Below are 115,343 nucleotides of genomic sequence, written 5' to 3' on the forward strand. Positions count from 1 at the left end.
CGGTCGTCTATACGACACGCGCCGGCGACACGCTGTACGACGTCGCCGCGCGCTACCTGCAGGGCGCGGACGACTGGCGGCTGCTGCAGCAGATCAACGGCGTACCCGCGCCGAAGCACCTGCAGCCCGGCATCGCGCTGAAGCTGCCGGTGGCGCGTCTGCGCAAGGAGCAGCTTTCCGTGCGCATCGTCGCGGTGCAGGGGACGGCCGAACGCGCGTCCGGCGACGCTTACGCGCCGCTCGCGAACGACGCGACGCTCGCCGAGGGCGATCGCGTGCGCACGGGTCCGAACGGCTTCGTGACGCTCGAGCTCGCCGACGGCACGCACATGAGCCTGCCGCCCGACAGCCAGCTCGACCTGAAGGCGCTGCGCCGCACGGTGCTGACCGGTACGCTCGATCGTGAGTTCGAGCTCACGCGCGGCTCGGTCGACAGCGAGGTCACCCACCTGAAGAAGCGCGACGACCGCTTCCAGATCCGTTCGCCGTCGGTCGTGGCCGGCGTGCGCGGCACGCACTTTCGCGTGAATTACGACGCGGCCGGCAGTGCGTCGACGCGCGTGGAAGTGCTCGATGGCGCGGTGGGCGTCGCGCGCAGCCAGCGTCCGGCGGACGCGACGCTCGTGCATGCGAATTTCGGCAGCGTCGCGACATCGTCCGGCACGGTCGGCGCGCCCGTCGAACTGCTGCCCGCACCGGCGCTCGTGGCGCCGGCCAAGGTGCAGGACGAGCCCGACGTCGCATTCGAGATCGCGCCGCTTGACCGCGCACGCGCGTATCACGTGCAGCTGGCGCGCGACGCCGGGCTGCTCGACCTGTTCAGCCAGACCCGCACGGATACGCCGCGCGCGGTGTTCCGCAACGTGCCGAACGGCACGTATTTCGTGCGGGTCGCCGCGATCGACGCGAACGGCCTCGAGGGCCGGCCGCGCACGTATGCGTTCGAGCGCCGCGTGATGGGACTCGACGCGAGCGCGTCGCCCGGTGCCGGCGGCTACGAGTTCCGCTGGTCGCCGAACGGCGCGGCCGCGAATGCACGCTACCGGTTCGTGCTGTCGCGCTCGAAGGACCTGAGCGCACCGGTCGTCGACCAGGTCGGCCTGCATGCGCGCCAGATCACCGTCGCGCACCTGCCGCCGGGCGACTATTTCTGGGCCGTGACCGTCGAGGAATTCGAAGGCGGCAAGTTCTACGAGAAGACCAGTCCGGTCAGCGCGTTCACGCTGTCGCGCTGATCCGCGGCGCATGAAACCCGACTCCGTTTCCCCGCGGCGGCGCCTCGGCCGCCGCTTCCTGATCGAATGGATCGCGATCGGCTGCCTCGGGATCGCGGTGATCCTCGCGTGCGCGCTCGGCCGCCTGTCGACGAGCGTCGACGGCCTGATCTACGATCGGCTGCTGATGCTGCGCAGCCTGCCGCTGTCGCCCGACGTGGTGGTCGTCGACATCGACAACCAGAGCGTGTCCGCACTCGGCCGCTGGCCGTGGTCGCGCGACGTGCACGCGCGGCTGCTCGACACGCTGGCGCGCGCGCAGCCGGCCGCCGTCGTCTACGACGTGCTGTTTACCGAACCGTCCGCGGAGGATCGCGCGTTCGCGGACGCGATGAGCCACGTGCCGACCTTCCTGCCCGTGCTGCTGAGCCCCGAACAGGCGGACGGCACGCGCGCGGTCGATCCGCCGGTGGCCGCGCTCGCGGCGCGCGCGGTCGGGCTCGGCCACATCAACCTCGAAGTCGACCCCGACGGTATCGTACGCAGCGTCGCGCTGTTCGAAAGCGACGGCCGCGTGCGCTGGCCGCAACTGATGGTGCCCGTGTATCGTGCGATCCAGGGCGGCCGGCTGCATCCGGTCGGCGGCGTGCCCGGTGCGCACGCGCACGACCTGTCGCGCGACGCGGCGGGCGAGGGCCGCTACCTGATCCCGTTCAGCCGCAACACGCCCGCGTATCCGACGCTGTCGTTCGACGACGTGCTCGAAGGGCGCGTGAAGCCCGACGCGCTGCGCGGCAAGATCGTCGTCGTCGGCGTGACGGCGTCGGGGCTGTACGACCGCTTCGCGACGCCCGTGTCCGGCGAGTTCGGGCCGCTCGCCGGCGTGTACATCCACGCCAACGTGCTCGACATGCTGGCGACCGGCAGCGCGATCTCGCCGGCGTCGCGCGCCGGGCTGTTCGCCGCGTCGCTGCTGCCGCTCGCCGTGCTGCTGGGCGGCTTCCTGATGCTGTCGCCGTGGCGCGCGCTGCTGCTCACGCTGAGCCTTGCCGGGCTCGCCGTCGTCGCGAGCATGGCGCTGCTGTTCGAGGCGCGCATCTGGCTGTCGCCGGCGCCCGCGATCTTCGGGCTGGTCGCCGTCTACCCGATCTGGAACTGGCGGCGCCTGGAAATGACGATGTCGTACTTGCGCCGCGAGCTGCAGCGGCTCGCCGACGAGCCGCACCTGCTGCCCGAGGTACCGCGCACGCGCAGCGTCGGCGGCGACGTGCTCGAGCGGCAGATGGCGCTGATGGCGCAAGCCGCGCAGCGCGTGCAGGACATGAAGCGCTTCGTGTGGGACAGCCTCGACAGCATGCCCGAACCGATCTTCGTGACCGACCTGGCCGGCACCGTGCTGATTGCGAACCATGCGGCCAAGCGCTACGGGTCGCGCCTGTTGCTGCCGCTGCCGGAAGGGCGGCCGCTGCGCACCGCGCTCGGCGAGCTGACGTTCATGAAGACCGTCGACGGCAATGCGGAACACGACGTGGCGATCCGCGAGCACTGGCCGGCCGTGCTCGACCCGACGCTCGAGGCCGAGCACGACGCGATGGCGCGCGGCATCGAGGTGCGCGATCGCGACGGGCTCGACCATCTGCTACGCTACGCGGCCTGCACGAACGCGCAGGGCCGCGTGACGGGCTGGATCGCCGGTCTCGTCGACGTGACCGACCTGCATGCGGCCGAGCGGCAGCGCGAGGAAGCGCTGCACCTGCTGTCGCACGACATGCGCTCGCCGCAGTCGTCGATTCTCGCGCTCGTCGAAATCGAGCGGCAGCGCGTCGAGTCCGACGACGTGCGCGGGCTGCTCGCGCGGATCGAACGCTATGCGCACCGCGCGCTGTCGCTGGCCGACGAGTTCGTGCAGCTGGCACGCGCGGAGTCGCAGGTGTATCAGCTCGAAGTGACGAGCCTCGTCGACGTGCTGATCGATGCGAGCGACGAAGTGTGGCCGCAGGCGCAGGCGAAGCGCATCCGCGTCGATACCGACGTCGGAACCGACATGTGCTGGGTGCGCGCGGATCGCTCGCTGATCACGCGCGCGTTCGTGAACCTGTTGAACAATGCGGTCAAATACAGTCCGTCCGATACCGTGATCACGTGTACGCTGGCGGTCGAGCATGCGTCGAAACGGATGTTCTGTACGATTCGCGATCAGGGGTACGGCATTGCGCCGGAAGATCAGCGGCATCTGTTCGAGCGTTTCAAGCGGTTCCATGCCGGCGAGCGGCCCGAAATCTCGGGGTCCGGGCTCGGCATGGCATTCGTGAAGACGGTCGTCACGCGCCATGGGGGCAGCGTGTCGGTCGACAGCGAAGTGGGTGTCGGCACCGCGGTGACGGTGTCGCTGCCCGCGATCGACGAGCCGTCCGCCTGACAGGGCCGGGCACGACGGCAGGCATTTGGGGAAAGCCATGAGAAAGGAATGGGCAGCGGCCGCGCTGGCGGCGTCGCTGTTGACGGGTTGCGCCGGCGTGACGAGCGGCGTGAGTGCGGTCGGGCAGCCGAACGCGTTCGCATCCGACGCACACGGCTACGATTTCGTGCGGACGGCCGCGCAGGCCGACGATGCCGAATACCGGCAGATCGAGACGCTCGTGCGCGACGAGCTCGCGCACCACGGCTTCGATGCGAAACCGCTCAAGGACGCGCGCTACCGGCTGTCGGTCGCCTACGCGACGCAGCCGACGGCGGTCGCGGCCGTCGCCGACCAGTGCGGTGCGGCGAGCAGCGCGTGCGTGACCGTCGACGGGCCGTCGCCGCTCGCGCTGCCGTTCGCCGGCAAGGTATACCGCCACGTGCTGACGCTGCGGTTCGTCGACGCGAAGTCGGGGGCCGACGTCTATCGCGTGACGGCGTCGCTGCGCGATCGCGAGCCGGGCACGCAGCAGGCCGCGCCGGCGCTCGTGAAGAGCGCGCTCGCGAAGGTGCCGTTCGACGCGGGCAATGGCTGGCTCGTCAAGACGAAAAAAGACGACGCGGGCGGGATGCCGGGCGTCGTCTCGGTGAAGCCGGCCGAAGCGCGCTGAGCGCCGGCCGGTGAGGCGAGGGCGGGGCCCGCCGGAGCGAGCCCTCGTGCCCTTGCCGCGTTCAGTCGGCCGGGTGTGCGCCGTCGCGCGTGCGCAGGTACGCGTCGAATTCCGCGCCGACTTCCGCGTGGCGCAGCGCGAATTCGACCGTCGCCTTCAGGTAGCCGAGCTTGCTGCCGCAGTCGTAGCGCGTGCCCTGGTACTTGTAGGCCAGCACCTGTTCATCGGCGAGCAGCGCCTGGATCGCGTCGGTGAGTTGCAGCTCGCCGCCCGCGCCGGGCTTCAGCGCGCGCAGGTGCTCGAAGATCCGCGGCTTCAGGATGTAGCGGCCGACCACGCCGAGGTTCGACGGCGCGACTTCCGGCGCCGGCTTTTCGACGATCGCCGACATCTTGACGATCGACTCCTCCCACTCCTTGCCGTCGACGATCCCGTACGACTTCGTCTCCGACGGCGGGATCTCTTCGACGCCGATCACCGAGCTGTGATAGTGGTCGAACACGTCGACCATCTGCTTCATCACGGGCGGGTTGCCGTCGAGCAGGTCGTCGGCGAGGATCACCGCGAACGGGTTGTCCGCCACGAGCTTTTCCGCGCACAGCACCGCATGGCCGAGGCCCAGCGCTTCCGGCTGGCGCACGTAGAAGCAGTCGACATGGCTCGGCTTGATGCTGCGCACGAGCTCGAGCAGCTTCTCCTTGCCGCGCGCCTCGAGTTCGGCCTCGACCTCGTACGACTTGTCGAAGTGATCCTCGATCGCGCGCTTGCTGCGCCCGGTCACGAAGATCATCTCGGTGATGCCCGCGGCGATCGCTTCCTCGACCGCGTACTGGATCAGCGGCTTGTCGACGACCGGCAGCATTTCCTTCGGGCTCGCTTTCGTTGCCGGGAGGAACCGCGTGCCGAGACCGGCGACGGGGAATACCGCCTTGGTGACTTTCAACATGATCGAACCTTTATTCCTGTAATCGACTTGTCAGACAGCCTATGTTCACGTTCCGATTATAGTGAACGCAAACGACCTTACCGTTTGTTACGCAGGCAACCGATCGAGCTGCGCGCGCAGTTTCTCGAGCGTGCTCTGGAATTCCGCGACGCGCTTCTGCTCCTGTTCGACCACCGCCGGCGGTGCTTTCGCGACGAATGCCTCGTTGCCGAGCTTTGCATTGCACTTCGCGATCTCGCCCGTCAGGCGCGCGATTTCCTTCGACAGGCGCTCGCGTTCGGCCGCGACGTCGATTTCCACCTTCAGCACCAGCTTGTTCGGCCCGACGATCGCGATCGGCGCGCCGTGCGCTTGCCGGTCGAGCGCCGCCTCGTCCGCGAGGATCTGCACTTCGGACAGGCGGGCGAGGGCCTGGACGTACGGCGCGAACGAGCGCAGGCGCTCGGCATCGCCGGCGGCAAGCAGCGGCACCTTGGTAGCCGGCGACAGGTTCATCTCGCCGCGCAGGTTGCGGCACGCGTCGACGATCGCCTTCAGGTCGGCCGCCCACTGTTCGGACGCCTCGTCGATCTTCTGCAGGTTCGCGACCGGATACGCCTGCACCATCAGCGACGCTTCGCCGTCGGCCTTGCCCTGCGGATAGCGGCCCGCGAGCGGCGCGACCTTCTGCCAGAGCGCTTCGGTAATGAACGGGATGATCGGGTGCGCGAGGCGCAGCACCGTTTCGAGCACGCGCAGCAGCGTGCGGCGCGTCGCGCGCTGCTGTTCCGGCGTGCCGTTCTGGATCTGCACCTTCGCGAGCTCGAGATACCAGTCGCAGTACTCGTCCCACACGAACTTGTAGATGCTGCTTGCGATGTTGTCGAAGCGGTAATCGGCGAAGCCCTTCGCGATGTCCGCCTCGGTGCGCTGCAGGAGCGACACGATCCAGCGGTCGGCCGCCGAGAAGTCGAGATAGCCGCCCGGGCCGCAATCGCCCGCGCCGCAGACTTCGGGCTTGTCGGCGCCGCAGTCGTGGCCTTCGCAGTTCATCAGCACGAAGCGCGTCGCGTTCCACAGCTTGTTGCAGAAGTTGCGATAGCCCTCGCAGCGCGCGAGGTCGAAGTTCACGTTGCGGCCGAGCGTCGCCATCGACGCCATCGTGAAGCGCAGCGCGTCGGTGCCGAACGCGGCGATGCCGTCCGGGAATTCCTTGCGCGTCTTCTTTTCGATCGTCGCGGCCTGTTTCGGGTTCATCAGGCCCGTCGTGCGTTTCGCGACCAGCGTCTCGAGGTCGATGCCGTCGACGATGTCGATCGGGTCGAGCGTGTTGCCCTTGCTCTTCGACATCTTCTGGCCTTCCGCGTCGCGCACGAGGCCGTGCACGTAGACGGTGTGGAACGGCACCTTGCCGGTGAAGTGCGTGGTCATCATCACCATCCGGGCGACCCAGAAGAAGATGATGTCGAAGCCCGTGACCAGCACCGACGACGGCAGGAAGTGCTTCAGTTCGGGCGTTTCGTTCGGCCAGCCGAGCGACGAGAACGGCACGAGTGCCGACGAGAACCACGTGTCGAGCACGTCCTCGTCGCGCTTGAGCGCGCCCGCATAACCCTTCGCGGCGGCCTGCGCGCGCGCTTCCTCCTCGTTGCGCGCGACGAACACCTCGCCGTTTTCGCCGTACCACGCGGGAATCTGGTGGCCCCACCACAGCTGGCGCGAGATGCACCAGTCCTGGATGTTCTCGAGCCACTGGTAATAGGTGGTCGTCCAGTTTTCCGGCACGAACTTGATCTGGCCGTTGCGCACGACGTCGAGCGACGTTTCCGTGATCGACTTGCCGGGATTGAACGTGCCTTCCGGCGCCGGCTTCGTCATCGCGACGAACCACTGGTCGGTCAGCATCGGCTCGATCACGACGCCCGTGCGGTCGCCGCGCGGCACCATCAGCTTGTGCGGCTTCACCGAGTCGAGGAAGCCCTCCGCGTCGAGGTCGGCGACGATCGCCTTGCGCGCGTCGAAGCGGTCGAGGCCGCGATACTGCTCGGGGCCGTTGTCGTTGATCTTCGCGTCGAGCGTCAGGATCTCGATCGGCGCGAGGTTGTGGCGCAGGCCGACCTGGTAGTCGTTGAAGTCGTGCGCGGGCGTGACCTTCACGACGCCCGTGCCGAACTCGCGGTCGACGTAGTCGTCGGCGATCACCGGGATCTCGCGGCCGGTCAGCGGCAGCGTGACGAGCTTGCCGATCAGGTGCGCGTAGCGCTCGTCTTCCGGATGGACCATCAGCGCGACGTCGCCGAGCATCGTTTCCGGGCGCGTCGTGGCAACGGTCAGCGAGCCCGAGCCGTCGACGAGCGGGTAGCGGATGTGCCACAGGTGGCCGTTTTCCTCTTCGCTCACGACTTCGAGATCCGACACGGCGGTCAGCAGCACCGGATCCCAGTTGACGAGGCGCTTGCCGCGGTAGATCAGGCCCTGTTCATAGAGCGTGACGAACACGTCGCGCACGGCGGCCGACATCTTGTCGTCCATCGTGAAGTATTCGCGCGACCAGTCGGTCGACGCGCCGATGCGGCGCACCTGGCCGGTGATCGTCGAACCGGATTTTTCCTTCCATTCCCACACGCGCTCGACGAATTTCTCGCGGCCGAGGTCGTGGCGCGACACGCCCTGCGCGTCGAGCTGACGCTCGACGACGATCTGGGTCGCGATCCCCGCGTGGTCGGTGCCGGGTACCCACAGCGTGTTCTCGCCGAGCATCCGGTGGTAGCGGGCGAGGCCGTCCATGATCGTCTGGTTGAACGCGTGGCCCATGTGCAGCGTGCCCGTCACGTTCGGCGGCGGCAACTGGATCGAGAAATCGGGGCGGGCCGGATCGAATGCCGGGGCCGCATAACCGCGCTTTTCCCACTCCGGCCCCCAATGGGACTCGATGGTGTGGGGCTCGAAACTCTTCGCAAGCGTGTTGTCGCTCATGTTGGAAATCTGCCGAAAAATGCGTGTTGGATACGGGAACCTTGCATTATAAATCGACGCGCGCCGGGCCGGGCCGTGCGCGGCCCGCAGCAAGTTCGAACTCATCCTATCGCCATCGCGTGCTGGACGGACTAAATTGCGATTTCTATTCGCGGCTCGAGCGCGCGGTTCATGCGACGCTTTACAACGGAAGCCAGTGCTACGACGCCTGTTATTTCAACGAGCCCGGGGGCAACCTATCGCACTCGCAACGCTTATTTCTGGTCGCTCAAATGAGTGTTTTTCGTACAGCCGCTACCATCGCGCTGTGTTCCGCACTGTCGGCCGAAGCTGCCGATTCCGTCATGGCCGTGCATCGCACCAATGCGGAAAACTATAAGGACAGGGCATTGGCGGCATGCCTGTCAGTCGCTTATCAAGGTTCTTCGGCGGGCAAGGATGCCGACATCACCAAGAGCGCGTTCCTGGAATGGACTTATTACGATGAGGACAACGGTGATCGGGCGGTCGATCAACTGGTGAATGGCTTTTTGCGCCGCGATTACGCCAATCCCGTGGAAGGTTACGCCGGCGCGACATTCGATCTGCTGAAATGCTTGGACCTGTACCACAGCCCCGAACTCGACGAACAAGTGCGCCGGTACGTGCCGCATCCCGCCTGGATTGGGGACAAACCCGCCGGGCGGCGCGGGAAATGACGCGGGTCACGGGCGACGCATCCGTCGAGCGGGGCGGTTGCGTGCTGCGGCGTGTCACGAAGGGCTTGCGCCGCCGGTTGCGCGCGCGGTGCCGCCGCGCAAGGCGGCAGGGAAGGTGACGCGTTGAGCGGCGAGCGCGCACACGCGACTTATAATGTTCGCTTTGCATCCCATCATCGCTTTCCGCGTCGCCTTTTATGCCCGACCTGCTCGCCAATCTGAACCCCGAACAACTCGCCGCCGTCACGTTGCCGAACGAACCGGCGCTGATCCTTGCAGGGGCGGGCAGCGGCAAGACCCGCGTGCTGATCACGCGCATCGCGTGGCTGATCCAGCAGGGCTACGCATCGCCGCCCACCGTGCTCGCCGTGACCTTCACGAACAAGGCCGCGCGCGAGATGATGGCGCGCCTGTCGGCGATGATGCCGATCGACACGCGCGGGATGTGGATCGGCACGTTCCATGGCCTGTGCAACCGGATGCTGCGCACGCACTGGCGCGACGCCGGCCTGCCGCAGACCTTCCAGATCCTCGACACGGCCGACCAGCTGTCCGCGATCAAGCGGCTGATGAAGGCGGCGAACGTCGACGACGAGAAGTACCCGCCGAAGAACGTCCAGTACTTCATCAACAATGCGAAGGAGCAGGGGCTGCGCCCTGACAAGGTCGACGCGACCGACAACTTCAACCGCAAGTTCGTCGAGCTGTACCAGGCATACGACCAGCAGTGCCAGCGCGAGGGCGTCGTCGATTTCCCCGAGCTGCTGCTGCGCTGCTACGAATTGCTCGCGTACAACGCGCCGCTGCGCGCGCACTACCAGGCGCGCTTCCGGCACATCCTCGTCGACGAGTTCCAGGACACCAACAAGCTGCAGTACGCGTGGCTCAAGATGCTCGCGGGCGGCCAGAACGCGATCTTCGCGGTCGGCGACGACGACCAGTCGATCTACGCGTTCCGCGGCGCGAACGTCGGCAACATGCGCGACTTCGAAGACGAATTCCGCGTGCGCAACCTGATCAAGCTCGAGCAGAACTACCGGTCGCACGGCAACATCCTCGACGCGGCGAACCAGCTGATCTCGAACAACGCGCATCGCCTCGGCAAGAACCTGCGCACCGACGCGGGCCACGGCGAGCCCGTGCGCGTGTACGAGGCGAGCACCGATTCGCAGGAAGCCGGCTGGATCGTCGAGGAGATCCGCTCGCTGATCAACACCGGGATGGCGCGCAGCGAAGTGGCCGTCCTGTACCGCAGCAACGCGCAGTCGCGCTCGATCGAGCACACGCTGATGTCGTCGGGCATCCCGTACCGCGTGTACGGCGGCCTGCGCTTCTTCGAGCGCCAGGAAGTGAAGCATGCGCTCGCGTACCTGCGCCTGATCGACAACCCGAACGACGACACCGCGTTCGTGCGCGTCGTGAACTTCCCGACCCGCGGAATCGGCGCGCGCTCGATCGAGCAGCTCGCCGACGCCGCGCGCCTGTACGGCTGCTCGATGGCCGCCGCGATTCCGTACGTGACGGGCAAGGCCGGCACGAGCCTCGGCGGGTTCGCGAACCTGATCGCGAAGATGCGCGCCGACACGCAGCAGATGAACCTGCCCGACACCGTTGAGCACATCGTGCGCGCCAGCGGTCTCGCCGATTTCTACCAGGGCGAGCGCGAAGGCCAGGATCGTCTCGAGAACTTGCAGGAACTCGTGAACGCGGCTACCGCGTTCATCGCCGAGGAGGGCTACGGGCTCGACACGCCGGCCCGTTCGATTCCGCTGCGCGCAGGCGCGATCGCGGCCCCGGAGCTCGGCACCGCGGCGGACGGCGCCGTCGTCGACGTGCTCGACCCGGCGGCCCCGGGCGACCCCGCACAGAACCCCGACACGATGACGCCGCTCGCCGGTTTCCTGTCGCATGCGTCGCTGGAGGCCGGCGACAACCAGGCGCAGGCCGGCCAGGACGCCGTGCAGCTGATGACGGTGCACGCGGCGAAGGGGCTCGAATTCTCGGCCGTGTTCATCACGGGCCTCGAGGAAGGGCTGTTCCCGCACGAGAACAGCGTGCTCGAATCGGACGGCCTCGAGGAAGAGCGCCGGCTGATGTACGTCGCGATCACGCGCGCGAAGGAACGGCTCTACCTGTCGTTCGCGCAGAGCCGGATGCTGCACGGCCAGACGCGCTACAACGTGCGCTCGCGCTTCTTCGACGAGCTGCCCGAGCACGTGCTCAAGTGGCTGACGCCGAAGGTCGAGGCCGGTTCGCGCTGGGGCGGCGGTCGGACAACGCCGGGTACGGGCGCGACTGGTTCGCGCGGCCGGGCGGCGGCAGTCGCGAGCAGATCGTCGATGCGGCCGTGTCCGCGCCGCTGCCGGCGTTCGCGAACAAGCAGCGTGCCGCCGACACCGGTTTCCGCGTCGGCCAGCAGGTGTTCCATACCAAGTTCGGCGAAGGCACGGTTACCGCGCTCGAAGGCAACGGCACCGATGCGAAGGCACAGGTGAAATTCAAGCGGCACGGCGAGAAGTGGCTCGCGCTCGCGGTCGCGAAACTGCAGGCGGTGGAATGAGCATGGATATCAAGGCTTCGTCGCCGGGCAAGCCGCTCGGCATTCTCGCCGCGCTGCCCGAGGAACTCGGCGACCTGATCGCCGCGATGCGCGCCGACGGCGCGATGAAGACGGTCACGCTCGGCCGCCGCGATTATCACGTCGGTACCGTGCACGGTGCGGCCTGTGTTGTGACGCTCGCGCGGGTCGGCAAGGTCGCGGCCGCCGCGACGGTCAGCGCGCTGATCCACGTGTTCGGCGTGTCGGGCATCGTGTTCACCGGCGTCGCGGGCGGTGTGTCGCGCACGGTGCGCGTCGGCGATGTCGTCGTGGCCGATACGCTGCTGCAGCACGACCTCGACGCGTCGCCGCTGTTTCCGCGCTATGAGGTGCCTTTGCTCGGCATCACGCGTTTCGCGACCGACGCCGCACTGACCGCGCGCCTGCGGGCCGCGTGCACGCAATTCGTCGCGGAAGAGGGCGGCGCGCTCGCCGAGCGTTTCCGGCTGGCCGGCGCGCAGTTGCGCAACGGGCTCGTGATCAGCGGCGACCGCTTCGTGTCGAGCGAGCGCGAGGTCGTCGCGCTGCGCGACGCGCTGCCGGATGCGCTCGCGGTCGAAATGGAAGGCGCCGCGATCGCGCAGGTGTGCGCGGAGCACGACGTGCCGTTCGCGCTCGTGCGCACGATCTCCGACACGGCCGACGATCACGCGACGCAGTCGTTCTCGCACTTCCTGTCGGCGATCGCGAGCAGCTATTCGTCCGGCATCCTCAAGCGCTTCCTGACGCTGCATGCGACGACGGCGGCCTGAGCGCCGCCGTCGTCCGGGCTCGCGCATTTCACGTCACGCCTGCTACGCGCGCCGGCTGCTTTCGAGGTTCGGCAGGAACACCGTCAGCACGCCGATCAGCGGCAGGAACGAGCACACCTTGTAGACGAACGTGATGCTCGTCGCGTCGGCGAGCTGGCCGAGCACGGCCGCGCCGACTCCGCCGAGGCCGAACGCGAAGCCGAAGAACAGGCCCGCGACCATCCCGACCTTGCCCGGCATCAGCTCCGTCGCGTAGACCAGGATCGCGGCGAACGCCGACGCGAGCACGATGCCGATGATCACGGTCAGCACGCTGGTCCAGAACAGGTTCGCATACGGCAGCAGCAGCGTGAACGGCGCGACGCCGAGGATCGATACCCAGATCACGTACTTGCGGCCGATCCGGTCGCCCACCGGCCCGCCGATCAGCGTGCCCGCCGCCACCGCCGCGAGGAACACGAACAGGTGGATCTGCGCGGCCTGCACCGACAGGTGGAACTTGTCGATCAGGTAGAACGTGAAATAGCTGTTGATGCTCGCGAGGTAGAAATACTTCGAGAACACGAGCAGCACCAGCACGCCGATCGCGCCCATCACGCGGCCGCGCGACAGCGTCGGGTGGCCGGCCGCCGCGGCCTTCTTCTTCATCGACGGATGCTGCTTGTACCAGTGGCCGATCTGCGTGAGCACGATCATCGCGACGAGCGCGGCTGCCGAGAACCACGCGATGCTGTGCTGGCCGTGCGGAATGATCACGAGCGCGGCGAGCAGCGGCCCGAGCGCGGAACCCGCGTTGCCGCCGACCTGGAACACCGACTGCGCGAGCCCGTGCTGGCCGCCCGACGCCATCCGCGCGACGCGCGACGATTCGGGGTGGAACACCGACGAGCCGCAGCCGACGAGCGCCGCGGCCACCAGCAGCATCGGGAAATTCGGCGCGACCGACATCAGCAGTAGCCCTGCGAGCGTGAAGCCCATGCCGACCGGCAGCGAATACGGTTTCGGACGCTTGTCGGTATAGAGGCCGACGAGCGGCTGCAGCAGCGACGCGGTGATCTGGTAGGTGAGCGTGATCAGGCCGATCTGCGCGAACGACAGCGCGAACTGGCTCTTGAGCATCGGGTAGATCGCGAGGATCAACGACTGGATCATGTCGTTGAGCATGTGCGAGAAGCTGATCGCGCCGAGCACCGGGTAGACGGTGCGGGCTGCGGGGGCGGCAGGCGCCGCGTGCGGCAAGGGGGCGGCCGGCGCGGCCTGGCCGGCGGCGCGCGTGTCGAGGCTGGTTTCCATGTGAGCTGAGCGGGTTGGGGTAGCGGGACGCGCTCGGTGCGGACGGCGCGTTTGGATCGTTGCAGCGTCAAGCGAGTGTAATGTGGCGCGTTGTGAATGTCCGGCCAAGTTTTGTCGCAAATCAGACATTGAGGGGCGCATCGCCGCTCGCGCGCCTTTTTGACCGGGTATAACGCTGGCGGTGTGTGCCGTGTCGGGCTGCGTCGTGCCGGATGCGCGTTTCACCGGACTCAAGGAATGCCGCCGGCTGCCGTAGAACCGACGAAATAACCAGACGGGCGCGCTGTTCCGGACGCCGGCCACGAGCCGCGCCGGGGCGGACGCGCGGGCGCGACAGCCATCGCGGTGACGCTGGAGCGCCGGCCGCCGGACCCGACCTTTCCGGCAGCATGATCAAAATGGGGACTCTATCGATGAATGCAGCTTCACTGCGTCCGCAGGCGGGCGCTCCTGTCGACGCGCCGGGCGACGGCGCCAAGCGTGCCGCCCGGCGTGCGCGCCAACCCTGGAGCGTCAAGGCGACGTTGCGCGCCGCATTCGCGATCCTGCTCGCCGGCACGCTGGCGATCGGCATGTTTTCGCTCTGGCAGATCAGCCGGCTGAATGCGTCGATCGCGTCCGTCTACGAGCAGGGTCACGTCGCGAGCCGCGCGGCCGAGGAGGTTCGGGCCGAAGTGCTGCGCGCGAGCCGGGCCCAGAAGATGCTGCTGACCGCGACCACCGCGAAGGAACGCGACGAGCTGGGCGCCGAGGTGGGCGCGGGGCTCGCGTCGATCGGCCAGGCGCTCGGCACGCTGCAGCGTTATGCGGATCCGGCCGACGTCGACGATTCGGCGCGGCTGCGCGCATTCTCGACGGCGGTCGGTACGTGGAGCGCGCATCTGCGCGATTTCGTCGCGCTCGTGCAGGCCCAGCCGCTCGACCTGTCGCAGATGAACTGGCAGGTCGGCACGCAGGACGTGTCGCTGCTGGTCGAAACCGGCAAGCTCGAGAAACTGGTCGCCGAACTCGTGAAGACGCGCGGTGCGAAATCGAAGGCGACGCTCGATGCGTCCGCCACCATTTTCTCGTCGTCGTTCGCGATGATCGCGGCGATGACGGTTGCGCTGATCGTGCTGGCGATCGTCATCGCGGAGCGCGTCGTGCGCCGTCTCGCGTCGCAGCTCGGCGGCGAGCCCGCGCATGCCAAGGCGATTGCCGCGGACATCGCGCGCGGCGACCTGACGCGACCGATCACGCTGGGCCGGCACGACCGCGACAGCATGGTGCGTGCGCTGGCCGAGATGCAGACGGGGCTCGCGGCGACCGTCGGCGAGATCGCCGTCAGCGCCGAGGCGATCGCGGCCGCGTCGGGCGAGATTTCCACGGGCAATCTCGACCTGTCCAAACGCACCGAGCAGCAGGCCGTCGCGCTCGAGCGCACCGCGGCCAGCATGGAGCAGCTCACGTCGACCGTACGGCAGAACGCCGAGAACGCGCGGCAGGCGAGCGCGCTCGCGGAGAACGCGTCGACGGTCGCGGAGGCGGGCGGCGAGGTGGTCAACCGGGTCGTCGCGACGATGAGCGAGATCGACGACAGCGCGAAGAACATCCGCGACATCATCGGCACGATCGAGGGAATCGCGTTCCAGACCAACATTCTCGCGTTGAACGCGGCGGTCGAGGCCGCACGCGCGGGCGAGCAGGGGCGTGGCTTCTCGGTGGTCGCGGGTGAAGTCCGCCTGCTCGCGCAGCGCGCGGCGACCGCGGCGAAGGAGATCCGCGCGCTGATCGGCGCGTCGGTCGAGCGAGTGGCGAACGGTGCGGCGCTCGCGCACGATGCGGGTCGCACGATGGGCGACGTCGTGCGCGCGGTCAAACGCGTGACCGACATCATCGGTGAAATTTCCGCCGCGTCGGACGAGCAGAGCGCGGGGATCGACGAGATCGGCCGCGCGGTCACGCAGATGGATGCCGGTACCCAGCAGAACGCGGCGCTCGTCGAGCAGGCGGCCGCCGCGGCGAATGCGCTCGACGAGCAGGCGCAGGCATTGAAGTCGCTGGTCGGGCGCTTTCGTCTCGCGGCCTGAGCGCCGCCGACCGTTCGGACATTACGACTTCTTCGGCTTGTCGGGATCGATGATGACCGTGCAGGTCGTACCCGCCGACAGCACCACGTCGGCCGGCACTTCGTCGATCCTGATGCGCACCGGCACGCGCTGCGCGAGGCGCACCCAGTTGAAGGTCGGGTTCACGTCCGCGACGAGGTCGCGGCTTTGCGGGTTGTCGCGATCGTAGATGCCGCGCGAGATGCTTTCGACGTGGCCCTTCATCACGCCGCCGCTCATCAGCCGCATTTCGGCCGGCGCGCCGATCTTCACGCGCGGCAGCTTGGTTTCCTCGAAGTAGCCGTAGACCCAGAACGAGTGGCTGTCGACGATCGCGAGTTTCGCCTGGCCGGCCACCGCGTAGTTGCCCTTGAAGGTCTGCAGGTTCGTGATGTAGCCGTCGACCGGCGCGACGACGCGCGTGCGCTCGAGGTTGAGCTTCGCGGCATCGAGCGCGGCGATCGCCTGCTGGTACTGCGCATCGGCGCTCGACGCACTGTGCGCGGCGTTCTCGCGGTTTTCCTTCGACACGACGAGCGCATCGAGATCCGCGCGGCGCGCCGCATCGTCACGGCGCATCTGCAGTTCCGCGCGGCGGGCGGCGACGGCCGCCTGCGCCTGCTCGACCGCGATCTGGTAGTGCGACGGGTCGATCTGCATGATCAGGTCGCCTTTCTTCACGAGCTGGTTGTCATGCACGGGCAGTTCGACGATCGCGCCCGACACGTCCGGTGCGACGTTGACGATCTCGGCGCGCACGCGCCCGTCGCGCGTCCACGGATCGTCCATGTAGTGCACCCACAGCGAGCGCCCGATCAGGATCGCGACGAGAAGAATGACGGCGGTCGCGACGAAGCCGAAGAGTTTTCTGAGAATCATGATGGTTCGGAATCAACGGTAAACGGCAAGACTCAGTCCGCCGCAAATGCAGACGAGGAGGCAGGCCCGGAACAGCGACGGGTGCCAGACGAGACGGTAGAGGCCTGTATAGGCGAGCAGGCGGTCGACGGCCCAGGTCGCGAGCGCGCCGAGGACGAACATCAGCACCACCGTGGGCATGTAGGCATCGAGAATGGCGATTTCACGCGGCATCATGACGAGGCTCCTGGTTGGGGTGCGCGGCCGCGGTTCAGCGACGCGAGCGGCGATTCGGGATCGAGCAGTGCCGTGCGCACGAAATGCAGATGGCTCAGGATGCGCTGCAGCCGGTGGCGTTCCTCGCGCGTCGGCGCGAGCGCGATCAGCGCGGCGAGCGCCTGCCGAGTTGCGTCGATCGCCGCGTTGGTGGCCGCGAGCGTCGCGTCGAAGCGGTCCGCGGCCGGTTTCTCGAACAGCGCGGAGAGGGTGTCGCGCATCGTCTCGATCGCGCGGCGCCACGGCGTTTCCGGCGCGTAGTGCGGGGCGGCCGGCAGCGCCGCGAGTTCGTCGCGCAGGTCGATGGCCGCATTGCCGGTTTCGAGCACCGCGAACATCCAGCGCAGCGTGTCGCGCTGCACGTCGGGCTGGTCGGCCGACAGCGTATGCGCCTGGTACATCAGGTCGCGCGCGCCGCTCTCGAAGCGCGTGCGCAATCCGGCGAGCCGCGCGTGGCAGGCCGCGACGGCCTGGTGACGCAGGTCGGCGAACAGGCGTTTCTTGAGCCACGGCGCGGTCGGCGGGAACAGCACGGCGAACGCGATCGCCGATACCAGCATCGACAACAGGAGCGCGAGCGCGTCGTTCATGAAGCTCGTCGGATCGTAGTGCGTGATGCTGTCGGGGCCGGCGAGGAAGCAGAAGAAGATCAGGTAGCCGGCGCCGTAGCCCGCGAGCTTCGGCTTGAGCGTCATGTAGATGCCGATCGCGAGCAACGGCGCGAGCGCCGCGCACAGCAGGACGAAGCCGTCGATCCGCGGGTAGATGCCGAACGTCAGCAGGAAGCCGGTACAAACGGCCAGCGCCGTGCCCATGCCCATCTGCGCGGCCATCGCGGTCGGGCGCGGCGCCGACGACGCGAGCGCGCAGGTCGCCGCGGCGTTCAGCACCAGCATCACGCCGCTCGGCCACGCGGTCTCGATCCAGAACCAGCCGAGCGCGAGAATCACCGTCGCGGTGCGGATCCCCGCGATCGTGGCGGCCGTTTTGTTGGTGCGCGGCTCGTAGCGTTCGATCCAGCGTTCGCGCTCGTGCGTCGCGGTCGCGAGCGATGCATAGGTCGCCGCGTATTCCTGCAGGTCGGTGATGAAGCGGTACAGCAGTTCGGCGGCCGTATCGAAGTCGAGCAGCGGGAAGTCGGGCTGCGTTTCGAGTTCCGCGCGCGTCGCGCGGATACGGCGCGGCAGCGCGTCGCGCCATGCGAGCAGTTGCTCGGCAGAGTGCGCGGCGTCGATCGACGTGCGCACGGGTTCGCCATCGCGCGTGAGCAGCGGCGCGATCTCGCGGAAATACGGCTCGATCGCGTCGATCGCGGCCTGCGCGCCGGCCGCGTGCAGCCGGTTCATCAGCTGGTGCAGCGCGTGAAAGCGGCTCGATGCGCTCATGAATTCGCTGTTCAGCCGCGCGAGGCGGCCGCTGCGCATGCGCGTGTCCGGGTCCTCGAACACGGCCATGCTGCGCGCGGCCTCGAAGCCGACCACGTCGGCGACGAAGCGCGTATGGATGGTCTCGATGTGTGCGCGGTCGAGCTGGCCCGACAGCGCCGATGCGACGTAGTCGACGAAGCTGCCGAAGCGCTTGCGCACCGTCGTGCGCATCTGTTCGCCCGTGTATCGCGGAAACACGAGCGCGCTGACGACGCCGGCCGACACGATCCCGATGATGACTTCGGAGACCCGCGTCATCGCGCTCATGAATGCCCCATCCGGGTGTTGCGACGCGGGCAGGCCGATCAGCGCGGTCGTATAGCCGGCGAGCAGGAAGCCGTAACTGCGGAAGTTGCGGTTGCGCGCGGCGCCGGCGGTGCACAGCGCGATCCACAGGGCGATCGCCAGCAGGAACAACTGCGGCTGCTGGGGGAACAGCCCGACGAACGTGAGCGTCGCGATGAGCCCGAAGATCGTGCCGGCAACCCGGTAGAAGCTTTTCGCGAGCACGGCGCCGCTTTGCGGCTGCATCACGATGAAGACGGTCGTCATTGCCGTTTTCGGCGCCGGCAGGTCGAGCCGCATCGACACGCCGAGCGCGATGAAGGCCGCGAGCAGCGCCTTGAACAGGTAGAGCCACGCGGCGCCGTCGGTGCGGGCCCAGTCGCCGAACGCGGCGAGCCACGCGGACGGCGGACGGCCGGCGGGCGGGGAGGCGGAGGAGGTGGCTGGCATGACGAACGCTCCGCGTTACCGGGCCGCCGGCGCGCGGGCCGCGTCGGCGCGTGCTTGCGGCGCGGCGCCGCCGGCTTTCGGATTCGACGCAGCGGCAGCCGGCGCGTTGGCGCCCGAGGTGGCGGCCGATGCTTTGGGGCCCGACGCTCCGGCGCCCGAAGTAGCGACGCCCGACGTAGCGACGCCCGACACATCCTCACCCGTCTCGACGCCGCCGCCAAGCGCGGCCATCAGCTGAGCGTGCGCGGCGAGGCGTTCCGCATCGATGCGGGCGGCCGTCTCCTGCGCGCGCAACAACTGCTGTTGCGCGACCAGCACGTTCACGTAGTCGGTCAGCCCGCGGCGGAAGCCTTCGCGCGACAGCTGGTAGCTGCGGTCGTTGGCGGCCACCGAACGCGCGGCGTCCTTCTTCTGCGTATCGAGCGAGCGGATCCGCACGACCTGGTCGGCGATGTCCTTGAGCGCGCCGACGATCGTCTGGTTGTAACGCTCGACCGCCTGGTCGTAGCCGGCGTTCGCCGCGCCGAGCTGCGCACGCAGCCGCCCGCCTTCGAAGATCGGCAGCGACAGCGCGGGGCCGGCCGTCCAGCCGCCGTTCATCGCGCGCAGGAAGTCGGTGAACGGCGCGGTCACGCCGAAGCCGCCGACCGTCGCGAGCAGGTCGATGTTCGGGTAGAACGACGCTTTCGCTACGTCGATGCCGCGCGCCTGCGCGTCGACCGTCCAGCGCGCCGCGACGACGTCGGGGCGGCGGCCGAGCAGGTCGGCCGGCATTGCCGACGGCAAGCCGGCCGGTGCGTGGAGCGACAGCTGCGGCCGCTTGATCGCATCGCCGGCGCCCGGGCCCTTGCCGGCCAGCGCGGCGAGCTGGTGCCGCGCGAGCTGGATCGCTTCCTCGTAGCTGTCGATCTGGCGCTCGTAGTCGGGCAGCGTCGATTCCGCCTGGCTCACTTCGAGCTGCGTGCCGAGGCCGGCCTGCAGCCGCTTGCGCGCGAGATCGGCGAGCGAACGCTGGCGTTCGAACGTTTCATGCGCGAGGTCGAGCAGCGCGTAGTTCATCGACATGCCGACGTACGCGCGCACGACGTTGACTTCGAGCTCGAGCTTCGCCGCGCGTGCGTCGGCGGCGGTCGCGTGCGCGGTGTCGAGCGCGCGCTCGGTCGCGTTCTTGTCCTTGCCCCACAGGTCGAGGTGGTACGACAGGCCCAGTGTGCCGGTGTTGTTCCAGGTGTCGGCGTTCGCGAGCGGGCCCGGGCCGTAGAAGACATTGTCGGGCCAGTGCTCGCGCATCAGCGACAGGTTGCCGTTGATCTGCGGCAGTTCGGCCGAGCGGGCGACGCGCGCCATCGCCTGCGCTTCGCGCACGCGCGCCTCGGCGGCCGCGAGGGTCGGGTTGCCGGCTTGGGCGGCGACGATCCACGCATCGAGCTGCGGATCGCCGTACGCGCGCCACCAATCGGCCGCGGGCCATCCCGCATCGCGGTCGGCGGCGCGGATGGCCGCGCCGGCGTCGAGCGCGTTCGCTTCGATGCGAGTGGACTGGGTGTGGTTGTCGCCCATGCTCGCGCAACCGGCCATTATTAATGAGACTGCAAGAACCGCCAGTGCGAGCGTCCCTTTTGTCGCCGGAGACTGCACGATTTTCTCCCTTTCGGATATAGATGAGTCGGATGCGATTATATTTTTCAGCGATTCCTGAATATACGGACAAGGGTGCAAGTCATTTTTACAAAAGCTGAGATAATATTTGCTAGCGAGCGTGTAACAATCCTCCCCGATTCTCACGGGTATTGGGATGGATACGTTACAAAACATGCGGGTATTCGTCCGCGTGGTCGACGCGGGAAGCTTTACCGCGGCCGCCCAGCAGATGAATTCGACCACTGCCTACGCGTCGCGCGCGGTCTCGGATCTCGAGGCGCACCTGCGCACGCGCCTCCTGAACCGCACGACGCGCCGGATCGCGCTGACCGAAGCCGGCGAGCGCTACCTGCAGCGCTGCGAGCAGATCCTCGCGTATGTCGACCAGGCCGAAGCCGAGGCGGGCGACGCGCATGCGCGCCCGTCGGGCAAGCTGAAGGTGCATTGCTTCACGAGCCTCGGCCAGCACTACCTGGTGCCGGCCATCGCGCGCTATCGCGAGCGCTATCCGGACGTGCACGTCGAGCTGACGCTCGCGCAGCGGATGCCCGACCTGCTCGACGAGGGCTACGACGTCGCGATCGTCGTCGGCCGCGACCTGCCGGATTCTGGGCTCGTGTCGCAGCGGCTCGGCGAATCGTACAGTGTCGTCTGCGCGTCGCCGCGCTACCTCGAGCGGCACGGCGTGCCGCAACAGCCGCAGGATCTCGCGCGTCACACCTGTCTCGGGATGGTCGCGCCGGGCTTTCATTTCGACGAATGGGCGCTTTCGGGGCCGAACGGCGACGAGCATGTCGCACTGCCGGCGCCGCCGTTTCGCGTGAATGTCGCCGAGGCGCTCGCCGCGGCCGTGCGCGAAGGGATGGGGATCGGCGGCCTGCCGCTCTATTCGGCGATAGCCGGCCTGCGCAACGGCCATTTCGTGCGCGTGATGCCCGAATACCGTTCGCACGTGATGAACATCTACGCGCTGTATCCGTCGCGCCAGTATCTCGACGCGAAAATCCGTACCTGGGTCGATTTCCTGCGCGACGAGCTGCCGGCCACGCTCGCAGCCGACGAAGCCGCGCTCGAACAGTACACGCGTGCGACATGATGTCGCGGGATCGCGAAATCTGACGAGATTTGTCCTTCACGCAACATTTTTTTACGGTCGTCCGGCGGACAGTTTGATACTGTCTGGCTCAGAGTGATCTGCAGCAATACGGAGCAGCAATGGATACGCACCTGATGATCGGCCTTGGAGTCCTGTTCGGCGTGATCGGCGCCGTCGCGTCGCGCGACCTGCTGCGCGCGATGAAGGCGCGGCTGCAGCCGGCGCCGGTCCGGGTGCGGTCGGCGTCGGAGGCCGCGCGCCGCCTCGGGCGCTGAAGCGGCGGGGCGGTCTAGTGGCTGGCCGCCTCGCGGTCGGCCGCCCCGCCAAGCACCACGACCTTGTCCCACGTGAACGCGGTGTTTTCCCGTTCGCCGGTGCGCCGGTGGATGTAGCCGCGCGGGTTGCATACCACGCGTGTGCCACCGTCCGCCACATAGTCGAATGACGTATGCGTGTGGCCGTGCACCCAGAGGGCGACCGGCGCGCGCACCAGCCCCGCCAGATCGTTGACGAACCCGGCCGACACCGGATCCTGCGCATAGCGCTGCGCCAGCGAGCGCCGGTGCGGCGCATGATGGGTAACGACGATCGTCGTGCCGGCGAACGGCACAGCCAGCTGTGCCTCGAGCCACGCCCGCGACCGGCGGTGCAGCGCGAGCGCATCGGCCGGCGTGAAATCGCGCTCCGCGCCGCGTTCCGGCGCATCGCTACCCGCATGGACCGCCGCGTCATGCGGCCAGGTCACCTGGATCAAGCCCTTGAAATCGAGCATCACGCGCGACGCCGCGTCGATCGCGCGCGCTACGCTCGCGTCATCTGCGCCGAACAGCGCGAAGTCGGTCCACAGCGTCGTGCCGAGCACGCGGAACCGCTGCCCGGGATCGACGTAGACGTCGTTGTTCAGGTAATGCACGTTGTCGAGCGCCCGCGCCGCATCGCGCATCGCCGTCTCCAGCGCGCCGAATTCCCCGTCGTAGTACTCGTGGTTACCCGGCACGTAGATCACCGGCACCGCGGGATCGAACGTTTCGGCGGCCCAGCGCAGGCCTTCCGCATGATTGTGGATGTCGCCGGCCAGCACGACGAGATCCGCGTCGGCATGCGCGATCGCGTCGGGCTGGTTGCTCTCGAGGTGCAGGTCGGACAGGACGCGGATTTTCACGAACGTCGCTCCGAAACAAGTGGCTTCAGCGCAGGACCTTGCCGGGATTCATCAGGCCGCGCGGGTCGAGCGCGGTCTTCAGCGTGCGCATCAGCGTCGTTTCGACCGGGGACTTGTAGCGCTGCGCGTCGTCGATCTTCAGCTGGCCGATTCCGTGCTCCGCGCTGATCGTGCCGTGGTGGCGGTGCACGTTGTCGTAGACGATCCGGTTGATCGGTGCCTGGAACGCGGCGAGGAACGCCTTCGGATCGCCGCCTTCGGGCATCTGCACGTTGTAGTGGAGGTTGCCGTCGCCGAGGTGGCCGAACGTGACCATCCGCGCGCCCGGCGCGGCCTGCTGGATCGCCGCGTCGGTTTCGTCGATGAAGCGCGCGATCGACGAAATCGGCACCGCGATGTCGTGCTTGATGTTGAGCCCCTCGTCGGCCTGTGCGAGCGGGATGTGCTCGCGCAGATCCCAGAACGCGCGCGATTGCGCGAGATTCTCCGCGACCACCGCGTCGACCACGAGCCCGGCCTCGAACGCTTCCTCCATCAGTTTCTCGAACAGCGCGCGCGCATGCGCTTCGCTTTCGTTGTCTGACAGTTCGAGCAGCACCGTTTGCGCGTGCGTCTGCGCGAACGGGTAGCGCAGTTGCGGGTAGTGCTTGCCGACCAGCTGCATGCAGAAATCCGACATCAGCTCGAAGCCGGTCAGGAGCGGCCCGGCCGCGCGCTGCGCGAGCGCGAGGAAATCGAGCGCCGCGTGCGGCGATTCGAGCGCGGCGAGTGCCGTGACCTGCGCGGCCGGCAGCGGATGCAGCTTCATCACGGCCGCCGTGATGATCCCGAGCGTGCCTTCCGCGCCGATGAACAGGTCGCGCAGGTCGTAACCCGTGTTGTCCTTGCGCAGTCCGCGCAGGCCGTCCCAGATCTCGCCCTGCGGCGTCACGACCTCGAGCCCGAGGCACAGCTCGCGCGCGTTCCCGTAGCGCAGCACCGCGGTGCCGCCCGCATTGGTCGACAGGTTGCCGCCGATCGTGCAGCTGCCTTCCGCCGCGAGGCTCAGCGCGAACAGCCGGCCGCCTTCGCGGGCGCGCGCCTGCACGTCGGCGAGAATCACGCCGGCTTCGACGGTGATCGTGTTGTTGTGCGGATCGAGCGCGCGCACGCGGTTCAGGCGCGCGACGCTCAGCACGGCCTGGCTGCCGCTCGTGTCGGGCGTGGCGCCGCCGGCAAGGCCGGTGTTCCCGCCTTGCGGCACGAGTGCGATGCCGTGCAGGTTCGCGAGCTTCACGAGGGCGGCGACCTCGGCCGTGTCCGCGGGTTTCAGCACCGCGCACGCGGCACCCTTGTAGCGGCGGCGCCAGTCGGTGAGGAACGGTTCGGTATCGTGCGGGTCGGTCAGCACATGATCGGCGCCGATCGCCTCGCGGCATGCGGAAACGAAAGCTTCGGAAGATTTCATGGCGGTCGGTCGCGTAAGGGTCAGGACGCGGCGCGCGACTTTTTCGCCGCGCGCTTGAACGGCGCGACGTATGCCAGCGCCGCGACGAAGAAACCGGCGGCGAGCGCGGTTTCGCACCAGCCGAGCGTCGCTGACAGCCCGCGATCGGACATGCCGCGCACGACGCCTTCGGCGAAATAGACGAGGATCAGCATGCTCGCCCACTGCATCGTATAGATGTTACGCCGCCAGACGCCGGGCAGCGCGAGCGCGAGCGGGATGGCCTTGAGCATCAGCGCGGAGCCGCCCGGGCGCAGCGGCGCGAGCCGCAGCTCCCACGCGAGCGACAGCGCGATCAGCGCGACGAGGCACGCGGCGGCGGCCAGCGCATGGCACGGCCGGGCGGCCGGAGCGGGGCGGGCGGCGGGTTCGGGCGGGTTCATGCGGCGGCCTGCGCGTCGGCGAGGGCGCTGGCCGTGCGGGCCAGCCGGGCGCCGAGCGCGGCCGCGAGCGCCTTTTCGTCCGCGGACAGCCCGCCGGCGGCCGAGCGATCGTGCTGCGCGACGTGCGATGCGCCGTACGGCGTGCCGCCGGTACGCGTCGTGCTGAGCGCGGATTCCGTGTACGGGATCCCGACGATCATCATGCCGTGATGAAGCAGCGGCAGCATCATCGACAGCAACGTCGATTCCTGGCCGCCGTGCAGGCTGCCCGTCGACGTGAACACGCTGGCCGGCTTGCCGGTCAGCGCACCCGACAACCATTGCGGCGTGGTGCCGTCGAGGAAATACTTGAGCGAGGCGGCCATGTTGCCGAAGCGGGTCGGCGAGCCGAGCGCGAGGCCCGCGCATTCCTCGAGATCGCGCAGTTCCGCGTACGGCGGGCCGTCGGCGGGGATGTCGGGGGCGGTGGCTTCGCAGACGGCCGATACGGGCGGCACGGTGCGGATGCGGGCCTGCATGCCCGGCACGCTGTCGATGCCGTTCGCGATCGCGAGCGCAAGATCGCGCGTGGCGCCGTGACGGCTGTAATAGAGGACGAGGATGTCTTTCATGGGCGACGGAACCGCGTGCGGCCGCGCGCGTGCCCGGTGCAGTCGGCCCCTGCTGGAATCGAGCGGCTATTATAGGGGCTGAAGCCGTCGCGCAGCGCGGCGGCGCGGTATCAAGAAGGAGAAGCCGTTTGCCGAAGTTGAGCGTCGATCTCGACACCCTCAAGCGCCTCGCGCAGTTCGCAGCCCGGCGCAGTGCCGAGGATCGCATCCCGCAAGTGGCGGGCAGCCTGACCTTCACGACGATGCTGGCGCTCGTGCCGCTCGTGACGGTCGCGTTCGCGCTGTTCACCGCGTTCCCGATGTTCGCATCGTTCCAGATCTCGCTGCAGGGGTTCCTCGCGGATCACCTGATGCCCGCGCAGTTCAACGTCCAGATCTTCAAGTACCTGAACCAGTTCGCGTCGAAGGCCAAGGGGCTGACGACGGCCGGCCTGATCGTGCTCGTCGTCACGTCGGTGATGACGATGATGACGATCGAGTCGGCGTTCAACCTGATCTGGCGGGTACGCAAGCCGCGACCGTTCGCGCAGCGCGTGCTCGCGTACTGGGCGCTGATCACGCTGGGCCCGCTGCTGTTCGGCGTGAGCCTGTCGATCTCGTCGTACCTGTTCACGCAGTCGCTTGCGTTTACCGGCGCGGGGCCGTCGACGTCGATCGTCGAGTGGCTGCTGGCGCTCGTGTCGCTGCCGCTGACGGTGCTCGCGTTCACGCTGCTGTACGTGTACCTGCCGAACTGCACGGTCGCATGGCGCGACGCGGTGATCGGCGGGCTGTTCGCGGCCATCGCGTTCGAGCTCGCGAAGCGCGGTTTCGGCTACTACGTGCGGCGCATTCCGACCTATACGGCCGTATACGGCGCGTTCGCGGCGTTGCCCGTGTTCCTGTTATGGGTGTACCTGAGCTGGTTCATCGCGCTGCTCGGCGCGATGGTGGCCTCCGCGCTGCCGGCGATCCGCGTCGGCCAGTTCCACCGCATCCACTATCCGGGCAGCGACCTGCTCGACGCACTGGAAATGCTCGCGCGGCTGGCCGAAGCGCGCACGGCCGGCAAGCGCGGCTACACGGCGATGCGGCTCGCGACCATGCTGCGCTGCGACATGGAAACCGCGCAGCGCCTGCTGACGACGATGGAGGAGCGGGAATGGATCGCGCGGCTGGAAGGCGGCGACGGCGCGCAGCGTTACGTGCTGCTCGCGAACCCGGAGCAGCTGACGCTCGCGCAGTTATTCGACGTGCTGGTGATCGACCGCATGGAGCTGACCTACCAGTTGCAGCGACGCCGCAGCCACGTCGACGGCGCGGCGCTGCTCGCGGTGCTGTCGAGCGACCGCTTCGACGTGTCGCTCGCGTCGCTGATCGCCGCGCACCGGCACGCGGACGCGCATCCGGCCGCCGCGGCGATCGCGCCCGCGCCGGGGAGCGCGGACCCGCACGCGCGGCCGCCGCGGCCCGCGTGAGCGGGGTGCCTCGCCGTTACAGCGGGATCTTGCCGGTGCAAATATCCTTGAACATCACCCAGTCGCCCATCAGGCTGTAGATCGGGTGCCGGAACGTGGCCGGGCGGTTCTTCTCGAAGAAGAAGTGTCCGACCCACGCGAACCCGTAGCCGCAGACGATCGCCGCCGGCAGCCACAGCCAGTCGCCGGTCGCGATCGCCATCGCGACGCAGCCGATCACGCCGAGCGAGCCGACGAAGTGCAGCCGCCGCGACGTCAGGTTCTGGTGTTCGTTCAGGTAATACGGGTAGAAATCGGCGAAGCTGGCGAATTGCTCCGTATGCGTATGCGCCATGGCCGTCTCCTCGGGCCGCTGTTCATGGGGCCATTGTGCGGCGAGCGGCGGGCGGCCGCAAGCGTGCCGGCTGGCCGGCCTCCGCTTTCCTTTTGACAGGCTTTCCGATAGGATCGAAAGCGGTTTTGCATTCAAGCATGAGGGGACTACGATGCGCGTCAGCGATATTCTGAAAGTAAAGGGCAACACGCTGTTTACGGTGACGCCCGACAAGCCGCTGCGCGAAGCGGTCGATACGATGGCCGAGCACGACATCGGCTCGCTCGTCGTGATGGAGTACGGCGATCTCGTCGGCATGCTCACGTTCCGCGAGATCATCCTGCGCCTGCACGTGAACGGCGGCGCGATCGGCGACGTGCAGGTGCGCAAGGTGATGGACGAGCCGCTCACGTGCACGCCGGAAACGGACGTCAACGAAGTGCGCCGGATGATGCTCGAGCGCCATGCGCGCTATATGCCGGTGCTCGACAAGAAGGTGCTGATGGGCGTCATTTCGTTCTACGACGTCGCAAAGACAGTCGTCGAGGCGCAGAGCTTCGAGAACCGGATGCTGAAGGCGTACATCCGCGACTGGCCGGAATCGGAAGCCGAAGCGCACAAGCCGGTCGCCGGCTGAGCGCCGTGCCCGCGCCGCCCGTCCGGCGCGGGTGCCTCCGTCCAGCGCGGCGGCGCGGGCCAGGCCTGCGCCTGCGGCGCTGCCTTTCCTCCGATAACCAGGGCCCGCGCAGCGTCGCCCAGACGGCGCGCGCGTATTCCGCATGAGCGATCACACGTCAGTCTCGTCAGAGCGCCGCAGCGAACGGCACGCCCACGCGTCGCAGTTCGACCTGCTGCGCGAGCGCCGTTTCGCGCCGTTCTTCACGACCCAGTTCCTCGGTGCGCTGAACGACAACGTCTTCAAGATCGGCTTCACGTCGCTCGTCACCTATCACACCGCGCGGTTCGCCGGTGTCGATGCGAAGACGGCGGCCTTCCTGATTTCCGCGATCTTCATCCTGCCGTTCGTGCTGTTCTCGGCGACGTCCGGCCAGATCGCCGACAAATACGACAAGGCGACCCTCACGCGTTTCGTGAAGACCTTCGAGATCGTGCTGATGCTGGTCGGCGCGGCCGGCTTCGTCATGCACAGCGCGCCGCTGCTGTATCTGTGCACGTTCATGATGGGGATGCACTCGACGCTGTTCGGGCCCGTCAAGTATTCGTACCTGCCGCAGCATCTCGGCGAGCATGAGCTGGTCGGCGGCAACGGCCTCGTCGAGATGGGCACGTTCATCGCGATCCTGATCGGCACGATCATCGGCGGCGCGGCCGCGGGCATCGAAGGTGCCGGCGAGCGCGTGCTCGCGGTGAGCGTGCTCGTCATCGCGATCGCGGGGCGTCTGGTCGCGCAGCGCGTGCCTTCCACGCCGGCGCCGCAGCCCGATCTCGTGATCAACTGGAATCCGGTCAGCGAGACCTGGCGCAACCTCGGGCTCGCACGCCAGAACCGCACCGTGTTTCTCAGTCTGCTCGGCATTTCGTGGCTGTGGTTCGTCGGCGCGACGTTCCTCACGTCGTTCTTCAATTTCGCGAAGGACGTGCTGTCCGCGAGCCCCGACGTCGTCACGATCCTGCTCGCGACGTTCTCGGTCGGGATCGGCCTCGGTTCGCTGCTGTGCGAACGGCTGTCGCAGCGGCGCGTCGAGATCGGCCTCGTGCCGCTCGGCTCGATCGGTATCAGCGTGTTCGCGATCGAGCTGTATTTCGCGAGCCGCGCGCTGCCGTCGCCCGGCCATCTGCTGTCCGTCGGCGAATTCTTGGCCGGCGCGCGCCACTGGCGCATCCTGGCGGACCTGTTCCTGCTCGCGATGTTCGGCGGCTTCTACAGCGTGCCGCTGTATGCGCTGATCCAGAGCCGCAGCGCGCCGACGCACCGCGCGCGGATCATCGCCGCGAACAACATCCTGAACGCGCTGTTCATGATCCTGTCGGCCGTGATGGCGATGGGGCTGACCAAGGTGGGCGTCAGCATTCCGGGCATCTTCCTCGTCACCGCGCTGCTCAATGTCGTGGTCGCGGCCTACATCTATCTGCTCGTGCCCGAGTTCCTGCTCCGCTTCGTCGCGTGGGTGCTCGTCCACACGTTCTACCGGATTCGCCTCGTGCACGCGGAGCGGATTCCGGCGGAAGGAGCGGCCGTGCTCGTGTGCAACCACGTCAGCTACGTCGATGCGCTCGTGCTGGCCGCCGCGAGCCCGCGCCCGATCCGTTTCGTGATGGATCACCGGATCTTCAGGACGCGCTTCGCGAGCTGGGTGTTCCGGCATGCGAAGGCGATCCCGATCGCGCCGCGCCACGAGGATCCCGCGATGCTTGCGCGTGCGTACGACCTGTGCGAGGCCGCGCTGAAGGACGGCGAACTCGTGTGCATCTTCCCCGAGGGCAAGCTGACCAGGACGGGCGACATCAACACGTTCCATCACGGTGTGACGGAGATCCTCCGCCGTACATCGGCGCCGGTGATTCCGATGGCGCTGCGCGGGCTGTGGGGCAGCGTGTTCTCGCGACACGCGGACGCGCGCTGGCCGCGGCCCATCAAGCGCGGCGTGATGAGCCGGCTGACGCTGGCGGTCGGCGAGCCGATCCCGGCGTCGGTCGCGACGCCCGAGTCGCTGCAGGCCGCGGTAACCGAACTGCGCGGCGCGCGGAAGTAGCGGCGGGCAGGGCGGGGCCGCATCGCGCGGCCCGCGCCGCCGGGACGGCTGGCATAATGTAGGTCTTTCTATATTTCACGACCGGCAAGATAGAGGTCTGTCTATATTTCGACAAACCGCTTGCCTATCTCTCTTTGGGCGGTTCCATCATGTCCGGCAATACCCTCGGCACGCTTTTCACTGTCACGACCTTCGGCGAATCGCACGGTCCCGCGATCGGCTGCGTGATCGACGGCTGCCCGCCGGGAATGGGGCTGACGGAAGCCGACATCCAGCTCGAGCTCGATCGCCGCAAGCCGGGCACGTCGCGTCACGTGACGCAACGGCAGGAGGCTGACGAGGTCGAGATCCTGTCGGGCGTGTTCGAAGGCGTGACGACCGGCACGCCGATCGCACTGCTGATCCGTAACACCGACCAGCGCAGCAAGGACTACGGCAACATCGTCGAGACGTTCCGTCCCGGCCACGCCGACTACACCTACTGGCAGAAGTACGGCATCCGCGACTACCGCGGCGGCGGCCGTTCGTCCGCGCGCCTGACCGCGCCGATCGTCGGCGCGGGTGCGGTCGCGAAGAAGTGGCTGCGCGAGCGCTTCGGCGTCGAGGTGCGCGGCTACATGAGCGGCCTTGGCGAAATCGACGTGCCGTTCGTCGACTGGTCGCACGTCCACGAGAATCCGTTCTTCTCGCCGAATGCGGCGGTCGTGCCGGAGCTCGAGGCGTACATGGATGCGCTGCGCAAGGAGGGCGATTCGATCGGTGCGCGCATCGACGTCGTTGCCTCCGGCGTGCCGGTCGGCTGGGGCGAGCCCGTGTTCGACCGTCTCGATGCCGATATTGCGAAGGCGATGATGAGCATCAACGCGGTGAAGGGCGTCGAGATCGGTGCGGGGTTCGACAGCGTCGCGCAGCGCGGCTCGGTGCACGGCGACGAGCTGACGCCGGCCGGTTTCGTCGGCAACCATGCGGGTGGCGTGCTCGGCGGGATTTCGACGGGGCAGGACATCACCGTGTCGATCGCGATCAAGCCCACGTCGAGCATCCGCACGCCGCGCCGTTCGATCACGAAGTCGGGCGACGAAGCGACGGTGGAAACGTTCGGCCGCCACGATCCGTGCGTCGGCATCCGCGCGACGCCGATCGCCGAGTCGATGCTCGCACTGGTGCTGATCGATCACGCGTTGCGCCATCGCGCACAGTGCGGGGACGTCGAGACGACGACGCCGAAGATCGCCGGTAGCGCGACCTGATACGACTCGGGCGCCGCTGCGCAGGAGGCCGGCCGTCGAATCCATGTAAAACGGGGTGCTGCGTCGAGCAGCACCCCGTTTCGTTTGAGCGGCGAGAAAAACGCCGCTCGAGGCGGCGTTTTCCGGCACGTCACATGTTCGGGTAATTCGGCCCGCCGCCGCCTTCCGGCGTGACCCATACGATGTTCTGCGTCGGGTCCTTGATGTCGCAGGTCTTGCAGTGCACGCAGTTCTGCGCGTTGATCACCAGCCGATCGCTGCCGTCGTCGTTCTTCACGAACTCGTACACGGCCGCCGGGCAGAAGCGCCCCTCCGGCCCCGCATACGTGCGCAGGTTCACGTTCACCGGCACGTTCGCATCCTTCAAGGTCAGGTGCGCCGGCTGGTTCTCTTCGTGGTTCGTGTTCGAGATGAACACCGACGACAGCCGGTCGAACGTCAGCTTGCCGTCCGGCTTCGGATACTCGATCGGCGTGCACTGCGACGCCGGCTTCAGCATCTCGTGATCCGCATGCTTGTGGTGCAGCGTCCACGGCACGTTGCCGCCCATCACCTTCTGCTCGAGCCCGACCATCAGCGTACCGAGGTACAGCCCCTTCGCCATCCACTGCTTGAAGTTGCGGGCACGGTACAGCTCGGTGTACAGCCAGGACTGCTTGAAGGCATCCGGGTACGCGTTGAGCTCGTCCGACTGGCGGCCGGCCTGCACTGCGTCGAACGCGGCGTCGGCGGCCAGCATGCCGGTCTTGATCGCCGCGTGGCTGCCCTTGATCCGCGACGCGTTCAGGAAGCCCGCGTCGTCGCCGATCAGCGCGCCGCCCGGGAACACCGTCTTCGGCAGCGACAGCAGCCCGCCCGCCGTGATCGCGCGCGCGCCGTACGACACGCGCTTGCCGCCTTCCAGGAACGCACGGATCGACGGATGCGTCTTGTAGCGCTGGAATTCCTCGAACGGCGACAGGTACGGGTTCGTGTAGCCCAGGCCCACCACGAAGCCGACCACGACCTGGTTGTTGTCCATGTGGTACAGGAACGAACCGCCGTAGGTGTCGGACTTCAGCGGCCAGCCGGCCGTGTGGATCACGAGGCCCGGCTTGTGCTTGGCCGGATCGATTTCCCACAGCTCCTTGATGCCGATCCCGTACGCTTGCGGATCGGCGTTCGCGTCGAGCTTGTACTTCGAGATCAGCTGGCGGCCGAGGTGGCCACGGCAGCCTTCGGCGAACAGCGTGTACTTCGCGTGCAGCTCCATGCCGAGCTGGAAGTTCTCGGTCGGCTCGCCGTCCTTGCCCACGCCCATGTTGCCGGTGGCGACGCCTTTCACGGAGCCGTCGTCGTTGTACAGGATCTCCGCGGCCGGGAAACCCGGGAAGATCTCGACGCCGAGCGCTTCGGCCTGCTGGCCCAGCCAGCGCGTGACGTTGCCCAGCGAAATCACGTAGTTGCCGTGGTTCTGGAAGTTGGCGGGCAGCGCCCAGTTGGGCGTGGTGACCGCGCTTTTCTCGGACAGGAACAGGAAGCGGTCTTCCGTCACCTCGACGTCGAGCGGCGCGCCGCGTTCCTTCCAGTCGGGGAACAGCTCGGTGATCGCGCGCGGGTCCATCACCGCGCCCGACAGGATGTGCGCGCCGATCTCGGAACCCTTCTCGAGCACGCACACGCCGATCTCGGTGCCTTTCTCGGCGGCCAGCTGCTTGAGCCGGATCGCCGCCGACAGCCCGGCGGGGCCGCCGCCGACGATCACGACGTCGTATTCCATCGATTCGCGCGGGCCGTATTGCTCGATGAGGCTTGCGGGGGTCATTGGCGTTCCTCTAACCGTTAGAATGCTTTTATTCGGGAGCGTATTGTCTGCGAAACGAAACGCTTGCCGCAACAGCATGCGGCTAGATTAGCACGATCGTTCTATTTTTGTGCTAGGGTAATGCCGCATGGCGTCTGGCCGTCCGCGGCGGAGAAACGACATCGAAAGGGGATGTGCAAATGGGTCGTTCGATCAATCTGGAAGGCAAGGTTGCGCTGGTCACGGGGGCGTCGAGCGGCCTGGGGCAGCGTTTTGCGCAGGTGCTGTCGCAGGCCGGTGCGAAGGTCGTGCTCGCGAGCCGTCGCGTCGAGCGCCTGAAGGAGTTGCGTGCCGAGATCGAGGCGGCGGGCGGCGCTGCGCACGTCGTGTCGCTCGACGTCACCGACGTCCAGAGCATCAAGGCGGCCGTCGCGCATGCGGAGACGGAGGCCGGCACGATCGACATCCTCGTGAACAATTCGGGCGTCTCGACGATGCAGAAGCTCGTCGACGTCACGCCGGCCGATTTCGAGTTCGTGTTCGACACCAACACGCGCGGCGCGTTTTTCGTCGCGCAGGAAGTCGCGAAGCGGATGATCATGCGCGCGAACGGCAGCGGCAACGGCAAGCCGCCGTGCCGGATCATCAACATCGCGTCGGTGGCCGGCCTGCGCGTGTTCCCGCAGATCGGGCTGTACGCGATGAGCAAGGCCGCGGTCGTGCAGATGACGCGCGCGATGGCGCTCGAGTGGGGGCGCCACGGGATCAACGTCAACGCGATCTGTCCGGGCTATATCGATACCGAAATCAATCATTACCTGTGGGAAACCGAGCAGGGCCAGAAGCTGCAGTCGATGCTGCCGCGGCGGCGCGTCGGCAAGCCGCAGGATCTCGACGGGCTGTTGTTGCTGCTCGCGGCCGACGAGTCGCAGTTCATCAATGGCTCGATCATCTCCGCCGACGACGGCTTCGGCCTCGCCTGAGCGGACGCTTCACAGCAACAGCAACACTCAGCAACAAAGAAGACTGCAATGAGCGATTATTCCCCCGTATTTGAGATGTCGATGCCGATCCGCTGGGGCGACATGGACGCGTTCGGCCATGTGAACAACACGGTCTATTTCCGCTACATGGAGCAGGCGCGGATCTCGTGGTTCGAGGAGCTCGGCATCGCCGGCGGCAACGGCGAGGGGCAGGGGCCGGTCATCGTCACGGCGTCGATGGAATTCCTCAAGCAACTGCACTATCCGGGCGACGTGATCGCGAAGATGTCGGCCGCGAAACCCGGCCGGAGCAGCTTCGACACCGGTTTCGAGCTCACGCGCGCGGACGATCCGCAGCACGTCTATGCGCGCGGCAACGCGCGCTGCGTGTGGGTCGACTACGCGCTCGGCAAGTCGGTGCCGCTGCCTCAGCTGCTGCGCGACACGATCGAGCGCGCGCTCGCCGCCAGGATCGGCTGAAGTCCGGGCGCGACGGCCGTTGCGTCGCGCCGCTCAATGGCCGAGCAGACGCTGCAGCAGCTCGGCCGTATTCCCCGTCCCGTACTTGCGCATCAGCCGCGCACGGTAGATGTCGACCGTGCGCGAGCTGATGTCGAGCACGCGCCCGATCTGCTTGCTGGTCTTGCCGGTCGCGAGCTGGGCGGCGATCTCGCGCTCGCGCGGGGTCAGTTCGACGGCGACCCGGCGCGTCGCGCTCAAATCCTCGAAGGTCCAGACGCCCGCCGCGAGCGGTGCGGTGCGATCGAGCGCGCGGCCGGTGACGTGGCACCAGAACAGCTCGCCGTCCGCGCGTTTCATGATTCTGTCATCCGAATAGATGCCGTTCGCGGCCATCACGCGCGCGATACGTTCGCCGATGCGCTGGAATTCGTCCGTCGACGGGTAGAGCACCTCGTACGATTTCCCGATCAGGTCGGCCCGCACGCAGCGGAAGATCGACGCGAGCGCGTCGTTGCAGTCCTCGATCACGCGGTCGCGCGACAGCACGAGGCCGAGCGGCGCGAGGTGGAAGGCAGTCTGGTAATCGAGAGCGGGCATGGCGCAGGCAAGCGGAGGCAAACGCTTATGTATTTTTGCGTATTGTGCCGCATCCGCGCCGCATCGTACCCTTTCAGGCATCTCGCGGCGCTTGCCGCGGCACAAGAAGAAGCGCGTCGTCGCGGCAGGTGTTGCCGCGCATGCATAGAATGATGCGGCGGGCTTGCGGGCCACGTGGCGCGTGAACCGGTTTCGCTGGTTTCCATAGAGGAAGGGACAACTGATGAACAAAGTCTATCCAAGCGCGGCCGCCGCGCTGGAAGGGATCGTCCGTGACGGACAGACCTTCGCGGTGGGCGGCTTCGGCCTGTGCGGGATTCCGGAGGCGCTGATCGCGGCGTTGCGCGATTCGGCCGTCAACGGCATCACCTGCATCAGCAACAACGCGGGCGTCGACGGTTTCGGCCTCGGCCTGTTGCTGGAAACGCGCCAGATCAAGAAGATGATCTCGTCGTACGTCGGCGAGAACAAGGAGTTCGAGCGCCAGTACCTGGCCGGCGAACTCGAACTCGAATTCACGCCGCAAGGCACGCTCGCCGAAAAGCTGCGCGCGGGCGGCGCGGGCATCCCGGCGTTCTTCACGAACACGGGCTACGGCACCGTGATCGCGGAAGGCAAGGAAACGCGCCAGTTCGGCGATCGCCACTACGTGCTCGAGCCGTCGCTGACGGCCGATGTCGCGCTCGTGAAGGCCTGGAAGGCCGACAAGTCGGGCAACCTGATCTATCGCCGCACCGCGCGCAACTTCAACCCGATGTGCGCGATGGCCGGCAAGATCACCGTCGCGGAGGTCGAGGAGATCGTCGAGAACGGCGAGCTCGATCCGGATCACATCCACACGCCGGGGATTTTCGTGCAGCGCATCGTGCTGAACGCGACGCCCGAAAAACGCATCGAACAACGCGTCGTACGCGCGAAAGGAGACTGACATGGCCTGGAATCGTGACCAGATGGCCGCGCGCGCGGCGAAGGAACTGCAGGACGGCTTCTACGTGAACCTCGGCATCGGCCTGCCGACGCTCGTCGCGAACCACGTGCCGGAAGGTGTCGAGGTGTGGCTGCAGTCGGAGAACGGCCTGCTCGGCATCGGCCCGTCGCCGACCGAAGACGAAGTCGACGCCGATCTTATCAACGCCGGCAAGCAAACCGTCACGACGCTGCCGGGCTCGTCGATCTTCTCGTCGGCCGATTCGTTCGCGATGATCCGCGGCGGCCACATCAACCTCGCGATCCTCGGCGCGATGCAGGTCAGCAAGCAGGGCGACCTCGCGAACTGGATGATCCCCGGCAAGATGATCAAGGGGATGGGCGGCGCGATGGATCTCGTTGCCGGCGTGAAGCGTGTCGTCGTGCTGATGGAGCATGTCGCGAAAGGCGATCAGCACAAGATCCTCGAGGAATGCAACCTGCCGTTGACGGGTGTCGGCGTGGTCGACCTGATCATCACCGATCTCGGCGTGATCGAAGTGACGCCGTCCGGCCTGAAGGTCCTCGAGCTCGCCGATGGCGTGAGCGCCGACGAGATCCAGGCAAAGACGGGCGCGCCGCTCGACGTCAGCGCGGTCGCGTAAGCGCGTCCGCCGCACCCTTCGGCGCCCCGCATTCCCGACGGAATGCGGGGCGCTTGTCATTCGGGCGCCGCGAATGAGCGGCCCATTGGCCGCGGCGCACCAGGCCGCAGGGCGACGCTGCGACGGCGGTCGCCTTGTGCGGGTCGCGCGACGCGATCGTCACGGTCGCGCCGCGTTGCGCGAAGGCTTGCGCGGCGGCGCCGATGCCGGACAATGGCGACAGCGGCGCGCACGCTGGCGCTGGCGGGCGCAGGCATCGCGCTGAAGTCGATCTGGGACGTCGGGCCCGATCTCGAGGCGGGCCGGCTCGTCCGCGTACTGCCTGCGTACGCGGCGCCGGCCGCGCCGTTGCACGCCGTATATCCGGGCGGGCGGCATCTTGCGATACGCGTGCGTGCGTTCGTCGATTTCGTGCGGGAGCGGTTGCAGGCCGAGTGGTGCTGGGGCGACGGCTGATGCGTTGCAGGGGCACGCGTGCGCGCACGATGCGGCGGTGCTCGCCCGGCGTCGAGACGGCTCCGTGAGCGGAAGCGGTTTACAATCGATCGCACCGGGCGGCGCGCCGTTCGCGCCGCCGCGCAGCGCCCGTTCGACAGGATGCCAACGATGCCAACGATTTCAGCGAACCCCTTGGTACCTCGCCAGCGGCGCGTGCAGTGTGCGAGCGCGGCCGGCCTTCACCACGTCGCCTATACCGAGTGGGGCGACCCCGCGAACCCGCGCGTGCTGGTTTGCGTGCACGGCCTGACCCGCTCCGGGCGCGATTTCGATCGGCTCGCCGCAGCGCTGTCCGATACGTATCGCGTCGTCTGCCCGGACGTCGTCGGGCGCGGCCGCTCGGACTGGCTGGCCGATCCGCGGCTCTATGCGATTCCGCAATACGTCGCCGACATGGTGACGCTGATCGCGCGGCTCGACGTCGAATCGGTCGACTGGTTCGGCACGTCGATGGGCGGCCTGATCGGCATGGCGTTCGCGGGGCTGGCCGGTTCGCCGCTGCGCCGGGTGATCGTCAACGACGTCGGCCCGCGCATCGAACCCGATTCGCTGACGCGCATCGGCGAATATCTCGGCGTGCAGCCGCGCTTTGCGACCGAGCAGGAGGGCATCGACTATCTGACGTCGCTGTCGTTGCCGTTCGGTCCGCTGACCGCCGACGAGTGGCGCGAGATCAACGGGCCGCTGCTGCGCGAACTGCCCGAAGGCGGCTGGACGATCCGCTACGATCCTCGCATTGCCGAGCCGTTCAAGGCAACCACGCCCGAGCTGGCCGCACTCGGCGAGGCCGCGCTGTGGCGCGCCATCGAGACGACGGATGCATCGCTGCTCGTCGTGCGGGGCGAGACGTCCGACCTGCTGTCGCGCGAGACGGTCGCGGAAATGACGCGGCGCGGCCGGCATGTGTCGCACGCGGAAATTGCCGGCGTCGGTCATGCGCCGGCGTTCATGAGCGCGGACCAGATTGCGCTCGCGCGGCGGTTTTTCGTCGAAGGCGGCGCATAACCGCGTCATAATATGCGGTTCGACGGCGCGGGCCGCGCTGCCGGGTGATTCATCCATTCATTCAAGCGGAACATTCCATGGCAGTCATTCGTCACCACGTCGGGGCCCGACTCTCCGAAACCGCGATCCACAACGGTACCGTGTATCTGGCCGGCCAGATCGCCGAAGACACCACGCAGGACATCAAGGGCCAGACGCGCGAAGTGCTCGGCCACATCGACCGCCTGCTCGCCGAAGCGAACAGCGACAAGGCGCATCTGCTGTCGGTGCAGATCTACATTTCCGATCTGGCGAATTTCGACGGCATGAATGCGGAGTGGGATGCCTGGGTCGCGCAGGGCAACACGCCGCCGCGTGCCACCGTTGAGGCGAAGCTCGCGGATCCGGCGCTGCTCGTCGAGATCGTCGTCGTTGCTGCGCAGCGGAGCTGACCTGAACCGAGCGTCGTCGCTGACGACCATGCTTCACCGGGCTGCATGATGACTGTCGATACCGTTTCCGCTTCCTCCGTCGCCGCACCGTCGTTCGACGACGTGCTCGCGTTCGTGCGCGAGCGGGCCGGCGACGCACGCCTGTCGTCGGGCGAACTGCTCGCCGATCACTCGGCGGGCACGGCGTCGATCATGCGCACGCTGAACGTCGATCCGCCGGCAATGCAGGCGGCCGCGCTGTTCGTGCTGACGCCGCACCTGAGCGACCCCGAGCGCGAACTCACCGAGCGTTTCGGCGACGAAGTGGCGCGGCTCGTGTCCGATGTGCGCAAGCTGTTGCGGCTCGGTACCGTCAGCCTGCGTGCCGCGCAGAACGCGGTGCCCGATGCGGGGCGCGACACGGCGGAAGAGCGGCGTACGCAGATCGAGGCGCTGCGCAAGATGCTGCTCGCGTTCGCGCAAGACATCCGCGTGGTGTTGATCCGGCTCGCGTCGCGCCTGCAGTCGCTGCGCTACTATGCGGCCGCGAAAATCGACCCGCCGCCCGACGTCGCGCGCGAGACGCTCGAGATCTATGCGCCGCTCGCGAACCGTCTCGGTATCTGGCAACTGAAGTGGGAGCTCGAGGATCTCGCGTTCCGCTTCGAGGATCCCGTCACCTACAAGCGGATCGCGAAGCTGCTCGACGAGAAGCGCATCGAGCGCGAAGCGTACGTCACGCAGGCGATCGACCGGTTGCAGCAGGAGCTGGCGGACGCGAACATCCAGGCCGACGTGAGCGGCCGGCCGAAGCATATCTACAGCATCTGGCGCAAGATGCGCGGCAAGGAGCTCGATTTCTCCGAGCTGTACGACGTGCGCGCGTTTCGTGTGATCGTGCCGGACATCAAGGATTGCTACGCGGTGCTCGGCATCGTGCATCATCTGTGGCAGCCGGTGCCGAAGGAATTCGACGACTACATCTCGCGGCCGAAGCCGAACGGCTACAAGTCGCTGCACACGGTCGTGATCGGCGATGACGGCCGCGCGTTCGAAGTGCAGATCCGCACGCAGGAGATGCACCGTTTCGCCGAGTACGGCGTCGCTGCGCACTGGCGCTACAAGGAGGCCGGCGCGCGCGGCTACGGCGGCCAGTTCTCGGCGAGCGACAAGTACGACGAGAAGATCGCATGGCTGCGGCAGCTGCTCGCGTGGAAGGATGACGTCGAGGACGGCGCGGAAAAGTCGGGCGACAAGGCGTGGGCGCAATTGCGCGAGACGTCGCTCGACGACGACCACATCTACGTGCTGACGCCGCAGGCGCGTGTGATCGCGTTGCCGCAGGGCGCGACGCCGGTCGATTTCGCGTACCACCTGCACAGCGAGCTTGGCCATCGCTGCCGCGGCGCACGCGTCGACGGCGCGATGGTGCCGCTCAACACGCCGCTCGCAAACGGCCAGACGGTCGAAATCGTCGCGGTGAAGGAGGGCGGGCCGTCGCGTGACTGGCTGAACCTGCAGCTCGGCTACATGAAGAGCCCGCGTGCGCGTCAGAAGGTGCGTGCATGGTTCAACTCGATCGAGCAGGAAGAAAACATCTCGCATGGCCGCGCGCTCGTCGAAAAGACGCTGCAGCGCGAGGGCAAGACATCGGTCAACCTGGACAATCTCGCCGCGAAGCTCGGCTTCAAGTCGCCCGAGGAGCTGTTCTCGGTCGTCGGCAAGGAAGAGTTCAGCCTGCGCAATGTCGAGCACGCGCTGTCCGATGCGCCGCCGCCGGAGCCGGCCCCCGAAGCGCCCGCCGATTTCGAGAAGCGCAGCAGCGGCGCGAGCGTGGCGCACGGCGCGTCGACCGGCGTGCTGGTCGTGGGCGTTGACGCGCTGCTGACCCAGCTCGCGCGCTGCTGCCGTCCGGCGCCGCCCGACCCGATCAGCGGCTTCGTCACGCGCGGCAAGGGGATGTCGATCCACCGCACCGATTGCCCGACGTTCCGCCGGATGGTCGAGCGCGCGCCGGAGCGTGTGCTGCAGACGACCTGGTCGGCCGACGTACTCGGCGGGCGCGGTGCGTCCGTCTATCCGGTCGACCTGATGATCGAGGCGAGCGACCGGCAAGGGTTGCTGCGCGACATCTCCGAAGTGTTCGCGCGCGAGAAGATGAACGTGGTGGGTGTGAAGACGCAGAGCCGCCGCAATGCGGCATTCATGCAATTCACGGTCGAGGTGTCGAACTCGGCGCAGGTGCAGCGCGCGTGCACGCTGCTCGGCGAGGTGCAAGGCGTCGTGCGGGCCGGCCGAAAGGCGTGAGGCCGGGGCCGGATCGGCATTATTTTGCTGCGGTTGCATAAAAATGCTTGCCAAGTGAATTGCAGCTCCATATAATCTTAGCTTCTCTAGGCTCGTAGCTCAGCTGGTTAGAGCACCACCTTGACATGGTGGGGGTCGTTGGTTCGAGTCCAATCGAGCCTACCAACGAATTGAGAATGCCCGGTATCCGGGTATTCGATGCAGCAAATAACTCAACGCGAACAAGGCGAATACGGTTATGACACCGCGAACGTTGACCGAAACCTTTTCGGAGCGACGCTAGTCGAGGAACCCTTTCGCCCTTTCAGTCTGAGTGAAGTATCGAATGCGGCCCCTCGAAAGCGGGGCCGCATTTTTTTTGTCGCGAAATTTTCCCGCGCGATTTTCATGTCGCGTACCTGGTCTGCCGCCCACTGTCGGCATCACGGAGATTGCTATGGTTTCGATACGCTTGCCTGACGGCTCAGTTCGACAATACGAGCATCCGGTGACAGTTGCCGAGGTTGCAGCCTCGATCGGTCCCGGCCTTGCGAAGGCTGCGCTTGGTGGCAAGCTCGATGGCGAGCTCGTCGATACGTCGGCCGTGATCGACCGCGACGCGTCGCTCGCGATCGTGACCGACAAGGATGCCGACGGCCTCGACATCATCCGCCACTCGACGGCGCACTTGCTCGCATACGCGGTGAAGGAACTGTATCCGGACGCGCAGGTGACGATCGGCCCCGTGATCGACAACGGCTTCTATTACGACTTCTCGTACAACCGTCCGTTTACGCCTGAAGATCTGGAGAAGATCGAAAAGCGCATGCAGGAGCTCGTGAAGAAGGACGAGCCCGTGACGCGCCGCGTCGTGTCGCGCGACGAAGCGGCGGGCTACTTCCGCAGCATCGGCGAGAAGTACAAGGCCGAGATCATCGAATCGATTCCGCAAAGCGACGAAATCAAGCTGTATTCGCACGGCGGCTTTACCGATCTGTGCCGCGGCCCGCACGTGCCGTCGACGGGCAAGCTGAAGGTCTTCAAGCTGATGAAGGTCGCGGGCGCGTACTGGCGCGGCGATTCGAAGAACGAGCAGCTGCAGCGCATCTACGGCACGGCCTGGACGAAGAAGGAAGACCAGGACCAGTACCTGCACATGCTCGAGGAAGCGGAAAAGCGCGACCACCGCAAGCTCGGCAAGCAGCTCGACCTGTTCCACATGCAGGAAGAGTCGCCCGGCATGGTGTTCTGGCATCCGAAGGGCTGGGCGCTGTGGCAGCAGGTCGAGCAGTACATGCGCCGCCGCGTGAACGAAGCCGGCTACCTCGAGATCAAGACGCCGATGATCATGGACCGCTCGCTGTGGGAGGCGTCGGGCCACTGGCAGAACTACCGCGAGAACATGTTCACGACGGAGTCGGAGAAGCGCGACTACGCGATCAAGCCGATGAACTGCCCGGGTCACGTCCAGGTGTTCAAGCACGGCCTGCGCTCGTATCGCGACCTGCCGCTGCGCTACGCGGAATTCGGTTCGTGCCACCGCAACGAGGCGTCGGGCGCGCTGCACGGCCTGATGCGCGTGCGCGGCTTCGTGCAGGACGATGCGCACATCTTCTGTACGGAAGACCAGTTCATCTCGGAGTCGATCGCGTTCAACACGCTGGCGATGAGCGTGTACAAGGACTTCGGTTTCGATCACATCGACATCAAGCTGTCGCTGCGCCCGGATCAGCGTGCGGGCACGGACGAGACGTGGGATCGCGCCGAGCAGGGCCTGCGCGACGCACTGACCGCCTGCGGTCTGACGTGGGAAGAATTGCCGGGTGAAGGCGCGTTCTACGGCCCGAAGATCGAGTACCACATCAAGGATGCGCTCGGCCGTTCGTGGCAGTGCGGCACGCTGCAGCTCGACATGGTGCTGCCGGAGCGTCTCGGCGCCGAGTATGTTGCCGACGACAGCAGCCGTCGCCGGCCGGTGATGTTGCACCGTGCGATCGTCGGTTCGATGGAGCGTTTCCTCGGCATTTTGATCGAGCACCACGCTGGTGCAATGCCTGCCTGGCTCGCGCCGTTCCAGGCAGTTGTGCTCAATATCGCCGAAAGTCAGGCCGAATATGCGCAGTCTCTGGCCCAATCGTTGCAAAAACAAGGGGTTAGAGTGGCGGCCGATTTGCGCAACGAGAAGATTAGCTATAAAATACGCGAGCACACGCTGGAAAAGGTGCCTTATCTCCTCGTCGTGGGTGATAAGGAGCGTGATGCGCAAACGGTAGCCGTGCGTGCCCGTGGCGGCGTCGATCTTGGCGTGATGCCGGTCGAAGCCTTCGTTGAGCGTCTGCAGGAAGACCTGCGCTCGTTCAAGTAACCGCCCTGGCAGCGCGGCTCGTTTTTTTAATTTTTAGAGGAAACGTAACATCGCTACTGATAAGTCGTCGCATCGCATCAACGGTGAAATCACTGCGCCGGAAGTGCGTCTGGTCGGGATCGAGAACGAACCGCTCGGTATCGTAAAACTCGCTGATGCTTTCCGTAAATCGGAAGAACTGGATGTTGACCTGGTGGAAATCGCGCCGCAAGCGGTTCCCCCGGTTTGCCGTCTGATGGATTACGGCAAGTTCAAGTACCAGGAATCGAAGAAGCAGCACGAAGCGAAGCTGAAGCAGAAGGTTATCCAGGTCAAGGAAGTCAAGTTCCGCCCGGGTACCGATGACGGGGATTACAACGTCAAGCTCCGCAATCTCGTGCGCTTCCTCGAAGAAGGCGACAAGACGAAGATCACGTTGCGTTTCCGCGGTCGCGAAATGGCTCACCAGGAAATCGGTATGCGGATGCTTGAGCGTCTGCGCACGGATCTCGAGGAAGTCGGCCAGGTCGAGCAGATGCCGAAGATGGAAGGGCGCCAGATGATCATGGTGCTCTCGCCGAAGAAAAAGAAGTAACGGGCCCGCGCGCTTCGCGCGCAGGTTCGCAGTGGTTCGGCGCGTTGCCCGGTCAGGGCGGCGTGCCAGCAATGACGGCGGCTGCGCAAGCGGTTCGCCGTACACAAGTGGACTGGGTTTCGAAGGGCGGGTCAAGGGCGCAAGCCAACCGCACACCCATCGCCATCTAATAAACTGGAGTTGTTCGTCATGCCTAAGATGAAGACCAAGAAGAGCGCTGCAAAGCGCTTCGTGGTGCGTCCGGGCGGTACCGTCAAGCGCGGTCAAGCCTTCAAGCGTCACATCCTGACCAAGAAAACCACGAAGAACAAGCGCCACCTGCGCGGCGCAACGGCAGTTCACGATTCCGATCTGAACTCCGTCCGCGCGATGCTGCCGTTCGCGTAACCCCTCAATCGATACTCTAAGGAGAGAAACATGCCTCGAGTCAAACGTGGGGTAACCGCACGGGCCCGCCACAAGAAGATCATCAACCTGGCCAAGGGTTATCGCGGTCGCCGCAATAACGTCTACCGCATCGCCAAGCAGGCGGTGATGCGTGCCGGTCAGTACGCTTATCGCGATCGTCGCAACAAGAAGCGTGTGTTCCGCGCACTGTGGATCACGCGTATCAACGCGGCGGTTCGTCAGCACGACATGACCTACAGCGTGTTCATCAACGGCCTGAAGAAGGCGTCGATCGAACTCGACCGTAAGGTGCTGGCTGACATGGCGGTGTTCGACAAGGCTGCTTTTGCTGCGATCGTCAAGCAGGTGAAAGCCGCCGTTGCAGCCTAATTGCGAAATTAGCACTGCGTGGTTAGTTGCAGCGATGCTCCGGTAGTTTCGGCCGCTGCAGCGAAAACGGGGCTCTTCCGAGCCCCTTTTTTGTTTGGTGTGCGATTTCGCTCGCCAAGACCGAATGACGTTGGAAATGATGGGATCTATGGATCTGGACCAGATTGTCGCCGACGCGCAGCAGTCCTTCGAACAGGCTGCCGACATCACCACGCTCGAAAACGAGAAAGCACGATTTCTCGGCAAATCGGGTGCGCTGACCGAGTTGCTGAAGGGCCTCGGCAAGCTCGATCCCGAAGCACGCAAGACCGAAGGCGCACGCATCAACGTCGCGAAGCAGCAGGTTGAAGCCGCGCTGACCGCACGCCGTCAGGCACTGGCCGACGCGCTGCTGAACCAGCGCCTCGCCGCCGAGTCGATCGACGTGACGTTGCCGGGCCGCGGCGCCGGTGCAGGCAGCCTGCATCCCGTGATGCGCACGTGGGAGCGTGTCGAACAGATTTTCGGCTCGATCGGCTTCGATGTGGCAGACGGCCCCGAAATCGAGACCGACTGGTACAACTTCACGTCGCTGAACAGCCCGGAGAACCATCCGGCGCGTTCGATGCAGGACACCTTCTACGTCGAAGGCAAGGATGCCGACGGCCGCCAGCTGCTGCTGCGCACGCACACGAGCCCGATGCAGGTGCGTTATGCCCGCATGAACCGTCCGCCGATCAAGGTGATCGCGCCGGGCCGCACGTATCGCGTCGACAGCGATGCGACCCACTCGCCGATGTTCAATCAGGTCGAGGGGCTGTGGATCGACGAAAACATCAGCTTCGCCGATCTCAAGGGCGTCTATACCGACTTCCTGAAAAAATTCTTCGAGCGCGACGACATCCTCGTGCGCTTCCGTCCGTCGTATTTCCCGTTCACGGAACCGTCGGCCGAGATCGACATGATGTTCGAGCAAGGCAAGAACGCCGGCAAGTGGCTCGAGATTTCCGGTTCGGGGCAGGTGCATCCGACCGTGATTCGCAACATGGGCCTCGATCCCGAGCGCTACATCGGCTTCGCGTTCGGCAGCGGCCTCGAGCGCCTGACGATGCTGCGCTACGGCGTCCAGGATCTCCGGCTGTTCTTCGAGAACGACCTGCGTTTCCTGCGCCAGTTCGCGTAACGCCGCGCGCCGCGCCGACCTGTGCCCGTGCACGCCCCGACGGACGATCCGACGGGGCCCGGGCGTCGATCTAACCTGTTTCGAACGTAGACATCCATGCAATTCCCTGAATCCTGGTTGAGAACCTTTGTCGACCCGCAGCTGACGACCGACGAACTGTCGCACGCGCTGACGATGGCGGGGCTCGAAGTCGAATCGCTGAGCAAGGCTGCGCCGCCGACGTCGAAGATCGTCGTCGGCCGCGTGCTCGAAGTCGTCAAGCATCCGGATGCGGACAAGCTCAATGTCTGCCAGGTCGATGCCGGCACCGGCGCGACGCTGAATATCGTCTGCGGCGCACCGAACGTCGCGCCCGGCATCAAGGTGCCGGTCGCGCTGGTCGGCGCGGAACTGCCGCCGGCGGAAGAGGGTGGCAAGCCGTTCGCGATCAAGCTGTCGAAGCTGCGCGGCGTGGAGAGCCAGGGGATGCTGTGCTCGGCGCGTGAACTGAAGCTGTCCGAGGATCACAGCGGCCTGCTGGTGCTGCCGGAAGATACGCCGGTCGGCCAGGACATCCGCGAGACGCTCAATCTCGACGACACGATCTTCGAAATCAAGCTGACGCCGAACAAGGCCGACTGCCTGTCCGTGTTCGGCATTGCGCGCGAGACGGCCGCGATCACCGGCGCGCCGCTGACGCCGGTCGATATCCGCCCGGTGCGCGTCGAACTCGACGAAACGCTGCCGGTGCGCATTGCCGCACCGGATCTGTGCGGCCGCTTCTCGGGTCGCGTGATCCGCGGCGTGAACGCGCGTGCGAAGACCCCGCAGTGGATGGTCGAGCGCCTCGAGCGCTCCGGCCAGCGCAGCGTGTCGGCGCTCGTCGATATCTCGAACTACGTGATGTTCGAGCTCGGCCGCCCGTCGCACGTGTTCGATCTCGACAAGATCCACGGCGGCATCGAGGTGCGCTGGGGCAAGCGCGGCGAATCGCTGAAGCTGCTCAACGGCAACACGGTCGAGCTCGACGAAACGGTCGGTGTCATTTCGGATGACCGCCAGGTCGAGAGCCTGGCCGGCATCATGGGCGGCGACAGCACGGCCGTCACGCTCGATACGACCAACATCTACCTGGAAGCCGCGTTCTGGTGGCCGGACAGCATCCGCGGCCGTGCGCGCAAGTACAACTTCTCGACCGATGCGGCCCATCGCTTCGAGCGCGGCGTCGATTACGCGACGACCGTCGAGCACGTCGAGCGCATTACGCAACTGATTCTCGAGATCTGCGGCGGCAAGGCCGGCCCGGTCGACGATCAGTCCGTGAACCTGCCGCAGCGCGCGCCGGTGAAGATGCGCGTGTCGCGCGCAAACCGCATCATCGGCGTGCAGATCGGTGCCGACGAGATCGCCAGCATCTTCACGCGCCTCGGCCTGCCGTTCGAGCGTGAAGACGACGCGTTCCTCGTCACGCCGCCGTCGCATCGCTTCGACATCGAGATCGAGGAAGACCTGATCGAGGAAGTGGCGCGGATCTACGGTTTCGAAAAGATTCCGGCGCGTCCGCCGGTCGCGACGAGCGAGATGCGCGCGACCAACGAGACGCGGCGCTCGATCCACGATATCCGTCACGCGCTCGCCGCGCGCGACTACGCGGAAACCGTCAACTTCAGCTTCGTCGATGCGGAGTGGGAGCAGGATTTCGCGGGCAACGACCAGCCGATCCGCCTGCTGAACCCGATCGCGAGCCAGCTCTCGGTGATGCGCACGACGCTGTTCGGCAGCCTGATTTCCGTGCTGCGCCACAACCTGAACCGCCGTGCAGATCGCGTGCGCGTGTTCGAGGCCGGTCGCGTGTTCCTCGCCGACTCGTCGGTCACGTCGGGCGAGCTGACGGTCGAGGGCTACGTGCAGCCGAAGCGCGTCGGTGCGCTTGCCTATGGCCCGGCGCTCGACGAGCAGTGGGGCGTGGCGACCCGTGCGGTCGATTTCTTCGACGTGAAGGGCGATCTCGAGGCGCTGCTCGCGCCGGTAGCCGCACGCTTCGTGAAGGCGGAGCATCCGGCCCTCCATCCGGGGCGCAGCGCGCGAATCGAAGTCGACGGCCGTGCGGTTGGCTGGATCGGCGAGTTGCACCCGCGCCTGATGCAGAAGTACGAGCTGCCGCACGCTCCGGTGATGTTCGAAATCGACGCGGACGCGCTGATTGCGCGTGCATTGCCCACGCCGACCGATGTGTCGAAATTCCCGCCGGTTCGTCGCGATATCGCCGTTGTCGTCGATCAGGCGGTCGAGGTTCAGGCACTTTTCGACGAAATGAAGAAGGCGCTTGCCGAAGAGGCCTGCCGATTCGTTCAGAAGGTTGTACTCTTCGACGAATTTCGTGCAAAATCAAATACTTCCGGTGGCCTTGCCGCGCACGAGAAGAGCCTTGCCTTCCGCGTGACGCTGCAGGACGCGGCTGGCACGCTACAGGACGAGATCGTCGATCAGGCGATCCAGGCGCTGGTCGAGCGGATGGCTCGCGCCGGTGCGCGCCTGCGCGGCTAAGGAGGAGGTCCGCCCGCTCGCGGGCGGTCTTTTCCGACCGTAAGTTTTGATTTAACGCGCTGTATGGCAGATATGAACGACATGACCTCGAGTGAATTCGAAGCCCTCCTGACGGCGCAACGCAGCGCCATGAACCGCGACGCTTCGGCGCCGGCGTCCACCGAGACGCCCACGCTGACGAAAGCGGAACTGGCGGAGTTGCTGTTCGACAGCGTCGGGCTGAACAAGCGTGAAGCGAAGGACATGGTCGAGGCGTTTTTCGAGGTGATTCGCGACGCGCTCGAAAACGGCGAAAGCGTCAAGCTGTCGGGGTTCGGTAATTTCCAGCTGCGCGACAAGCCGCAGCGTCCGGGCCGCAATCCGAAGACGGGCGAGGCGATTCCGATCGCGGCCCGCCGGGTGGTAACCTTCCACGCGAGCCAGAAGCTGAAGGCGCTGGTCGAAAACGGCGCGGAGTAAGCCCCCGCGCGCTGACGTCCCCGCGCGGCCGCCGCGCACCCTTTACCGACGGTTAACCGACGATGACCACTACGGTTGAGAAAGTCGTCTTGCCTCCGATTCCCGCGAAGCGCTACTTCACGATCGGTGAAGTCAGCGAGCTGTGCGGGGTCAAGCCGCATGTGCTGCGTTATTGGGAACAGGAATTTACTCAACTGCGGCCGGTGAAGCGGCGTGGCAATCGTCGGTATTACCAGCACCATGAAGTGCTGCTGATCCGGCGGATTCGCGAGTTGTTGTACGAGCAGGGATTCACGATCAACGGCGCGCGCAACCGGCTCGATTCGCCGGGGGGCGGCGAGCGCAGCCCGGCGCCGGAGCTCGAGCCCGACGCGCCGGGTGCGGAAGTGCGCACGGCCGCGTCGAGCCGGCCGAGTGCGACGGTCGACGTCGCCGCGCTGCGGCAGGCGCTGCTCGACGTCATAGAAGGATTGAAGCGCGGCTGAAGGCCGTTCGCGCATACGACGAAGCCCGGAAGGCGTTCAGCCTTCCGGGCTTTTTTGTCGCCGCTTGCCTGGACGATTCAGCGCGCGGCGAGCGGGTTCGGCTGTCCGAGGTCGACGACCAGCGTGCCGTCCGGCAGCATCCGCACGGAACCTTGCGCGACCTGGCTGCGATAGCCGTACAGGTCGAAACGCATCGGACCGGCCTCGGCCGAATTCCTGATCAGCGCGCGCACGTTCAGTTCGAGCACGTTGAACATCTTCATGTCGCCGCCTTCCATCCACATGTAGCTGGGCGAAGAGATCGGCGGACGCTTAGGCGCGGGCGCGTCCGGCACGCGCTGGAACGTGAGGCGCAGCCCGTCGCGCTCGACCGTTGCCTGGCCGAGCTTGCCGTTCAGCACGGGTGGCGGGAACACGGTGTACTGGTCGAGCACGAGCGTGTCGCCGCGCAGTTCCGCGCCGCGACGCTGCAACGGCGTCAGCGAAGCGAGCTCGATGCCGAGCGAACGCAGCAGCTTCGCCTGCGGAATGCCGAGCACCGACACCTGGGATGGCTTGAACGCGAGGTGCCGGTCGTCGAGCACGGACAGCGAGCCCTTCATGTCGGTCGGCAGCCAGACGCCCGGCACATGGTTCCACAGCTTGATGCCGCCCTGGACGCGCAGGTTCGTGCCGTCCGCGCTCAGTTGCAGGTCGTTGAGCGAGCGCGGCGAGTAGTCGAGCAGATAGTTGTTGAAGAGCGCGGACATCGCCTTCCACGATTCGACGACCGTGCCGCCGAGAATCCGGATGTCGTACTGGTTCGGGTCGTCGAGATCGACGGGTTCGCCGGGCCGCTTCGATACGAGTTCAACGTCGAGATCCTCGACGTGAAAGCCGATATCCCCGGACAGGTTGAAATCGACGTTGCGCAGATGGATCGTCGGGTTGCGGTTCGACACGTGCCGCTCGTTGAACGGTGCGTTCTTGCCGCGGCGCATTGCGACCTTCTGCATGCCCGTCCGTGCCGCGTCGCCGGCCGCGAGCGCATTGGCTTCCCAATGCTGGCGTATGTCGCGCAGCGCAGTCTGCTGCGCGGCGAGGAAGCTGTCGTTCAGGCGCGCGGCCGCGTTGCCGAGCAGCGCGCCGCTGGCCGGGCCCGTGTACGAAGGCATCCGGATCGCCATCGCACCGCTTTCGTCGAAATTGAAGTAGCCGGCCGACACCTGGTCGCGATAGTGATACAGGTCGAATACGAACGTCTGGTCGCGCTTCGCCGGATCGACCGGGCCGATCAGGATGTCCGCGTTCATCGGCATCGAGCGCATGAACTTCGCGTCGCCGCCTCGAATGTACATGGCCTGCTGGGGCGCGTTCGCAGGCATCGCGAAGCCGGCGCGCGTGCCGTCGTCGAGCTTCAGGTCGAGGCCGGCCGGTGTCACGCGCACCGCGGTGATCGTGAGTTTCAGGCGCGGCGGCGGCATCAGCTTGTCGACCGACATCACGAGATCGTCGCCGGCGAGTTGCGCGATCGGGGTCTGGACTTTCAGCAAGTCGGCCATTTTCACGTTGGCCGCGCGCATCACCGGCTGCGCGTTGATCCCCGAGACGCGCACCCCCGTCGGATGGAACACGAGCTGGTTGCCGTCGCGGATCGCGAGCGTGCCGGTCAGCGAGAACGGTACCCAGCCGTCGCGCTGCATCTCGCCTTGGAGGTGAATCACGCCGTCGCCGGCCGACACCGCGAGCTTGCGCAGCGGCGCGTTGCGGTAGCCGAAGATGTAGGTGTTGAAGAGCGCGGTCAGCTTCGCGTTGTCGAGCGTGACCGTGCCTTCGTGCACGTCGATCTCGAAACTCGTCGGATCGTCGAACACGATAGGCGCGCCGGCCTGCGTCGGCACGAGCGTAGCGGACAACTGATGGATGAAGAAGCCGAGGTTGTTGACGATACGGAAATCGACGTCGCGCAGGAACGTCATCGCGCCGTTCTGGCCTGAATCGCGCAGCGTGAACTGGCGCGGTTGCGTCAGGCTGATCGAGGCGAGCGACGGCACGGTGCGTGCGACCTGCTGCTCGCGGGCGAGGCGTTCGGCCTTGGTGCGTTCGATCTTCGTCGATGCGGCGCTCGCGTTGCCGTCGCGTTGCGCGGCCGGCTCCGCGCAGCCCGCGCCGAGCAGGGCGAGCGCAAGTGCGCCGCAGCCCAGCGCATGCGTGGTCCGGCGTGATGCGGCGCCCGCAACGCGCTGCGTGCCGGAAATCAATCGGGGTGTTGCCAAAGGCGAGCGATGGCCGCGCCGGACCGCATTCCGCATCGTCTGTCTCCGTATCTTGTTTTGATCGTCCGCCGCATGCGCGCACCGGGCGCGGCATCCTGCGTCGATGCCGTGCAGTGTGGCATAGCGGGCTAGAGCGGCGTTACCAAACAGCGGGGGGCGGGGACGAACGTGGCGGAGAGGCGATGCGGCAAAGGTTGCGGGGTGGCGCGCCGGCACGATCAAACGACCGTATGAACCTCGTTGCGAGTCGTCCAATGTGCGCAAATGGGCGCGTGCAAGATTCGTATTCAGAAAATGCATGCGACCCGTTCTAAACCGGGAAAGTGTCTGTTATACTTTCTTTTTTCGGGGCGTAGCGCAGCCTGGTAGCGTACCTGCATGGGGTGCAGGTGGTCGGAGGTTCAAATCCTCTCGCCCCGACCAGATCAAAACCCGCGACAGCATTAGCTGTCGCGGGTTTTTCATTTTCCGGCTGCGCATTCGTCCGCGGTCGATTCTCTCCGTCGTTGCGTGGAAATGCCAGCGGCAACGGCTCGGTCCCGGCCTCCAAGTGGATCGTCCAGGCCGCATTCCCGCTTGTGCCGAGTTCAGGATGGCGCAGATTCCTCATCCCGGAACCTCAAGTTTTTCTCTGTTCAGCCGATACGTGCTGAAGGGCATCAACGATTCGTCCCTCTGAAGCCGACCTGCCGAACCTCGAGTCTGAGCTCCCGCACGTCCGTTGATCGATTCTCCACGCTATATGCACATCGCTTAATTCAAGTTTTTTCCTTTGCAATCCAAGTCCCGCCAGCATTGCATGGCGCGTCTGAATGCCTCCGGTAGCGCCCGGAGCACCTTGTTGCACCCCACAGATTGATGAATCAAATCGCCACAACAAGAACAAGCATTGTCCAGCCCGCGCACGGGGATCCACAGATCGCTGCGGCAGCAAGAACGAGCCATCGCACCTACCGCCCCGACATCGACGGCCTGCGGGCAGTCGCCGTGATGGCCGTCGTGGCCTTTCACGCCTTTCCGGACGTAATACGAGGCGGATTTGCCGGTGTGGACATATTCTTCGTCATTTCCGGCTTTCTGATCTCCCGCATCGTCATGGACGGCGCCCGGGCTGGGAATTTCAGCTTTGTCGACTTCTATATCCACCGAATCCGCAGAATCGTTCCCGCGTTACTGGTCGTTCTTGTCTCGTGTTATGCGGTCGGTTGGCATCTGCTGGGCGAAGGTGACTTCGGTTTTCTCGGCAAGCACGTCGCGGGTGCGGCCACGTTTGTGTCGAACATCGTTCTTTGGAAAGAGAGCGGGTACTTTGACCCGGACGGTTCGACGAAACCGCTGCTGCATCTGTGGTCGCTGGGAGTCGAAGAGCAGTTTTACATCGTCTGGCCGGTCGTCATCCTCGCGGCGGTCGCATTCCGGCGGCGGCTCTTGCTCGGCATCAGCGCCATCGCGATTGGCTCGTTTGCCTACAATACTTGGCTCATTTCGATTGGCAGTGCGGGCGCGTATTACTCGCCGCTGTCGCGCTTCTGGGAATTGCTCGCCGGCGCCCTCGGCGCATATCTGATGCGGGAACACGAAGCCCCCGTGCAACGCTGGCGAGATCGTTTTGGCGGCGCTGCGGCGCTGGCCGGTTTCGTCCTGATCGCCGGAGCGATTCTCCTGTTGCAGAAGGACCTGCCGTTTCCGGGATGGCGGGCAATCCCTCCCGTTCTCGGCGCCCTGTGCATCATCCTCGCCGGGCCCGACACCCCGTTCAACCGTCATGTCCTGTCGAACAGGGTACTCGTGTGGATCGGCCTGATCAGCTTTCCGTTGTATCTGTGGCACTGGCCGATACTTACGTTCTGGAACCTGGTGATGACCGAAAAGGCGTCGACGCTCGAAACCGCGGGCATGGTCGCACTCGCCGTCTTCCTGGCCTACCTGGTCTACGAGTTTGTAGAGCGTCCGATCCGTCGGCGCGGCGGCCGAAAGGTAACTGTCGTGCTGGTCATCCTGCTGATCGGTATCGGATATGCGGGCTACAACGCTTTCGTCAGGGGCGGGCTGCCGTTTCGCAGCGTCGTCAAGCAGGAGCTTCGCCAAGACATCGATGCGTATATTGGTGAACCCGCAGCGGCCATCAACTGCTCCGTAACCGACGACGGCTTCGTTCCGCCCAAGTCGTGCCTGGATGCTGCCGGAAGCGCAGCCGCGCCGCTCGTCTTTCTTTGGGGCGATTCTCACACGGCGAACGTTTCTTATGGGCTCACATCGGACAAGCTCAAGGAGCTCGGCATTCGCCTTGCCGTTGCGATGAAGGGCGGCTGCCCGCCCGTCATCGGCTATCAGCCGACCCAATCGCCAAGGTGCGAGGATTTCTACGTGCGCAGCCTGGAAAAACTCCGGGCGCTCAAGCCGGATGTCGTCATGCTGACCGGGTCGTGGTCGCTCTATTTCGAGAAGAAGGGGTATAACAGGCTTGATTCAGCGGCGTTGGCCGACACGATCCGGGCCATCCGGCAGATGGGGGTCAGGAAAATCATTGTCGTCGGCTGCTTCCCGGTTTTCGAGATCAGCCTGCCCAAACTGGGTGGAAGGGTGTTCATCCCGAATGAACGGGATCGCACATTCGAGCGGTTCGACACGACGCTCTACGGAATCGATGCGCGAGTGAAAGAGGTGGCCGCTAAGGCTGGGGCGGACTTCATCTCTCCGTTGGACAATCTATGCAACAAGAACGGGTGCGTGATTTCCGCCTCCCGCACGAAATACATCCCGGTCGCCTATGACGTCTCGCACATGACATATCCCGGGTCCGGGTATTTCGTTGACAGGGCGATCCGCAAATCGACGTTCTCGCTATCCATTCGGCGTGATGCCCCTTAATCCCATCCCGGGCATGATGGTACCCGGGAATGCATGGCTGCCACGGTGCACCATCGGAATGTGCCGAACGATGAAGGGCGGCACGTTACCGACAGACAATGCGTCATATTTTGTCTCCCGACCAGGCTGGCACCCGCATCAGTCAAGGCTGTCGCGGGTTTCTCCGTGCAGCGGAGGGCTCGCGCCACACGCCGACCAATCCGCCGGCCGGCACGGCGCATGCCCGCTTTTTGCACAGCCCGCCGTCGCACCGGTAAAATGCAAGGTTGATCCACGGAAAGCGCCGTGATTTAGCGGAAGAGGATTCCCCGAACATGACTGATCTTCGTCTTACCATGCGGTTCGCTGCAGTGCTCGCCACCGGCGCGCTCGTCGCCGGTTGCGGTACGTCGTCGCCCACGAAAGTGGACTACAAGAGCGATTCGAAATCGAAGGAAGCGTCGCTCGCAGTGCCGCCCAACATGCTCGACGAGACGGCCGATCAGCGTTCGCTGCCGCCCCAGGGCGGCGCGACTTCCCTGTCCGCGCTTCAGCAGGTCCAGCAGGCGGCGCCGTCCACCGATGCCGTCGTGCCGCCCGTGACGGGCATGCATATTCAGCGCGACGGCACCGAGAGCTGGCTCGTGATCGACGGCAAGCAGCCGGCCGACGTCTGGACGCAAGTCCGCCGCTTCTGGCAGGAGCAGGGCTTCCTGCTCGTCGTCGACCAGCGCGACAAGGGCGTGATGGAAACCGACTGGAACGAAACCCATCCGCAGATCAACGACGGCCTGATCCGCAGCGTGATCTCGAAGGCGATGGGCAACTCGTACGTGACGGCCGAGCGCAACAAGTACCGTACGCGTCTCGATTCCGCGCCGAATGGCGGCACCTACGTGTTCATCAGCCAGAAGGGGATGCGCGAAGCGATCACGGGCGCGAACAACGATTCGAGCAAGTGGGAACCGAAGCCGAACGATCCGGCGCTCGAGACCGAATACCTGAAGCGGTTGATGGCCGTGCTCGCACAGAACGAGCAGCGCGCGAAGAACGGCGAGCCGCCGATCGCGAATATCAGCGATACCCCGCCCGCGAAGGACAAGAAGGGTGCGGCGGACGCGTCGTCGAAGGCGGCGGCAGCGGCCATCGCGACGCAAAACGTCGCGCGTTCGTCGTCGCAAGGAACTGCAGACGCGAGCGATGCGGTGCCGTCGGAAGTCACGCTTGGCGAGCCGTACGACCGGTCGTGGCTGCACGTCGGTCTCGCGCTCGATCGCGCGAACTTCACGGTCGATGATCGCGATCGCTCGAAGGGCCTGTATTTCGTGCGTTATGTCGATCCGAAGGATCTGACTTCGGCCGAGCAGGGCTTCTGGAGCCAGCTGTTCCACGGCAAGAAGGAAAAGCAGGCGAAGCAGTACCGGGTCAACGTGAAGGCGCTCACGGCCGACCAGACGCGCGTGGCGGTCGTTGACGATTCGGGCGCGATCGATTCGTCGCAGCCGGCCCGTCAGATCATGGGGTTGCTCGTGAATCAGCTCCGCTGATCGCAACGCCCACTCTGCTGCATTCGGGAAAGCCCGCCAGTTTTCTGGCGGGTTTTTTTTCGTTGTGCGCCCAGCATGGGCGCACTCCTGCGGGTGTAAGTCCCGCCATGAGCTGGTCACGGCGAATGAAGTGAAGCGGTGAAGCGCAACTGCACGAGGGCGACCGAATGTGGGGAGGAAGCGTGGAGCGTAAATCGCGAGCCGATGGACAAGAACTGCATAGAAGGCGCTGCCGAGCAGGGCGAGCGGGCCGTGAACCGCGAAGCTCTCGTGACCAAGGCGAAGTGGCGTAAATGCAGCGGTTGTGCGATGAAGGAGTGCGTTCTTACCTGGGGACGCCTCGCCTCATGCCTGAAAGGGCGACGGTGACGAACCGGAGCGAGGTCTCAGCAGAGGTCATAGTAGCCACAGGACAGGCCGGTGAGGCTGAAGCTGGTGGCGAAGGACCGAACGGGAAGGAGTGTTCAACGACATGCCGACGCAACAGGCAAGGCGTCAGATGCCCGCGCGAGCGGGGCGAGCGGTGGCGGCGCGCGGTGAAGCCGCGCGTGAAGCCGTGCGCGACGAAGCCTGCGGCTCGCGGCATGAGACGAAGAACACAGGGTCAGCGCTGCTGGAAGCGGCGCTGACGAGAGAGAACCTGCGGCAGGCGCTTAAACGGGTGCGGGCCAACAAGGGTGCGCCGGGTGTTGACGGTCTGGACATAGACCAGACCGCGCGCCATCTGGTGACAGCCTGGCCGGCAATACGGGAGCAGCTGCTGCGGGGAACGTACCGGCCGATGCCGGTGCGACGGGTGACGATCCCGAAACCGGATGGTGGCGAGCGCGAGCTTGGCATCCCGACGGTGACGGATCGGCTGATCCAGCAGGCGCTGCTGCAGGTACTGCAACCGGTACTGGCCCCCACCTTCAGCGAGCACAGCTACGGCTTCCGGCCAGGGCGGCGTGCGCACGACGCGGTGCTGGCCGCGCAGTCGTACGTGCAGTCGGGGCGGCGGATCGTGGTGGACGTCGACTTGGAACGATTCTTTGACCGGGTCAATCACGACATTCTCATCGACCGGTTGCAGAAGCGTATCGGAGATCCAGGAGTCATCCGGCTGATCCGGGCGTACCTGAACGCAGGTGTGATGGGCGATGGCGTGGTGCAGGAGCGGCATGAGGGGACGCCCCAGGGCGGTCCGCTCTCACCGTTGCTGGCGAACGTGCTGCTCGATGAGGTGGACAAGGAACTGGAGCGACGGGGTCATTGCTTCGTGCGCTACGCCGACGACGCGAACGTGTACGTTCGCTCACGCCGTGCGGGTGAACGGGTGATGGCGCTGTTGCGCCGGCAGTACGGGCGGCTACGCCTGAAGATCAATGAAGCCAAAAGCGCGGTGGCAAGCGTGTTTGGTCGCAAGTTCCTGGGCTACAGCCTCTGGGTAGCTGCGGGCCGTGTGATCAAACGCAAGGTGGCAGTCAAACCATTGGCCACGTTCAAACAACGCGTGCGGGAACTGACGCGCCGGGGCGGATGTAGTCTGGCGCAGGTGGTGGGGAAGCTTCGCCCCTACCTGCTGGGCTGGAAGGGCTACTTCCGTCTGGCGCAGACGCCGGGGGTGATGCGCGAACTGGACGAATGGGTGCGCCATCGCCTGCGCGCGATCCAGTTGAAACACTGGAAGCGCGGCACGACCATGTACCGTGAGCTGCGCGCACTCGGCGCGACCCATGATGTTGCGCGACAGGTGGCGGCCAACAGTCGTCGCTGGTGGCGCAACAGTGGCAAGCTGCTCAACGGCGTGCTGCCCATTGCATGGTTCGACCGACTCGGCTTACCCCGACTCTCCTGACCTCAACTACCCGAACCGCCCGGTGCGGACCCGCATGCCGGGTGGTGTGGCAGGGGCGTAGCCTGTTGGCTACCCCTATGCCGATTTTCGGCGCCCGCGCGTGCTGTTGTTTTTGTGTCGTTTCCGGATCGGTCCCCGCGACGTGACGTTACGTAACGTTCGAGCGTTACGGGCGACAGGACGTATGTCGTGCCACGTTGCTTCAAAAATTTCCCTTTTAAATCAATGCGATGGTGTCTGTTAAGTCTCTGGCATGAAATCTGCTCTTTATAGGCAGATCATCAGGGCAGGGAGGATTGCGCCAGATCCCGGACACGCGTCGCGAGCGCGTGACAAACGGTATCGACGCCTCAAATGCCGGCGCAACCCGCGCTGGCGCAATCGATGACGATCCCGCGCGCGTGCGCGGATCCCGATGGCCCCGTCGCCTATCCTCGTAGGGCGACGGTTTCGCCCGCGCTTCTCTGAAGCGCGGGCTATTTTTTTGATTCTTCACGGATTCGCGTATGCCCGGTCTCTTTCGAGACCGAGGAGGCTGGAATGACGGAAATCGCAGTCGTCGCGCTGATCGTGGCGAGACCGGGTGAGGGGGGGAGCTGCGTGCCGTGCTCGAAGGGATCGTCGAGCCGACCCGCAACGAAGCAGGCGCACTGCAGTACGACCTGCATCGGGATCTCCAGGAGCCCGCGCGGTTCGTATTCGTCGAGCGTTGGGCGTTGGGCGAGCGAGGCGGCATTGGCTGCGCATGCGCGTTCAGCGCACATTCTTGCTTATCGCGAAGCGGCCGCGGACTGGATCGAGCGTTCCGAAATCCGCGTGCTGTCGAAGCTCGTCTGACGGCTGGGCGGCCGAACCGCCCGGCCGGCGGGCGTCAGTGCGACGTGTTGGGGACGTCGAGGATCAGGATGATCGTCCAGTCGGCGTCGCCGTCGTGATGATACTGGCGCTCGGCGACGATGAACGGTTGCTGTTTGCCTTGCGGGCCGAGGAAGAGCACGTCGCCCTCCATCGGCAGGCATTCGATCGGCGGCAGCGCGAGGAACGCGTCGGCCGAGCCGCGGGGCATCAGTTGCTTGATCTGGCGAGTGGCGGCTTCGGTCCACTCGATGTCGAGTTGAATGTTGCTCATGCTGTCCTCCGCACCGGGGTGCGCACGGGTGGAAAAATTCGGTGCGCGACTTTAGCACAGCGCACGCGCGCCGCAACCAAAAAAGCCGAACCCGGTTGCCCGGATTCGGCTTTTTCTTGTGCGGTGCCGCCGAACTTACTGGCTGGCCGCGTCGGCCGGAGCAGCCTTCTTGCCGGCCTTCTTCGCTGCAGCCTTGTGATGAGCAGCCTTCTTGCCGTGGTGATGCTCTTCCTGCATCGCCGGCTGTGCGGCTTCGGCCGCTTGCTGCTGCTGCAGCGCCTGTGCGCGCTGCTCGATCTCGGAGATCTTGGCCGGATCGGTAATCGTCTTGATTTCCGTGCTCTCTTGCGCATACGCTGCGCCAGTCAGCGCCGACATCGCTACCAGGATAGCCAGGGACGTCTTCTTCATTGCTTTACCTCCGCTAAGTGGTGATGAACCCGAGTGTTGCCGTTTTGTCTGGCGACTGCAATCGAGTGCGTGTCGAGTGTAACAAAAGTGACGGATCAATGTGCATCGGATCGCGGCCGGACGCAAGGCCGCGTTGAAGTCGCGCAACACTTCGCACACTTCGTCACGCGCTTGCCATGCGGCGCTGTGTTGCCGACGCATGTGTGAAGGTGTCCTCAGAACCACCCGAGCCGGCTGTACACGTGAAATTGCGCGATGCCGATCAATTCGTGCAACGCGTGCTCGGCGTTGATCAGATTCTGCCGGCGCGGCAGCCAGCCTGTTTGCGCGCGGCGGCGATTCGCATAAACGGGCTGCGGGTCGATCCCGAAGTGGTGGAAATCGAGTAATGCGCGGCGCATCTGATATGACGAAGTGACGAGGATCGTCGCATCGACATGCCGTGAGCGTAGTATAGGTGCAGTGAATTTCGCGTTTTCGTAGGTTGTGCGGCTGTTTGCTTCGAGCATGAGGTCACGCGGGTCGACGCCTTGGGCGACGAGATAGGGCGCATAGGTTGCGGCCTCGGTCGCGCCGTGCCGCTCGGGATCGCCGCCGGAGACGATGACCGTGCAACGTTCTGCGCGCTGTCGGCAATCGCGGTACAGCGCGGCGGTCTTGCGAATGCGGGGGAAGCCGTCCGTGCGCGGCTCGAGCCGTCCGTCGATGCGCCGCGTTCCCGTGCCAAGCAGGATCAGCGCGGTTTGCCCGTGCATGTCCGGATGCTCGACGGGTGTCACGCCCGCCTGCGACCATGCGATCAGCGGCGCGGTGAGCCAGCCTGTCGCCAGCAGCCAGAACAGCGCGAAGGCGACGGCCGCGATCGTGCGTCGCCACTTGCGGCAGAGCATGAAACAGATGAAGAGAAGTACAAATGAATCGAACAGAATCAATTTGATTGGGGTATGGTGTCTTTTTATGGACGGCTGACGATCCGGCCCTGACGCGACGCCGAGCGTCCAGCCTCCTGAACCGGTGGTGGCGCCGGCGGGCGGAGACCCCGCCCGGCGCGCCGCTTCGCATTGTCGCTGCACTTTAAGAAAGAATCGAGATGGCCACGTATTCCAACGAAGCGGTGCTCGACGCATTGAGACGAGTGCAGTACCGCCAGGTACCGTGGGCACGCCGCCCGGGCGTGTTCGAGTATCTCCGATCGCTCGGGCTGATGGACACGGTCAGGCAGAAAACCGTTGCCCCCGCGCCGGGCTTTCACGCACCGGTCGACATCGCCGTGCTGACCGAAAGCGGTCGAGCCGAGTTCTCGCGCCTCGAGCGCGACGAGAAATTACTTTCCTGGACCGATCGCAGGATCGAGGATTACGCGCTGAGCGAAGCGAGTGCCGTGGCGATTCTCGAAAGCCGTCTGTAGCGCACAGGCCCGCCGGCAACTCGGCGAAAAAAAGCCCGTATCGCGAGGATACGGGCGTACCGGATACTTTTGCTGTTGCCACGCTGTGCTCATGGCAACGTTGTTGACTCGCCACGCATCGCGCAGTTCCCGGACGCAGGCAAATTCTTTGATGAAGACGGGCGGGGCGCCCGGTTACGGACGCCCGGTTACGGATGGCGGCGCGACTCCTGCGGTGGCAGGCCGACGCGTGCGCGGGCATTGCTGGCGATGTCGCCGCGCAGGTCGCCGCGCGGTACCGTCTGGTTGGACTGTTCGGCGCCGGGCGGCGCATGCAGATTACCCTTGTGTTCCTCCTGGCGGTGCGGCTGCCTGGCGTGGTCGTCCGCGTGCACCGGCAAGGCAAGCGCCAGGGAAATGACAATGCCGCATGCGACGAGCAGTGACATTGGTTTCATGGCGGGGCTCCCTTCAAGCCACGCGGCCTGTTGATATGTCGCTAAGGTAAGCGTGGGAGTACAGGCTTGCTGTAAATATTGGTAAATAGATGTATCGCTGCGCGACAGCGGGGCCCGGCGACGCGGCCCGTTCCGCGTGGCCGTTGCCGAAAAGAAACCGGGCGGCCGAAGCCGCCCGGTTCGGTGTCCTTCCTTTACGCCATCTTGACGGGCGCGCGCCAGGATTCCGGATTGGTCCAGAAGGCGCCGCGCAGCCGGTCGCGGCTCGGCGGGGCGGGCGGCTTCGCCGCACTCGCGCCGATGCGCCCGCGCAGGGAGATCTGCCGGCCGCTCGTGCCGAGTCGCTTCACGATTTCGGCGAGCGTGCCGTCCGCCTGCCATTCGTCGAAGCGACGGCGGCAAGTCGGCGGCGACGGATAGCGGCCCGGCAGCTTCGACCAGCCTTCACCCGTCGACAGCACCCACAGCACGGCGTTCACCACCGAGCGGGCTTCCACGCGGGGGCGGCCGCGCCGCTCGCTCCGTGCGGGTTCCGAGCAAAACAGACCCTCGACCAGCGCCCACTCGTTATCTCTCAAATCGTCGAACAGCATCATGTCCTCACCTCAGCGAAGCTAACTCCGGTGCGCTGCCCTGCGCCGCGCACTCTTCAAGCACTCGAGCGTCGAGTGCCGGGTGGGGGCGTCCGGTTGGCCGGCAGCGGCATTTCTGCTCTTCCGTCCGACGAACCTGCGCCCTGTGCGCCAGGTAATGCACGAAGCGTGCCATGTCGGAGGTAATTCCCTCGAGAGCCGCTTGGCAGCGAGCTAACGGCTAAGTCAGCTAGGGGCGTATAAGACGCCAAAATAACCCGCCAGCAAATCGGGACAATCACCAATCTTGTGCAGTTCGCCCGCACCACGTGCGTTCGCGTATGTATTGCACCGCAGCGAAACATGGAAGCAGGTGCCTGATTCGCACATCGACGCCGGAATCGCGCATTAAAATCGCGCATCGATATCGACGATTGATGAGGTCAGGAAATGAACGTCACGCTGCGCCAGCTTCGCGTCTTCATCGAGGTAGCGCGGCTCAGGAGCTTCAGTCGTGCGGGCGACGAAATCGGGCTCACGCAGTCCGCGGTCAGCCGCTGCGTGCGCGAGCTCGAGGCCGAGCTCGGGTTGAAGCTGATCGATCGCACGACGCGCGACGTGCAACTGACCGATGTCGGTGCGAACCTGATCGCGAGTGTGTCTCGTCTGCTCGACGATCTCGACGACACGCTGCGCGAGATTCGCGAAATCGGCGAGCAGCGCCGGGGGCGCGTGATCGTCGCGGCCAGCCCGACGATCGCATGCCGGCTGATGCCGCGAGTGGTTGCGTCGTGCGAGCGCCAGTTCCCGTTCGTGACGCTGGGCTTGCGCGACGACGTGCAGAGCGACGTGTTGCGCAAGGTGAAGTCGAGCGAGGTCGATTTCGGCGTCGTGATCGGGCCGCTCGCGGTCGGCGATCTCGTCTGCGAACCGTTGATGACCGATTCGTTCTGCCTTGTCGCGCGCGCCGACCATCCGCTCGCGGCGCGTGCGGAGGTGCCCTGGACGGCGCTGGACGGCGAGCGCCTCGTGCTCCTCGATCATGCGTCGGGAAGCCGGCCGCTGATCGATGCCGCGCTGGCCGCCCATCGTGTCAACGCGACGGTCATGCAGGAGCTCGGGCATTCGGCGACCGTGTTCGGCCTCGTCGAGGCCGGCGTCGGGGTGAGTGTGCAGCCGTGGCTGTCGCTGCCGCTGCCGGCCGGCTCGACGCTCGTCGCGCGGCCGCTCACGCCGCGCACCGAACGCACGGTCGAGCTGGTGCGCCGCCGCGACAGGTCGCTGTCGCCTGCCGCTCAGGCGATCTGGGAGCTCGTGCACCAGATGCCCGCCCGGGCCGAGGATCTCGACTGACGGCGCCGCCGGCCCGCGCCCGCCCGTCCCGCCGTCAGCGCCGTTACACTGCGGAACATGTTCCTCCGGGGCGAGATCCGATGACGAATTCTTCTGGTTGCCGTCCGGCGACGGGCGAGCCGGCGGCGCGCGATGCGGTGCACGCGCTGCGTCCGTCGCTGATCCGGGAGGTGGCAAACGCCGGCTTCGGCGTGCCGGACATGCTGCCGTTCTGGTTCGGCGAATCCGATCGCGTGACGCCGGACTTCATTCGCGACGCCGCCGCGGCGGCGCTGCGCGACGGCGCAACCTTCTACACGCACAACCTCGGTACCGTGCCGTTGCGCGACGCGATCGCGGCCTACGTCAGTGCCCGCCACGGTGCGACGTCGGCCGACACGGTGGCCGTGACGAGTTCGGGCGTGAGCGCGCTGATGCTGGCCGCGCAGTTACTGGTCGGTCCGGGCGAGCGCGTCGTCGCGGTCACGCCGCTGTGGCCGAATCTTGTCGAGATTCCGAAGATTCTTGGGGCGCGGGTCGAGTCGGTGCCGCTGCGTCACGGCGCGACGGGCTGGCGGCTCGATGTCGACCGGTTGCTTGCGGCGCTGACGCCCGATACGCGGATGCTGCTGATCAACTCGCCGAACAATCCGACCGGCTGGACGATGTCGCGCGACGACCAGCAAGCCGTGCTCGCCCATTGCCGCCGCCACGGGATCTGGCTGGTTGCCGACGAGGTGTACGAGCGGCTCGCGTTCGGCGCGGACGGCGCGCCGTCGTTCCTCGACATCGCGTCGCGCGACGAGCGGGTCGTTGTCGTGAATTCATTTTCGAAGGCGTGGGCGATGACGGGCTGGCGCCTGGGATGGCTCATCGCGCCGGCAGCGGTGATGGGCGACCTGTCGAAGCTCGTCGAATACAACACGTCGTGCGCGCCGGGTTTCGTGCAGGCTGCGGGTGAAGTCGCGCTGCGCGATGGCGAGTCGTTCGTGCGGTCGTTCGTCGCGGCGCTGCGTGATGCGCGCGATCACCTGGTTGCCGCGCTGCGCACGCTGCCGGGCGTCGAGGTGCCGCCGCCAGCGGGCGCGATGTACCTGTTCCTGCGCTTGCCCGGATCCGAGCAGAGTCTGGCGTTCTGCAAGACCCTGGTGCGTGAAGCGGGGCTCGGCCTTGCGCCCGGGCGCGCATTCGGTCCGGAAGGCGAAGGGTTCGTGCGCTGGTGCTACGCATGCGATCCGGCACGACTCGACGCGGGTGTCGAGCGGCTGCGGCGGTTTTTGGCGACCAGGGCGGCGTCGCGCTGAAACGGGGCGGGACCGTTCCGGCGGGGCGAGAGCGGGCCGGCCCGACTCATCTTTACGCACCGGGCAATTTTGCGTAATATGGCGCTCAGTCACGCGGTTCCGTCGTTGAGCCGTGCTGTTCCGTCCGGTTTGGGCCTGGCCTGAAGTTGGTTCGCCGCCCCCGGTTCGTGCTCCCATCAATATGACCGATCAGAATCGGGCGAGCGCGTCTTCCGTTCCTTTCGTCTGTTTGTTGATCCGGTTCGTTTGACCACAGGGTCTGGCCTAGCTGCATGAATACCCAAGAGGCGAAGATCGTCCTCGAGACTGCTTTGATCTGCGCGCAGGAACCGCTGAAGCTCGGCGATTTGCGCAAGCTCTTTGCCGACGGCGTGTCGGCTGACACGGTCCGCACGTTGCTCGAAGATCTGAAACAGGATTGGTCCGGCCGCGGCGTCGAACTGGTGGCGCTGGCGACCGGATGGCGCTTCCAGAGCAAGCCGGCGATGCGTCACTATCTGGATCGCCTGCATCCCGAGAAGCCGCCGAAATATTCGCGCGCGGTGCTGGAGACGCTCGCGATCATCGCGTACCGGCAACCCGTCACGCGCGGCGACATCGAAGAGATTCGCGGTGTCACGGTCAATACGCAGGTGGTCAAGCAACTCGAGGATCGCGGCTGGATCGAAGTGATCGGTCATCGTGACGTGCCGGGGCGCCCGGCGCTGTATGCGACGACCAAGCAGTTTCTCGACGACCTCGGCCTGAAGGCGCTCGATGATCTGCCGGCGCTCGAAGAGCCGGCCGCGAACATCGAGGCTGCGCTGCTGGCGCAGCAGGCGATGGATTTCGAAGACGGCGCGCCGGCCGCGGAGGATGCGGCAGCCGCGGACGACGCGGCGGCGGATGCGTCCGGATCGGCGCAAGCGCCCGCGCGGCCCACCGGCGCAGAGGCCGGCGGCGCCTCGGCGCACGAATCGCCGGACCGCGATACGCTCGCGGTTGAGGGTGCGGGAACAGAAGAAGCCGACGTCGAAGCAACGCCGGCCGGTGTGCAGCCCGAGCCGCTGCGCGCGGATTGGAGCGAGGAAGATCGCAAGCCGGCCGCCGAAGCGGTTGCCGGAGACGGAACGGAAGCGGCCGGCGACATGCCCGGCGAGGCTGGCCAGGCCGACGCCTCCCGTTCCCGTCCCGCGGACGGCGAGATGCTGGACGACACGTCCGACAGTCTCGCCGATGCCGTACGAAGCGCCAGTGCACCCATCGGTGTCGACGCGCTGCCGGACGACGAAGCAGAACCCGAACAGCGTCGCGCCTGATCGCGGCCAACTTCTTGCCGCGCCCGCGCCGGGCGCGAGACCTGACATTTTGAGGTTGTTTTGACAGATATCCACGATATTGAATCGTCCGCGCCTGCCGTACAGGCAGCGCGTGCCGACGATGCACCGGAGCAGGGCGCTCCGGCCGAGGGTGGCGACGAGCGTCCCCGCCGCGGTCTGCGGCGAGGCCCGCGCAGCCTGATCGCGCGACGTCGCGCGGCGGCCAAGTCGAAGGGCGCCGAGGGTTCGCCGCAGGGCGAGGAAGGTGCGGAAACGCCTGCCGCGGCAGCGGAAGCGCAGCAGCCGGCGCGTGCGCCGCGCAAGGAAGGCGCGGCCAGGAGCGGTCGCAAGCCGGCGGCCAAGCGAGAAGGCGCGGCGCGCCAGGGCGGCCAGGGCAAGCGCGGTGGCGCGGCCAGTGCCGCCGGCACGACCGGCGAAGCGGCCCAGGACGAACTGTTCGCCTACGTGACGTCGCCGGCATTCGACGCCGACAACTCCGCGGGCGGTAGTGGCGTGCGTGCGCCGATGCTGCGTCGCGGCCGCAACCAGCCGGCGAACAAGCGTGTGCTGTCGCCGGACGACGACGCGCCGAAGCTTCACAAGGTGCTGGCGGAAGCGGGCATGGGCTCGCGCCGTGAGATGGAAGAGCTGATCGTCGCCGGCCGCGTGTCGGTGAACGGCGAGCCCGCGCACATTGGCCAGCGCATCATGCCGACCGACCAGGTGCGGATCAACGGCAAGCCGGTCAAGCGCAAGCTGCCGAACAAGCCGCCGCGGGTGCTGCTGTACCACAAGCCGACGGGCGAGATCGTCAGTCACGCGGATCCGGAAGGCCGTCCGTCGGTGTTCGACCGCCTGCCGCCGATGAAGACGGCAAAGTGGCTCGCGGTCGGCCGCCTCGACTTCAATACTGAAGGTCTGTTGATGCTGACGACTTCGGGTGACCTCGCAAACCGGTTCATGCATCCGCGCTACAGCGTCGAGCGCGAATACGCGGTGCGCGTCGTCGGCGAACTGGCCGAAGGCATGCGTCAGAAGCTGCTGCATGGTGTCGAGCTCGATGACGGCCCGGCGAACTTCCTGCGCATCCGCGACGGCGGCGGCGAGGGGACGAACCACTGGTATCACGTCGCGCTGGCCGAAGGCCGCAACCGCGAAGTGCGCCGGATGTTCGAGGCGGTCGGCCTGATGGTGAGCCGCCTGATCCGTACGCGTCACGGCCCGATTCCGCTGCCGCGCGGTCTGAAGCGCGGCCGCTGGGAGGAGCTCGACGACACGCAGGTGCGCAAGCTGATGGCGACTGTCGGCCTGAAGGCGCCGTCCGAGGAGAAGGGCAAGCGCGGCGGTGCCGGCCAGGCCGAGCGTCGCCAGCCCGATCCGATGCAGACGTCGATGGGCTTCATCAGCCGCGAGCCGGTGTTGACGGCGCACGGCAACCTCGAGCAGCCGCGGCGCGGCCCGCGACGTGGCGCGGCGGGCGGCTTCGCCGGCCCGAGCGGCTTCGGCGGCGGCATGCCGGGCATGTCGGGCGGCTACGGCAGCGGCCAGCGTGCGGGCGGCGGGCGCGACGTCGACGGCAACCGCGCGTCGTACGGCGCGGGCGGCAACAAACGTGGCGGCGGCGCCGGCAAGGGTGGCGGCAATCGCAATCCGAACGGCAATCGGGCTGAAGGCGCCGGCAGCGGCGGTTCGCGCGGCGGCCAGCGTCCGCAGCGGAATCGCTCGCGCGGCCGCTGAGCTGCGGATCGCGGCGCAACCTGCCGCATCTCGCCGGCGAAATCGGTTTGAAGGTCCGGTTTTGCCGGCGGGCGCTTGGCGTTTGCGCCAAAAATCGCTATAATCGCGGAGTCGCTGGGCGTACGGATTCAATGTGCGGCTCAGGTGCGACCACCAGTAAGAAGATGGGCGTTCCGCCCATTTTTTTTTGCTGAAACGGTTAGGCATCTCGGGTAGCGCTTCCTGCGCCGGCTAAGGCGCGCGCCCGCGGGTGAATCGCGAGCGGCGGGCGCGAACACCTGAGAGGACACTGTGCAACTGACGGAACTGATAGAAACCACGGTCACCGGGCTCGGCTACGAGCTGGTGGATCTCGAGCGCACTGGGCGCGGCATGCTTTGCATCTATATCGATCAGCCTGCCGGCATCTCGCTCGAAGATTGCGAAAAGGTCACGCGTCAGCTCCAGCACGTCTTGACGGTCGAAAACATCGATTACGAACGGCTCGAAGTCTCGTCCCCGGGGCTCGACCGCCCGTTGAAGAAGCTGGCCGACTTCGAGCGCTTCGCCGGCAGCGAAGTTTCCGTGACCTTGAAAAAGCCGCTGGACGGGCGCAAGACGTACCGGGGCATTCTGCACGCGCCGAATGGCGAAACGATCGGTTTGGAATTTGAGAGGAAAAAGGGCGAGGCGGCCATGCTGGATTTCACGCTGGCCGATATCGACAAAGCCCGCCTGATTCCGCAAGTTGACTTTAGGAGCCGCAAATAATGAGTCGCGAAGTGTTGATGCTGGTGGATGCGCTGGCGCGCGAGAAAAACGTCGACAAGGATGTGGTGCTGGGCGCCCTCGAGGCTGCGCTCGCGTCCGCTTCCAAGAAGCTGTTCGACGAAGGCGCCGAAATCCGCGTCCATATCGATCGCGAAAGCGGCGAGCACGAAACCTTCCGTCGCTGGCTCGTCGTGCCCGACGAGGCAGGCTTGCAGGAGCCGGATCGCGAGATCCTGCTGTTCGAAGCGCGTGAGCAGAAGCCCGACGTCGAAGTCGGCGAGTATGTCGAGGAACCCGTTCCGTCGATCGAGTTCGGTCGCATTGGCGCGCAGGCCGCGAAGCAGGTGATCCTGCAGAAGGTGCGCGACGCCGAGCGCGAGCAGATCCTGAACGATTACCTCGAACGTGGCGAAAAGATCATGACGGGTACGGTGAAGCGCCTCGACAAGGGCAACTTCATCGTCGAATCGGGCCGTGTCGAGGCGCTGCTGCGCCGCGACCAGCTGATCCCGAAGGAAAACCTGCGCGTGGGCGACCGCGTGCGCGCGTACATCGCGAAGGTCGACCGCACCGCGCGCGGCCCGCAGATCGAGCTGTCGCGTACGGCGCCCGAGTTCCTGATGAAGCTGTTCGAGATGGAAGTGCCGGAAATCGAGCAGGGCCTGCTCGAGATCAAGGCGGCTGCCCGCGACCCGGGCGTGCGCGCGAAGATCGGCGTCATCGCGTACGACAAGCGGATCGATCCGATCGGCACCTGCGTCGGTATCCGCGGTTCCCGCGTGCAGGCCGTGCGCAACGAGCTCGGTGGCGAAAACATCGACATCGTGCTATGGTCGGAGGATCCCGCCCAGTTCGTGATCGGCGCGCTCGCGCCGGCAGCTGTCCAGTCGATTGTCGTCGATGAAGAAAAGCACTCGATGGACGTCGTCGTCGACGAGAACGAGCTGGCTGTCGCGATCGGCCGCAGCGGTCAGAACGTTCGTCTTGCTGGCGAACTGACCGGCTGGCAGATCAATATCATGACGCCGGACGAATCCGCCCTGAAGCAGGGTGAAGAGCGCGACCGGCTGCGTGCGCTGTTCATGGCGCGTCTCGACGTCGACGAAGAAGTTGCCGACATCCTGATCGACGAGGGCTTCACGAGCCTGGAAGAGATTGCGTACGTGCCGCTCAACGAAATGCTCGAAATCGAGGCGTTCGACGAGGACACCGTGCACGAACTGCGCAACCGCGCACGCGACGCGCTGTTGACGATGGCCATCGCGAACGAAGAAAAGGTCGAGAACGCAGCGCTGGATCTCAAGAGCCTCGACGGCATCACGCCGGAGCTGCTCGCGAAGCTGGCCGAACACGGCGTGCAGACGCGCGACGATCTCGCCGAGCTGGCTGTGGATGAACTGGTCGACATGACCGGGATGGAAGAGGATGCCGCTAAGGCGTTGATCATGAAAGCACGTGAACACTGGTTCCAGTGAGAAATGACCATGGCGCACTGATTTGATGGCGGCCGTATGGCCTGACCCGATGCTAACCGCAAGGAATCGGTCCTTGCACTAAGAGGAATGAATGGCGAGTAACAACGTAGCCCAATTTGCCGCGGAACTGAAAATGCCTGCTGGTGTGCTGCTCGAACAGCTGCAGGCAGCGGGCGTCCAGAAAGCGAGTGAAGACGATGCGCTGTCCGAAACGGACAAGGCGCGTCTGCTCGATCATTTGCGCAAGTCGCACGGCGCAACCGACGGCGACAAGCGCAAGATCACGCTGACCCGCAAGCATACGTCGGAGATCAAGCAATCTGACGCGACGGGCAAGGCTCGCACCATTCAGGTCGAGGTCCGCAAGAAGCGTACGTTCGTCAAGCGCGACGACGTGGCCGAAGGTGCGGAACAGGGTCAGGGGCAGGTCGCCGAAGCGGACGACGATGCAGAACTGAAGCGTCGCGAGGAAGAAGCGCGCCGCGAGGCCGAGCTGCTCGAGAAGCAGGCGCAGGAACTGCGCGAGCGTCAGGAGCGCCTCGAGCGCGAGGAAGCGGAACGTCGCGCCCGCGAGGAAGCGGCCGAAGCCGAGCGTCGTCGCGCCGAGGAAGAAGCGGCGGCGAAGCGTGCCGCGGCCGAAGCGGCGGCGAAGCAGGCTGCCGCCCAGCAGGCGGCAGCGGCCGAACAGGAATCGCGCTCGCAATCCTCGCAGGACGATGAGCGCGCGGCCGCCGAACGTGCGGCGCAGCGCGAAGCGGCGAAGAAGGCTGAAGACGCTGCCCGCGAGGCGGCGGACAAGGCGCGCGCCGAGCAGGAAGAGATCAGCAAGCGCCGTGCGGCGGCAGAAGCCGAAGCGCGTGCGATTCGCGAGATGATGAACACGCCGCGCAAGGCCGTGGTCAAGGCAGTCGAGCCGCCGAAGCCGGTCGAGCCGCCGAAGCCGGCCGAAGCGAAGGGCACGCTGCACAAGCCGGCAAAGCCGGAAGGCGCGCAGGCGCGTCCGGCCGTGAAGAAGCCGGCCGGTGCGGCACCGGCGACGACGCAGGCGCCGGCAGGCGCGGGCGACCGCAACAAGAAGCCGGGCGCAGGCAAGGGCGGCTGGCAGGACGACGCGTCGAAGCGTCGCGGCATCAAGACGCGCGGCGATTCGAGCGGCGGCGTCGACCGCGGCTGGCGCGGCGGCCCGAAGGGTCGTGGCCGTCACCAGGACAGCGCATCGTCCTTCCAGGCACCGACCGAGCCGATCGTCCGTGAAGTGCACGTGCCGGAAACCGTGTCGGTTGCCGATCTCGCGCACAAGATGTCGATCAAGGCCTCCGAAGTCATCAAGGTGATGATGAAGATGGGCCAGATGGTCACGATCAACCAGGTGCTGGACCAGGAAACGGCGATGATCGTCGTCGAGGAGCTGGGCCACCGCGCGGTTGCCGCGAAGCTGGACGATCCGGAAGCGCTGCTCGTCGAAGGCGAAACCGGTACCGACGCCGAGCAACTGCCGCGTCCGCCGGTCGTCACGGTGATGGGTCACGTCGACCACGGCAAGACCTCGCTGCTCGACCACATCCGCCGCGCGAAGGTTGCCGCAGGCGAAGCGGGCGGCATTACGCAGCACATCGGCGCGTATCACGTCGATACGCCGCGTGGCGTCATCACGTTCCTCGATACGCCGGGTCATGAGGCGTTCACGGCAATGCGTGCACGCGGCGCGAAGGCGACCGACATCGTGGTGCTGGTGGTAGCAGCCGACGACGGCGTGATGCCGCAGACGAAGGAAGCCATCGCCCACGCGAAGGCGGGTGGCGTGCCGATCGTCGTCGCGATCAACAAGATCGACAAGCCGGAAGCGAACCCCGATCGCGTCAAGCAGGAACTGGTCGCGGAAGGCGTCGTGCCGGAAGAATACGGTGGCGATTCGCCGTTCGTGCCGGTGTCGGCCAAGACGGGTGCCGGCATCGACGATCTGCTCGAGAACGTGCTGCTGCAAGCCGAAGTGCTGGAGCTGAAGGCCCCGGTCGAAGCGCCGGCCAAGGGTATCGTGATCGAAGCGAAGCTCGACAAGGGCAAGGGCCCGGTCGCGACGATCCTCGTGCAGTCCGGCACGCTGAACCGCGGCGACATCGTGCTGGCGGGTACGGCCTACGGCCGCGTGCGCGCGATGCTCGACGAAAACGGCAAGCCGACGAAGGAAGCCGGCCCGTCGATCCCGGTCGAAATCCAGGGTCTGTCGGAAGTGCCGGGCGCGGGCGAGGAAGTGATCGTGCTGCCGGACGAGCGCAAGGCGCGTGAAATCGCATTGTTCCGTCAGGGCAAGTTCCGCGACGTGAAGCTGGCGAAGCAGCAGGCCGCGAAGCTGGAAAGCATGCTCGAGCAGATGGGCGAAGGTGAAGTGCAGAACCTGCCGCTCATCATCAAGGCGGACGTGCAGGGCTCGCAGGAAGCGCTCGTGCAGTCGCTGCTCAAGCTGTCGACCGACGAAGTGCGCGTGCAGATCGTGCACAGCGCGGTGGGCGGCATCAGCGAAAACGACGTCAACCTCGCAACGGCATCGAAGGCTGTCATCATCGGCTTCAACACGCGTGCGGATGCACAGGCGCGCAAGCTGGCCGAAGCGAATGGCATCGACATCCGCTACTACAACATCATCTACGACGCAGTGGACGAGGTGAAGGCGGCAATGTCGGGCATGCTGGCGCCGGAGAAGCGCGAAGTCGTCACCGGCATGGTCGAGGTGCGCCAGGTGTTCAAGGTGCCGAAGGTCGGCACGGTCGCCGGCTGTATGGTCACGGACGGTATCGTCAAGCGCTCGTCGTCGGTTCGCGTGCTGCGCAACAACGTCGTGATCTTCACGGGCGAACTCGAATCGCTGAAGCGTTTCAAGGACGACGTGAAGGAAGTGAAGCAAGGCTTCGAGTGCGGTATGTCGGTGAAGAACTTCAACGACGTCATCGAAGGCGACCAGTTCGAAGTCTTCGAAGTGACCGAAGTCGCGCGTACGCTGTAATCCTCGCGCATCGGCTCATGGGCGGGGCAGGCTTGGGCCTGTCCCGCCCATTTTCATGGTGGCGTGCCAACACGGGCCGCCGCTTCATCCTGATAAACGGATCACGGATCGATCATGTCCAGGAAACGTACTTCCCCCAATCGCAACGTGCAGATCGCTGACCAGATTCAGCGCGATCTGTCCGAACTCATCATGCGCGAGGTCAAGGACCCGCGCATCGGCATCGTGACCATCCAGAGCGTCGAACTCACGCCGGATTACGCGCACGCGAAGGTCTACTTCACCGCATTGACCGGCGATCCGGCCAAGACGCAGGAAGCGCTGAACCACGCGTCGGGTCACTTGCACAACCTGTTGTTCAAGCGCCTGCACATCCATACGGTGCCGACGCTGCATTTCCACTACGACCAGACGATCGAGAAGGCCGTGGAAATGTCGCGCCTGATCAAGGAAGCGAACTCGACGCGCGCGAAGGACGACGACGAGGCCGACGCGGCTACCAAGGACGACTGAGCTCGACCGGCCTATGACGACTGCAGCATCCCAACGTCCGCGCGTGCCCCGGCGCGTGCTGGACGGCGTCCTCCTGCTCGACAAGCCGGTCGGCCTGTCGAGCAACGATGCACTGATTCGCGCGAAGCGCCTGCTGCTCGCGAAGAAAGCCGGTCACACCGGTACGCTCGATCCCCTGGCTTCGGGTTTGCTGCCGCTGTGTTTCGGCGAGGCGACGAAGTTCTCGCAGGATCTGCTCGAAGCGGACAAGACCTACGAAGCGACGATGCGTCTCGGCCAGCGTACGGCTACCGGCGACGCGGAAGGCGAGGTGATCGACACGCGCCCGGTCGAATGCGACCGCGCGGCGGTGGAAGCCGCGCTCGTGCGCTTCACCGGCGAGATCGTGCAGGTGCCGCCGATGTATTCGGCGCTCAAGCGCGATGGCAAGCCGCTGTACGAATATGCGCGCGCGGGGCAGACCGTCGAACGCGAAGGCCGCAACGTGACGATCCTCGCCCTCGACCTGCTCGCGTGCGACCTGCCTGACGTGACGTTTCGCGTGACCTGCAGCAAGGGCACTTACGTGCGAACGCTGGCAGAGGATATCGGCGAGGCGCTCGGTTGCGGTGCGCATCTGACGATGCTGCGGCGCACGGGCGTCGGTGCGCTGACGCTCGAGCATGCGGTGACGCTCGATGCGCTGTCCGATGCCGACGAAGCGGCGCGTGATGCGTGGCTCCAGCCGGTCGATGCATTGCTGTCGACGTTTCCGCTGGTTCGTCTCGACGAAACCAGCGCGAAGCGGTTCCTGCACGGGCAGCGCCTGAAGCTGTCGGAGATTGCGCGTATCGACGCGAGCGAAGGCGAGCGGGTGAGGGTCTACGACGCGACTCGCCTGCTCGGCGTGGCCCGCAAGGCAAACGGCGTGCTGGCGCCGGAGCGGCTCGTCGTCACGGCGGCGTGAAGCCGCGCGGCGCGCCGGCATTGCCGGCGGCATGAAAAAAAGGCCCGGTCGTTGTCGACCGGGCCTTTTGTCTTGTGCGCCGGCGGGCGCTGCGTTCAGTGCGCCGCCGAGGCCGCCGCGCCGGCGTCGCCGCCGCCCGCGCGTTCCGGTTTCGTGATCCAGATCAGCCCGATCAGCAGCACGAAGATCGCCGCCGAGATGTAGAACAGGTCGTTCACGCCGAGCTGCGCGGCCTGCTGCGTGGCCAGGTTGTTGATCAGCCCGTGTGCCTGGTCCTGCGTCAGCCCGAGGTTGCCCATCTGCGTGACGGCCTGGTTGAACGTCGGGTTGTAGACGTTCGTCTGCTCGACCAGCTGCGCGTGATGGAAGTTGTTGCGATGATCCCAGGCCGTCTGGAAGATCGACGTGCCGATGCCGCCGCACATGATCCGCACGAAGTTCGACAGGCCCGATGCCGCGGGAATGCGGTGGCCGGGCAGGCCGGACAGCGTGATCGATACCAGCGGGATGAAGAAGCCGGCCATCGCGATGCCCTGTACGAGCGTCGGCAGCGTCAGCGACCATTCGTCGACGCCCGTCGTGTAGCGCGACCGCATCCAGAAGCACAGCGCAAACGTCAGGAACGATGCCGTCGAGATATAGCGCGGATCGGTGCGCGGCAGGTACTTCCCGGTGAGCGGCGACAGCAGGATCGCGAACAGCCCGACCGGCGCCATCACGAGGCCGGCGTCGGTCGCGGTGTAGCCGATCTGCGTCTGCAGCCACAGCGGCAACAGCACGAGGTTGCCGAAGTACAGGCCGTACCCGATCGACAGCGCGACGGTGCCGCCGGTGAAGTTCCGCATGCGGAACAGCGACAGGTCGACGACCGGGTGCTCGGCGGTCAGCTCCCAGATGACGAAAAACGCGAACGCGATGACGGCGGTCAGCGCGAGCACGATGATGGTCGTCGACGCGAACCAGTCGAGATCCTTGCCCTTGTCAAGCATGATCTGCAGCGAACCGACCCAGACGATCAGCAGGGCGAGACCCACGCCGTCGATCGGCGCGCGGCGCACGACCGATTCCCGCTGGCGGTAGATCATCCACGTCGCGATCGCGGCGGCGATGCCGACCGGGATGTTGACGTAGAAGATCCACGGCCACGAGTAGTTGTCCGAGATCCAGCCGCCGAGGATCGGGCCGGCAACGGGCGCGATCAGCGTCGTCATCGCCCATAGCGCGAGCGCCATCGGCGCCTTGGCACGTGGATAGCTCGACAGCAGGAGCGCTTGCGACAGCGGAATCATCGGGCCCGCGACGGCGCCCTGGATCACGCGCGACACGAGCAGGAACGGCAGTGTCGGCGAGAGTCCGCACATCCACGACGAAATGACGAACAGGATGATCGACGCGAGGAACAGGCGAACCTGGCCGAAGCGATCGGTGAGCCAGCCCGTCAGCGGCACGGAGATCGCGTTCGCGACCGCGAACGACGTGATGACCCATGTGCCCTGGTCGGCCGACACGCCGAGATCGCCCGAGATGGTCGGGATCGCGACGTTCGCAATCGACGTGTCGAGCACGTTCATGAACACCGCGAGCGATACCGCGATCGTCCCGATCACGAGCTGCCCGCCCTGCAAGGGCGGGTGAGAGACAGGTGCCTGTGCCATGTCGATGGTCTTCCGGGAACGGAACGGGTTACATCATCTTCGCGATGCTGCCTTGCTTCGCCACGGCCGGCGCCGGGGCCGACGCGTTGCCGCCCGCGTTCTCCGCAACGATGCGCGCGATTTCGGCGTTCGCTTCGTCGCCGTACTTCGCGAACACGTCGGTCTGGTAGACCGTGTTCTGCACGTTGCCGAGCTGGTTGCCGCTCTCGTCCTTGATGTTGACGTCGACCTGCATCGACAGGCCGATGCGCAGCGGGTGCTTGTCGAGATCCTTCGGATCGAGCTCGATCCGCACCGGCAGGCGCTGCACGACCTTGATCCAGTTGCCGGTCGCGTTCTGCGCCGGCAGCAGCGAAAACGCGGAGCCGGTGCCGGCCGAGAAGCCGATGACCTTGCCGTGGTAGACCGCCGACGAGCCGTAGATGTCGGCCGTCAGCTCGACCGGCTGGCCGATGCGCATGTGGTTGAGCTGGACTTCCTTGAAGTTCGCATCGACCCACACTGCGTTAAGCGGCACCACCGACATCAGCGGCGTGCCCGGCGACACGCGCTGGCCGACCTGCACCGTGCGCTTCGCGACATAGCCGGTAACGGGGGCGGGCAGCGTGTTGCGCGCGTTGGCGAGATACGCGTCGCGGACCTTCGCGGCCGCGGCGAGCACGTTCGGGTGCGACGCGATCGTCGTGTTCGCGGTCAGCGCGCGGTTCGACGCGAGTTGCTGCTGCGAGGCGTCGAGCGATGCCTGGGCGGCGCGCCCTTTACCGCGTCACGCGCATGCGAGATCTCTTCCTGCGACACGGCGCCGGTCTGCGCGACCGCAAGGCGGCGGCGCAGGTCGTCCTCGGCGCGCGACAGGTCCGACTGGCGCAGCGCAACCTGCGCACGGTACTGGTCGTCGTTGACGAACAGGCCGCGCACCTTGCGCACCGTCTGCGCGAGGTTCGCCTCGGCCTGCTGCAGCGCGACCTGTGAATCGGCCGGGTCGAGCAGCACGAGCGAATCGCCGGCCTTCACCGTCTGCGTGTCGTCGGCCTTCACCGCGATCACGGTGCCGGTGACCTGCGGCGTGATCTGCACGACGTTGCCGTTCACGTAGGCGTCGTCGGTCGATTCGTGGAAGCGCGCGACGAGGAAGTAGTACAGCCCGTAGGCAATGGCCGCGATCACGATGACCGCGACGAGCAGCGTCATCATGCGCTTGCGCTTGCCGTTACTCTGCGCCTGGGCGCTGGCGGCGTTCTGTTGAGGGTCGCTCATGGCGATTTTCTCCGTCCGTTGTTTCGAGTGTCTGCGTAGTGGTCGTGCCGATTCAGTTCGCGGCCTGTTGCGCGGCCTTGGCCTGCGCGGTGCGCTGTTCGGCATCGGGTGCGGCGAGGCGGGTGCCGGTGGCGTCGAAGCCGCCGCCGAGCGCCTTGATCAGCGCGAGCTGCATGTCGCGCCGCCGCATCTTCAGGTTGGTCACGGTCTGTTCCGATGCGAGGCGGTTGCTGTCCGCGTTCAGCACCTGCAGTTGCGGTGACAGGCCGGCCTTGTAGCGGATCACCGCGAGGTCGTATGCCTTCGTCGACGCGTCGAGCGCCCGCTGCGCGTCGTCCATTTGCCGATCGATCGCGCGGATCGACGCGACCTGCGTCGCGACGTCGTTCAGTGCGCTGATCAGTGTCTGGTTGTAGTTCGCGACCGACAGGTCGAAGTCCGCATAGCGGCCCTTGAGCTGCGCGCGCAGCGCGCCGCCGTCGAAGATCGGCAGGTGGATCGCCGGGCCGAATTGCGCCTGGCGGCTCGCGAAGTTCAGGAATTTGCCCCAGCCGAACGCATCGAAGCCGAAACCGGCCGCAAGGTTGACGTCGGGGTAGAACTCGGCCTTCGCTTCCTTCACGTCGTGCATCGCGGCTTCGACCTGCCAGCGCGCGGCGACGATGTCGGGGCGCCGCGACACGAGGTCGGCGGGCAGGTTGCCGGGCAGCGCGACGGCGCCGCCCGGATTCAGCACCGGCGCGGCGATCTGCAGGCCGCGGTCCGGCCCCTTGCCGAGCAGGGCGGCAAGCTGGTAGCGCACGGTCGTGATCTGCCCGTCGAGATCGGACAGCGAAGCCTGGGTCGTCGCGATATTGCCGCGGGCCGTCTGGCGTTCGACGTTGGTGTCGAGGCCGGCCGTTACGCGGCCGTCGGTGATCTTGCCGACCGTCTGGCGGTTGACGATCTCGCGTTGGGCGATATCGCGCAGCGCATAGAGCTGCGCGAGCGAGTTGTAGGTGCGTGCGACCGACGATGCGAGCGTGATGCGTGCCTGCTGCATGTCGGCTTCGGCCGCCTTTTCCTGCGATACGGCGGTGTGCAGGCGCTCGCGGTTCTTGCCCCACAGGTCGAGTTCCCACGACGCGCTCGCGAGCGCGTTGTTCTCGCTGTACCACTGGCCGCCGTACGGCGGCGGGAACAGCGCGTTGCTCGAATACAGCTGGCGATTCCACGAATAGCTGGCTTCCGCCTTGGGCATCAGGTTCGAACGCGACGATTCGATGTACGACGACGCCTTTGCGATGCGCGCCTGTGCCTGCGCGATCGACGGATTGTCCTGCAGGGCTTCGTCGATCAGCTTCGGCAACTGCGGATCGCCGAACTGGCTGGCCCAGTCGAGCGCCGGCCACTGGCCGCCCTGGGCCGGCAGGCTCCGGGCGGATTCGAATTGCGACGCCGGGGCGATCTGCTTGTCGCTCTTGATGCCGATGTAGTTCGCGCAGCCCGCCAGCGCCAGTGCGGCGACCGCGACGGCGACGGCGGTGCGGCACGACCCGGCGCGCACGGACAACGGGGAGGATTTCATCGCGCTGATCCCTGACTCGGAATGAATGATGGACACTGCAAGGATTTCCTTACATTAATCTGTCAAAGATGATTGTTGTTGCAATTATTGCGGCGTGCTGCCGCCGGTCGTCTCGCATGCATTGCCGAGAATGCGGCGCAGCATGCTCTTCAGGAACCCGACTTCTTCCGGCGTAAATCCGTCCAGCACCTGGTCGAGCACGCTGCGGAAAATCGGCGGCAGCCGTTCGGCGAGCGCACGGCCTTCGTCGGTCAGCTCGAGACGCACGACACGCCGATCCTCGATGCTGCGGACGCGGGACAGCAGGCCGCGTTTCTCGACCCGGTCGAGCAGCCGGGTGACCGCGCTCGCGTCGATCCCGTACTCGCGTGCAAGCTCGGCGGCCGTCGAGCACTTGCCGACCGCGATCATGAACAGCATGCTCGCCTGCGTGCCCGTGATGCCGAGCTCTTCCTGCGTGCGTTGCGTGACGAGGTTGGTCATCACCGACTTCACGCGCGACATCAGATAACCGACGCTGTCGTTCACCTGATAAGTCGAAAGCGAGACGGACTGCGGCTGGGAAGAGGAGGGATCCGACATAAAACCCTGAAGCTGCAATAGTTGACTAGGCAGCAGTATAGGCACAGTTGCTTGCCGCGGCAAATGTTAATCGAACGGCCTTGGGTGTGCAGGGCGCTGCCCAATGCCCTATATGGAAGAGGGTTTTTGTCAGATGGCGGGGCGGGCGCCCGGCGCATTGGCGGACAGGGGATCGCGGCCCCGGTTTGTTGCGGCGCAGCGCGCGGACCGTTCGCGTCATTCGCGCGTGCTATAATTTGCGGTTTCCAAGTTGTGCATCGCGCACGCACGTGACCAACGGGCGTGCGTATTTGCGCACCCAATCGATTTCCAGGTTTCTATGACCCGCGCCCTTCGCAATATCGCCATCATCGCCCACGTCGACCACGGCAAGACCACGCTCGTCGACCAACTGCTCCGCCAGTCCGGCACCTTCCGCGAGAACCAGCAGGTTGCGGAGCGGGTGATGGACTCGAACGACATCGAAAAAGAGCGCGGGATCACGATTCTCGCGAAGAACTGCGCGGTCGAGTACGAAGGCACGCACATCAACATCGTCGACACGCCGGGGCACGCGGACTTCGGTGGCGAGGTCGAGCGCGTGCTGTCGATGGTCGACTCGGTGCTGCTGCTCGTCGACGCGGTCGAGGGCCCGATGCCGCAGACGCGCTTCGTCACGAAGAAGGCGCTCGCGCTCGGCCTGAAGCCGATCGTCATCGTCAACAAGATCGACCGTCCGGGTGCGCGGATCGACTGGGTCATCAACCAGACCTTCGACCTGTTCGACAAGCTCGGCGCAACCGAAGAGCAGCTCGACTTCCCGATCGTCTACGCATCGGGCCTGAACGGCTATGCGTCGCTCGACCCGGCCGCGCGCGAAGGCGACATGCGCCCGCTGTTCGAGGCGGTCCTCGAGCACGTGCCGGTCCGTCCGGCGGATCCGGACGCGCCGCTGCAGCTGCAGATCACGTCGCTCGACTATTCGACGTACGTCGGCCGGATCGGCGTCGGCCGCATCACGCGCGGTCGCATCAAGCCGGGCCAGCCGGTCGCGATGCGCTTCGGGCCGGAAGGCGAAGTGCTGAACCGCAAGATCAACCAGGTGCTGTCGTTCACCGGCCTCGAGCGCGTGCAGGTCGAATCGGCCGAAGCGGGCGACATCGTGCTGATCAACGGTATTGAAGACGTCGGTATCGGCGCAACGATCTGCGCGGTCGATACGCCGGAAGCGCTGCCGATGATCACCGTCGACGAGCCGACGCTGACGATGAACTTCCTCGTCAACTCGTCGCCGCTCGCCGGCCGCGAAGGCAAGTTCGTCACGAGCCGCCAGATCCGCGACCGCCTGATGAAGGAACTGAACCACAACGTCGCGCTGCGCGTGAAGGACACCGGCGACGAAACGGTGTTCGAAGTGTCGGGCCGCGGCGAGCTGCACCTGACGATTCTCGTCGAGAACATGCGCCGTGAAGGCTATGAGCTGGCCGTGTCGCGTCCGCGCGTCGTGATGCAGGAAATCGACGGCGTGCGTCACGAGCCGTACGAACTGCTGACCGTCGACGTCGAGGACGAGCACCAGGGTGGCGTGATGGAAGAGCTCGGCCGGCGCAAGGGCGAGATGCTCGACATGGCATCGGACGGCCGTGGCCGCACGCGCCTGGAGTACAAGATCTCGGCGCGCGGCCTGATCGGCTTCCAGAGCGAATTCCTGACGCTCACGCGTGGCACGGGCCTGATGAGCCACATCTTCGACTCGTACGCGCCGGTCAAGGACGGTTCGGTCTTCGAGCGCCGCAACGGCGTGCTGATCTCGCAGGACGACGGCGCTGCCGTGGCCTACGCACTGTGGAAGCTGCAGGATCGCGGCCGCATGTTCGTGAAGCCGGGCGATGCGCTCTATGAGGGCATGATCATCGGCATCCACAGCCGCGACAACGACCTCGTCGTGAACCCGATCAAGGGCAAGCAGCTGACCAACGTGCGCGCGTCGGGCACCGACGAGGCCGTGCGCCTGGTGCCGCCGGTCCAGATGTCGCTCGAGTACGCGGTCGAATTCATCGACGACGACGAACTCGTCGAAGTGACGCCGCAGTCGATCCGCCTGCGCAAGCGCTTCCTGAAGGAGCACGAGCGTCGCCGCGCGAGCCGCGAAGGCGCGGTCGACTGAGCGCGTCGAAGCACTCCGGGCAACACGAAAAAAGCCGCCTCCGGGCGGCTTTTTCGCATCCGCGCGGCGTGCAGGCAGGTAGTCTGCAAAACAATGTTTCAGCGGCATGTGGCAATCCGGCAAAACCCCGTCGCGCGGTGCTTTCGGGCACATTTCGCCGTGAACTCCGGTATCGGTTCTGTGATATGCTGCGCGCACGCAAGTTTTAGGTCCTTCCAAGCAAGACTTGATTCGCAATCCGCTAAACGGTCAGGCCGTGTCGCGGAAGGTTGAGTAACCCGCTATTTCTCGAGAAGCTCGAAGAAAGGTGAGCGTAAAATGTCAGATGTAATGAAGCAGTTTCAGCTGAACTCCTATCTGTTCGGCGGCAATGCTTCGTACGTTGAAGAACTGTACGATGCATACCTCAACAATCCGGCATCGGTGCCGGAGAACTGGCGAGAGTATTTCGACGCGCTGCAGAACGTGCCTGCAACGGACGGCTCGAATGCCAATGACGTCGCTCATTTCCCGATCGTCGAATCATTCGCCGAGCGTGCGAAGGCCAATGCCTTCATCCCGCGCGAAAGCAGCACCAACCTTGCTGCAGCGCGCAAGCAAGTGCACGTGCAGTCCCTCATCAGCGCTTATCGCTTCCTTGGCTCGCAATGGGCCAATCTCGATCCCCTGAAGCGTCGCGAACGTCCCGCCATTCCCGAACTCGAACCCGCGTTCTACGACTTCTCCGAAGGCGACCTCGACCAGACGTACAGCGCAAGCAACCTGTATTTCGGTTTCGACCAGGCTTCGTTGCGCGACATCGTCAAGGGCCTGCGTGACACGTACTGCGGCACGATCGGCGCCGAGTACATGTACATCAGCGACCCGGAACAGAAGCGCTGGTGGCAGGAGCGTCTGGAATCGACCCGTGCGACGCCGAACTTCTCGGCAGACGAGAAGAAGCACATCCTGAATCGCCTGACGGCCGCTGAAGGCCTCGAGCGTTACCTGCATACCAAGTACGTCGGCCAGAAGCGCTTTTCGCTCGAAGGCGGCGAAAGCTTCATCGCGGCGATGGACGAAGTCGTCCAGCACGCGGGCAAGCGCGGCGTGCAGGAAATCATCATCGGCATGGCGCACCGTGGCCGTCTGAACGTACTGGTCAACACGCTGGGCAAGATGCCGGCCGACCTGTTCGCCGAATTCGAAGGCAAGCACGTCGACGACCTGCCGGCAGGCGACGTGAAGTACCACAAGGGCTTCTCGTCGGACGTGTCGACGGAAGGCGGCCCGGTCCACCTGTCGCTCGCGTTCAACCCGTCGCACCTCGAAATCGTGAACCCGGTGGTCGAAGGTTCCGCGAAGGCGCGGATGGACCGTCGCGGCGACGAAGACGGCCTGCAGGTGCTGCCGGTGCAGATCCACGGCGACGCGGCCTTCGCCGGCCAGGGCGTCGTGATGGAAACGCTGAACCTCGCGCAGACGCGCGGTTACGGCACGCACGGCACGCTGCACATCGTCATCAACAACCAGATCGGCTTCACGACGTCCGACCCGCGCGACGCGCGCTCGACGCTGTACTGTACCGACGTCGTCAAGATGATCGAGGCGCCGGTGCTGCACGTGAACGGCGACGATCCGGAAGCCGTGATCCTCGCGACGCAGATCGCGATCGACTACCGGATGCAGTTCCACAAGGATGTCGTGATCGACATCGTCTGCTTCCGCAAGCTGGGTCACAACGAGCAGGACACGCCGGCGGTCACGCAGCCGCTGATGTACAAGAAGATCGCGCAGCACCCGGGCACCCGTGCGCTGTACGCCGAGAAGCTCGTGCAGCAGGGCGTGATCACCGCGGAAGACGCCGACAACTACGTGAAGGCGTACCGCAAGGCGATGGACGACGGTCACCACACGGTTGACCCGGTTCTGTCGAACTACAAGAGCAAGTACGCGGTCGACTGGGTTCCGTTCCTGAACCGCAAGTGGACGGATGCAGCCGACACGGCCGTGCCGCTCGCCGAACTGAAGCGCCTCGGCGAACGCATCACGACGGTTCCGGAAAACTTCAAGGTTCACCCGCTCGTCGAGCGCGTGATCAACGATCGCCGCAACATGGCGCGCGGCGACCAGCCGCTCGACTGGGGCATGGGCGAACACCTCGCGTTCGCGTCGCTCGTCGCATCGGGCTACTCGGTGCGCCTGACGGGCCAGGACTCGGGCCGCGGCACGTTCACGCACCGTCATGCGGTGCTGCACGACCAGAACCGCGAGCGCTGGAACGACGGCACGTACGTGCCGCTGCAGAACATCGCCGACGGTCAGGCGAAGTTCACGGTGATCGACTCGGTGCTGTCGGAAGAAGCGGTGCTGGGCTTCGAATACGGTTACTCGACCGCCGAGCCGAACACGCTCGTGCTGTGGGAAGCCCAGTTCGGCGACTTCGTCAACGGTGCGCAGGTCGTGATCGACCAGTTCATCTCGTCGGGCGAAGTGAAGTGGGGCCGCGTGTCGGGCCTGACGATGCTGCTGCCGCACGGCTACGAAGGCCAGGGCCCGGAACACTCGTCGACGCGTATCGAGCGTTTCCTGCAGCTGTGTGCCGATCACAACATGCAGGTCGTTCAGCCGACGACGCCGGCGCAGATTTTCCACCTGCTGCGTCGCCAGATGATCCGCCTGTTCCGCAAGCCGCTGATCGTCGCAACGCCGAAGTCGCTGCTGCGCCACAAGGAAGCCGTGTCGGACCTGTCGGAACTCGCGAAGGGTTCGTTCCAGCCGGTGCTGGGCGAAACCGACGGCGGCATCGACGCGAAGAAGGTCAAGCGCGTGCTGGTATGCTCGGGCCGCGTGTATTACGACCTCGTCGCACATCGCCGCGAAGCGAAGGCGAACGACGTCGCGATCATCCGTATCGAGCAGCTGTATCCGTTCGCGCACAAGCAGTTCGAAGCCGAAATGAAGAAGTACGAGAACGCGACTGAAGTGGTCTGGGTGCAGGACGAGCCGCAGAACCAGGGCCCCTGGTTCTACGTCGAGCACCACCTGAAGGAAGGCATGAAGGAAGGGCAGAAGCTGGCATACAGCGGCCGTCCGGCTTCGGCCTCGCCGGCGGTTGGCTACTACGCGAAGCACTACGAGCAGCAGAAGGCCCTCATCGAAGGTGCTTTCGGCCGCCTGAAGAGCACATCGATCGCGAAATAACCGACGGAAGCGAAACGGGAAGGCGCAGCGCGCTTTCCCGTGTCTTTGGGCCCGCCGGGCGCGTTGCGCGCCGTACCGGCCGAAGGAATCGCACGAACCTCGTCACACCCCAGATTAAGCATCCAGGAAAATCACATGGCTATCGTAGAAGTCAAAGTCCCCCAGCTTTCGGAGTCGGTTTCGGAAGCCACCATGCTGCAGTGGAAGAAGAAGCCGGGCGAAGCAGTCGCGCAGGACGAAATCCTGATCGAACTCGAGACCGACAAGGTCGTGCTCGAAGTGCCGGCACCGGCCGCGGGCGTCCTCGCGCAAGTGCTGCAGAACGACGGTGACACCGTCGTTGCCGATCAACTGATCGCAACGATCGACACCGAAGCGAAGGCTGGTGCAGCCGAAGCCGCTGCGGGCGCGGCCGAAGTCAAGCCGGCCGCAGCGCCTGCTGCAGCCGCACCGGCAGCGCAGCCGGTCGCCGCAACGGCATCGAGCTCGGCTACGGCATCGCCGGCCGCATCGAAGCTGCTGGCCGAGAAGGGCCTGTCGGCGGGCGACGTCGCAGGTTCGGGCCGCGACGGCCGCGTCACGAAGGGCGACGCGCTGGCAGCAGGCAGCGCGCCGAAGGCTGCTCCGGCTGCCGCACCGGCGAAGGCCGCGGCGAAGCCGTCGCTGCCGGAAGTGAAGGTGCCGGCGTCGGCGACGACGTGGCTCAACGACCGTCCGGAACAGCGCGTGCCGATGTCGCGCCTGCGTGCACGTATCGCCGAGCGCCTGCTCGAATCGCAGCAGACCAACGCGATCCTGACGACGTTCAACGAAGTCAACATGGCTCCGGTCATGGAGCTGCGCAACAAGTACAAGGACAAGTTCGAGAAGGAACATGGCGTGAAGCTCGGCTTCATGTCGTTCTTCGTGAAGGCCGCTGTCCACGCGCTGAAGAAGTTCCCGCTCGTGAACGCGTCGATCGACGGTAACGACATCGTCTACCACGGCTACTTCGACATCGGTATCGCTGTCGGCTCGCCGCGCGGCCTCGTCGTGCCGATCCTGCGCAACGCGGATCAGCTGAGCCTCGCCGAGATCGAGAAGAAGATCGCCGAATTCGGCCAGAAGGCGAAGGACGGCAAGCTGTCGATCGAGGAAATGACGGGCGGTACGTTCTCGATCTCGAACGGTGGCGTGTTCGGCTCGATGCTGTCGACCCCGATCATCAACCCCCCGCAATCGGCAATCCTCGGCGTGCACGCGACGAAGGAGCGTCCGGTCGTTGAAAACGGCCAGATCGTGATCCGTCCGATCAACTACCTCGCGCTGTCGTATGACCACCGCATCATCGACGGCCGCGAAGCCGTGCTGTCGCTCGTCGCGATGAAGGATGCGCTGGAAGATCCGGCACGCCTGCTGCTCGACCTGTAAGCCGAGTCTCACTGCATCGACCCGTTCTGCACGTTCGCGCCCGCGCGCGAACGTGCAGGCGTACAAGTAGAAAGGATTGTCATGTCCAAGGAATTTGACGTCGTCGTGATCGGCGCCGGCCCCGGCGGCTACATCGCCGCGATTCGCGCCGCGCAGCTCGGCAAGACCGTTGCCTGTATCGAGAAGTGGAAGAACCCGGCCGGCGCGCTGAAGCTCGGCGGCACCTGCCTGAACGTCGGCTGCATCCCGTCGAAGGCGCTGCTCGCGTCGTCGGAAGAGTTCGAGAACGCGTCGCATCACCTGGCCGACCACGGCATCACGGTCGACGGCGTGAAGATCGACGTCGCGAAGATGCTCGGCCGCAAGGACGCGATCGTCGAGAAGATGACGAGCGGGATCGAGTTCCTGTTCAAGAAGAACAAGATCACCTGGCTGAAGGGCCATGGCAAGTTCACCGGCAAGACCGACGCCGGCGTGCAGATCGAAGTGAGCGGCGAGGGTGAAACCGAAGTCGTCACCGCGAAGAACGTGATCATCGCGACGGGCTCGAAGGCGCGTCACCTGCCGGGCATCCCGGTCGACAACAAGATCGTGTCGGACAACGAAGGTGCGCTGACGTTCGAGTCGGTGCCGAAGAAGCTCGCCGTGATCGGCGCGGGCGTGATCGGCCTCGAGCTCGGTTCGGTGTGGCGTCGCCTGGGTGCCGAAGTGACCGTGCTCGAAGCGCTGCCGGCATTCCTCGGCGCAGCCGACGAAGCGCTCGCGAAGGAAGCGGCCAAGCTGTTCAAGAAGCAGGGCCTCGACATCCATCTCGGCGTGAAGATCGGCGAAGTGAAGACGACTGCCGACGGCGTGTCGATCGCTTACACGGACAAGGACGGCAACGCGCAGACGCTCGACGCCGACCGCCTGATCGTGTCGGTCGGCCGCGTGCCGAACACCGACAATCTCGGCCTCGAGGCCATCGGCCTGAAGGCGAACGAGCGCGGCTTCATCGACGTGGACGACCACTGCCGCACGGCGGTGCCGAACGTCTACGCGATCGGCGACGTGGTGCGCGGCCCGATGCTCGCGCACAAGGCGGAAGACGAAGGCGTGCTGGTCGCGGAAGTGATCGACGGCCAGAAGCCGCACATCGACTACAACTGCATTCCGTGGGTGATCTACACGTATCCGGAAATCGCGTGGGTCGGCAAGACGGAGCAGCAGCTGAAGGCCGAAGGCCGCGAGATCAAGTCGGGCAAGTTCCCGTTCTCGATCAACGGCCGCGCGCTCGGCATGAACGCGCCGGACGGTTTCGTGAAGATGATCGCGGATGCGAAGACCGACGAACTGCTCGGCGTGCACGTGATCGCGGCGAACGCATCGGACCTGATCGCGGAAGCCGTGGTGGCGATGGAATTCAAGGCGGCGTCGGAAGACATCGCCCGCATCTGCCATCCGCACCCGTCGATGTCGGAAGTGATGCGCGAAGCGGCGCTCGCCGTCGACAAGCGCTCGCTGAACAGCTGAGCGCGGTATAGCGCCGGCCGGCCATCGGCCGGCGCAGCCGTCTCATGACGAGGGCGGGCGGGGTTTCCCGTCCGCCTTCGTTTTTTCCGGTTTGCCCGATGAACGTCACCGAATACTACACGCGCGAGCTGACCACGCGCGGCTATCAGTCCGATCCCGCGCAGCGCGCGGCCGTCGATCGCCTGCAGCAATGTTTCGACGAGTGGGTCGAATACAAGGCGCGCCGCTCGAACGCATTCAAGAAGCTCATCAATCATCCCGACCTCCCGCGCGGCGTCTACATGTGGGGCGGCGTCGGTCGCGGCAAGAGCTTCCTGATGGACAGCTTCTACGCGGTCGTGCCCGTGCAGCGCAAGACGCGCCTGCATTTCCACGAATTCATGCGCGAAGTGCACCGCGAGCTCGAGGAACTGAAAGGGCAGGCCGATCCGCTCGACGAACTCGCGCGGCGTATCGCGAAGCGCTACCGTCTGATCTGCTTCGACGAGTTCCACGTGTCGGACATTGCCGACGCGATGATCCTGTACCGTCTGCTCGACCGCCTGTTCAACAACGGCGTGCAGTTCGTGATGACGTCCAACTACGATCCCGACGACCTGTATCCGGACGGTCTGCATCGCGACCGCATGCTGCCGGCGATCGCGCTGATCAAGGACAAGCTCGACGTGCTGAACGTCGACGCGGGCGTCGATTATCGCCAGCGCACGCTCGCGCAGGTGAAGATGTATCACACGCCGCTCGGCGCGGACGCCGACCGCGAACTGCGCCATGCGTTCGGCAAGCTCGCGGCGGTACCCGATGAAAGCCCGCTCCTGCATATCGAGAAGCGCGAGCTGAAGGCACTGCGCAAGGCGGACGGTGTCGTATGGTTCGATTTCGCGACGCTGTGCGGCGGCCCGCGCTCGCAGAACGACTATCTCGAACTCGCGAGCCGGTTCCATGCGATCGTGCTGTCCGAGGTGCCGCAGATGTCGCCGCGGATGGCGTCCGAGGCACGTCGCTTCACGTGGCTCATCGACGTGCTGTACGACCACAAGGTCAAGCTGCTGATGTCCGCGGCGGTGCCGGCGGAGCAGCTGTACGTCGAAGGTCCGATGGCCAACGAGTTTGCGCGTACGGTCTCGCGCATCGTCGAGATGCAGTCGAAGGAGTATCTCGAAACGCCGCGCCGCATCGTCGATACGTCGCTGACCTGAGCGCGAGCGATCGATGTGGCGTGCGAAGTTGCGGCATTCAATGGTTAATTCCAGTTAAATCGATGCCATCTCGCCGCAATTTCGGATTAGTCTTATATTCAATCCCGGGTTGAGCCGATATCGTTGTGTCATGGTTACCAAGGCTGGAGATGTCCATGACACCGTATCGCGATCTGACCGACGCCGAGTGGAAGCGCGTCACGTCGCTTCTACCGGAATTGCAGCCGCGCACCGAGTTGCGCGGCCGGCCGCTGGCCAATACCCGTGCCGTGATGAACGGCGTGCTCTGGGTCATCTACAGCGGCGCAACATGGTCGGCGATGCCGCGCCGTTACCCTTCGTATCAGACATGCCATCGCCGGTTCAAGGTCTGGCACGAGACGGGCACGCTGATGAGCGTGATGCGTGAACTCTATGGCGACGCGGGCATCAATCTGTGCAACACGCTGGTCACGCGGATGCGCAAGCATACGCAATCGAAGGCAGCGAAAGCGCGCAGCGTGGCGATGCCGACACCGCGCGCGCATCGGGCGGAAGCACTGAAGCGCGCAGCGTGATCGCCCCCATTGCACGCGTGTCTCGTCCCGAAATGAAATCGGCCTGCGACATTGTCGCAGGCCGATTGACGTGATGCGGCGCGTCGTCGCGCGCAGGTCGTAAGCCGTTACTGCTGGCGAACCCAGGTCTGCGACCGGCCGAGCAGCGACACGCCGATATAGCCGCGCACGACGAGTTTCTGGCCGCCGTCTTCAAGCGTCATCTTGCACTTGTAGACCTTGCCGTTCTCCGGGTCGAGAATGTTGCCGCCGTCCCAGTGGTCGCCTTCCTTCTTCATTGCCTTGATGATCGTCATGCCCTTGATGAGCTGATCCTTGCGCTCGTCCGTGCACGCGGTGCAGCGGCGATCAGGCGTATCGTTCGCGCCGAGGCCCTTGACGACCTTGCCGGTCAGCGCACCGTCGCCATCCTCGGCGATCTGCACGAGTGCCTTCGGCTGATGGGTGTTGTCGTCGATCGTCTGCCACATGCCGATGGGGCTGTCGGCTTGCGCAAAGGCGTGCGCGGCGCAAGCGAGCAATGCGCCGGCGACGGCGATTGCACGCAACGGGCGGGTCAGTTGAATCATTGTCGTCCTCCTTGTTTTGCATGTCGTGTTCGATGTGCCCGCACGACCGCCTGCATGGGGCGGGCATGTTGCGAGCTTCGCCAGAATACGTGAAACCGCACGCCTCGTTTGATAGAGGGGACTCTAATCGAAACGCCCCGCGCGGAAGGCCGCGCGGGGCGCAATCAATTGAGCTGGTACGAGAAGGATGCGTTCACGCGCGGGCTGCGTGATGCGCTTTCGACCGGCGCGTCACCTACCGGCTTCGCGACGTTCAGGTCGAGACTGTAGAAGCGGCTGTCCGTGAAACGCACGCCGATGCCGACCGACGACATACGGTTGGGCGACGGCGTGCCTGAATGCAGGTACACACGCGCCATGTCGTAGGCGATGTACGGCGTCACGGACTTCATATACGTCCAGCCCGGCGTGAAGCCGCGGTTGACCTCCAGCGACATCCCCCATCCCGAGTCGCCCGACGCTTCGCCCGGCTGATAGCCGAGTGCGTAGCGCGTCGAGCCGAACGAGATCTGCTCGGACGTCGGCAGTGAGTCAGGGCTGTATTGCCCGGTCAGCGAGACTGACGTGCCGATCCGGAACGGCCATTCGTTGGTTTGCGTGAAGGTCGCGCCGGTACGGACGAAGGTCAGCGAAATCGGGCTCGGCACCGACGTCGTTGTGTTGCCGACGCTGATCTCCTGCGATTTCGATGCGCCGAGGATGTCGAATGCCTTGGCCACGTTGATGCTCAACTTTCGCACCTGCGTCGGGCTCACGCTCGTGTAGTCGAGCTGCAGTTGCAGCACGCGAACCTGCGACCGATTGTTGAGGGTCGCGCCGGTGATCTGGTTCTGGTAGTTGTCCTCGTTGTGCGCTGCATAGCCCGATACCGTGCCGAGCAGGCTGCGCTGGTTGTTCAGCAATATCGGATAGGATGCCGAAAGACCGAGCTTTTCGTTCTTGACGGTACGCTGGATGTACGACGGCAGGCCCGGATTGTCGGTAGGCTTGCCGCGATAGGTGCTTGCATCGAGGCGCGTGATCAGGCCGCTGCTGCCGACGGGCACCGCGCCGCTGAACGCGAAGTAGGTCTGCTTGTCACGCCCCGGCGGCGCCAGTGCGGAGATGCTCAACTGCTCGCCGAACTTCGTGAGGCCGTTTTCGGTCGCGGTGATGAGGCCCTGTACGCCCGGGTGGTTGAAATCGATACCGGTGCTGACGTTGAATGCCTTGCGGTCGACGGCAAGTTCGAGCGTCGTGGCGCCGTCGGTGGTTTGCGGCGGTGGTACGTTCGCCTTGACCGTGAGGCCGGGCAAGAGGCCGAACGTGTTCACGTAGCGCTCGAACGTTGCGCGGCGCAGCGGGCGATCGTCGGTGATATGCGCTGCGATCGCGCGAATCTTCGATTCCATTGCCCCGGGCTTGCCGGTGACCTTGACGTCCGACACATAGCCTTCAACAACCGTGATGCGCACGACGCCGTTCTCGAACGTCTGCGCGGGAACAAACGCGAACGACAGCGCGTAACCGCGATCCTGGTACAGCTTCGTTACGCCGTTGGCGGTTTCGATCAGATCGCCGATCGTGATGTCCTTGCCGACGAGGGGGGTGAAGCGACGCGAGATTTCCTCGAACGGCACCGACTTTACGCCTTCGACCTGGAATGTCGTCGGTGTCAGGTGGCGCGACAGCAACTCCTGCAGTTGCGGCGCCTGGGGCGCGACCTGCACGGTTACGTTCGGGCCGGTTTTCGGCGCGTTGATCTGGGGCAGGGAGTCGAGCGGGTTACCGCCGACGCGCGTTTGTGCCTGTGCCGTGCTGGCTGCCGCGATGGCGAGCAGCATCATCCATCTGTCGAGTCTGGATTTCATTGTTCTTCCTCGTAGGCCTTGCTTTTCGTCTTCTAATGTCCGCACGCGGCGCCGATGGCGCCGCGCGTCGTTTGCCGCCTTGCCGGTTCTGATCGGATCGACAGCGCGTTCACTCCGGCCGCAAATGCGCAGGTGTCCTTACTTGCCGACGCCGCCCAGCGTGCCCAGTAATCCCGTGACCGGAGCGAGCAGACCGGTCGATCCGCCCGACGTCGACCCCGTCGCACCGCCGGCCAGCGACGTGACCGGCGCGAGCGGGCTCGACGATCCCCCGGTGCTCGCCGCGCCCGTGACAGTATTCAGCGAACCCGTAACGGGTGCGAGCGGGCTTGTACTGCCCGTGCCGCCCGTTGCGCCGCCGAGCGTGCCCGTGACCGTCGACACGAGATTCGTGACGGGGGCGAGCGGATTGCTCGTGCCGCCCGACGTCGAGCCGCCGAGTGCACCCGTGAGCGAGCCGAGCGGCGTCGAGCCGAGGCCCGACAGCAGGCCGCCGAGCGGATTCGTCGAGCCCGATGCCGTGCCGCCCGGCGAGCCGCTCTGCACGGTCGCCGTCGAGCCGCCCACGAGGCTCGTGATCAGGCCGGGGATTGGCGCCGCGCCGTTCGGGCCGTTCGGGTTGACGAGGCCGCCCGCGTTGGTCACGGTGTTGCCGACTGCGGTCACGAGCTGACCGACGTCGCCGACGAGCGGCTGGCTCGACGTGCCGCCAACCTGCTTGCCGGCCGAGCTGATCGCGCCGCCGACCTGGCCGAGCAGGCCCGAGACGGGTTGGCCGAGGCCGGTCGTCGTGCCGACCTGTTGCGTGACCTGGCCCGCGGTGATCACGAGCGGCGTGATCGCCGAGCTGAGCGGTTGCGTCACTTGCTGCACGGCGCCCGACGACAGCGTCGAGCCGATCGTGTTGCCGGCGGCGCCGAGGCCGTTGGCCACCGTGTCGAGCACGGTGCCGACCGGGGTCGTGACCGGCGCGAGCGGCGCCAGCGGGCCGGTGCCGAGCGCCTTGACCGTCGAGCTCAGGCCGGACACCGTGTTGCTCGTCGCACCGACCACGTTGCCGAGGCCCGCGACGGTCGTGCCGACCGGGTTTTGCGTGGAGCCGATCTGTCCCAGCCCGTTGCTCACGGCATCGGCAGCTGCGCCGACGATCGTGCCCGTGCTGGAGAGCGTGCTGCCGACGCCCTTCGTCACACCGTCGCCGAGGCCGGGCACGGTGATGTTGCCGACCGTGCTGCCGAGGTCGGTGGCGGTCTGGCCAACCGTGCTGACGACACCCTTGGTGCCCGTCGATCCGCTGCTGGTGCCGCTCGTGCTGGGGTTGTCCGTGCCGCTCGTGGTGCTGCCGTTGGCGCTGGCCGGCGGCGCGTTCACGCCGTTGCCGCCGCAGGCGGCCAGCAGGCAGGCTGCGGCGAAGGCCGTGAGGGGCACGCGCCACTGGTGCAGGGCGGCTGTCGTGAGAGAACGTTGCTGGGACATGATTGACTCCTCGCTGTCTTGTCGATGAATGGAAAGAGCGGATTTACTTGTGGGTGCCACCGAGCAGGCCGCCGATCAGCGACGTGACAGGCGCGAGCGGATTCGACGCCGAGCCCGAGTTCGTGACGGCGCCCGTGCCGCCGGTCAATGCCGGTGCGCCCGACGTCGCGCCGCCGGCCGCGCCGGTGACCGTGTTCAGCGCCCCGGTGACCGGGGCGAGCGGGCCGCTGCCGCCGCCTGCTGCGCCGCCGAGTGCGCCGGTGACAGTCGAGACGAGACCCGTGACCGGCGCGAGCGGGCTGCTGGCGCCGCCCGTTGCGCCACCGAGTGCGCCGGTGACCGTGGAGACGAGACCGGTGACCGGCGCGAGCGGGCCGCCGCTGCCGCCTGCTGCGCCGCCGAGCGCGCCCGTGACCGTCGAGACGAGACCCGTGACCGGCGCGAGCGGGCTGGTGGAGCCGCCCGTCGCGCCGCCGAGTGCGCCGGTGACGGTCGAGACGAGACCCGTGACCGGCGCGAGCGGGCTGGTGGAGCCGCCCGTCGCGCCGCCGAGCGCGCCCGTGACCGTCGAGACGAGACCGGTGACCGGGGCGAGCGGGCCGCCGGAGCCGCCCGTCGTGCCGCCGAGCCCGCCGGTGACGGTCGAGACGAGGCCGGTGAGCGGCGCGAGCGGGTTGGTTACGCCGCCGGTGCCGCCCGTGAGCAGGCCGCCGACGGCCTTCACGGTGTTGCCCGTCGACGAGACCGTGTTGCCCAGGCCGGTCGTGACGGGGTTGCCGCCCGTCGATGCGAGCAGGGCGCCGGCCTGGTTCAGGCCGTTGCCGACCGTGCCGAGCAGCGTGTTGACGGGTGCGCCGAGGCCGGTTGCCGTGCCGATCGTCTGAGTCGTCTGGCCGACCATCGTCGTGATCGGCGTAATGGCCGAGCTGACCGTTTGCGTGACCTGCTGGATCGGGCCGGTCGACAGTGCGTTGGTGAGGGTGTTGCCGCCGTTCGAGACGGCGCCGCCGAGCGTCGACACGAGGCCGCCGACGGCGCCCGTAACCGGTGCGAGCGGCGAAAGCGGGCCGCTGCCGAGGCTCGAGACCAGGGTGCCCGTTTGCGAGACCGCGTTGCCGAGCTGGTTGACCACGCCACCCGTGCTGGCGAGTGTGGTGCCGACCGGGTCTTTCGTCGCGCCGAGCTGGCCGAGACCGTTGCCGAGGCCATTGCCGAGTGCGGTCACTGCGCCGCCGACGCTTTGCACGATGCCGCCCGCGGCTTGTGTGGTGGCCGGGTTGACGCCCGGCAGCGTCTGGCTGCCGATGACGGAGCCGAGGCCCGAGACGGTTCCGCCGACCCCGGTCAGAATGTTGCTGCTGCTTGCGAGGACAGTTCCCACTGGGTTCGACGACACGCCCGACGTGCCGCTCGTGCCGCTGGTCGTCCCGCTCGTCGTGCCACTGGTGCTGCCGCTGGTGCTACCACTCGTTGAACCGCTGGTGCTGCCCGACGTGCCGCTCGTGCCCGACGTACCGCCGCCGGACGTGGAGATCGTATCGCCGCCGCCCGAGCTCGAGCCGCCGCCAAGACCCTGGCTGATGGAACCCGAGCCGCCGCACGCGGAGAGGGAAAGCATGGCTGCAACGGTGGCCGCGATCAGAGTCGTCCGGAACACGCCATGAGGGATAACCTTAATGTCCATTTTGTCCTCGCGTTAAAACTGATGTTGTGTTGAGTGTTGCGAGGACTACTCTGCAACTGTCGTGCCATTTCGACGATCGACGGTTCGATGACGAGTTTTAAACGGAGTATTTCCTTATGGGAAAAGGGCTTGCGCGAATCGAAAGACTGTTGAAAATGTTTGAGCGGCCGGAACCGGGGACGATTTCAGCCGGTTCGTAACGTAACGTCACAACATTGGCGTTACGCGTGCGACGTAACGTGCGGGGCAGGAGGGCGGGAACGGTCGTGCTGTTTTACAGGTGGATTAGGTGTGCACATCTAACCTATCGTAAATCCTATGTGTAAGTCGTACCGAAACGCCGTACAAATAGGGTGCCGCGCGTCGATTTTTCGATCAGGATTGTTAAAAGAGGTTGGAAATCAAAAGGGTTCGGAGATAAGATTCGTGGCAGTTGTAAGCTTTGTACGGTTCGGTACACACGTGCGAGGAGATGAATGACGCGAATGTTAATTTCCATCAAATGATGATCCGCGTCGTGCAAGACGCGCTATAAAGAATGGGCATCCGATCGTTGTCACGGCAAGTGTGGCAAACGGCGCGGAGCCAGGCCGGATATGCGAGGCCCCAACCTTCGTAAAAGCGGCCAGAGAAACAAACATACAGGCACGAGGAATAAAATGAAAGCACTCATCAAGCGCTTCCTTAAGGAAGAAGACGGGGTTACCGCGATCGAGTATGGTCTGATTGCGGGTCTGATTGCCGTTGCCATCATGACGAGCGTCACGGATATCGGCACTCGACTGGGTCTGGTGTTCACCAACATCTACAACCAGCTGGCAACCGCCGCGGGCTGATCGCTGCGTTCGGTAGTCGTGGCGAGCGAGTCGCGATCGCGACTCGCTCGTAGTCGCACGCGCGTCCGGTTTCGACATGGCACTCCTGTTCAGCATCGGCATTTTCTTCGCCTGGGCGATGCTTGTCGCACTCGGCGATATCCGCTTTCGACGCGTACCGAATACGCTGGTCGTCGCGGGATTGATTGCGGGATTCGCAAGCACATTCGCGCATGCCAATCCATTCGGCATTTTCCCGAGGCAGGCATTAATCGGCATGCTGGTCGGGGCAGTCAGCCTTTTTCCCTTTTTCGCGTTTCGCGTCATGGGCGCAGCGGACGTGAAGGTATTCGCGGTGCTCGGCACATGGTGCGGCGTGCATGCGCTGTTCTGGCTGTGGGCGGTCGCGAGCATCGCGGCCGGCGTGCATGCGCTTGCGCTGATGGCGATGTCGAACACGTCGATCGGCGCGCTGCGGCGGCGCGGCGCGCCCGCGATGTCGTTGGGCGGCCGGCGCGCGACGCCGTATGCCGCGTGCCTCGTGGCGCCGGCGGCAGGGTGGCTCGCGCATCTCGTCGCGTCAGGGGGCGTGCAATGACGACGCAGCGGCAGCCGTGCGCACGACGACGGCACCAGCGGGGCGCGACGGCAGTCGAGTTCGCGCTGGTGTTTCCGCTGTTCTTCCTGATCATGTACGCGATCGTGACGTTCGGGCTGATCTTCGCGGTTCAGCAAGGCTTGACGCTTGCTGCGACCGAAGGTGCGCGCGCGGCGCTGAATTATGTGCCCGAGGCGAACGGCCAGGGGGCGCAGGCGCTGCAGGACCGCGCGAGTGCAGCCCGCAGGGCCGCGCAGAACCTGACCCGCTGGCTGCCGAACGTCGTGGTGCCGGCGCCGTCGTCGGCGGCGTGCAGTTACGACGCGACCATGTATTGCGTGACGGTCACAGTGACCTACCCGTATGCGCAATATCCGCTGGTGCCGTCGCTGCCGCTGCTCGGCCTCGTGTTGCCGAGCGCGCTGACGAGCACGGCGACCGTGCAGATCAATCCGGCGACCATCCTGTGACGCAGCATGCGCGACGCGACCCCGATGCGTGAACTCCGATCCGCACTTCGACACAACCGACACAACACCATCACTGACGGCACCCGACACTCACCATGGGCAACAACTTGACGAAGATCATCGCCGGGCTGCTGATTGCGATCGCAGTCTTGCTGGGCATCTACGCATGGATGCTCGGGCGCGGCCCGGCCCGTGCGCCGGCGCCGGTCGTAGCGCAGGCCGCGGTGACGAAGACGGTGCCGCTCGTCGTCGCCGCGCGCCTGCTGCCGGCCGGGCAGGCGATCACCGCCGACGGGCTGAAGATCGTGCAGGCGCCGGTGTTGCCGGCCGGCGCGTTCAGCGATCCGGACGCGCTCGTCGGCCGCGTGCCGGCGAACGACATCCTCGACGCGTCGCCGGTGCTCGCGGCCGCGCTGACGTCAGGGCTGGCGAACCAGGTGGCGCCCGGCGAGCGGGCCGTGGCCATCAAGGTCGATGAGACGAATGCGGTCGGAAACCGGTTGCGCCCCGGCAACTTTGTCGACGTGTTCCTGAACCTGAAGCGCGAGGGCGGCGCAGGCGGCCAGGCCGGCTCGGAAATTCCGCGTACGCAGGCGCGCCTGCTGCTGTCGAAGGTGCGCGTGCTGGCGTTCGGCGATGCGACGCCCGAACGCGACGGCGCGGCCGGGCCGACGAGCATGGCGCGGACTGCGGTGCTCGCGGTGCCGACGGCACAGGTCGATGCATTGACGCTCGCGGAAGCGAGCGGCCGCCTGACGCTCGCGCTCCGCAATCCGCACGATGACGAAATCGCCGCGCAGACCGTCGCGATGCGCACGATGGGCGAGCTCGGGCCGTCGGCCGTGGCGGCCACGGGCGTCGCGCTCGACGAGCTGTCCGCGTCGCGCGCGCGCAGCGCGCCACGCGAGCCGGCCGCGCCGCGCGCGCCGGTCGTGGCGCGGCCGGGCGGCGGCATCGAAGTGATACGCGGCGGGCGGGCCGAAACGGTCGCCTATTGAACAACTTCTGAACGACAACCCGCACGGTCATCGAAAGCAGCGACACAAATGAAGAACACACTGATTGCATACGCGATTGCCATCTGGACCCTGACAGGCGCGACGCTGGCCGCGGCGGCGGGCGCCGGCGCAGCGATCGATCTCGCCGTCGGCTCGCAGCGGCAGGTCGCTGCCGGGCGCGCGCTGCAGCGGGTGGCGGTCGGCGACCCGTCGGTGGCCGACGTGCTGGTCATGAAGGGCAGTCGCGCCGGCAACGTGCTGCTGGTTGCGAAGGCTCCCGGTTCGACGAACGTGATGCTGTGGGAGCGGGGGCGCGACGAGCCGACGGTGTGGAACGTCAATGTCGTCGATGCGGCCGCGCATGCGGTGCTCGACAGCTCGACGCCCGACGCGAAGGCGTATGGCGACGTCGCGGTGCTGTCCGGTTCGGCGGCATCGCTCGATGCGCACGAGCGCGCTGCCGCGATCGGCCAGCACATGGCTGACAAGGGCGGCGCAGCGGCCGGCGGAAACTGGGGCGCGGGGGACGCCGGCGCGACCGGCAAGCGCGGCGGCGGCGCGAGCGGAACGCTCGGCAAGGCTGGCAAGGGCGGCGCGGTGATCGACGCGTCGACGGTCGGCGGCCGGAATACCGTGCAAGTCGACGTGCGGGTCGTCGAATTCAGCCGCTCGGTGCTGAAGGAAGCCGGGCTGAATTTCTTCAAGCAAAGCAACGGATTCGCATTCGGTGCGTTTACCGCCGGCGGATTGCAGTCGATCACCGGCGCCGCGACGTCCGCCTTCCAGGCGACTGCCGGCATTCCGATCGCGTCCGCGTTCAACCTGGTGGTAAATTCGGCGGGCCGCGGCATCTTCGCGAACCTGTCGATTCTCGAAGCGAACAATCTCGCGCGAGTGCTCGCGCAGCCGACGCTCGTCGCGCTGTCGGGCCAAAGCGCGAGCTTCCTCGCCGGCGGCGAGATCCCGGTGCCGGTGCCGCAGGCGCTTGGCTCCACGGCAATCGACTGGAAGCAGTACGGTGTCGGCCTGACCCTGACACCGACCGTGCTGAGCCAGCGCCGCATCGCGCTCAAGGTGGCGCCGGAATCGAGCCAGCTCGACTTCCAGCATGGCGTCACAATCAACAGCGTATCGGTGCCGGCGATCACGACCCGTCGCGCCGATACGACGGTCGAGCTGGGTGACGGGGAAAGCTTCGTGATTGGCGGCCTGATCGACCGCGAAACGATGTCGAACATCAACAAGGTGCCGGTCCTGGGCGATCTGCCGATCATCGGCGCCTTCTTCAAGTCGCTGAATTATCAGCAGAACGACAAGGAACTGGTGATCATCGTGACGCCGCATCTCGTTGCGCCTATCGCGAAAGGTGCGCCGTTGCCGACCACGCCGGGCGAACTGTCCGAACAGCGCGATGGGCCGGTGTGGCGGTCGTATCTTGGCGGCATCGCATCACCCGATGCAGCGCCCGGATTTTCGAAATGAACGCGGGGCGCGTCGTCGCGCGCTGTCTGATCGGGGATGTCCCACATGAACGCGAGAACCCTATCGTTGGCTGAGCCTGCCGTGACCGATTATTTCGTGTGCGCATCGCAGCACGACCGGCATATCGGCTGGCTGGGCGAGACACTGGTGTCGGCCGGCACGGTGGAAGCCGCGCCGCTCGATCCGGCCGCGCTTGCACAGCGCATCACGGGGCTCAATCCTGCGATCGTCTTCATCGATTTTTCTCGTGCGCAGGGGGCGGCGAGCGCTGCTGCGGCCGCCGTGCGGCTTGCCCATCCGGGCCTGCCGGTCGTCGCGCTCGGCACGCTTTCGGAGCCGGAAAGCGCGCTTGCGGCACTGCGCGCTGGCGTGCGCGATTTCATCGACGTGTCCGGCGCCGCGGAAGACGCGCTGCGCATCACGCGCGGGCTGCTCGAGCACGCCGGCGGCGGCGAGCCGGCCAACCGGCACGGCAAACTCGTCGCGTTGCTCGGCGCACGCGCGGGGATGGGCGTCAGCACGCTCGCCGCGAATCTGTCGGTGTGGCTGCACAAGCGCGGGTCGGCGGGCGCGGCCGACGGCGCGGCAATCGGTGAATCGAGCGGTGCATCGAGCGGCGGCGCCGCCGCGTCGCTCGGCCGGCAGACGGCGCTGGTCGATCTCGGGCTTCCCGCGGGAGACAGTGCGCTGTTCCTCAACACGCGCTGCGAATTCCATTTCGTCGAAGCCGTGCGCAACCTGCGGCGCATCGACCGGACTTTCGTCAACACGGCGCTGACGCGTCACGCGAGCGGCGTCGCGCTGACCACCTTGCCGCCCAATCTCGCCGACCTGCGCGACGTGTCGTATGCGGCTTGCGTCGGCCTGTTGAACCGGTTGCGCGCGTTCTTCGACCAGCAGATCGTTGATCTCGGCGGATTCACGAATCATGAATTCGTTGCGCAGATCGCGGCGGCGTCCGACGAGGCGTGGCTCGTGTGCGACCAGGGTGTCGCATCGATCGTCTCTGCGGTGGACCTGCTGGAAGGGCTGCGCGATGCGGGCGTCGACATCGGCAAGATTCGTCTCGTCGTCAACCAGTACGACGCGACGCTGAGCCTGACACCGGCCCAGATCGCAGAGCGGCTCGGCATTTCGCTGCTGGCAACGCTGCCGGCGCGTCGCGTGGCCATCGGCCAGGCGGCCAATCAGGGGCGGCTGATCGTCGAAACGGCCGAACGCGATCCGTATGTGCGTGCCCTCGAGCCGCTCGCCGAGCGGCTCGCGGGCGCCGCCGCCGCACCGCGCGCCGCGTCGGGTCTTTCCGCGCTCAAGCGTTTCATTCAACCTTCGTCCAGGCGATCGTAAGCGATGGCACACGACATCCAATTTGCCGACGGCGCAGCGCCGTTCTCCCAGTCGCAGCAGTTTCACGACATCAAGAATGCCGCGCACGAGCATTTGTTGACGCGCATCGAGGAACTCGGCGCCGAATTCGGCCGCTGGTCGCGCCAGGCGATCAACCAGTTCGTCGATCTGGAAATCGACAGCTTCGTGCGTCTCCGGCGCATTCCGCTGAACGAAACCGAGGTCAGGGCGATCGCGGAGGCGCTGACGAAAGAGCTTGCCGGGTTCGGTCCGATCGAGGATCTGCTCGCCGATCCACACGTCGAGGACATCCTGATCAACGGCTACAACGACATCTATGTGTCGCGCCACGGCATCCTGGCGAAGCTGCCGATCCGTTTCACCGACAACGCGCACCTGCTGCGGATCGTGCGCCGCATCCTCGCGCCGATCGGCCGACGTCTCGACGAATCGAACCCGATGGTCGACGCGCGGCTGCCGGACGGCGGACGTGTCAACGTCGTGATCGAGCCGCTGTCGATCGACGGGCCGGTCGTATCGATCCGGAAATTCCGCAAGGACCCGCTGAAACCGGCCGACCTGCTCGCCAACGGCACGTTCAATACGGAGATCGGTACGTTGCTTGAAGCGGCGGTCGAGGCGCGCTGCAACATCCTCGTGTCGGGTGGCACGAGTTCCGGCAAGACGTCGCTGCTCAACGCGCTGGCCTTCTACATTCCCGAGCACGAGCGGGTCGTGACGATCGAGGACACGGCCGAACTGTCGCTGAATCACCCTCATGTCGTGCGTCTCGAAAGCCGCCCGGGCGGTTTCGACGGTAACGGCGTCGTGACGATCCGCGATCTGCTGCGCAATACGCTGCGGATGCGACCGGATCGCATCATCGTCGGCGAAGTACGTGGCGGCGAGGTGCTCGAGATGCTGCAGGCGATGAATACAGGGCACGACGGATCGATGGGCACCGTCCACGCGAGTTCGCCGCGCGAGTGTCTGTATCGTCTTGAGATGCTGGCCGGTTTCGCGGGTTTCCAGGGAACGGAATCGAGCCTGCGTCGGCAGATCGCGAATGCTATCGACTTCATCGTGCAGATCGGCCGCCTGTCGAACGGTCGACGCCGGATTCTTTCGATTACCGAGGTGACCGGCCTGTCGGACAACATCATCGCGACGCAGGAACTCTATCGCTACGAAGCGCGCGTGACACCCGAGGGCGAAGAGGTCGACAACTGGGAGTCGCTCGGCATTCATCCGCATTCGCCCAAGCTCGCGCGTTTCCGCCAGACGCTGTCGGGCGGCGGGTTCGGCGGAGGTGGCTTCGGCGGCGGCTTCGGCGGCGACGGCTTCGGCCGCGGCGGAGGCTTCAATGTCTAGCCTGATGGTCGCCGCGCTGGCGCTCGCGCTCGTCTGTATCGCCGCCGCGCTGCTGCTGTGGCGGCACGGCGAGCTCAGGCGCGCTCGCGCGGATGCGCAGCGCTTCATCGATAGCCGTATCGAGCCGGCCGCGCGCGCGGGGGGCATGACGCAGGGGGCGTCCGCGCCGGGCGCACGGGCGGCGTCCGCCGGAACCGGCGCGCGCCCGGCCGCCCCGGCGTCGGGATCGGCGAGCGCATCGCGCTGGGCGCACGGGCGCGACCGGCTTGCCGAATACCTCGACCATCTCGCGAGCCGCGCCGGGATCGAGGATGCGCGCGGCAAGGCGCTTCTCGCGCTGGCGGCGCTGGCCGCCGTCGCGCTCGTCGCAGGGCGGACCGGCGGGCTGCTCGGCAGTGTCGCTGCGCTCGCGGCCGGCCTCGCGCTGCTCGCGTTCTGGCTCGTGTCGCGGATTCATCGCCGCCGCCTGCAGATCGTCCGGCAGTTGCCGTCGTTTCTCGACGGCATCGTGCGTCTCGTCACGCTCGGCAACAGCGTGCCGGCGGCGTTCCAGGCGGCGCTGCTGACGACGGAGGCGCCATTGCGCGGTTGTCTGGACCACGTATCGCGGATGTTGCGTACGGGTGTCGAGATCGATCGCGCGATGGGGCACATCGCGAGCGTCTATCAAACCAAGGAGTTCGAACTGGTCGGTTCGGTGCTGCGGCTCTCGGTCCGGTACGGGGGCCGCGCCGACGTCATGCTCGATCGGATGTCGACGTTCATGCGCGACCTCGAGCAGGCCGAACGGGAACTTGCTGCGATGTCGTCGGAAACGCGACTGTCCGCGTGGGTGCTGGTTATGCTGCCGATCGCGATCGGCAGCTTTGTGATCGCGACGAATCCGCTCTATCTCCAGTCGATGTGGAACGACGACAGCGGGCGCGCGTACCTGTATCTGGCCTTCATCATGCAGATCGCGGGCGGCGCCTGGCTGTACCGGATGTCCCGGCTCAGGTGATGCGATGACGCCCAATCAACTCGGATCGATTGCGCTCGCGCTCGGCGCGCTCGGCGTGCTGCTGCTGGCCTGGCTGGCGCTGCGGCGCGCGGGCGCGGAGTCGCGCAGCCGCCGCGCGCTGGCCGATGCGCTGGACCGCCGCGCGGCCACGCTTACGGCAGCGGGGGCGCGCCCCGCGCCGGACGGCGCCGCACCGCCGCCGAAGCGCGAGACGCCGGCGGCCGCCGGGCGGCGCGCGCGCGTCGCGCAACTGCTCGAGCGGATGTCGACGGCCGGCGCCCGCTGGCTCGACACGGGGTTCGGCCGGCACATCGTCGCGGACGAGGACCGCCGGCTGCTCGAACAGTGCGGTTACGCCGACACGCGCACCCGCGGGCTGTTCCTGAGCGCGCGAATCGCCGGCGCGCTCGTCGCGCCGGTGCTGTTCCTCGCCTTCGTCGGGCCGCGCCTGCACGGCGGCCGCTGGGTGCTCGGTCTCGTGCTGGCGTTCGTCACGGGCTTCATGCTGCCGAAGATCCTCATCCGGCGGCGCGCGGCCGCGCGCCGGCAGGCGGTGATCGACGAACTGCCGCTGCTGGTCGACATGCTTCGCTTGCTGCAAGGCGTCGGATTGTCGCTTGACCAGAGCATCCAGGTCCTGACGAACGACTTCAAGGGGATGATGCCCGTGCTGTCGCTGGAAATGGAAATCGCCCAGCGGCAGTTCGCTGCCGGGCGGACGCGCGAGCAATCGCTGCAGCGGCTGTCGTCCGGTTTCGAGAACGAGGATCTGCGTGCGATCGTTCGGCTGCTGATCCAGGTCGACAAGCACGGTGGCGCGGTACAGGAGCCGCTCAAGCAGTTCGGCGACCGGTTGCGCGAGGCGCGCCGCGCGATGCTGCGCGAACGGATCGGCAAGCTGACGGTAAAGATGACGGGCGTAATGATCCTGACGTTGCTGCCGGCACTGCTGATCGTGACGGCAGGCCCCGGGATGATCTCGGTGATGCACGCGCTGTCGCTGGCGCAGCACTGACGCGGCGAATGCACGGCGAATGCGAGGAATGAAGATGAAGCGGATCGGTGGAATCGTGAAACTGGCGGGCGTGGCGGCGCTGGCGGGACTGCTCGCCGCCTGTTCGTCGTTCAAGGAAAGCGGGTACGGCGTCGGCCCGCAGGCGGAACGCGCGGCGCTGATGGACGCGGCGGCGCAGAAGCAGGCGGCGCCGGATACGCCTGGCATGTATCTCGGCCTGATTGAGCGGATGCAGTCGCAAGGGCTGTATTACGCGTCGCTGGCTCATATCGACGCATACGAGAAACAGTACGGTGCGTCGCCGGAGTCGACGTTGCTGCGCGCCGATGCATTGCGTATGACGGACCAGCCTGCCGCGAGCACTGCGGTCTATAAGCAGTTGCTCAACACAACGCTCGCCGCGCGCGGCTATCGTGGGCTCGGGCTGATTGCCGGTGGCGCGGGCGATTTTCCGCGCGCCGCGCAGGCGTTGTCGCAGGCAACCGTGCTGGCGCCGACCGATGCATCGACGCTTTCGGATCTCGCTTACGCGAAGCTGCGGTGCGGCGATATCGAGGGCGCGCGCATTCCGCTGATGAAGGCGGCCGAGCTCGACCAGAGCAATCCGAAGATCATCAGCAACGTGATGTTGTACCTGCTGGTGTCCGGCCACGCGCGCGACGCGCAGAAGCTGATGGGCCAGCAGAAGCTGCCTGCGGAAATTCGCAACGATATCCGCAACGACGCGGCGCGGATCGCCGCGGCCGCGCGCGCGTGGCGGCGACCGGTGGCCACGCCGGCCGCGACGGCCGTCGGCTCGGGCAGCGTGGTCGACGTGCGCGGCAGCGGCGCCGCGAAGGGCGGCGCGCCGGTCGCGTACATCCAGGGATTCGATCCGACTGCGCCTCTGCTGCAGCGGTTCGCGCAATGACAAGACGTTCGGGGGAACCAACATGAGCGACAACGACAAGAACCTCGACCGGTGGATGCGCGTGCGCCGCACCGCTGCGCTGGTCGCGCTGCTCGGCGCGGCGGCAAGCGCGCAGGGCCAGCAGCCGGCCGGGAATGCGACCGTGAATTCGACCGTCAATGCGGCCGAGATCGGCCGCTCGACCGACGCGTGGCTCGCGCTGCAGCGGGACAACCGGGCGGCCGGTCCGGACCTGCCGATGCTCGGCGACGCGGCGTCGCTCGCGTACCAGCGCTATCTCGACTCGTTCAAGAACAAGATTCCGGATTCGATGGGCTCGCCGCTGGGCTCGGGCGGCGGCGCATCGTCCGGCGGACAGGGCTCGGCGCAAGCGTACTGAGGCGGCGATGAGCACGGCTCGATTCCCCGGATGCCGCCCGGCCGGGCGCGACCGCGTGCGGATGCGCGGCCAGCGCGGCGCCGTGTCGGTCCTGGCGACCGTCTGGGTGCTCGTCGCGCTCGTGACGCTGGGCGCGATCGACATCGGCAACCTGTTCTTCCAGCGGCGCGACCTGCAGCGGATCGCGGACCTGTCCGCGCTGGCCGCGGTGCAGTCGCTCGACCCGTCCGATACGTCGTGCGGCGCGGCGAACACGGCCGCGCTGAACAATGCGCGGGCGAACGAAACGTCGAACACCGTGACGACGGGCGCGCCCGCGCGCGGGCAAGACCAGGTCGCGGCGACCTGCGGCCGCTGGGATCCGCAGGTCTATGCAGGCCAGCCGGCGTACTTCGCGCCCGCCGCGAGCGGGATGACGCAGCTCAACGCCACGCAGGTGACGGTCACGCGCACGATGCGCTATTCGTTCCTCGGCGTCGTGTCGATGCTCGGCGCGGGGCCGGGCACGATGTCGGCCACCGCGACCGCGCGCGCGAGCGCGATCGACACGTTCTCGATCAGCGCGACGCTCGCGAGCGTCGATCCGGTCTGGCTCAACGGCATCCTGTCGGCGTTGCTCGGGACAAGCGTCAGCCTCACGCTGGCCGACTATCAGGCGCTCGCGGGCGCGAACATCAAGCTGCTCGGCATTTCGACCGCGCTCGGCGCCGGGACGGTGAACGGGCTCGTGGATCTGTCGGTGACGGTGCCGACGCTGATCGGCAACCTGAGCGCGTACGTCGGCGCATTGCAGGCCGGCGGCGGCAATGGTCCGGGCTACGTGGCGCAGCTGCAGGCCGCGTCGACGGCGCTCGGCAAGCTGGCGGGCGCCAGCGTCGGCAACACGACCGTCGTCGTCGCCAATGCGCCCAACGCGCTGCTGAACATCAGTCTCGGCAATCCGCAGTCGGGCGCCGACGCGCAGGTCAACCTGCTCGACCTGCTGACGACGGCCGCGCAGGTGGCCGCGTACAACAAGGGGCACGCGGTGTCGCTGAACACCGGCGTCACGCTGCCGCTGGGCGCGAGCGGCTTCAATGTCGTGTCGCTGCAGCTGCAGGTGCTGAATCCGCCGTCGATCGCGGTCGGCGAGGCGGGGCTGCTGCCGAACGGGACGTGGCGCACGCAGGCGTCGTCGGCGCAGATCGGGGTGTATCTGAACGTGCAGACGCCGAGCATTCCGATCACCGGCGCGCTGGGCCTCAGCGGTTTGATCGACCTCACGCTGAGCGGCATCAACCTGCCGATTTACCTGCTCGTCGGCGGGCCGGCCGTGGCGAGCCTCGCGGCGACGAAGTGCGGTTCCGCCACCACGCCGAGCACGACGACGATCGTCGCGACGCCGGGCATCGCGAAGCTGTGCATCAGTGCGCCGCCGTCCGGCACGCTGAACCTGTCCAACGTGAGCACCTGTCCGCCTGCCGGGACGCTGCAGTTGCTGAACCTGCAGGCATCGACCCTGTTGTCTCCGCCGGTGTCGCTCGGGGTCAGCGCGTCGATCTCGAACCCGGTGCTGCAGATCGTCGGCACCGCGTCGTCGAGCGCGCCGTATGCGGGCTACCCGTCGGCCACGCCTTACCACTTCTGCAACGCGCCGGCCGGCCTGGCGACTCCGGTGTCGTGCGGCAGCGGCTGGGTGAGCCCGTCCACCGCGTCGAGCCCGAACAGCTACTGGACCACCTACGTGAACAACCTCGGCGCGTCGCTCGGCACGGCGCTCAGCAACATCAACCTGAACGCGATCACGATCCTCGGCATTCCGATCCCGCTCGGCCCGCTGCTCAACGCGATCGGCAGCCTCGTGCTGCAGCCGGTGCTGTCGGCGCTCGATGCCGTGCTCGTGCCGATCCTCGGGCTGCTCGGCGTCCAGGTCGGCCAGGCGACCGTGCATCAGATGTCGCTGACCTGCAACGCAGCGCAACTCGTCAACTGAAGAAGCCTCCGAAGAATGAGAACCACGCCCGCAATCGAAGAGCTCGACCTGTACGTCTGGGAAGGCAAGGCGGATATTGTCGACCGCGTCGCCCGGTGCATGGCGAGCTTCGACGTCGAAGTGATCCGCGCCGACAACGCGGAGATTTCGCCCGAGCGCGCCGCATTGCGGCCGTCGCTGGCGATCATCAGCGTGACGATGATCGAGATCGGCGCAGCGTTCCTGCGCGACTGGCAGGCCAATATCGGCATGCCGGTCGTCTGGGTCGGCGCGGCGCGCGATTACGACGCTTCGCAGTATCCGCCCGAGTATTCGCATATCCTGCCGCTCGATTTCACGTGCGCCGAGCTGCGCGGCATGATCGGCAAGCTCGTCACGCAGCTGCGCGCGCACGCCGCGCAGACGCTGCAGCCGTCCGAGCTCGTCGCGCATTCGGAGTCGATGCAGGCACTGCTGCACGAAGTCGATACATTCGCCGACTGCGACACCAACGTGCTGCTGCACGGCGAAACCGGCGTCGGCAAGGAGCGCATCGCGCAACTGCTGCACGAAAAGCATTCGCGCTACCGGCACGGCGAATTCGTGCCGGTGAACTGCGGTGCGATTCCCGACGGCCTGTTCGAATCGCTGTTCTTCGGTCATGCGAAAGGATCGTTCACGGGCGCGGTTGTTGCGCATAAAGGCTATTTCGAGCAGGCGGGCGGCGGCACGCTGTTCCTCGACGAAGTCGGCGATCTGCCGCTGTACCAGCAGGTCAAGCTGCTGCGCGTGCTCGAGGACGGCGCGGTGCTGCGCGTCGGTGCAACGTCGCCGGTCAAGGTCGATTTCCGCCTGGTCGCGGCGAGCAACAAGAAACTGCCGCAACTCGTGAAGGATGGCCTGTTCCGCGCCGATCTCTACTACCGGCTCGCGGTGATCGAGCTGAGCATTCCGTCGCTGGAAGAGCGCGGTGCCGTCGACAAGATCGCGCTGTTCAAGTCGTTCGTCGCACAGGTCGTCGGCGAGGAGCGGCTCGCCCAGTTGTCGGACCTGCCGTACTGGCTGACGGATTCGGTCGCGGACAGCTATTTCCCCGGCAACGTGCGCGAGCTGCGCAACCTCGCCGAGCGCGTCGGCGTGACGGTGCGGCAGACGGGCGGATGGGATGCGGCGCGGTTACAGCGGCTGATCGCGCACGCGCGCAGTTCGGCGCAGCCGGTACCGGCGGAGAGCGCGGCCGAGGTCTTCGTCGATCGCAGCAAGTGGGACATGAACGAGCGCAACCGCGTGATTGCGGCGCTCGACGCCAACGGCTGGCGGCGTCAGGATACGGCGCAGCAGCTCGGTATCAGCCGCAAGGTATTGTGGGAAAAAATGCGCAAATATCAGATCTTCGACGAGGAGCCCGAGACCCGCGAAAGTGAGTAATTAATGAGATAAAATCGCGCTGAATTACAACGACTCGGGCGGGAATAGAACTTCATGAGCCATATGACGGGGTGGGGAAAGGCGTGCGCGTTGCTCGCCGTGGTGGGAGGCATGCAGGGCGCATTCGCGCAAGGGTTGGCCGGCACCGCGAGCCCGGCCGCGCAGCCGGTGGAGCCGGCGTCGGCGCCGGTCGCGGCGATTCCTGCGCTCGACGCGCAGGCGCAAACGCCGATTCAGGCCGGTGATGCGACCGGTCCGAGCACGGTCGACGACCTGCAGCGCCAGATCCAGGCGCACTCGCTGACGGAAATGCGCACGAGCTACAACGGCAGCTACGGTGCGAGCCTGCTGTTCAATGTAAAGGACGGCGCGTATTTCGTCGCGCTATTCCAGCAGAAGGCGTTCTGGCGCGTGATCAAGACTTACGACGAAACGCGGGCGGAAGCGATCTACCGCGATTTCTCGCGCCAGGCGGAGCGGCTGGCCGTGAACGAACTGCGGGCAGCGAAGCTGGAATCGCAGAAGGCGCAGACGGATCGCCAGATCGAAGTCACGCAGGATCGCGCGCGGCGTCTGCAGGCGGATATCTCGATCGCACGCCAGCAGCAGGCGGCAGTCGCGGATCGCCAGAAGACGGTGCGCAGCGAGACCGCGGCGCTGCAGGCGCAGCAGGCCGAGCTTCAGTCGCAACTGCGGGCGTTGCAGCAGCAGGTGCGTTCGTTGCAGCATGAGGCCTACGCCGGCTTGCCGCACGTGCGTTGAGCGTCGTGGTGTGCGGCATGCGACGGCATGCCGCGGCGGCGCGACGAAGAAAAAAGGGCAAACCCGCGGGTTTGCCCTTTTGCGTTATTGGCCGTCCGGCACGATTCGCCGGCGGCGCGTCACGATCACCGGCCCGTTATTGCTGCGCGATTCCGACGGCGCGGAGGAGGCGGGCGAGTCGCCGGCGTCACGCGGGGCGCCGTAGTTTTCACGGGGTTCGCGCGGGGCGCCGTAGCCTTCACGCGGCTCGCGCGGGGCGCCGTAGCTTTCGCGCGGTTCGCGCGAGCCATAGCCTTCACGCGGTTCGCGGGAGCCGTAGCCGTCGCCGCGCGATTCACGCGAGCCGCCGTGCGAGCCGTACGGGCTGTGGCCGCCGCCTTCACGGCCGCCCGGGCGCCCGCCGCCGCCCGGGCGCGGGCCGCGCGGGCCGCCGCCCGGGCGCGAGCCGCCCGTGTCGAGCTGGATCGTGGAAATCGCGCGCTTGTAGATGCCTTGCAGACCCACGGGGGTGCGCAGCATCACCAGGTACTGGTCGAACGACTCGATACACCCCGTCAGACGAATGCCGTTGACGAGATAGATTTCAACGCGCTTACGTTCCTTGCGCGCCGAATTGATGAAGTCGTTTTGCGGATGGGATTCTGCGGGATTGGCCATTGAGGTGCGGCAGGAGCCTGCGTCAGAGAATATGTTGTGCGTGTGTGTGTGGCGTGTTCGTCCACAAGGTGTTTGGCGGGATTCTACCCTGTTCGATCCCGATGCGCGCGCTCACGATTGTGTCGAACCGTAACCCACTATAGACGTTCCAGCGCATTTTCGCGATTCGGCCGAACGGTCAATGCCATTTCGTTACGCCGCGTTACGACTCTCGCAGCGCCGTTGCACCTGAACGCGCGCCGCTCCACTACAGTTTCCGCGCACGCCGGCGAGCCGGCATCTCGGAGGTCCAGAACATGAACAAGAGGCGAATGGCAGGGTGGGTGGCGGGCATCGCGCTGCTGGCGTCCGGCAGTGCGATGGCGGGGCATGTTGACCTGTCGGTCGGCATCGGCGTACCGGTCGCACCGGTCTATGTCGAGCCGGCGCCGGTCTATGTGGCGCCGCAGCCGGCCGTGGTCGCCTATCCGGGCTATGGATACGGCTACTACGGCGACGAGGACGACGACCGCTATCGCAAGTGGCGCAAGCACTATTACAAGCATTGGCACCGGCACCATGGCGACGACGATGACGATTGAGCGCCGCACGCGCCGGCGCTCCCGCGCCGGCGCGCGTCAGAACGCGCAAGCCGGATTCTTCGGGGCGAACGCGGCTGCGTCGAACGAAGCCGGCGCGATTTTCTCGATGACGATCCGCTCGAAGATCTTGCCGTCGTTGTCATAGGACTCGACGGTCCGGAACCACGGCTCGTGCGGATCGAGCCCCAGCACTTCCTTCTTCGTATGGAATCGCGGTCAGCGCGACGACGCGCACTTCCTTCGTTCATCGACCAGGCTCCCGGAGCGACGCGGATTCAGCCTTGCCTGCCGGCCTTGAGCTTTGCGAGCTCCTCGTCGCGCAGCGCGCGGCGCAGGATCTTGCCGACGTTCGTCTGCGGCAGCGCGTCGCGGAACTCGACGAATTTCGGCATCTTGTAGCCGGTGAGGTTCTTGCGGCAGTGCGCGAGCACATCGTCGGCCGTCAGCGACGGGTCGCGGCGCACGACGAACACCTTGATCCGTTCGCCCTGTACCTCGTCCGGAATGCCGATCGCCGCGGCTTCGCTGATGCCCGGATGCATCACCAGCACTTCCTCGATCTCGTTCGGATACACGTTGAAGCCCGACACGAGGATCATGTCCTTCTTGCGGTCGATCAGGCGGATGAAGCCGCGTTCGTCCATCACGCCGATGTCGCCGGTGGCGAGCCAGCCGTCGGCGTCGATCACCTTGGCCGTCTCGTCGGGGCGCTGCCAGTAGCCGCGCATCACCTGCGGGCCGTGCACGCACAGCTCGCCCGGCTCGCCGACGGGCGCCCAGGTGCCGTCCTCACGGCGAAAGCGCACGACGGTGGACGGCGCGGGCAGGCCGATCGAACCGCTGAACGCAGCCATGTCGTTCAGGTCGACGGGGTTCATCGTGACGATCGGCGAGCATTCGGTCAGGCCGTAGCCTTCGACGACCGGCCGGCCCGTCACCTGCTGGAAGCGCTCCGCGACCGCACGCTGCATCGCCATCCCGCCCGCCATCGCGAGCTTCAGCTTCGAGAAATCGCGCTTGCGGAACTCCTCGTTGTCGAGGAACGCGTTGTACAGCGTGTTGATGCCGGTGATCCCGGTGAACGTCTCGTTGCGGATGATCTTCATCACCATCGTCATGTCGCGCGGGTTCGCGATCAGGATGTTGCGCCCGCCGAGCCCCATGAAGATGAATGCGTTCACCGTCAGCGAGTAGATGTGATACAGCGGCAGCGGCGTGAGCACGGTTTCGACGTCGCCCGATACCTGGTCGGCGATCCAGGCCTTCGCCTGCAGCAGGTTCGCGATCAGGTTGCCGTGCGTGAGCATCGCGCCTTTCGCGACGCCCGTCGTGCCGCCCGTGTATTGCAGGAACGCGAGGTCGTCGCGTGTCGTCTGCACGGGCTGCGGCTGGCCTCGCGCACCGAGCGCGAGCGCCGCGCGCAGTCGCACGGCCTGCGGCAGGTGGTAGGCCGGTACGAGCTTCTTCACGTGCTTCAGCACGAAATTGATCAGGCGTCCTTTCGCATTGAAGCCGTCGGCGAGCAGGTCGCCGAGCGCGGTGACGACGATGTTCTTCACCTGCGTTTCCGGCAGCGCATCCTGCAGCGTGCGCGCGAAATTCTCGAACACGACGATCGTCTGCGCGCCGCTGTCCTTCAACTGGTGCGCGAGTTCGCGCACGGTGTAGAGCGGATTGACGTTGACGACGATCGCACCGGCTTTCAGCGTGCCGAACAGCGCGACCGGGTACTGGAACGTGTTCGGCAGCATGATCGCGACGCGGTCGCCGGGTTTGACGCCGAGGCTTTGCAGATACGACGCGAACGCGTCGACTTTCTGCGCGAGCGTGCGGTAGGTCATCGATGCGCCCGCGCTCACATAGGCGACGCGCTCGGCGAAGCGGCTCGTGCATTCGTCGAAGAACTGCACGAGCGATGCGTATTGCGTGACGTCGATGTCGCGCGGGACGCCGGGCGGATATGACGCGTACCAGATGCCGTCGGTGTTCGGCGGCGTCTGCGTGGCGGCCGGCGCTGCGGGAGAGGGCATGGGAGGCTCCTGGATCTTGATCTCGAGGGTAAGGCGGACGGCGTGCGGCGCGGCTGCGAGCGGCAGCCGCGCAAGGCAGCCGCCGTCAGGTTGCGTGATGCAGCGTCGCGTCGTCGGCCGGCGTGTCGGCGGGCGCGACCGGCACCGAGGGCGCCGCGGGCACGAGGTCGTTCGCGCCCGCGTCGTCGAGCACGGCCGCGAAGATCGACAGTTGCGCGCTGTCGGGCATCGGCGCTTTCAGCGCGGCGACGATCAGCGACGACAGCCGCGCGATCATCTGCACGTCGTTCATCGTGCGGCCTTGCGAGAACTCGTCGATCAGGCTTTCCGTTTCGGCGCCTGCGAGCGCGCCGGAGAGTGCGCCGATCGCGAAGTGCAGCCGCCAGCCGAGCTCCGTGCGCGGCAGGTGCGGCAACGCGCGCTGGAACGCATCGAAGAAGCGGCCCGCGACGCTTGCGTAGTGCGCGGTCAGGAAGTTGCGCACGAACGGCGACGGATCGGTGTACGCGCGGCCGATCAGCCGCAGGAACCCGGGCCCGCCGCGTTCGGGATTGCGCGATGCCTTCAGCGCGGGAATGAACATCGCGCCGAGCACGTGCTCGCAGGTGATGTGCGTGCCGAGTTGCGCATCGAAGCGGTCGAGGATGCCCAGGCGTTCCTGGTTGAGCTGGTCGAGCCGGCGCGACAGCATCGCGTGGATCAGCGCTTCCTTGCTGCCGAAGTGGTAGTTGACCGCGGCGAGGTTGACCGCCGCGCGCGAGGTGATCTGGCGCATCGACATCGCCTCGAAGCCATGCTCGATGAACAGGTCCTCGGCCGCATCGAGGATGCGCGCCTTCGTCCCGCCGGTCTGCCGGTTGCCGGACGGCCGTCCCGCGGATGGCCGCCCCTCCTGACTTACTGCCATGTCCCGCCTCCCATGCCGACTCGCGCGGACGCGAACCGGCGATTCGAATTTGTAATTCAAACAGCCGTTTTTATTAAGATAAAAAGCCGTGGGCCGCGCGGGCAAGCGCTGAATCTGGACAGAAACCTCTAGATCGATGTGCAGGTGCGGCAAGATCGCCGCGCGGCCTCCGCAGGCCGGGACGCGCGGCATGGTGCGTCGCGTCATCCTGCTCGCTCAGCCGACGGCGCTACGCGTATTGACCGATTGCGTCATGTCGATGCCGCGCCGCTCGCGGCTGAACAGGATCAGCACGGCGATCACGACGGCGACGATGCCGGCCACGAGCGCGAGCGCGAAGCTGTAATTGTTGTTGTTCGAAACGGCGAGCGAGGCCTGCATCGTCGCGTTGCCCGACGCGAGCAGGTTGCCGAGCTGGTAGACGACGCCGGGGAAGGTCGCGCGGATCTCGTCGGGCGAGATCTCGTTCAGGTGAACCGGGATCACGCCCCACGCACCCTGCACCGAGATCTGCATCAGGAACGCCCCCGCGGCGAGGGCGACCGGGCCGCTCGAGAAGGCCCACAGCGGCAGCACGGGCAGCGCGATCAGCGCGGCGACGAGGATCGTGCGGCGCCGGCCGAATTTCTCGGAGGCCGCGCCGAAGGTCAGCCCGCCGACGATGGCACCGATGTTCAGCACGATCGTGATCCACGACACGGTATGCGGATCGAAATGATGCTGTTCGCGCAGGAACGTCGGATAGAGATCCTGCGTGCCGTGCGAGAAGAAGTTGAATGCGGTCATCAGCACGATCGCGTAGATCGTGAGCTTCCAGTTCTGCTGCAGCGTGGCCCCGAGGCTCGGGCGCGGGCGCTTCTCCATCTGTTTCCACGCGGGCGATTCGGGCACGTGGGCGCGCACGTACAGCACGAGCAGCGCGGGCAGCACGCCGACCATGAACATCCCGCGCCAGCCGATGTACTGGTAGAGCAGGCCGAACACGACGGACGCGAGCAGGTAGCCGCTCGGATAGCCGGCCTGCAGCAACCCCGACACGAAGCCGCGTGCATGGGTCGGCACGGTTTCCATCGTCAGCGCGGAGCCGACACCCCATTCGCCGCCCATCGCGACGCCGAACAACGCGCGCAGCACGAGCAACGCGGTCAGGCTCGGCGCGAAACCCGACGCGAGTTCGAGCAGCGAGTAGCATGCGATGTTGACCATCAGCGTCGGGCGGCGGCCGAAGCGGTCGGCGAGCCGGCCGAAGATCAGCGCGCCGAGCGGACGCATCGCGAGTGTCAACGTGAGCGCGAACGCGACGGCGGGAATCGTCGATCCGAATTCGGCGGCGATGTCCTTCAGCACGAAGACCATCAGGAAGAAATCGAACGCATCGAGTGTCCAGCCCAGGTAGGCTGCGATCGTCACGTTGCGTTGTTCGCGGGTCCAGCTCATGTCCGAGGTCTCCTCGTTGGCTTGCGCAGTGCGGTTTCGCGTGCCTGTGCCGCCCGGCCGGCGCGCTGCGCGGGGGCCTCCATCGAGTGTAGGTCGCCGCGTCGCGCGACGCGGCCGAATCGGGAATAATCCCTAGGAAATGGTCTGTTTCCGGCGGCGCAATGCCTGCGGGCGACGTGTCGGAACGGCCGCTGTAGTGTTTTTGTAATTCGACGGCGCACGCGTGCGCCGGCTCAGGAGTCCCGATGACCGCATGTCCCGCCGCTGCGCTGCCCGTGCTCGAAACTGCGCGGCTGTGGCTGCGTCCACGCGTGCTGGCCGATCTCGATGCCTGCCTCGCGATGGATCGCGATCCCGAGGTCACGCGGCACATCGCGGGCCCGTGGCACGATCCCGTCGAGCATCGACGCTTCGTCACGCACCGGATCACGCGCGACTATCCGCCGGGCCTCGGCTACTGGTCGATCTTCGAGAAGGCCGCACCCGATGCGTTCATCGGCTGGATCCTGCTGATTCCGGACTATGCGGACGGCGCGCGCGACGTCGAGATCGGCTGGCGGCTGGTGCGCAACGCGTGGGGGCGCGGCATCGCGAGCGAGGCGGCGGCTGCCGTCGTGCGCCACGCCTTCGACACCGTGCGCCTGCCGCGCGTGATCGCCGATATCGCGGAGGCCAACGCCGGCTCGCTGAACGTCGCGCGCAAGCTCGGGATGCGCCGGGTGAGCGTCGTGCAGGACGGCATCCCGTACATGCGCTACCGGCTCGAGCGCGACGATCTGCGCAGGTAGCGGC

General features: G+C 66.2%; 93 protein-coding genes, 2 tRNA genes and 5 pseudogenes (1 of these 100 cut by a window edge). 67 read left to right on the plus strand and 33 right to left on the minus strand.

What is annotated here, in order from left to right; translation table 11 throughout:
- The 3 genes in view from WT26_RS10475 to WT26_RS10485 are tightly spaced (at most 37 nt apart) and all read left to right on the plus strand, a layout consistent with a single transcriptional unit that may run on beyond the window.
- Positions 1-1,235, plus strand: the 3' portion of a protein-coding gene (locus tag WT26_RS10475; protein ID WP_069272807.1) for a FecR family protein. Its footprint begins 148 nt before the window's first position; only the last 1,235 of its 1,383 coding nucleotides appear in the window; its start codon lies off the left edge, out of view; its stop codon occupies positions 1,233-1,235.
- A gap of 10 nt (positions 1,236-1,245) precedes the next feature.
- Entirely contained in the window at positions 1,246-3,633 is a 2,388-nt protein-coding gene (locus tag WT26_RS10480) for a CHASE2 domain-containing protein (RefSeq protein WP_069272808.1), read from the plus strand.
- A gap of 37 nt (positions 3,634-3,670) precedes the next feature.
- Complete coding sequence (locus tag WT26_RS10485) at positions 3,671-4,285, plus strand: DUF4136 domain-containing protein (protein ID WP_069272809.1); 615 nt, start codon at positions 3,671-3,673, stop codon at positions 4,283-4,285.
- Positions 4,286-4,346: 61 nt separating this feature from the next.
- Here the strand turns inward: WT26_RS10485 and galU are convergent, their stop codons facing one another.
- Positions 4,347-5,231, minus strand: coding sequence for a UTP--glucose-1-phosphate uridylyltransferase GalU (galU, locus tag WT26_RS10490; RefSeq protein ID WP_059666237.1), 885 nt, complete (start codon positions 5,229-5,231; stop codon positions 4,347-4,349).
- Between the two features lie 87 nt (positions 5,232-5,318).
- Complete coding sequence (locus tag WT26_RS10495; protein ID WP_059526838.1) at positions 5,319-8,186, minus strand: valine--tRNA ligase; 2,868 nt, start codon at positions 8,184-8,186, stop codon at positions 5,319-5,321.
- A gap of 26 nt (positions 8,187-8,212) precedes the next feature.
- On the opposite strand from WT26_RS10495, the gene WT26_RS38390 reads away from it, so the two are divergent.
- From WT26_RS38390 to WT26_RS10510, 3 genes and pseudogenes are all read left to right on the plus strand, one after another.
- Positions 8,213-8,884 (plus strand): type VI secretion system amidase immunity protein Tai4, encoded by a 672-nt coding sequence (locus WT26_RS38390; RefSeq protein WP_230461617.1) that lies wholly within the window; start codon positions 8,213-8,215, stop codon positions 8,882-8,884.
- Between the two features lie 197 nt (positions 8,885-9,081).
- Positions 9,082-11,444, plus strand: a pseudogene (locus WT26_RS10505) (UvrD-helicase domain-containing protein).
- A 2-nt stretch (positions 11,445-11,446) separates the two neighbouring features.
- Positions 11,447-12,235, plus strand: coding sequence for a 5'-methylthioadenosine/adenosylhomocysteine nucleosidase (locus WT26_RS10510; protein ID WP_420480936.1), 789 nt, complete (start codon positions 11,447-11,449; stop codon positions 12,233-12,235).
- A 42-nt stretch (positions 12,236-12,277) separates the two neighbouring features.
- Here the strand turns inward: WT26_RS10510 and WT26_RS10515 are convergent, their stop codons facing one another.
- A complete protein-coding gene (locus WT26_RS10515) occupies positions 12,278-13,528 on the minus strand; it encodes an MFS transporter (RefSeq protein WP_069272811.1) in 1,251 nt (416 codons plus the stop codon).
- Positions 13,529-13,941: 413 nt separating this feature from the next.
- Here WT26_RS10515 and WT26_RS10520 point away from each other — a divergent pair, with 413 nt between their 5' ends.
- Complete coding sequence (locus tag WT26_RS10520; RefSeq protein ID WP_069272812.1) at positions 13,942-15,597, plus strand: methyl-accepting chemotaxis protein; 1,656 nt, start codon at positions 13,942-13,944, stop codon at positions 15,595-15,597.
- A gap of 21 nt (positions 15,598-15,618) precedes the next feature.
- Here WT26_RS10520 and WT26_RS10525 read toward each other — a convergent pair whose 3' ends face one another.
- From WT26_RS10525 to WT26_RS10540, 4 genes are read right to left on the minus strand one after another with little or no spacing between them, the layout of a single operon-like run.
- Positions 15,619-16,494: an HlyD family secretion protein gene (locus tag WT26_RS10525; RefSeq protein WP_059526821.1), complete on the minus strand. Its 876-nt coding sequence runs from the start codon at positions 16,492-16,494 to the stop codon at positions 15,619-15,621.
- Positions 16,495-16,506: 12 nt separating this feature from the next.
- On the minus strand, positions 16,507-16,710 hold the full coding sequence (locus WT26_RS10530; RefSeq protein WP_011351756.1) for a DUF1656 domain-containing protein: 204 nt from the start codon (positions 16,708-16,710) through the stop codon (positions 16,507-16,509).
- Positions 16,707-18,911: an FUSC family protein gene (locus WT26_RS10535; protein ID WP_069272813.1), complete on the minus strand. Its 2,205-nt coding sequence runs from the start codon at positions 18,909-18,911 to the stop codon at positions 16,707-16,709. Before WT26_RS10535 ends, WT26_RS10530 begins: the two co-directional genes overlap by 4 nt.
- Positions 18,912-18,926: 15 nt before the next feature.
- Positions 18,927-20,549 carry an efflux transporter outer membrane subunit gene (locus WT26_RS10540; protein ID WP_081333724.1) on the minus strand — a complete coding sequence of 541 codons (1,623 nt, stop codon included), beginning with the start codon at positions 20,547-20,549 and terminating at the stop codon, positions 18,927-18,929.
- A gap of 157 nt (positions 20,550-20,706) precedes the next feature.
- On the opposite strand from WT26_RS10540, the gene WT26_RS10545 reads away from it, so the two are divergent.
- Both WT26_RS10545 and WT26_RS38015 read left to right on the plus strand, forming a co-directional pair.
- Positions 20,707-21,648, plus strand: coding sequence for a LysR family transcriptional regulator (locus WT26_RS10545; RefSeq protein WP_069272815.1), 942 nt, complete (start codon positions 20,707-20,709; stop codon positions 21,646-21,648).
- Positions 21,649-21,767: 119 nt separating this feature from the next.
- Positions 21,768-21,923 (plus strand): hypothetical protein, encoded by a 156-nt coding sequence (locus WT26_RS38015; RefSeq protein ID WP_196774791.1) that lies wholly within the window; start codon positions 21,768-21,770, stop codon positions 21,921-21,923.
- Between the two features lie 14 nt (positions 21,924-21,937).
- Here the strand turns inward: WT26_RS38015 and WT26_RS10550 are convergent, their stop codons facing one another.
- The 4 genes from WT26_RS10550 to wrbA are packed head-to-tail and all read right to left on the minus strand — an operon-like array spanning position 21,938 to position 25,290.
- On the minus strand, positions 21,938-22,810 hold the full coding sequence (locus tag WT26_RS10550; RefSeq protein ID WP_069272816.1) for a metallophosphoesterase: 873 nt from the start codon (positions 22,808-22,810) through the stop codon (positions 21,938-21,940).
- A gap of 25 nt (positions 22,811-22,835) precedes the next feature.
- Positions 22,836-24,257: an FAD-binding oxidoreductase gene (locus WT26_RS10555; protein ID WP_069272817.1), complete on the minus strand. Its 1,422-nt coding sequence runs from the start codon at positions 24,255-24,257 to the stop codon at positions 22,836-22,838.
- A gap of 20 nt (positions 24,258-24,277) precedes the next feature.
- Positions 24,278-24,679: a DUF2069 domain-containing protein gene (locus WT26_RS10560; RefSeq protein ID WP_069272818.1), complete on the minus strand. Its 402-nt coding sequence runs from the start codon at positions 24,677-24,679 to the stop codon at positions 24,278-24,280.
- Positions 24,676-25,290, minus strand: a complete 615-nt coding sequence (gene wrbA, locus WT26_RS10565) for an NAD(P)H:quinone oxidoreductase (protein ID WP_069272819.1) — start codon at positions 25,288-25,290, stop codon at positions 24,676-24,678. The genes WT26_RS10560 and wrbA overlap by 4 nt, the downstream gene beginning before the upstream one ends.
- 128 nt (positions 25,291-25,418) lie before the next feature.
- Here wrbA and WT26_RS10570 point away from each other — a divergent pair, with 128 nt between their 5' ends.
- Positions 25,419-26,747, plus strand: a complete 1,329-nt coding sequence (locus WT26_RS10570; protein WP_069272820.1) for a YihY family inner membrane protein — start codon at positions 25,419-25,421, stop codon at positions 26,745-26,747.
- A 16-nt stretch (positions 26,748-26,763) separates the two neighbouring features.
- Here WT26_RS10570 and WT26_RS10575 read toward each other — a convergent pair whose 3' ends face one another.
- Positions 26,764-27,081, minus strand: a complete 318-nt coding sequence (locus WT26_RS10575; RefSeq protein ID WP_021160807.1) for an Mpo1-like protein — start codon at positions 27,079-27,081, stop codon at positions 26,764-26,766.
- Between the two features lie 151 nt (positions 27,082-27,232).
- On the opposite strand from WT26_RS10575, the gene WT26_RS10580 reads away from it, so the two are divergent.
- The 3 genes from WT26_RS10580 (at position 27,233) to aroC (ending at position 31,024) form a co-directional block, all read left to right on the plus strand.
- Positions 27,233-27,697, plus strand: coding sequence for a CBS domain-containing protein (locus WT26_RS10580; protein ID WP_069272821.1), 465 nt, complete (start codon positions 27,233-27,235; stop codon positions 27,695-27,697).
- Positions 27,698-27,839: 142 nt separating this feature from the next.
- Positions 27,840-29,774, plus strand: coding sequence for an MFS transporter (locus tag WT26_RS10585; protein WP_069272822.1), 1,935 nt, complete (start codon positions 27,840-27,842; stop codon positions 29,772-29,774).
- Between the two features lie 149 nt (positions 29,775-29,923).
- Complete coding sequence (aroC, locus tag WT26_RS10590; protein ID WP_059902404.1) at positions 29,924-31,024, plus strand: chorismate synthase; 1,101 nt, start codon at positions 29,924-29,926, stop codon at positions 31,022-31,024.
- 130 nt (positions 31,025-31,154) lie between these two features.
- Here aroC and WT26_RS10595 read toward each other — a convergent pair whose 3' ends face one another.
- The gene (locus WT26_RS10595) at positions 31,155-32,828 is read right to left on the minus strand and encodes an electron transfer flavoprotein-ubiquinone oxidoreductase (RefSeq protein ID WP_069272823.1); all 1,674 of its coding nucleotides are present in this window, start codon (positions 32,826-32,828) and stop codon (positions 31,155-31,157) included.
- A gap of 179 nt (positions 32,829-33,007) precedes the next feature.
- Between WT26_RS10595 and WT26_RS10600 the strand changes: the two genes are divergently transcribed.
- Positions 33,008-33,790, plus strand: coding sequence for an SDR family oxidoreductase (locus WT26_RS10600; RefSeq protein WP_011351770.1), 783 nt, complete (start codon positions 33,008-33,010; stop codon positions 33,788-33,790).
- Positions 33,791-33,838: 48 nt separating this feature from the next.
- The gene (locus tag WT26_RS10605) at positions 33,839-34,270 is read left to right on the plus strand and encodes an acyl-CoA thioesterase (protein WP_069272824.1); all 432 of its coding nucleotides are present in this window, start codon (positions 33,839-33,841) and stop codon (positions 34,268-34,270) included.
- A gap of 33 nt (positions 34,271-34,303) precedes the next feature.
- On the opposite strand, the gene WT26_RS10610 is transcribed toward WT26_RS10605, so the two are convergent.
- Positions 34,304-34,849 carry a PAS and helix-turn-helix domain-containing protein gene (locus WT26_RS10610; protein ID WP_069272825.1) on the minus strand — a complete coding sequence of 182 codons (546 nt, stop codon included), beginning with the start codon at positions 34,847-34,849 and terminating at the stop codon, positions 34,304-34,306.
- A 223-nt stretch (positions 34,850-35,072) separates the two neighbouring features.
- Between WT26_RS10610 and WT26_RS10615 the strand changes: the two genes are divergently transcribed.
- From WT26_RS10615 to WT26_RS10690, 15 genes are all read left to right on the plus strand, one after another.
- Positions 35,073-35,777, plus strand: coding sequence for a CoA transferase subunit A (locus WT26_RS10615; protein ID WP_069272826.1), 705 nt, complete (start codon positions 35,073-35,075; stop codon positions 35,775-35,777).
- A gap of 1 nt (position 35,778) precedes the next feature.
- A complete protein-coding gene (locus tag WT26_RS10620; protein WP_021162427.1) occupies positions 35,779-36,420 on the plus strand; it encodes a CoA transferase subunit B in 642 nt (213 codons plus the stop codon).
- 42 nt (positions 36,421-36,462) lie between these two features.
- Complete coding sequence (locus WT26_RS38395) at positions 36,463-36,876, plus strand: LysR substrate-binding domain-containing protein (RefSeq protein ID WP_230461618.1); 414 nt, start codon at positions 36,463-36,465, stop codon at positions 36,874-36,876.
- Positions 36,877-37,026: 150 nt separating this feature from the next.
- A complete protein-coding gene (locus WT26_RS10635; RefSeq protein WP_069272828.1) occupies positions 37,027-37,923 on the plus strand; it encodes an alpha/beta fold hydrolase in 897 nt (298 codons plus the stop codon).
- 77 nt (positions 37,924-38,000) lie between these two features.
- Positions 38,001-38,354: a RidA family protein gene (locus WT26_RS10640; RefSeq protein WP_021162422.1), complete on the plus strand. Its 354-nt coding sequence runs from the start codon at positions 38,001-38,003 to the stop codon at positions 38,352-38,354.
- Between the two features lie 48 nt (positions 38,355-38,402).
- The gene (locus tag WT26_RS10645) at positions 38,403-40,640 is read left to right on the plus strand and encodes a RelA/SpoT family protein (protein WP_069273731.1); all 2,238 of its coding nucleotides are present in this window, start codon (positions 38,403-38,405) and stop codon (positions 40,638-40,640) included.
- 88 nt (positions 40,641-40,728) lie between these two features.
- Positions 40,729-40,805, plus strand: a tRNA-Val gene (locus tag WT26_RS10650).
- A gap of 271 nt (positions 40,806-41,076) precedes the next feature.
- Positions 41,077-42,984 (plus strand): threonine--tRNA ligase, encoded by a 1,908-nt coding sequence (gene thrS / locus WT26_RS10655; RefSeq protein ID WP_059727221.1) that lies wholly within the window; start codon positions 41,077-41,079, stop codon positions 42,982-42,984.
- Between the two features lie 49 nt (positions 42,985-43,033).
- On the plus strand, positions 43,034-43,558 hold the full coding sequence (gene infC, locus WT26_RS10660; RefSeq protein WP_071734130.1) for a translation initiation factor IF-3: 525 nt from the start codon (positions 43,034-43,036) through the stop codon (positions 43,556-43,558).
- 189 nt (positions 43,559-43,747) lie between these two features.
- Positions 43,748-43,945, plus strand: a complete 198-nt coding sequence (gene rpmI / locus WT26_RS10665; RefSeq protein ID WP_004191477.1) for a 50S ribosomal protein L35 — start codon at positions 43,748-43,750, stop codon at positions 43,943-43,945.
- 30 nt (positions 43,946-43,975) lie between these two features.
- Complete coding sequence (gene rplT / locus WT26_RS10670) at positions 43,976-44,335, plus strand: 50S ribosomal protein L20 (RefSeq protein WP_004192938.1); 360 nt, start codon at positions 43,976-43,978, stop codon at positions 44,333-44,335.
- Between the two features lie 148 nt (positions 44,336-44,483).
- Positions 44,484-45,497, plus strand: a complete 1,014-nt coding sequence (gene pheS / locus WT26_RS10675; RefSeq protein ID WP_021162419.1) for a phenylalanine--tRNA ligase subunit alpha — start codon at positions 44,484-44,486, stop codon at positions 45,495-45,497.
- A gap of 96 nt (positions 45,498-45,593) precedes the next feature.
- Positions 45,594-48,023 (plus strand): phenylalanine--tRNA ligase subunit beta, encoded by a 2,430-nt coding sequence (gene pheT / locus WT26_RS10680; RefSeq protein WP_069272829.1) that lies wholly within the window; start codon positions 45,594-45,596, stop codon positions 48,021-48,023.
- 72 nt (positions 48,024-48,095) lie between these two features.
- Entirely contained in the window at positions 48,096-48,482 is a 387-nt protein-coding gene (locus WT26_RS10685; protein WP_006486093.1) for an integration host factor subunit alpha, read from the plus strand.
- Between the two features lie 62 nt (positions 48,483-48,544).
- Positions 48,545-48,967, plus strand: coding sequence for a MerR family transcriptional regulator (locus tag WT26_RS10690; RefSeq protein WP_069272830.1), 423 nt, complete (start codon positions 48,545-48,547; stop codon positions 48,965-48,967).
- A gap of 77 nt (positions 48,968-49,044) precedes the next feature.
- On the opposite strand, the gene WT26_RS10695 is transcribed toward WT26_RS10690, so the two are convergent.
- Positions 49,045-51,258, minus strand: coding sequence for a hypothetical protein (locus tag WT26_RS10695; RefSeq protein ID WP_069272831.1), 2,214 nt, complete (start codon positions 51,256-51,258; stop codon positions 49,045-49,047).
- Positions 51,259-51,568: 310 nt separating this feature from the next.
- Between WT26_RS10695 and WT26_RS10700 the strand changes: the two genes are divergently transcribed.
- The 5 genes and pseudogenes from WT26_RS10700 to WT26_RS10720 all read left to right on the plus strand — a co-directional run bounded on the left by WT26_RS10700 (position 51,569) and on the right by WT26_RS10720 (position 58,293).
- A tRNA-Pro gene (locus WT26_RS10700) sits at positions 51,569-51,645 on the plus strand.
- 435 nt (positions 51,646-52,080) lie between these two features.
- Entirely contained in the window at positions 52,081-54,093 is a 2,013-nt protein-coding gene (locus tag WT26_RS10705; protein WP_080485642.1) for an acyltransferase family protein, read from the plus strand.
- Between the two features lie 314 nt (positions 54,094-54,407).
- A complete protein-coding gene (bamC, locus tag WT26_RS10710; protein WP_069272832.1) occupies positions 54,408-55,619 on the plus strand; it encodes an outer membrane protein assembly factor BamC in 1,212 nt (403 codons plus the stop codon).
- 472 nt (positions 55,620-56,091) lie between these two features.
- On the plus strand, positions 56,092-57,456 hold the full coding sequence (ltrA, locus tag WT26_RS10715) for a group II intron reverse transcriptase/maturase (RefSeq protein ID WP_069270103.1): 1,365 nt from the start codon (positions 56,092-56,094) through the stop codon (positions 57,454-57,456).
- 540 nt (positions 57,457-57,996) lie between these two features.
- Positions 57,997-58,293, plus strand: a pseudogene (locus WT26_RS10720) (putative quinol monooxygenase).
- 34 nt (positions 58,294-58,327) lie between these two features.
- On the opposite strand, the gene WT26_RS10725 reads toward WT26_RS10720, so the two are convergent.
- From WT26_RS10725 to WT26_RS10735, 3 genes are all read right to left on the minus strand, one after another.
- On the minus strand, positions 58,328-58,585 hold the full coding sequence (locus tag WT26_RS10725) for a hypothetical protein (protein ID WP_021162409.1): 258 nt from the start codon (positions 58,583-58,585) through the stop codon (positions 58,328-58,330).
- A 135-nt stretch (positions 58,586-58,720) separates the two neighbouring features.
- Positions 58,721-58,996 (minus strand): hypothetical protein, encoded by a 276-nt coding sequence (locus WT26_RS10730; protein WP_069272833.1) that lies wholly within the window; start codon positions 58,994-58,996, stop codon positions 58,721-58,723.
- Between the two features lie 215 nt (positions 58,997-59,211).
- Positions 59,212-59,928 carry a YdcF family protein gene (locus WT26_RS10735; RefSeq protein ID WP_069272834.1) on the minus strand — a complete coding sequence of 239 codons (717 nt, stop codon included), beginning with the start codon at positions 59,926-59,928 and terminating at the stop codon, positions 59,212-59,214.
- A 158-nt stretch (positions 59,929-60,086) separates the two neighbouring features.
- On the opposite strand from WT26_RS10735, the gene WT26_RS10740 reads away from it, so the two are divergent.
- Positions 60,087-60,404 (plus strand): hypothetical protein, encoded by a 318-nt coding sequence (locus WT26_RS10740; protein ID WP_069272835.1) that lies wholly within the window; start codon positions 60,087-60,089, stop codon positions 60,402-60,404.
- Between the two features lie 188 nt (positions 60,405-60,592).
- Here WT26_RS10740 and WT26_RS10745 read toward each other — a convergent pair whose 3' ends face one another.
- A complete protein-coding gene (locus WT26_RS10745; protein ID WP_069272836.1) occupies positions 60,593-60,841 on the minus strand; it encodes a hypothetical protein in 249 nt (82 codons plus the stop codon).
- A 197-nt stretch (positions 60,842-61,038) separates the two neighbouring features.
- Positions 61,039-61,434: pseudogene (locus WT26_RS10750) on the minus strand (transposase); the annotation flags it as partial.
- Between the two features lie 429 nt (positions 61,435-61,863).
- Between WT26_RS10750 and WT26_RS10755 the strand changes: the two are divergent.
- The 9 genes from WT26_RS10755 to truB all read left to right on the plus strand — a co-directional run bounded on the left by WT26_RS10755 (position 61,864) and on the right by truB (position 73,769).
- On the plus strand, positions 61,864-62,766 hold the full coding sequence (locus WT26_RS10755) for a LysR family transcriptional regulator (RefSeq protein ID WP_069272837.1): 903 nt from the start codon (positions 61,864-61,866) through the stop codon (positions 62,764-62,766).
- 80 nt (positions 62,767-62,846) lie between these two features.
- Entirely contained in the window at positions 62,847-64,049 is a 1,203-nt protein-coding gene (locus WT26_RS10760; protein ID WP_069272838.1) for a pyridoxal phosphate-dependent aminotransferase, read from the plus strand.
- A gap of 272 nt (positions 64,050-64,321) precedes the next feature.
- A complete protein-coding gene (gene scpB / locus WT26_RS10765) occupies positions 64,322-65,347 on the plus strand; it encodes an SMC-Scp complex subunit ScpB (RefSeq protein WP_069272839.1) in 1,026 nt (341 codons plus the stop codon).
- 60 nt (positions 65,348-65,407) lie between these two features.
- A complete protein-coding gene (rluB, locus tag WT26_RS10770; RefSeq protein ID WP_069272840.1) occupies positions 65,408-67,084 on the plus strand; it encodes a 23S rRNA pseudouridine(2605) synthase RluB in 1,677 nt (558 codons plus the stop codon).
- Positions 67,085-67,375: 291 nt separating this feature from the next.
- The gene (gene rimP, locus WT26_RS10775) at positions 67,376-67,834 is read left to right on the plus strand and encodes a ribosome maturation factor RimP (RefSeq protein WP_014897219.1); all 459 of its coding nucleotides are present in this window, start codon (positions 67,376-67,378) and stop codon (positions 67,832-67,834) included.
- Positions 67,834-69,309: a transcription termination factor NusA gene (gene nusA, locus WT26_RS10780; RefSeq protein ID WP_006476166.1), complete on the plus strand. Its 1,476-nt coding sequence runs from the start codon at positions 67,834-67,836 to the stop codon at positions 69,307-69,309. Before rimP ends, nusA begins: the two co-directional genes overlap by 1 nt.
- 91 nt (positions 69,310-69,400) lie before the next feature.
- Entirely contained in the window at positions 69,401-72,310 is a 2,910-nt protein-coding gene (gene infB, locus WT26_RS10785; RefSeq protein WP_069272841.1) for a translation initiation factor IF-2, read from the plus strand.
- A 114-nt stretch (positions 72,311-72,424) separates the two neighbouring features.
- Entirely contained in the window at positions 72,425-72,823 is a 399-nt protein-coding gene (rbfA, locus tag WT26_RS10790) for a 30S ribosome-binding factor RbfA (RefSeq protein ID WP_021162402.1), read from the plus strand.
- A gap of 13 nt (positions 72,824-72,836) precedes the next feature.
- Positions 72,837-73,769, plus strand: a complete 933-nt coding sequence (gene truB, locus WT26_RS10795; RefSeq protein ID WP_069272842.1) for a tRNA pseudouridine(55) synthase TruB — start codon at positions 72,837-72,839, stop codon at positions 73,767-73,769.
- 95 nt (positions 73,770-73,864) lie between these two features.
- On the opposite strand, the gene WT26_RS10800 is transcribed toward truB, so the two are convergent.
- From WT26_RS10800 to WT26_RS10815, 4 genes and pseudogenes are all read right to left on the minus strand, one after another.
- On the minus strand, positions 73,865-75,424 hold the full coding sequence (locus WT26_RS10800; RefSeq protein WP_069272843.1) for a DHA2 family efflux MFS transporter permease subunit: 1,560 nt from the start codon (positions 75,422-75,424) through the stop codon (positions 73,865-73,867).
- A gap of 28 nt (positions 75,425-75,452) precedes the next feature.
- A pseudogene (locus tag WT26_RS10805) lies at positions 75,453-76,681 on the minus strand (efflux RND transporter periplasmic adaptor subunit).
- A gap of 52 nt (positions 76,682-76,733) precedes the next feature.
- On the minus strand, positions 76,734-78,248 hold the full coding sequence (locus WT26_RS10810) for an efflux transporter outer membrane subunit (RefSeq protein WP_069272844.1): 1,515 nt from the start codon (positions 78,246-78,248) through the stop codon (positions 76,734-76,736).
- An 84-nt stretch (positions 78,249-78,332) separates the two neighbouring features.
- The gene (locus WT26_RS10815) at positions 78,333-78,830 is read right to left on the minus strand and encodes a MarR family winged helix-turn-helix transcriptional regulator (RefSeq protein ID WP_069272845.1); all 498 of its coding nucleotides are present in this window, start codon (positions 78,828-78,830) and stop codon (positions 78,333-78,335) included.
- A 319-nt stretch (positions 78,831-79,149) separates the two neighbouring features.
- Between WT26_RS10815 and typA the strand changes: the two genes are divergently transcribed.
- From typA to WT26_RS10845, 6 genes are all read left to right on the plus strand, one after another.
- Positions 79,150-80,976, plus strand: coding sequence for a translational GTPase TypA (gene typA, locus WT26_RS10820; RefSeq protein WP_027787683.1), 1,827 nt, complete (start codon positions 79,150-79,152; stop codon positions 80,974-80,976).
- Between the two features lie 318 nt (positions 80,977-81,294).
- Positions 81,295-84,159 carry a 2-oxoglutarate dehydrogenase E1 component gene (locus tag WT26_RS10825; protein WP_059526459.1) on the plus strand — a complete coding sequence of 955 codons (2,865 nt, stop codon included), beginning with the start codon at positions 81,295-81,297 and terminating at the stop codon, positions 84,157-84,159.
- 135 nt (positions 84,160-84,294) lie between these two features.
- Entirely contained in the window at positions 84,295-85,569 is a 1,275-nt protein-coding gene (odhB, locus tag WT26_RS10830) for a 2-oxoglutarate dehydrogenase complex dihydrolipoyllysine-residue succinyltransferase (RefSeq protein ID WP_039320069.1), read from the plus strand.
- An 81-nt stretch (positions 85,570-85,650) separates the two neighbouring features.
- Positions 85,651-87,081, plus strand: a complete 1,431-nt coding sequence (gene lpdA / locus WT26_RS10835; protein ID WP_059526456.1) for a dihydrolipoyl dehydrogenase — start codon at positions 85,651-85,653, stop codon at positions 87,079-87,081.
- 98 nt (positions 87,082-87,179) lie between these two features.
- Positions 87,180-88,277 carry a cell division protein ZapE gene (gene zapE, locus WT26_RS10840; protein ID WP_027787679.1) on the plus strand — a complete coding sequence of 366 codons (1,098 nt, stop codon included), beginning with the start codon at positions 87,180-87,182 and terminating at the stop codon, positions 88,275-88,277.
- A 155-nt stretch (positions 88,278-88,432) separates the two neighbouring features.
- Positions 88,433-88,834, plus strand: a complete 402-nt coding sequence (locus WT26_RS10845) for a transposase (RefSeq protein WP_069272846.1) — start codon at positions 88,433-88,435, stop codon at positions 88,832-88,834.
- A gap of 107 nt (positions 88,835-88,941) precedes the next feature.
- Here WT26_RS10845 and WT26_RS10850 read toward each other — a convergent pair whose 3' ends face one another.
- The 4 genes from WT26_RS10850 to WT26_RS10865 form a co-directional block, all read right to left on the minus strand.
- Positions 88,942-89,403: a DUF2147 domain-containing protein gene (locus WT26_RS10850; protein ID WP_069272847.1), complete on the minus strand. Its 462-nt coding sequence runs from the start codon at positions 89,401-89,403 to the stop codon at positions 88,942-88,944.
- 164 nt (positions 89,404-89,567) lie between these two features.
- Positions 89,568-91,253, minus strand: coding sequence for a ShlB/FhaC/HecB family hemolysin secretion/activation protein (locus WT26_RS10855; RefSeq protein WP_069272848.1), 1,686 nt, complete (start codon positions 91,251-91,253; stop codon positions 89,568-89,570).
- A gap of 138 nt (positions 91,254-91,391) precedes the next feature.
- Positions 91,392-92,729, minus strand: a complete 1,338-nt coding sequence (locus WT26_RS10860) for a collagen-like triple helix repeat-containing protein (RefSeq protein ID WP_069272849.1) — start codon at positions 92,727-92,729, stop codon at positions 91,392-91,394.
- A 43-nt stretch (positions 92,730-92,772) separates the two neighbouring features.
- Positions 92,773-94,413, minus strand: coding sequence for a collagen-like triple helix repeat-containing protein (locus WT26_RS10865; protein ID WP_069272850.1), 1,641 nt, complete (start codon positions 94,411-94,413; stop codon positions 92,773-92,775).
- Between the two features lie 659 nt (positions 94,414-95,072).
- On the opposite strand from WT26_RS10865, the gene WT26_RS10870 reads away from it, so the two are divergent.
- From WT26_RS10870 to WT26_RS10935, 14 genes are all read left to right on the plus strand, one after another.
- Entirely contained in the window at positions 95,073-95,249 is a 177-nt protein-coding gene (locus tag WT26_RS10870; RefSeq protein ID WP_069272851.1) for a Flp family type IVb pilin, read from the plus strand.
- A gap of 76 nt (positions 95,250-95,325) precedes the next feature.
- Positions 95,326-95,826, plus strand: a complete 501-nt coding sequence (locus WT26_RS10875; RefSeq protein ID WP_060137518.1) for an A24 family peptidase — start codon at positions 95,326-95,328, stop codon at positions 95,824-95,826.
- Entirely contained in the window at positions 95,823-96,296 is a 474-nt protein-coding gene (locus tag WT26_RS10880; RefSeq protein ID WP_069272852.1) for a TadE/TadG family type IV pilus assembly protein, read from the plus strand. The genes WT26_RS10875 and WT26_RS10880 overlap by 4 nt, the downstream gene beginning before the upstream one ends.
- 95 nt (positions 96,297-96,391) lie before the next feature.
- Complete coding sequence (cpaB, locus tag WT26_RS10885; protein WP_069272853.1) at positions 96,392-97,294, plus strand: Flp pilus assembly protein CpaB; 903 nt, start codon at positions 96,392-96,394, stop codon at positions 97,292-97,294.
- 48 nt (positions 97,295-97,342) lie between these two features.
- A complete protein-coding gene (locus WT26_RS10890; RefSeq protein ID WP_069272854.1) occupies positions 97,343-98,776 on the plus strand; it encodes a type II and III secretion system protein family protein in 1,434 nt (477 codons plus the stop codon).
- A 45-nt stretch (positions 98,777-98,821) separates the two neighbouring features.
- Positions 98,822-100,123: a fimbrial protein gene (locus WT26_RS10895; RefSeq protein ID WP_069272855.1), complete on the plus strand. Its 1,302-nt coding sequence runs from the start codon at positions 98,822-98,824 to the stop codon at positions 100,121-100,123.
- Positions 100,124-100,126: 3 nt separating this feature from the next.
- Positions 100,127-101,494: a CpaF family protein gene (locus tag WT26_RS10900; protein ID WP_069272856.1), complete on the plus strand. Its 1,368-nt coding sequence runs from the start codon at positions 100,127-100,129 to the stop codon at positions 101,492-101,494.
- A complete protein-coding gene (locus tag WT26_RS10905; protein WP_069272857.1) occupies positions 101,487-102,494 on the plus strand; it encodes a type II secretion system F family protein in 1,008 nt (335 codons plus the stop codon). Before WT26_RS10900 ends, WT26_RS10905 begins: the two co-directional genes overlap by 8 nt.
- A gap of 4 nt (positions 102,495-102,498) precedes the next feature.
- Positions 102,499-103,509: a type II secretion system F family protein gene (locus WT26_RS10910; RefSeq protein ID WP_069272858.1), complete on the plus strand. Its 1,011-nt coding sequence runs from the start codon at positions 102,499-102,501 to the stop codon at positions 103,507-103,509.
- Positions 103,510-103,543: 34 nt separating this feature from the next.
- Positions 103,544-104,419 (plus strand): tetratricopeptide repeat protein, encoded by an 876-nt coding sequence (locus WT26_RS10915; protein ID WP_069273732.1) that lies wholly within the window; start codon positions 103,544-103,546, stop codon positions 104,417-104,419.
- 22 nt (positions 104,420-104,441) lie between these two features.
- The gene (locus tag WT26_RS10920) at positions 104,442-104,798 is read left to right on the plus strand and encodes a DUF3613 domain-containing protein (RefSeq protein ID WP_059486244.1); all 357 of its coding nucleotides are present in this window, start codon (positions 104,442-104,444) and stop codon (positions 104,796-104,798) included.
- Positions 104,799-104,805: 7 nt separating this feature from the next.
- Entirely contained in the window at positions 104,806-106,770 is a 1,965-nt protein-coding gene (locus WT26_RS10925; protein ID WP_081333725.1) for a TadG family pilus assembly protein, read from the plus strand.
- Between the two features lie 15 nt (positions 106,771-106,785).
- Positions 106,786-108,177 carry a sigma 54-interacting transcriptional regulator gene (locus WT26_RS10930; RefSeq protein ID WP_069272860.1) on the plus strand — a complete coding sequence of 464 codons (1,392 nt, stop codon included), beginning with the start codon at positions 106,786-106,788 and terminating at the stop codon, positions 108,175-108,177.
- A gap of 54 nt (positions 108,178-108,231) precedes the next feature.
- The gene (locus WT26_RS10935; protein WP_069272861.1) at positions 108,232-108,939 is read left to right on the plus strand and encodes a DUF2968 domain-containing protein; all 708 of its coding nucleotides are present in this window, start codon (positions 108,232-108,234) and stop codon (positions 108,937-108,939) included.
- 84 nt (positions 108,940-109,023) lie between these two features.
- Here WT26_RS10935 and hfq read toward each other — a convergent pair whose 3' ends face one another.
- On the minus strand, positions 109,024-109,596 hold the full coding sequence (gene hfq / locus WT26_RS10940; protein ID WP_069272862.1) for an RNA chaperone Hfq: 573 nt from the start codon (positions 109,594-109,596) through the stop codon (positions 109,024-109,026).
- 296 nt (positions 109,597-109,892) lie between these two features.
- Between hfq and WT26_RS10945 the strand changes: the two genes are divergently transcribed.
- Positions 109,893-110,177, plus strand: coding sequence for a PXPV repeat protein (locus tag WT26_RS10945; RefSeq protein ID WP_069272863.1), 285 nt, complete (start codon positions 109,893-109,895; stop codon positions 110,175-110,177).
- A gap of 36 nt (positions 110,178-110,213) precedes the next feature.
- Here the strand turns inward: WT26_RS10945 and WT26_RS35575 are convergent.
- The 4 genes and pseudogenes from WT26_RS35575 to WT26_RS10960 form a co-directional block, all read right to left on the minus strand.
- Positions 110,214-110,393, minus strand: a pseudogene (locus WT26_RS35575) (DUF1571 domain-containing protein); the annotation flags it as partial.
- A gap of 59 nt (positions 110,394-110,452) precedes the next feature.
- Positions 110,453-112,207 (minus strand): AMP-binding protein, encoded by a 1,755-nt coding sequence (locus WT26_RS10950; RefSeq protein WP_069272864.1) that lies wholly within the window; start codon positions 112,205-112,207, stop codon positions 110,453-110,455.
- A gap of 85 nt (positions 112,208-112,292) precedes the next feature.
- Positions 112,293-113,114 carry a TetR/AcrR family transcriptional regulator gene (locus WT26_RS10955; protein WP_069272865.1) on the minus strand — a complete coding sequence of 274 codons (822 nt, stop codon included), beginning with the start codon at positions 113,112-113,114 and terminating at the stop codon, positions 112,293-112,295.
- Between the two features lie 216 nt (positions 113,115-113,330).
- Positions 113,331-114,551, minus strand: coding sequence for an MFS transporter (locus WT26_RS10960; protein WP_069272866.1), 1,221 nt, complete (start codon positions 114,549-114,551; stop codon positions 113,331-113,333).
- 245 nt (positions 114,552-114,796) lie between these two features.
- On the opposite strand from WT26_RS10960, the gene WT26_RS10965 reads away from it, so the two are divergent.
- Complete coding sequence (locus WT26_RS10965; protein ID WP_069272867.1) at positions 114,797-115,339, plus strand: GNAT family N-acetyltransferase; 543 nt, start codon at positions 114,797-114,799, stop codon at positions 115,337-115,339.
- The last annotated feature ends 4 nt before the right edge of the window (positions 115,340-115,343 follow it).

The organism is Burkholderia cepacia, from assembly GCF_001718835.1.
Taxonomy (GTDB): Bacteria; Pseudomonadota; Gammaproteobacteria; order Burkholderiales; family Burkholderiaceae; genus Burkholderia; species Burkholderia cepacia_F.

Bases quoted from the DNA above. Each gene is read 5' to 3' on its own strand.
- scpB (WP_069272839.1), top strand. From the start codon at position 64,322: ATGAATACCCAAGAGGCGAAGATCGTCCTCGAGACTGCTTTGATCTGC.
- WT26_RS10945 (WP_069272863.1), top strand. From the start codon at position 109,893: ATGAACAAGAGGCGAATGGCAGGGTGGGTGGCGGGCATCGCGCTGCTG.
- WT26_RS10880 (WP_069272852.1), top strand. From the start codon at position 95,823: ATGACGACGCAGCGGCAGCCGTGCGCACGACGACGGCACCAGCGGGGC.
- WT26_RS10605 (WP_069272824.1), top strand. From the start codon at position 33,839: ATGAGCGATTATTCCCCCGTATTTGAGATGTCGATGCCGATCCGCTGG.
- WT26_RS10725 (WP_021162409.1), bottom strand. From the start codon at position 58,585: ATGAGCAACATTCAACTCGACATCGAGTGGACCGAAGCCGCCACTCGC.
- bamC (WP_069272832.1), top strand. From the start codon at position 54,408: ATGACTGATCTTCGTCTTACCATGCGGTTCGCTGCAGTGCTCGCCACC.
- aroC (WP_059902404.1), top strand. From the start codon at position 29,924: ATGTCCGGCAATACCCTCGGCACGCTTTTCACTGTCACGACCTTCGGC.
- WT26_RS10525 (WP_059526821.1), bottom strand. From the start codon at position 16,494: ATGATTCTCAGAAAACTCTTCGGCTTCGTCGCGACCGCCGTCATTCTT.
- WT26_RS10915 (WP_069273732.1), top strand. From the start codon at position 103,544: ATGAAGCGGATCGGTGGAATCGTGAAACTGGCGGGCGTGGCGGCGCTG.
- nusA (WP_006476166.1), top strand. From the start codon at position 67,834: ATGAGTCGCGAAGTGTTGATGCTGGTGGATGCGCTGGCGCGCGAGAAA.
- wrbA (WP_069272819.1), bottom strand. From the start codon at position 25,290: ATGAAAGACATCCTCGTCCTCTATTACAGCCGTCACGGCGCCACGCGC.
- WT26_RS10580 (WP_069272821.1), top strand. From the start codon at position 27,233: ATGCGCGTCAGCGATATTCTGAAAGTAAAGGGCAACACGCTGTTTACG.
- WT26_RS10745 (WP_069272836.1), bottom strand. From the start codon at position 60,841: ATGAAACCAATGTCACTGCTCGTCGCATGCGGCATTGTCATTTCCCTG.
- WT26_RS10895 (WP_069272855.1), top strand. From the start codon at position 98,822: ATGAACGCGAGAACCCTATCGTTGGCTGAGCCTGCCGTGACCGATTAT.
- pheT (WP_069272829.1), top strand. From the start codon at position 45,594: ATGCAATTCCCTGAATCCTGGTTGAGAACCTTTGTCGACCCGCAGCTG.
- WT26_RS10575 (WP_021160807.1), bottom strand. From the start codon at position 27,081: ATGGCGCATACGCATACGGAGCAATTCGCCAGCTTCGCCGATTTCTAC.
- truB (WP_069272842.1), top strand. From the start codon at position 72,837: ATGACGACTGCAGCATCCCAACGTCCGCGCGTGCCCCGGCGCGTGCTG.
- WT26_RS10845 (WP_069272846.1), top strand. From the start codon at position 88,433: ATGACACCGTATCGCGATCTGACCGACGCCGAGTGGAAGCGCGTCACG.
- hfq (WP_069272862.1), bottom strand. From the start codon at position 109,596: ATGGCCAATCCCGCAGAATCCCATCCGCAAAACGACTTCATCAATTCG.
- lpdA (WP_059526456.1), top strand. From the start codon at position 85,651: ATGTCCAAGGAATTTGACGTCGTCGTGATCGGCGCCGGCCCCGGCGGC.
- cpaB (WP_069272853.1), top strand. From the start codon at position 96,392: ATGGGCAACAACTTGACGAAGATCATCGCCGGGCTGCTGATTGCGATC.
- ltrA (WP_069270103.1), top strand. From the start codon at position 56,092: ATGCCGACGCAACAGGCAAGGCGTCAGATGCCCGCGCGAGCGGGGCGA.
- WT26_RS10850 (WP_069272847.1), bottom strand. From the start codon at position 89,403: ATGATTCAACTGACCCGCCCGTTGCGTGCAATCGCCGTCGCCGGCGCA.
- WT26_RS10755 (WP_069272837.1), top strand. From the start codon at position 61,864: ATGAACGTCACGCTGCGCCAGCTTCGCGTCTTCATCGAGGTAGCGCGG.
- WT26_RS10920 (WP_059486244.1), top strand. From the start codon at position 104,442: ATGAGCGACAACGACAAGAACCTCGACCGGTGGATGCGCGTGCGCCGC.
- galU (WP_059666237.1), bottom strand. From the start codon at position 5,231: ATGTTGAAAGTCACCAAGGCGGTATTCCCCGTCGCCGGTCTCGGCACG.
- WT26_RS10615 (WP_069272826.1), top strand. From the start codon at position 35,073: ATGAACAAAGTCTATCCAAGCGCGGCCGCCGCGCTGGAAGGGATCGTC.
- WT26_RS10855 (WP_069272848.1), bottom strand. From the start codon at position 91,253: ATGAAATCCAGACTCGACAGATGGATGATGCTGCTCGCCATCGCGGCA.
- WT26_RS10740 (WP_069272835.1), top strand. From the start codon at position 60,087: ATGGCCACGTATTCCAACGAAGCGGTGCTCGACGCATTGAGACGAGTG.
- WT26_RS10930 (WP_069272860.1), top strand. From the start codon at position 106,786: ATGAGAACCACGCCCGCAATCGAAGAGCTCGACCTGTACGTCTGGGAA.
- WT26_RS10515 (WP_069272811.1), bottom strand. From the start codon at position 13,528: ATGGAAACCAGCCTCGACACGCGCGCCGCCGGCCAGGCCGCGCCGGCC.
- rbfA (WP_021162402.1), top strand. From the start codon at position 72,425: ATGTCCAGGAAACGTACTTCCCCCAATCGCAACGTGCAGATCGCTGAC.
- WT26_RS10860 (WP_069272849.1), bottom strand. From the start codon at position 92,729: ATGTCCCAGCAACGTTCTCTCACGACAGCCGCCCTGCACCAGTGGCGC.
- WT26_RS10555 (WP_069272817.1), bottom strand. From the start codon at position 24,257: ATGAAATCTTCCGAAGCTTTCGTTTCCGCATGCCGCGAGGCGATCGGC.
- WT26_RS10800 (WP_069272843.1), bottom strand. From the start codon at position 75,424: ATGGCACAGGCACCTGTCTCTCACCCGCCCTTGCAGGGCGGGCAGCTC.
- WT26_RS10815 (WP_069272845.1), bottom strand. From the start codon at position 78,830: ATGTCGGATCCCTCCTCTTCCCAGCCGCAGTCCGTCTCGCTTTCGACT.
- WT26_RS10960 (WP_069272866.1), bottom strand. From the start codon at position 114,551: ATGAGCTGGACCCGCGAACAACGCAACGTGACGATCGCAGCCTACCTG.
- WT26_RS10935 (WP_069272861.1), top strand. From the start codon at position 108,232: ATGAGCCATATGACGGGGTGGGGAAAGGCGTGCGCGTTGCTCGCCGTG.
- WT26_RS10535 (WP_069272813.1), bottom strand. From the start codon at position 18,911: ATGCCAGCCACCTCCTCCGCCTCCCCGCCCGCCGGCCGTCCGCCGTCC.
- WT26_RS10620 (WP_021162427.1), top strand. From the start codon at position 35,779: ATGGCCTGGAATCGTGACCAGATGGCCGCGCGCGCGGCGAAGGAACTG.
- WT26_RS10600 (WP_011351770.1), top strand. From the start codon at position 33,008: ATGGGTCGTTCGATCAATCTGGAAGGCAAGGTTGCGCTGGTCACGGGG.
- WT26_RS38395 (WP_230461618.1), top strand. From the start codon at position 36,463: ATGCGGGGCGCTTGTCATTCGGGCGCCGCGAATGAGCGGCCCATTGGC.
- WT26_RS10890 (WP_069272854.1), top strand. From the start codon at position 97,343: ATGAAGAACACACTGATTGCATACGCGATTGCCATCTGGACCCTGACA.
- WT26_RS10950 (WP_069272864.1), bottom strand. From the start codon at position 112,207: ATGCCCTCTCCCGCAGCGCCGGCCGCCACGCAGACGCCGCCGAACACC.
- WT26_RS10685 (WP_006486093.1), top strand. From the start codon at position 48,096: ATGAACGACATGACCTCGAGTGAATTCGAAGCCCTCCTGACGGCGCAA.
- WT26_RS10645 (WP_069273731.1), top strand. From the start codon at position 38,403: ATGACTGTCGATACCGTTTCCGCTTCCTCCGTCGCCGCACCGTCGTTC.
- WT26_RS10705 (WP_080485642.1), top strand. From the start codon at position 52,081: ATGAATCAAATCGCCACAACAAGAACAAGCATTGTCCAGCCCGCGCAC.
- WT26_RS10635 (WP_069272828.1), top strand. From the start codon at position 37,027: ATGCCAACGATTTCAGCGAACCCCTTGGTACCTCGCCAGCGGCGCGTG.
- WT26_RS10825 (WP_059526459.1), top strand. From the start codon at position 81,295: ATGTCAGATGTAATGAAGCAGTTTCAGCTGAACTCCTATCTGTTCGGC.
- WT26_RS10560 (WP_069272818.1), bottom strand. From the start codon at position 24,679: ATGAACCCGCCCGAACCCGCCGCCCGCCCCGCTCCGGCCGCCCGGCCG.
- WT26_RS10910 (WP_069272858.1), top strand. From the start codon at position 102,499: ATGACGCCCAATCAACTCGGATCGATTGCGCTCGCGCTCGGCGCGCTC.
- WT26_RS10640 (WP_021162422.1), top strand. From the start codon at position 38,001: ATGGCAGTCATTCGTCACCACGTCGGGGCCCGACTCTCCGAAACCGCG.
- pheS (WP_021162419.1), top strand. From the start codon at position 44,484: ATGGATCTGGACCAGATTGTCGCCGACGCGCAGCAGTCCTTCGAACAG.
- thrS (WP_059727221.1), top strand. From the start codon at position 41,077: ATGGTTTCGATACGCTTGCCTGACGGCTCAGTTCGACAATACGAGCAT.
- WT26_RS10520 (WP_069272812.1), top strand. From the start codon at position 13,942: ATGAATGCAGCTTCACTGCGTCCGCAGGCGGGCGCTCCTGTCGACGCG.
- WT26_RS10485 (WP_069272809.1), top strand. From the start codon at position 3,671: ATGAGAAAGGAATGGGCAGCGGCCGCGCTGGCGGCGTCGCTGTTGACG.
- rplT (WP_004192938.1), top strand. From the start codon at position 43,976: ATGCCTCGAGTCAAACGTGGGGTAACCGCACGGGCCCGCCACAAGAAG.
- WT26_RS10875 (WP_060137518.1), top strand. From the start codon at position 95,326: ATGGCACTCCTGTTCAGCATCGGCATTTTCTTCGCCTGGGCGATGCTT.
- WT26_RS10900 (WP_069272856.1), top strand. From the start codon at position 100,127: ATGGCACACGACATCCAATTTGCCGACGGCGCAGCGCCGTTCTCCCAG.
- WT26_RS10610 (WP_069272825.1), bottom strand. From the start codon at position 34,849: ATGCCCGCTCTCGATTACCAGACTGCCTTCCACCTCGCGCCGCTCGGC.
- infB (WP_069272841.1), top strand. From the start codon at position 69,401: ATGGCGAGTAACAACGTAGCCCAATTTGCCGCGGAACTGAAAATGCCT.
- WT26_RS10905 (WP_069272857.1), top strand. From the start codon at position 101,487: ATGTCTAGCCTGATGGTCGCCGCGCTGGCGCTCGCGCTCGTCTGTATC.
- odhB (WP_039320069.1), top strand. From the start codon at position 84,295: ATGGCTATCGTAGAAGTCAAAGTCCCCCAGCTTTCGGAGTCGGTTTCG.
- zapE (WP_027787679.1), top strand. From the start codon at position 87,180: ATGAACGTCACCGAATACTACACGCGCGAGCTGACCACGCGCGGCTAT.
- WT26_RS10545 (WP_069272815.1), top strand. From the start codon at position 20,707: ATGGATACGTTACAAAACATGCGGGTATTCGTCCGCGTGGTCGACGCG.
- WT26_RS10695 (WP_069272831.1), bottom strand. From the start codon at position 51,258: ATGCGGAATGCGGTCCGGCGCGGCCATCGCTCGCCTTTGGCAACACCC.
- WT26_RS10530 (WP_011351756.1), bottom strand. From the start codon at position 16,710: ATGATGCCGCGTGAAATCGCCATTCTCGATGCCTACATGCCCACGGTG.
- WT26_RS10595 (WP_069272823.1), bottom strand. From the start codon at position 32,828: ATGACCCCCGCAAGCCTCATCGAGCAATACGGCCCGCGCGAATCGATG.
- typA (WP_027787683.1), top strand. From the start codon at position 79,150: ATGACCCGCGCCCTTCGCAATATCGCCATCATCGCCCACGTCGACCAC.
- WT26_RS10730 (WP_069272833.1), bottom strand. From the start codon at position 58,996: ATGAAGAAGACGTCCCTGGCTATCCTGGTAGCGATGTCGGCGCTGACT.
- WT26_RS10585 (WP_069272822.1), top strand. From the start codon at position 27,840: ATGAGCGATCACACGTCAGTCTCGTCAGAGCGCCGCAGCGAACGGCAC.
- WT26_RS10510 (WP_420480936.1), top strand. From the start codon at position 11,447: ATGGATATCAAGGCTTCGTCGCCGGGCAAGCCGCTCGGCATTCTCGCC.
- WT26_RS10925 (WP_081333725.1), top strand. From the start codon at position 104,806: ATGAGCACGGCTCGATTCCCCGGATGCCGCCCGGCCGGGCGCGACCGC.
- WT26_RS10760 (WP_069272838.1), top strand. From the start codon at position 62,847: ATGACGAATTCTTCTGGTTGCCGTCCGGCGACGGGCGAGCCGGCGGCG.
- rpmI (WP_004191477.1), top strand. From the start codon at position 43,748: ATGCCTAAGATGAAGACCAAGAAGAGCGCTGCAAAGCGCTTCGTGGTG.
- WT26_RS10870 (WP_069272851.1), top strand. From the start codon at position 95,073: ATGAAAGCACTCATCAAGCGCTTCCTTAAGGAAGAAGACGGGGTTACC.
- WT26_RS10810 (WP_069272844.1), bottom strand. From the start codon at position 78,248: ATGAAATCCTCCCCGTTGTCCGTGCGCGCCGGGTCGTGCCGCACCGCC.
- WT26_RS10480 (WP_069272808.1), top strand. From the start codon at position 1,246: ATGAAACCCGACTCCGTTTCCCCGCGGCGGCGCCTCGGCCGCCGCTTC.
- WT26_RS10865 (WP_069272850.1), bottom strand. From the start codon at position 94,413: ATGGACATTAAGGTTATCCCTCATGGCGTGTTCCGGACGACTCTGATC.
- WT26_RS38015 (WP_196774791.1), top strand. From the start codon at position 21,768: ATGGATACGCACCTGATGATCGGCCTTGGAGTCCTGTTCGGCGTGATC.
- WT26_RS10965 (WP_069272867.1), top strand. From the start codon at position 114,797: ATGACCGCATGTCCCGCCGCTGCGCTGCCCGTGCTCGAAACTGCGCGG.
- WT26_RS10955 (WP_069272865.1), bottom strand. From the start codon at position 113,114: ATGGCAGTAAGTCAGGAGGGGCGGCCATCCGCGGGACGGCCGTCCGGC.
- WT26_RS10495 (WP_059526838.1), bottom strand. From the start codon at position 8,186: ATGAGCGACAACACGCTTGCGAAGAGTTTCGAGCCCCACACCATCGAG.
- WT26_RS10690 (WP_069272830.1), top strand. From the start codon at position 48,545: ATGACCACTACGGTTGAGAAAGTCGTCTTGCCTCCGATTCCCGCGAAG.